The 112,321-nt window shown below is 61.9% G+C and carries 106 protein-coding genes and 2 tRNA genes (1 of these 108 cut by a window edge); 53 read left to right on the forward strand and 55 right to left on the reverse strand.

Annotated features, from left to right (window positions below; translation table 11 throughout):
• On the forward strand, positions 1–189 hold a 189-nt coding region (locus tag LJE98_RS00005), incomplete at its 5' end, for a hypothetical protein (protein ID WP_229572683.1).
• 90 nt (positions 190–279) lie between these two features.
• Here the strand turns inward: LJE98_RS00005 and LJE98_RS00010 are convergent.
• Positions 280–711: an RrF2 family transcriptional regulator gene (locus LJE98_RS00010; protein WP_229572684.1), complete on the reverse strand. Its 432-nt coding sequence runs from the start codon at positions 709–711 to the stop codon at positions 280–282.
• A 221-nt stretch (positions 712–932) separates the two neighbouring features.
• On the opposite strand from LJE98_RS00010, the gene LJE98_RS00015 reads away from it, so the two are divergent.
• From LJE98_RS00015 to cysN, 3 genes are all read left to right on the forward strand, one after another.
• On the forward strand, positions 933–1,679 hold the full coding sequence (locus LJE98_RS00015; RefSeq protein ID WP_229572686.1) for a phosphoadenylyl-sulfate reductase: 747 nt from the start codon (positions 933–935) through the stop codon (positions 1,677–1,679).
• Between the two features lie 70 nt (positions 1,680–1,749).
• Positions 1,750–2,706, forward strand: coding sequence for a sulfate adenylyltransferase subunit CysD (gene cysD, locus LJE98_RS00020; protein ID WP_229572687.1), 957 nt, complete (start codon positions 1,750–1,752; stop codon positions 2,704–2,706).
• A gap of 1 nt (position 2,707) precedes the next feature.
• Entirely contained in the window at positions 2,708–4,186 is a 1,479-nt protein-coding gene (gene cysN / locus LJE98_RS00025; RefSeq protein WP_229572689.1) for a sulfate adenylyltransferase subunit CysN, read from the forward strand.
• A 384-nt stretch (positions 4,187–4,570) separates the two neighbouring features.
• On the opposite strand, the gene LJE98_RS00030 is transcribed toward cysN, so the two are convergent.
• Both LJE98_RS00030 and LJE98_RS00035 read right to left on the reverse strand, forming a co-directional pair.
• Positions 4,571–5,599 (reverse strand): LacI family DNA-binding transcriptional regulator, encoded by a 1,029-nt coding sequence (locus LJE98_RS00030; protein WP_229572690.1) that lies wholly within the window; start codon positions 5,597–5,599, stop codon positions 4,571–4,573.
• Between the two features lie 310 nt (positions 5,600–5,909).
• A tRNA-Pro gene (locus LJE98_RS00035) sits at positions 5,910–5,986 on the reverse strand.
• 361 nt (positions 5,987–6,347) lie between these two features.
• Here LJE98_RS00035 and LJE98_RS00040 point away from each other — a divergent pair.
• Together LJE98_RS00040 and LJE98_RS00045 are read left to right on the forward strand one after the other, a co-directional pair.
• Entirely contained in the window at positions 6,348–6,767 is a 420-nt protein-coding gene (locus tag LJE98_RS00040) for a hypothetical protein (RefSeq protein WP_229572691.1), read from the forward strand.
• A 452-nt stretch (positions 6,768–7,219) separates the two neighbouring features.
• Positions 7,220–7,480, forward strand: coding sequence for a hypothetical protein (locus LJE98_RS00045; RefSeq protein WP_229572692.1), 261 nt, complete (start codon positions 7,220–7,222; stop codon positions 7,478–7,480).
• A 45-nt stretch (positions 7,481–7,525) separates the two neighbouring features.
• Here LJE98_RS00045 and LJE98_RS00050 read toward each other — a convergent pair whose 3' ends face one another.
• Both LJE98_RS00050 and LJE98_RS00055 read right to left on the reverse strand, forming a co-directional pair.
• On the reverse strand, positions 7,526–8,314 hold the full coding sequence (locus LJE98_RS00050) for a phosphate/phosphite/phosphonate ABC transporter substrate-binding protein (protein WP_229572693.1): 789 nt from the start codon (positions 8,312–8,314) through the stop codon (positions 7,526–7,528).
• A gap of 35 nt (positions 8,315–8,349) precedes the next feature.
• Complete coding sequence (locus tag LJE98_RS00055) at positions 8,350–9,273, reverse strand: fatty acid desaturase (RefSeq protein WP_229572695.1); 924 nt, start codon at positions 9,271–9,273, stop codon at positions 8,350–8,352.
• Between the two features lie 384 nt (positions 9,274–9,657).
• Between LJE98_RS00055 and LJE98_RS00060 the strand changes: the two genes are divergently transcribed.
• The 5 genes from LJE98_RS00060 to LJE98_RS00080 all read left to right on the forward strand — a co-directional run bounded on the left by LJE98_RS00060 (position 9,658) and on the right by LJE98_RS00080 (position 16,057).
• Positions 9,658–10,779, forward strand: a complete 1,122-nt coding sequence (locus LJE98_RS00060) for an ABC transporter ATP-binding protein (protein ID WP_229572697.1) — start codon at positions 9,658–9,660, stop codon at positions 10,777–10,779.
• Positions 10,780–10,870: 91 nt separating this feature from the next.
• Positions 10,871–11,848, forward strand: coding sequence for an ABC transporter substrate-binding protein (locus tag LJE98_RS00065; protein WP_229572698.1), 978 nt, complete (start codon positions 10,871–10,873; stop codon positions 11,846–11,848).
• Between the two features lie 22 nt (positions 11,849–11,870).
• Positions 11,871–13,568 (forward strand): ABC transporter permease, encoded by a 1,698-nt coding sequence (locus LJE98_RS00070; RefSeq protein ID WP_229572699.1) that lies wholly within the window; start codon positions 11,871–11,873, stop codon positions 13,566–13,568.
• 208 nt (positions 13,569–13,776) lie between these two features.
• The gene (locus LJE98_RS00075) at positions 13,777–15,102 is read left to right on the forward strand and encodes a tyrosine-type recombinase/integrase (RefSeq protein WP_229572701.1); all 1,326 of its coding nucleotides are present in this window, start codon (positions 13,777–13,779) and stop codon (positions 15,100–15,102) included.
• A 52-nt stretch (positions 15,103–15,154) separates the two neighbouring features.
• The gene (locus LJE98_RS00080; RefSeq protein ID WP_229572702.1) at positions 15,155–16,057 is read left to right on the forward strand and encodes a hypothetical protein; all 903 of its coding nucleotides are present in this window, start codon (positions 15,155–15,157) and stop codon (positions 16,055–16,057) included.
• 486 nt (positions 16,058–16,543) lie between these two features.
• Here the strand turns inward: LJE98_RS00080 and LJE98_RS00085 are convergent, their stop codons facing one another.
• A complete protein-coding gene (locus LJE98_RS00085) occupies positions 16,544–17,680 on the reverse strand; it encodes an FRG domain-containing protein (RefSeq protein WP_229572703.1) in 1,137 nt (378 codons plus the stop codon).
• Between the two features lie 119 nt (positions 17,681–17,799).
• On the opposite strand from LJE98_RS00085, the gene LJE98_RS00090 reads away from it, so the two are divergent.
• The 3 genes from LJE98_RS00090 (at position 17,800) to LJE98_RS00100 (ending at position 21,700) form a co-directional block, all read left to right on the forward strand.
• Positions 17,800–18,504 (forward strand): recombinase family protein, encoded by a 705-nt coding sequence (locus LJE98_RS00090; protein ID WP_229572704.1) that lies wholly within the window; start codon positions 17,800–17,802, stop codon positions 18,502–18,504.
• A 162-nt stretch (positions 18,505–18,666) separates the two neighbouring features.
• Entirely contained in the window at positions 18,667–20,382 is a 1,716-nt protein-coding gene (locus tag LJE98_RS00095; RefSeq protein WP_229572705.1) for an ATP-dependent nuclease, read from the forward strand.
• A gap of 70 nt (positions 20,383–20,452) precedes the next feature.
• Positions 20,453–21,700: an SH3 domain-containing protein gene (locus LJE98_RS00100; RefSeq protein WP_229572706.1), complete on the forward strand. Its 1,248-nt coding sequence runs from the start codon at positions 20,453–20,455 to the stop codon at positions 21,698–21,700.
• A gap of 178 nt (positions 21,701–21,878) precedes the next feature.
• On the opposite strand, the gene LJE98_RS00105 is transcribed toward LJE98_RS00100, so the two are convergent.
• From LJE98_RS00105 to LJE98_RS00115, 3 genes are all read right to left on the reverse strand, one after another.
• Complete coding sequence (locus tag LJE98_RS00105; protein ID WP_229572707.1) at positions 21,879–23,297, reverse strand: hypothetical protein; 1,419 nt, start codon at positions 23,295–23,297, stop codon at positions 21,879–21,881.
• Between the two features lie 904 nt (positions 23,298–24,201).
• Positions 24,202–25,083: a DUF2971 domain-containing protein gene (locus LJE98_RS00110; protein WP_229572708.1), complete on the reverse strand. Its 882-nt coding sequence runs from the start codon at positions 25,081–25,083 to the stop codon at positions 24,202–24,204.
• A 287-nt stretch (positions 25,084–25,370) separates the two neighbouring features.
• A tRNA-Gln gene (locus LJE98_RS00115) sits at positions 25,371–25,445 on the reverse strand.
• 173 nt (positions 25,446–25,618) lie between these two features.
• Here LJE98_RS00115 and LJE98_RS00120 point away from each other — a divergent pair.
• From LJE98_RS00120 to LJE98_RS00130, 3 genes are all read left to right on the forward strand, one after another.
• Positions 25,619–26,179 carry a type 1 glutamine amidotransferase domain-containing protein gene (locus tag LJE98_RS00120; RefSeq protein WP_229572709.1) on the forward strand — a complete coding sequence of 187 codons (561 nt, stop codon included), beginning with the start codon at positions 25,619–25,621 and terminating at the stop codon, positions 26,177–26,179.
• Between the two features lie 209 nt (positions 26,180–26,388).
• On the forward strand, positions 26,389–27,441 hold the full coding sequence (locus LJE98_RS00125) for a hypothetical protein (protein ID WP_229572710.1): 1,053 nt from the start codon (positions 26,389–26,391) through the stop codon (positions 27,439–27,441).
• An 85-nt stretch (positions 27,442–27,526) separates the two neighbouring features.
• Entirely contained in the window at positions 27,527–28,453 is a 927-nt protein-coding gene (locus LJE98_RS00130) for a DUF1499 domain-containing protein (RefSeq protein WP_229572711.1), read from the forward strand.
• A 63-nt stretch (positions 28,454–28,516) separates the two neighbouring features.
• Here the strand turns inward: LJE98_RS00130 and LJE98_RS00135 are convergent, their stop codons facing one another.
• From LJE98_RS00135 to LJE98_RS00145, 3 genes are all read right to left on the reverse strand, one after another.
• A complete protein-coding gene (locus LJE98_RS00135) occupies positions 28,517–29,443 on the reverse strand; it encodes an MBL fold metallo-hydrolase (protein ID WP_229572712.1) in 927 nt (308 codons plus the stop codon).
• Entirely contained in the window at positions 29,440–29,736 is a 297-nt protein-coding gene (locus tag LJE98_RS00140) for a cupin domain-containing protein (protein ID WP_229572713.1), read from the reverse strand. Before LJE98_RS00140 ends, LJE98_RS00135 begins: the two co-directional genes overlap by 4 nt.
• A 281-nt stretch (positions 29,737–30,017) precedes the next feature.
• Positions 30,018–30,929 (reverse strand): LysR family transcriptional regulator, encoded by a 912-nt coding sequence (locus tag LJE98_RS00145; protein WP_229572714.1) that lies wholly within the window; start codon positions 30,927–30,929, stop codon positions 30,018–30,020.
• Between the two features lie 113 nt (positions 30,930–31,042).
• Here LJE98_RS00145 and LJE98_RS00150 point away from each other — a divergent pair, with 113 nt between their 5' ends.
• Both LJE98_RS00150 and LJE98_RS00155 read left to right on the forward strand, forming a co-directional pair.
• Positions 31,043–31,624: a carboxymuconolactone decarboxylase family protein gene (locus LJE98_RS00150; protein ID WP_229572715.1), complete on the forward strand. Its 582-nt coding sequence runs from the start codon at positions 31,043–31,045 to the stop codon at positions 31,622–31,624.
• Positions 31,588–32,547: an NAD(P)-dependent oxidoreductase gene (locus LJE98_RS00155; RefSeq protein ID WP_229572716.1), complete on the forward strand. Its 960-nt coding sequence runs from the start codon at positions 31,588–31,590 to the stop codon at positions 32,545–32,547. The genes LJE98_RS00150 and LJE98_RS00155 overlap by 37 nt, the downstream gene beginning before the upstream one ends.
• A gap of 96 nt (positions 32,548–32,643) precedes the next feature.
• On the opposite strand, the gene ppdK is transcribed toward LJE98_RS00155, so the two are convergent.
• On the reverse strand, positions 32,644–35,310 hold the full coding sequence (ppdK, locus tag LJE98_RS00160) for a pyruvate, phosphate dikinase (RefSeq protein WP_229572717.1): 2,667 nt from the start codon (positions 35,308–35,310) through the stop codon (positions 32,644–32,646).
• 357 nt (positions 35,311–35,667) lie between these two features.
• Here ppdK and LJE98_RS00165 point away from each other — a divergent pair, with 357 nt between their 5' ends.
• Both LJE98_RS00165 and LJE98_RS00170 read left to right on the forward strand, forming a co-directional pair.
• Positions 35,668–36,981 carry an enoyl ACP reductase FabMG family protein gene (locus LJE98_RS00165; RefSeq protein ID WP_229573845.1) on the forward strand — a complete coding sequence of 438 codons (1,314 nt, stop codon included), beginning with the start codon at positions 35,668–35,670 and terminating at the stop codon, positions 36,979–36,981.
• A 330-nt stretch (positions 36,982–37,311) separates the two neighbouring features.
• Complete coding sequence (locus LJE98_RS00170; RefSeq protein WP_229573847.1) at positions 37,312–38,478, forward strand: MFS transporter; 1,167 nt, start codon at positions 37,312–37,314, stop codon at positions 38,476–38,478.
• Positions 38,479–38,482: 4 nt separating this feature from the next.
• On the opposite strand, the gene LJE98_RS00175 is transcribed toward LJE98_RS00170, so the two are convergent.
• The 3 genes from LJE98_RS00175 to LJE98_RS00185 all read right to left on the reverse strand — a co-directional run bounded on the left by LJE98_RS00175 (position 38,483) and on the right by LJE98_RS00185 (position 43,185).
• Positions 38,483–38,899: an Ivy family c-type lysozyme inhibitor gene (locus tag LJE98_RS00175; RefSeq protein ID WP_229572718.1), complete on the reverse strand. Its 417-nt coding sequence runs from the start codon at positions 38,897–38,899 to the stop codon at positions 38,483–38,485.
• Complete coding sequence (locus LJE98_RS00180) at positions 38,896–42,360, reverse strand: chromosome segregation SMC family protein (protein ID WP_229572719.1); 3,465 nt, start codon at positions 42,358–42,360, stop codon at positions 38,896–38,898. Before LJE98_RS00180 ends, LJE98_RS00175 begins: the two co-directional genes overlap by 4 nt.
• Before the next feature lie 78 nt (positions 42,361–42,438).
• Positions 42,439–43,185, reverse strand: coding sequence for a DsbA family protein (locus LJE98_RS00185; RefSeq protein WP_229572720.1), 747 nt, complete (start codon positions 43,183–43,185; stop codon positions 42,439–42,441).
• Between the two features lie 374 nt (positions 43,186–43,559).
• On the opposite strand from LJE98_RS00185, the gene LJE98_RS00190 reads away from it, so the two are divergent.
• Genes LJE98_RS00190 through LJE98_RS00200 form a run of 3 tightly spaced genes read left to right on the forward strand, consistent with a single transcriptional unit; the run spans position 43,560 to position 49,671 of the window.
• A complete protein-coding gene (locus LJE98_RS00190; protein WP_229572721.1) occupies positions 43,560–44,957 on the forward strand; it encodes a tetratricopeptide repeat protein in 1,398 nt (465 codons plus the stop codon).
• A 10-nt stretch (positions 44,958–44,967) separates the two neighbouring features.
• Positions 44,968–47,460, forward strand: a complete 2,493-nt coding sequence (locus tag LJE98_RS00195; protein ID WP_229572722.1) for a FecR domain-containing protein — start codon at positions 44,968–44,970, stop codon at positions 47,458–47,460.
• A 9-nt stretch (positions 47,461–47,469) separates the two neighbouring features.
• A complete protein-coding gene (locus LJE98_RS00200; RefSeq protein ID WP_229572723.1) occupies positions 47,470–49,671 on the forward strand; it encodes a CHASE2 domain-containing protein in 2,202 nt (733 codons plus the stop codon).
• 84 nt (positions 49,672–49,755) lie between these two features.
• Here the strand turns inward: LJE98_RS00200 and LJE98_RS00205 are convergent, their stop codons facing one another.
• Together LJE98_RS00205 and LJE98_RS00210 are read right to left on the reverse strand one after the other, a co-directional pair.
• Positions 49,756–50,259 (reverse strand): DUF721 domain-containing protein, encoded by a 504-nt coding sequence (locus LJE98_RS00205; protein ID WP_229572724.1) that lies wholly within the window; start codon positions 50,257–50,259, stop codon positions 49,756–49,758.
• Entirely contained in the window at positions 50,240–51,466 is a 1,227-nt protein-coding gene (locus tag LJE98_RS00210; RefSeq protein ID WP_229572725.1) for an O-antigen ligase family protein, read from the reverse strand. Before LJE98_RS00210 ends, LJE98_RS00205 begins: the two co-directional genes overlap by 20 nt.
• An 89-nt stretch (positions 51,467–51,555) precedes the next feature.
• On the opposite strand from LJE98_RS00210, the gene mutY reads away from it, so the two are divergent.
• Together mutY and LJE98_RS00220 are read left to right on the forward strand one after the other, a co-directional pair.
• Positions 51,556–52,620: an A/G-specific adenine glycosylase gene (gene mutY, locus LJE98_RS00215; protein WP_420710070.1), complete on the forward strand. Its 1,065-nt coding sequence runs from the start codon at positions 51,556–51,558 to the stop codon at positions 52,618–52,620.
• 3 nt (positions 52,621–52,623) lie between these two features.
• A complete protein-coding gene (locus LJE98_RS00220; RefSeq protein WP_229572727.1) occupies positions 52,624–53,235 on the forward strand; it encodes an HAD family hydrolase in 612 nt (203 codons plus the stop codon).
• 178 nt (positions 53,236–53,413) lie between these two features.
• Here the strand turns inward: LJE98_RS00220 and LJE98_RS00225 are convergent, their stop codons facing one another.
• The 7 genes from LJE98_RS00225 to LJE98_RS00255 form a co-directional block, all read right to left on the reverse strand.
• Entirely contained in the window at positions 53,414–54,544 is a 1,131-nt protein-coding gene (locus tag LJE98_RS00225; RefSeq protein WP_229572728.1) for a site-specific DNA-methyltransferase, read from the reverse strand.
• Positions 54,545–54,692: 148 nt separating this feature from the next.
• Positions 54,693–55,034, reverse strand: a complete 342-nt coding sequence (locus LJE98_RS00230; protein ID WP_229572729.1) for an MmcQ/YjbR family DNA-binding protein — start codon at positions 55,032–55,034, stop codon at positions 54,693–54,695.
• 126 nt (positions 55,035–55,160) lie between these two features.
• Complete coding sequence (locus LJE98_RS00235; RefSeq protein ID WP_229572730.1) at positions 55,161–55,583, reverse strand: DUF1284 domain-containing protein; 423 nt, start codon at positions 55,581–55,583, stop codon at positions 55,161–55,163.
• 26 nt (positions 55,584–55,609) lie between these two features.
• Positions 55,610–56,200, reverse strand: coding sequence for a biotin transporter BioY (locus LJE98_RS00240; RefSeq protein ID WP_229572731.1), 591 nt, complete (start codon positions 56,198–56,200; stop codon positions 55,610–55,612).
• Between the two features lie 220 nt (positions 56,201–56,420).
• Positions 56,421–57,101, reverse strand: coding sequence for a GntR family transcriptional regulator (locus LJE98_RS00245; protein WP_229572732.1), 681 nt, complete (start codon positions 57,099–57,101; stop codon positions 56,421–56,423).
• Positions 57,102–57,207: 106 nt separating this feature from the next.
• Positions 57,208–57,552, reverse strand: coding sequence for an antibiotic biosynthesis monooxygenase family protein (locus LJE98_RS00250; RefSeq protein ID WP_229572733.1), 345 nt, complete (start codon positions 57,550–57,552; stop codon positions 57,208–57,210).
• Positions 57,549–57,878, reverse strand: a complete 330-nt coding sequence (locus tag LJE98_RS00255; RefSeq protein WP_229572734.1) for an NIPSNAP family protein — start codon at positions 57,876–57,878, stop codon at positions 57,549–57,551. Before LJE98_RS00255 ends, LJE98_RS00250 begins: the two co-directional genes overlap by 4 nt.
• 169 nt (positions 57,879–58,047) lie before the next feature.
• Here LJE98_RS00255 and LJE98_RS00260 point away from each other — a divergent pair, with 169 nt between their 5' ends.
• From LJE98_RS00260 to LJE98_RS00275, 4 genes are all read left to right on the forward strand, one after another.
• Positions 58,048–58,734, forward strand: coding sequence for an ArsR/SmtB family transcription factor (locus LJE98_RS00260; RefSeq protein ID WP_229572735.1), 687 nt, complete (start codon positions 58,048–58,050; stop codon positions 58,732–58,734).
• A gap of 83 nt (positions 58,735–58,817) precedes the next feature.
• Positions 58,818–59,162 carry a DMT family transporter gene (locus tag LJE98_RS00265; RefSeq protein ID WP_229572736.1) on the forward strand — a complete coding sequence of 115 codons (345 nt, stop codon included), beginning with the start codon at positions 58,818–58,820 and terminating at the stop codon, positions 59,160–59,162.
• Entirely contained in the window at positions 59,162–59,752 is a 591-nt protein-coding gene (locus tag LJE98_RS00270; protein WP_229572737.1) for a TetR/AcrR family transcriptional regulator, read from the forward strand. The genes LJE98_RS00265 and LJE98_RS00270 overlap by 1 nt, the downstream gene beginning before the upstream one ends.
• 120 nt (positions 59,753–59,872) lie before the next feature.
• A complete protein-coding gene (locus LJE98_RS00275; RefSeq protein ID WP_229572738.1) occupies positions 59,873–60,562 on the forward strand; it encodes an HAD family hydrolase in 690 nt (229 codons plus the stop codon).
• 18 nt (positions 60,563–60,580) lie between these two features.
• Here LJE98_RS00275 and LJE98_RS00280 read toward each other — a convergent pair whose 3' ends face one another.
• Both LJE98_RS00280 and LJE98_RS00285 read right to left on the reverse strand, forming a co-directional pair.
• Positions 60,581–61,501 (reverse strand): diacylglycerol/lipid kinase family protein, encoded by a 921-nt coding sequence (locus LJE98_RS00280; protein WP_229572739.1) that lies wholly within the window; start codon positions 61,499–61,501, stop codon positions 60,581–60,583.
• Positions 61,502–61,684: 183 nt separating this feature from the next.
• Positions 61,685–63,049, reverse strand: coding sequence for an LLM class flavin-dependent oxidoreductase (locus LJE98_RS00285; RefSeq protein ID WP_229572740.1), 1,365 nt, complete (start codon positions 63,047–63,049; stop codon positions 61,685–61,687).
• 114 nt (positions 63,050–63,163) lie between these two features.
• On the opposite strand from LJE98_RS00285, the gene LJE98_RS00290 reads away from it, so the two are divergent.
• On the forward strand, positions 63,164–63,757 hold the full coding sequence (locus tag LJE98_RS00290; RefSeq protein ID WP_229572741.1) for a helix-turn-helix domain-containing protein: 594 nt from the start codon (positions 63,164–63,166) through the stop codon (positions 63,755–63,757).
• Positions 63,758–63,781: 24 nt separating this feature from the next.
• On the opposite strand, the gene LJE98_RS00295 is transcribed toward LJE98_RS00290, so the two are convergent.
• A complete protein-coding gene (locus LJE98_RS00295; protein ID WP_229572742.1) occupies positions 63,782–64,354 on the reverse strand; it encodes a hypothetical protein in 573 nt (190 codons plus the stop codon).
• A 303-nt stretch (positions 64,355–64,657) separates the two neighbouring features.
• Here LJE98_RS00295 and thrC point away from each other — a divergent pair, with 303 nt between their 5' ends.
• The 4 genes from thrC to LJE98_RS00315 all read left to right on the forward strand — a co-directional run bounded on the left by thrC (position 64,658) and on the right by LJE98_RS00315 (position 70,966).
• The gene (gene thrC / locus LJE98_RS00300) at positions 64,658–66,064 is read left to right on the forward strand and encodes a threonine synthase (RefSeq protein ID WP_229573848.1); all 1,407 of its coding nucleotides are present in this window, start codon (positions 64,658–64,660) and stop codon (positions 66,062–66,064) included.
• 20 nt (positions 66,065–66,084) lie between these two features.
• The gene (locus LJE98_RS00305; RefSeq protein WP_229572743.1) at positions 66,085–67,383 is read left to right on the forward strand and encodes a M16 family metallopeptidase; all 1,299 of its coding nucleotides are present in this window, start codon (positions 66,085–66,087) and stop codon (positions 67,381–67,383) included.
• A gap of 62 nt (positions 67,384–67,445) precedes the next feature.
• On the forward strand, positions 67,446–68,057 hold the full coding sequence (locus LJE98_RS00310) for a GNAT family N-acetyltransferase (protein WP_229572744.1): 612 nt from the start codon (positions 67,446–67,448) through the stop codon (positions 68,055–68,057).
• The gene (locus tag LJE98_RS00315) at positions 68,054–70,966 is read left to right on the forward strand and encodes an EAL domain-containing protein (protein WP_229572745.1); all 2,913 of its coding nucleotides are present in this window, start codon (positions 68,054–68,056) and stop codon (positions 70,964–70,966) included. The genes LJE98_RS00310 and LJE98_RS00315 overlap by 4 nt, the downstream gene beginning before the upstream one ends.
• A gap of 12 nt (positions 70,967–70,978) precedes the next feature.
• On the opposite strand, the gene LJE98_RS00320 is transcribed toward LJE98_RS00315, so the two are convergent.
• Positions 70,979–71,614, reverse strand: coding sequence for a LysE family translocator (locus LJE98_RS00320; protein ID WP_229572746.1), 636 nt, complete (start codon positions 71,612–71,614; stop codon positions 70,979–70,981).
• A gap of 103 nt (positions 71,615–71,717) precedes the next feature.
• Entirely contained in the window at positions 71,718–72,323 is a 606-nt protein-coding gene (locus tag LJE98_RS00325) for a YqgE/AlgH family protein (protein WP_229572747.1), read from the reverse strand.
• A 163-nt stretch (positions 72,324–72,486) separates the two neighbouring features.
• On the opposite strand from LJE98_RS00325, the gene LJE98_RS00330 reads away from it, so the two are divergent.
• Both LJE98_RS00330 and LJE98_RS00335 read left to right on the forward strand, forming a co-directional pair.
• Entirely contained in the window at positions 72,487–73,359 is an 873-nt protein-coding gene (locus tag LJE98_RS00330) for a protein-disulfide reductase DsbD domain-containing protein (RefSeq protein ID WP_229572748.1), read from the forward strand.
• Positions 73,360–73,431: 72 nt separating this feature from the next.
• Positions 73,432–73,923, forward strand: a complete 492-nt coding sequence (locus LJE98_RS00335; RefSeq protein ID WP_229572749.1) for a peroxiredoxin — start codon at positions 73,432–73,434, stop codon at positions 73,921–73,923.
• A gap of 974 nt (positions 73,924–74,897) precedes the next feature.
• On the opposite strand, the gene LJE98_RS00340 is transcribed toward LJE98_RS00335, so the two are convergent.
• From LJE98_RS00340 to coxB, 14 genes are all read right to left on the reverse strand, one after another.
• A complete protein-coding gene (locus LJE98_RS00340) occupies positions 74,898–75,206 on the reverse strand; it encodes a Dabb family protein (RefSeq protein ID WP_229572750.1) in 309 nt (102 codons plus the stop codon).
• Between the two features lie 90 nt (positions 75,207–75,296).
• Positions 75,297–75,764 (reverse strand): ribonuclease HI, encoded by a 468-nt coding sequence (gene rnhA, locus LJE98_RS00345; RefSeq protein ID WP_229572751.1) that lies wholly within the window; start codon positions 75,762–75,764, stop codon positions 75,297–75,299.
• Positions 75,761–76,726, reverse strand: a complete 966-nt coding sequence (locus tag LJE98_RS00350; RefSeq protein ID WP_229572752.1) for a homoserine kinase — start codon at positions 76,724–76,726, stop codon at positions 75,761–75,763. Before LJE98_RS00350 ends, rnhA begins: the two co-directional genes overlap by 4 nt.
• Before the next feature lie 205 nt (positions 76,727–76,931).
• The gene (locus LJE98_RS00355; protein WP_229572753.1) at positions 76,932–78,458 is read right to left on the reverse strand and encodes an ABC-F family ATP-binding cassette domain-containing protein; all 1,527 of its coding nucleotides are present in this window, start codon (positions 78,456–78,458) and stop codon (positions 76,932–76,934) included.
• 327 nt (positions 78,459–78,785) lie between these two features.
• Positions 78,786–79,790 (reverse strand): 4-hydroxy-3-methylbut-2-enyl diphosphate reductase, encoded by a 1,005-nt coding sequence (ispH, locus tag LJE98_RS00360; RefSeq protein WP_229572754.1) that lies wholly within the window; start codon positions 79,788–79,790, stop codon positions 78,786–78,788.
• A gap of 4 nt (positions 79,791–79,794) precedes the next feature.
• Complete coding sequence (locus LJE98_RS00365; protein WP_229572755.1) at positions 79,795–80,160, reverse strand: DUF1304 domain-containing protein; 366 nt, start codon at positions 80,158–80,160, stop codon at positions 79,795–79,797.
• 72 nt (positions 80,161–80,232) lie between these two features.
• Positions 80,233–80,976, reverse strand: coding sequence for an SURF1 family protein (locus LJE98_RS00370; protein ID WP_229573850.1), 744 nt, complete (start codon positions 80,974–80,976; stop codon positions 80,233–80,235).
• Between the two features lie 7 nt (positions 80,977–80,983).
• Positions 80,984–81,367 (reverse strand): DUF983 domain-containing protein, encoded by a 384-nt coding sequence (locus LJE98_RS00375; RefSeq protein ID WP_229572756.1) that lies wholly within the window; start codon positions 81,365–81,367, stop codon positions 80,984–80,986.
• A gap of 137 nt (positions 81,368–81,504) precedes the next feature.
• Entirely contained in the window at positions 81,505–82,380 is an 876-nt protein-coding gene (locus LJE98_RS00380; protein ID WP_229572757.1) for a cytochrome c oxidase subunit 3, read from the reverse strand.
• Positions 82,381–82,435: 55 nt separating this feature from the next.
• On the reverse strand, positions 82,436–83,044 hold the full coding sequence (locus LJE98_RS00385; RefSeq protein WP_370660314.1) for a cytochrome c oxidase assembly protein: 609 nt from the start codon (positions 83,042–83,044) through the stop codon (positions 82,436–82,438).
• 13 nt (positions 83,045–83,057) lie between these two features.
• Positions 83,058–83,192: a hypothetical protein gene (locus tag LJE98_RS20115; protein WP_102019657.1), complete on the reverse strand. Its 135-nt coding sequence runs from the start codon at positions 83,190–83,192 to the stop codon at positions 83,058–83,060.
• Positions 83,192–84,148 (reverse strand): heme o synthase, encoded by a 957-nt coding sequence (locus LJE98_RS00390; RefSeq protein ID WP_229572758.1) that lies wholly within the window; start codon positions 84,146–84,148, stop codon positions 83,192–83,194. Before LJE98_RS00390 ends, LJE98_RS20115 begins: the two co-directional genes overlap by 1 nt.
• Positions 84,149–84,240: 92 nt before the next feature.
• On the reverse strand, positions 84,241–85,908 hold the full coding sequence (gene ctaD, locus LJE98_RS00395; RefSeq protein ID WP_229572759.1) for a cytochrome c oxidase subunit I: 1,668 nt from the start codon (positions 85,906–85,908) through the stop codon (positions 84,241–84,243).
• Positions 85,909–85,922: 14 nt separating this feature from the next.
• Positions 85,923–86,807 carry a cytochrome c oxidase subunit II gene (coxB, locus tag LJE98_RS00400; RefSeq protein WP_229573853.1) on the reverse strand — a complete coding sequence of 295 codons (885 nt, stop codon included), beginning with the start codon at positions 86,805–86,807 and terminating at the stop codon, positions 85,923–85,925.
• A 328-nt stretch (positions 86,808–87,135) separates the two neighbouring features.
• Between coxB and LJE98_RS00405 the strand changes: the two genes are divergently transcribed.
• Together LJE98_RS00405 and tldD are read left to right on the forward strand one after the other, a co-directional pair.
• Entirely contained in the window at positions 87,136–87,666 is a 531-nt protein-coding gene (locus tag LJE98_RS00405) for an invasion associated locus B family protein (protein ID WP_229572760.1), read from the forward strand.
• Between the two features lie 111 nt (positions 87,667–87,777).
• Entirely contained in the window at positions 87,778–89,193 is a 1,416-nt protein-coding gene (gene tldD / locus LJE98_RS00410) for a metalloprotease TldD (RefSeq protein ID WP_229572761.1), read from the forward strand.
• A gap of 184 nt (positions 89,194–89,377) precedes the next feature.
• Here tldD and LJE98_RS00415 read toward each other — a convergent pair whose 3' ends face one another.
• Entirely contained in the window at positions 89,378–90,691 is a 1,314-nt protein-coding gene (locus tag LJE98_RS00415; protein ID WP_229572762.1) for a serine hydrolase, read from the reverse strand.
• A 375-nt stretch (positions 90,692–91,066) separates the two neighbouring features.
• Between LJE98_RS00415 and LJE98_RS00420 the strand changes: the two genes are divergently transcribed.
• Complete coding sequence (locus LJE98_RS00420; protein ID WP_229572763.1) at positions 91,067–92,551, forward strand: MFS transporter; 1,485 nt, start codon at positions 91,067–91,069, stop codon at positions 92,549–92,551.
• Positions 92,552–92,633: 82 nt separating this feature from the next.
• Positions 92,634–93,680 carry a polysaccharide deacetylase family protein gene (locus LJE98_RS00425; protein ID WP_229572764.1) on the forward strand — a complete coding sequence of 349 codons (1,047 nt, stop codon included), beginning with the start codon at positions 92,634–92,636 and terminating at the stop codon, positions 93,678–93,680.
• Between the two features lie 13 nt (positions 93,681–93,693).
• Here the strand turns inward: LJE98_RS00425 and pdxH are convergent, their stop codons facing one another.
• Positions 93,694–94,308: a pyridoxamine 5'-phosphate oxidase gene (gene pdxH, locus LJE98_RS00430; RefSeq protein ID WP_229572765.1), complete on the reverse strand. Its 615-nt coding sequence runs from the start codon at positions 94,306–94,308 to the stop codon at positions 93,694–93,696.
• A gap of 65 nt (positions 94,309–94,373) precedes the next feature.
• Here pdxH and LJE98_RS00435 point away from each other — a divergent pair, with 65 nt between their 5' ends.
• The 4 genes from LJE98_RS00435 (at position 94,374) to LJE98_RS00450 (ending at position 97,894) form a co-directional block, all read left to right on the forward strand.
• The gene (locus LJE98_RS00435) at positions 94,374–94,829 is read left to right on the forward strand and encodes an RT0821/Lpp0805 family surface protein (protein ID WP_370660313.1); all 456 of its coding nucleotides are present in this window, start codon (positions 94,374–94,376) and stop codon (positions 94,827–94,829) included.
• Between the two features lie 223 nt (positions 94,830–95,052).
• On the forward strand, positions 95,053–96,300 hold the full coding sequence (locus tag LJE98_RS00440) for a DnaJ domain-containing protein (RefSeq protein WP_229572767.1): 1,248 nt from the start codon (positions 95,053–95,055) through the stop codon (positions 96,298–96,300).
• 168 nt (positions 96,301–96,468) lie between these two features.
• Positions 96,469–97,287, forward strand: coding sequence for an enoyl-ACP reductase FabI (fabI, locus tag LJE98_RS00445; protein WP_229572768.1), 819 nt, complete (start codon positions 96,469–96,471; stop codon positions 97,285–97,287).
• Positions 97,288–97,303: 16 nt separating this feature from the next.
• Entirely contained in the window at positions 97,304–97,894 is a 591-nt protein-coding gene (locus tag LJE98_RS00450) for a histidine phosphatase family protein (protein WP_229572769.1), read from the forward strand.
• A gap of 39 nt (positions 97,895–97,933) precedes the next feature.
• Here LJE98_RS00450 and LJE98_RS00455 read toward each other — a convergent pair whose 3' ends face one another.
• Positions 97,934–98,194, reverse strand: coding sequence for a DUF1344 domain-containing protein (locus LJE98_RS00455; RefSeq protein ID WP_229572770.1), 261 nt, complete (start codon positions 98,192–98,194; stop codon positions 97,934–97,936).
• 288 nt (positions 98,195–98,482) lie between these two features.
• Here LJE98_RS00455 and LJE98_RS00460 point away from each other — a divergent pair, with 288 nt between their 5' ends.
• From LJE98_RS00460 to LJE98_RS00475, 4 genes are all read left to right on the forward strand, one after another.
• Positions 98,483–101,551 (forward strand): EAL domain-containing protein, encoded by a 3,069-nt coding sequence (locus LJE98_RS00460; RefSeq protein ID WP_229572771.1) that lies wholly within the window; start codon positions 98,483–98,485, stop codon positions 101,549–101,551.
• Between the two features lie 176 nt (positions 101,552–101,727).
• The gene (gene aroC / locus LJE98_RS00465; RefSeq protein ID WP_229572772.1) at positions 101,728–102,822 is read left to right on the forward strand and encodes a chorismate synthase; all 1,095 of its coding nucleotides are present in this window, start codon (positions 101,728–101,730) and stop codon (positions 102,820–102,822) included.
• Positions 102,823–102,832: 10 nt separating this feature from the next.
• Positions 102,833–103,933: a 3,4-dihydroxy-2-butanone-4-phosphate synthase gene (ribB, locus tag LJE98_RS00470; RefSeq protein WP_229572773.1), complete on the forward strand. Its 1,101-nt coding sequence runs from the start codon at positions 102,833–102,835 to the stop codon at positions 103,931–103,933.
• Positions 103,934–104,029: 96 nt separating this feature from the next.
• On the forward strand, positions 104,030–104,980 hold the full coding sequence (locus tag LJE98_RS00475) for a flagellin (protein ID WP_229572774.1): 951 nt from the start codon (positions 104,030–104,032) through the stop codon (positions 104,978–104,980).
• A 45-nt stretch (positions 104,981–105,025) separates the two neighbouring features.
• Here LJE98_RS00475 and LJE98_RS00480 read toward each other — a convergent pair whose 3' ends face one another.
• The 4 genes from LJE98_RS00480 to LJE98_RS00495 all read right to left on the reverse strand — a co-directional run bounded on the left by LJE98_RS00480 (position 105,026) and on the right by LJE98_RS00495 (position 107,926).
• Entirely contained in the window at positions 105,026–105,724 is a 699-nt protein-coding gene (locus LJE98_RS00480; protein WP_229572775.1) for an RES family NAD+ phosphorylase, read from the reverse strand.
• Position 105,725: 1 nt separating this feature from the next.
• A complete protein-coding gene (locus LJE98_RS00485) occupies positions 105,726–106,157 on the reverse strand; it encodes an antitoxin Xre-like helix-turn-helix domain-containing protein (protein WP_229572776.1) in 432 nt (143 codons plus the stop codon).
• 130 nt (positions 106,158–106,287) lie between these two features.
• The gene (locus tag LJE98_RS00490) at positions 106,288–106,647 is read right to left on the reverse strand and encodes a GNAT family N-acetyltransferase (RefSeq protein ID WP_267498936.1); all 360 of its coding nucleotides are present in this window, start codon (positions 106,645–106,647) and stop codon (positions 106,288–106,290) included.
• Between the two features lie 91 nt (positions 106,648–106,738).
• Entirely contained in the window at positions 106,739–107,926 is a 1,188-nt protein-coding gene (locus LJE98_RS00495; protein WP_229572778.1) for a winged helix-turn-helix domain-containing protein, read from the reverse strand.
• Positions 107,927–108,112: 186 nt separating this feature from the next.
• Here LJE98_RS00495 and LJE98_RS00500 point away from each other — a divergent pair, with 186 nt between their 5' ends.
• From LJE98_RS00500 to LJE98_RS00510, 3 genes are read left to right on the forward strand one after another with little or no spacing between them, the layout of a single operon-like run.
• The gene (locus LJE98_RS00500; protein WP_229572779.1) at positions 108,113–108,793 is read left to right on the forward strand and encodes an energy-coupling factor ABC transporter ATP-binding protein; all 681 of its coding nucleotides are present in this window, start codon (positions 108,113–108,115) and stop codon (positions 108,791–108,793) included.
• Positions 108,787–109,392, forward strand: a complete 606-nt coding sequence (locus LJE98_RS00505) for an energy-coupling factor transporter transmembrane component T family protein (protein WP_229572780.1) — start codon at positions 108,787–108,789, stop codon at positions 109,390–109,392. The genes LJE98_RS00500 and LJE98_RS00505 overlap by 7 nt, the downstream gene beginning before the upstream one ends.
• 28 nt (positions 109,393–109,420) lie before the next feature.
• The gene (locus tag LJE98_RS00510) at positions 109,421–109,984 is read left to right on the forward strand and encodes a biotin transporter BioY (RefSeq protein WP_229572781.1); all 564 of its coding nucleotides are present in this window, start codon (positions 109,421–109,423) and stop codon (positions 109,982–109,984) included.
• A gap of 284 nt (positions 109,985–110,268) precedes the next feature.
• On the opposite strand, the gene LJE98_RS00515 is transcribed toward LJE98_RS00510, so the two are convergent.
• From LJE98_RS00515 to LJE98_RS00525, 3 genes are all read right to left on the reverse strand, one after another.
• The gene (locus tag LJE98_RS00515; protein ID WP_229572782.1) at positions 110,269–110,526 is read right to left on the reverse strand and encodes a DUF2188 domain-containing protein; all 258 of its coding nucleotides are present in this window, start codon (positions 110,524–110,526) and stop codon (positions 110,269–110,271) included.
• A 7-nt stretch (positions 110,527–110,533) separates the two neighbouring features.
• On the reverse strand, positions 110,534–110,941 hold the full coding sequence (locus LJE98_RS00520; protein ID WP_229572783.1) for a hypothetical protein: 408 nt from the start codon (positions 110,939–110,941) through the stop codon (positions 110,534–110,536).
• A gap of 147 nt (positions 110,942–111,088) precedes the next feature.
• A complete protein-coding gene (locus LJE98_RS00525) occupies positions 111,089–111,691 on the reverse strand; it encodes a superoxide dismutase (RefSeq protein WP_229572784.1) in 603 nt (200 codons plus the stop codon).
• Positions 111,692–111,806: 115 nt separating this feature from the next.
• On the opposite strand from LJE98_RS00525, the gene LJE98_RS00530 reads away from it, so the two are divergent.
• Positions 111,807–112,046 carry a hypothetical protein gene (locus tag LJE98_RS00530; RefSeq protein WP_229572785.1) on the forward strand — a complete coding sequence of 80 codons (240 nt, stop codon included), beginning with the start codon at positions 111,807–111,809 and terminating at the stop codon, positions 112,044–112,046.
• A gap of 5 nt (positions 112,047–112,051) precedes the next feature.
• Here the strand turns inward: LJE98_RS00530 and LJE98_RS00535 are convergent, their stop codons facing one another.
• Positions 112,052–112,321, reverse strand: the 3' portion of a protein-coding gene (locus LJE98_RS00535) for a YkgJ family cysteine cluster protein (RefSeq protein WP_229572786.1). The gene runs 72 nt beyond the window's last position; only the last 270 of its 342 coding nucleotides appear in the window; the start codon falls outside the window, past its right edge; it ends in the stop codon at positions 112,052–112,054.

A 112,321-nucleotide genomic window follows, 5' to 3' on the forward strand; every position in this document is an offset into this window, starting at 1 on the left:
TCCGTCCAGCCGATCCCGGGTTCGATCACCTATGACAACGCCACTGTTCAGCTGGAAAAGGCACCTGTTGGTTCGACCTTCTTCCACACGTTTGCAAACGGTGACGGCCGCGATGTCCACGAGATCTACAAGGTCAATGCCGACAAGACGGTGACCCTCGTCAACCGCACGGTTTCCAACGCTTCCTGATCCAAGGGTGCGTGGTGGGCCTCGGGGCTTCGGCCCCGGGGCCTTTTTTCGTTTGTAGGGACGTTGTGAAAGACCTTCCGCCCGGCCCGTTCAGTGAGGACGTTCGACCACCTCGCCTGCGGCATCCGCAAGGCTCGTGGAGAGCAGTACGGCCCGGGTCTCATCGGCGACGCGCGCAAAGACGCGGCGGATTTCGCAGTCGGTCTCGCCGTCGCAATCCTCGCAGCGGCGATAGGCGGTGAGTGACAGGCAGGGCAAAGGTGCCACGGGACCATCGATCAGCCGCAACACCTCACCATAGGTAATGTCGCTTGCCGGCCTGAGGAGAAGATAGCCCCCCTGCTTGCCCCGGCGACTTTCGACCATGCCGCCGCGCTTCAGGTCGAGCATGATCTGCTCGAGGAATTTCTTCGGGATCTTCTGCTTGTCGGCGATGTCGGGAATCTGGATCGGCTCACCCGGCTCGGCGCGGGCGAGAAGCGTCAGCGCCCTCAGCGCATATTTGGCTTTCTGTGTGATCATCGATCGTCAGCGCCTGCCAGAAACGTTCCAAAATCCTGGTTCCGGCCATAGCGCACTTCAACCAGTCGTTCCAAGGGCCATTTCCGAGACGCAGGACGAATTGCCGCGATTAGCGCATAGGAGAGAGATATTTGCTCTTTGTCTGCGGCTCGGCGAACGTCGATTTCTGTCCGCACCGCTGCTCTTGCCAGATAATGGCGAGACTGAGCAGGGACCCCAAGATGACTGTAGACACTTCCACAGACCTGGCCAGAGCACTGGACCAGCAACTCGCATCGGCAAACCTCACCGAACGCCTCCGCATCGTCGCCGGCCTCGACGGCCGCGTCGTCTTCACCACCTCGCTCGGCATCGAGGACCAGGTGATCACGGCCGCGATCGGACTATCCGGTCTGCCGATCGACGTGTCGACGCTCGAGACCGGTCGCCTATTCAAGGAAACTGTCGACCTGATCTCCGAGACCGAGGACCGCTTCGGCATCGCGATCAAGCGGTTTCATCCCAGCCAAGACGATATCGATGCCTATGCGGCGAGATACGGATTGAACGGCTTTTATGAAAGCGTCGAAGCCCGGCATGCCTGCTGTCATGTGCGCAAGCTGGTTCCGCTGGCGGAGGCGCTTGCCGGCGCCCGCTTCTGGATCACGGGCTTGCGCCGCTCCCAATCCGGCAATCGGGCGGCCACGCCCTTTGCCGAATATGACGCCGAGCGCGACCTGATCAAGGTGAACCCGCTGGCCGACTGGTCGCTCGACGACATCAACGCCTATGTCGAGGCCGAGAGCGTTCCGACCAATCCGCTGCACCGCAAAGGCTACCCCTCTATTGGCTGCGAACCCTGCACCCGGGCGATCAAGCCGGGCGAGCCGGAACGCGCCGGCCGCTGGTGGTGGGAGAATGACGAAAAGCGGGAATGCGGGCTGCATGTTCCGGAAGCCGCTTCATCCGCGATCCCGACGCCGGCCTGACGGCTGGCACGATCCCGCGCACAGCAAGACAGAGATTTCGGGCCACAGCCCAGGGAAAGAAAAGAAGACCATGCACGTACACGCCTCCGAATTCGATCCGCATTCCAAGGATCCCGTCACCAAGCCGCCGCTCGATCCGCATCTGAAGGCGCTTGAGAACGAAGCCATCTACATCTTTCGCGAAGTGGCGGCCGAGTTTGAAAAGCCGGTCATGCTCTATTCGATCGGTAAGGATTCGTCCGTCCTCCTGCATCTCGCGCGCAAGGCCTTCTTCCCCGGTCGCGTGCCTTTCCCGCTGCTGCATGTCGACACGGGCTGGAAGTTTCCGGAAATGATCGCGTTCCGTGACGCGACGGCGGAAAAATTCGACCTCGATCTCATCGTGCACACCAATCCGCGCGGCAAGGAAGAGGGCATCGGCCCATTCAGCCACGGCTCGTCCCATCATACCGACGTGATGAAGACAGAAGCACTGCGCCAGGCGCTGGATGCCGGCAAATACGACGCGGCCTTCGGCGGTGCGCGGCGCGACGAAGAGGCCTCCCGCGCCAAGGAGCGCATCTATTCCTTCCGCACGCCCGATCACAAATGGGATCCGCGCAACCAGCGGCCGGAGCTGTGGAACATCTATAACGGCATGGTCCGCCGCGGCGAGAGCGTACGGGCCTTCCCGCTGTCGAACTGGACCGAAGTCGACATCTGGCGCTACATCCAGGCCGAAAACATCGAACTGCCGCCGCTCTATTATGCGAAGAAGCAGAAGTATGTGGAGCGCGACGGCATGCTGATGTGGGCCGAAGATCCGCGCTTCGAGCCGCTCCCCGGCGAGCAGATCCAGGAAGGCATGCTGCGTTTCCGCACGCTCGGTTGCTGGCCGCTGACCGGCGGCATCCGCTCGCAGGCGACCACGCTCGACGAGGTGATCGCCGAACTCGAAATCGCCACCGTCTCCGAACGCCAGGGCCGCGCCATCGACCGCGATCAGGCCGGATCGATGGAAAAGAAGAAGCGCGAAGGATATTTCTGAGATGACTGCAGTTGCCAACACCGCCCTCGCCTCCCCCGCTCCCGAGGCTGACACAGCACCGGCCACGCGCGATAGCCGCCCGCTGCGTCTGATCACCTGTGGCTCTGTCGACGACGGCAAGTCGACGCTGATCGGTCGCCTGCTCTGGGACACCAAGGCGGTCAAGGAAGACCAGGCGGTGACGCTGCGCCGTGACTCGGGCCAGCAGAACGATCTCGGCCTGCCCGATTTCGCGCTGCTGCTCGACGGTCTGCAGGCAGAGCGCGAACAGGGCATCACCATTGATGTCGCCTATCGCTATTTTGCCACCGACCGGCGCTCCTTCATCGTCGCCGACACGCCCGGCCACGAGCAGTATACCCGCAACATGGCGACCGGCGCCTCGACGGCGGATCTCGCCATCCTGCTGGTCGATGCGCGGGCCGGCCTGCTCGAGCAGACCCGCCGCCATGCCACCATTGCCTCGCTGATGGGCATCAAGCAGTTCGTGCTGGCGGTCAACAAATTCGACCTGGTCGCCTACGACCGCGCCGTGTTCGACCAGATCAGCAATGATTTCAAGGCACTGGCGCTGTCGCTCGGCGTGCGCCAGGTGACCGCGATCCCGATGTCGGCGCTGAAGGGCGAAAACGTCGTCTATTCGGCACGCTCGGTGATCCCATGGTACGAAGGCCCGACCCTGGTCGAGACGCTGGAGCTGGCGACGCTGCGCTCCGGCCAGTCGACCGGCTTCCGGCTGCCCGTCCAGCGCGTCTCGCGTCCGGGTGAAAGTTTCCGCGGCTATCAGGGCACGGTCGCCGGCGGTGCGGTAAAGCCCGGCGACAGCGTCGCCATCCTGCCCTCCGGTCAGGTGGCGAACGTCAAGCAGATCGTCACCTTCGACCTGGTGCGCAATGCCGCCGTCGCGGGCGACGCCATCACGCTGGTGCTCGACCGGCAGGTGGACGTGGCGCGTGGCGACATGATCGTCTCGCTCGATGCCCAGCCGCAGACGGGCCTTGCCTTCGACGCCCAGATCGTGGCGCTGCAGCCTGACGGCATCGTGCCCGGCAAGCGCTACTGGCTGAAGGCCGGCTCACGCCGCCAGCGTGTGCAGGTTGAGCCGGCACAGCAGCTCGACCTCAAGTCGGGCAAGTGGCAGCCGGCCGAGATGCTGCAGATGAATGCGATCGGCAAGGTGCAGCTCGCCTTCGACGAGGCCGCGATCTTCGACCCCTACGACGTGAACCGCGGCACCGGCGCCTTCATCCTGATCGATCCGGATACCAACAATACGGTCGCCGGCGGCATGATCACGGCCAAGCGCACCGAGCTCGGCGGGCTGAACGCTCATGAGGGCCGCGTGATCCTGTCGCTGCCATCCGATCTCGCCGAACAACTGCTGGCAACCGAATTGCTCGCCAGCCGTCGCGACGAAGTGGAGACACGCCGCGTGACCACGGCCATCGCGCGTGCGCTTCTGGACGACATCGACGGTTGAGACGGCATTGCAACGCCGACCCAAAGCGGCCCGCCTTGCGCGGGCCGTTTTTATGCGTTGATTCCATGGGCCGGCCGGGTGTGCATCCCAAAAGGCAGGTGAAGCCCTTTGCGGACATGCTGAAGGCGGCGCTGGACAGCGAGGCGGGAGGACAACGAGACCGCGGATGCTGCCGATCGCAGGAACCGGTCTGTCTGCATGTCTATCGGCTGAGCGCATGCAATGGCCACCGCGCGGGGCGTGCTTGATCTTCGGGCGGAACTCGCCGCTTCCAGACCAGTCGGCTTGCCCTCGACGCGGGCGGCGAAGCCAAGTGTGCCGTTCACTCGGACGGCGGATTGTCGTCGTGGCAGAAGAGGTGCGCGCGCTTGCCCTTCGGCAAACTCACCCTTCGCGGGCGGTCGAGCCGCGCTCGATGAGCTGGAAGCCGAGATCGACCAAGGTCGGCGGGGGCATGCCGCTACCGGCGGCACGAATGATCGTGTCGGCGGCGCGGTAACCGATTTCATAGCGGGGGACACGCACGGAGGTAATGGCCGGGAAGGCGAAACCCGCATATTCAAGATCGTTGAAACCGCATATGCCGAACTCGGTCGGAACGGACAATCCGCGGCGCTGGCATTCGAAGAGCGCGCCGAGCGCAATGTCGTCGTTCTGACAGAAGGCGGCATCAGCGTCGGGATGTTCACTCTTGAGACGTTCGAGCAGTTCGCAGCCGAGGCCGACACTGCTGCTGCTGTCGACCGACAGGACCAGTGCCGGGTCAAACAGGCCCGCCTCTTCCAGAACCGTCTGATAGCCTTCCAAGCGGCGACGGGCGCGGAAATCCGAGCCGCTGCCGAGCATGGCGATGCGACGATAACCCTTCGCGATCAGATGACGGGTGGCCGTCTCCGCTGCCAGCCGGTGATCGATGCCGATGACCATGTCGGACGGCGGCCGGCTGATATCCATGATTTCCACGACGGGACAGGGCGCGGATCGGAGAAGCTCGTCGATGGCAGGATCCGGCATCTGACCGACATGGATCAGCCCCGCCGGGTTCTGCGAGACAAAGAAGCGCAACTGCCGAAGCTGATCCTCGCTGTTGCTGTCGGAACTCGCATACTGGATGCGAAGGTCGGAGGACCGGACGCGATCCTCGATTCCCCTGATGACAGCGACGAAGACGTGACTGGCGAGACCGGGGGAAATGACGCCGACAAGGCCGCTGTTCTTGCTGGCGAGCGCCCGGGCGGCGAGATCGGGCACATAGCCCATCTCTTCGACAATCCTGAGGATCGTATCACGCAGATGCGGGGAGACTTTTTCCGGATCGCGCAGCGCCCGCGAGACGGTGATCGCGCTGACACCGGCGTTCTGCGCCACATCGGACAGGGTGACCTTGTCCTGACGCTGTCGACGCTTTCTCATTCCTGGCGCCATACCCTCCGAACCGGTTGGATTTCATTTTTTCGGTGGATCAGGCGCCTATCGTATCGTCCAACGCCGAGTGCCCCGACAACAATTCAAGATAACCTAATCTTCTTGTTGCAGCAATGGTTTGCAGGCCGTCATCGGAGAAATCGGGCGGTCTAGTGATGCGTGTTCAGCATCACTGTTTGTCGCAGATACCAATTTCTGAGGTTCATCCCCGTCTGCATGGTCGAGCCGCCAGCGGCGGCCGCTCGCCCTCAGGAGAGCGAAAGTCTTTTTGCAACAGGGGATTGGTCGGGATTTAAGCTGGTCGGAGTGAGATGATTCGAACATCCGACCCCCACGTCCCGAACGTGGTGCGCTACCAGGCTGCGCTACACTCCGTGACCAGCGGCGCTTCTATAGACCAGTGATTTTCGTTGTACAAGCAGGGAAACGCAAAAAGCGGCGAGAAATTTGAAGAATTGATGACGGACCGGCGCATGCCGATGATAACATTCCAGATGAAGCAATGTTCAGGCACGAGAGACGGCTGGCGGGGCGGTGCCGCATGCCTTGTGGGAGGCGCTCGCCGGAGTGGCCGTTGCCGAGAAGACACCGGGCGAAAAATTGCGCTGGTAACCATCTCCCCTCCGTTTCACGCCCGGGCGTTTCGCAGTAAAGCAGTCGTGGGCCGTGTGCGGCAGGCGGCATGGCGACCATGGTCGCCGCACAGACCTTTCATGGGGTTCGAGGGACACTGACAATGACTTTGCTGAAGAGCACGACAACAGGACTGATCGCAGCGTTCTGCCTTGCAGCCGCCGGCTGCACGACGACTGGCGGTGTCCCGAAAAACGAGATCGAAACGCGCTGGAACGGCCAGCAGGCCGGTACCTTTTTCGCCAAGTTCGGTCCGCCGGTCTCGGATACGGCGGCGGGCGCATCGACGCTCTACACCTGGCGCGGCGGTTTCAACACCCGCGTCGTGCCGGCGACCTTCGAGGATCTCGGCGACGGCAAGAAGGGCAAGATGCTGACCCGTGCCCGCACCGAGTATCTGCGCTGCGAAGTCCAGCTGACGGTGTCATCCGACTATATCATCCGCAGCGTGCGTACCGTCGTTGACCGTCCCGGCATCAATGGTGGCAAGAGCTATTGCGCGGAGTTCCTGACGGCCGGCTGAGTTCGAGCCGGCAGACCTGCAGTTCCCGAATTGAAAGCCTCCCGCCGACACGGCGCGGAGGCTTTCTCATGTCTTCAAATCGAATTGGGATGACTTCCAGTCGGCGGATCGCAGATGATCCCGCCATGGGGCCTCATGCCCATCAACGCGCGGTTGACGGCGTAAACGGGAGAGCGCCGTGGATGACGCTCTCCCCGATACGCAATACAGAAACCGTGCGCTTCGCGACGCATTACCTTGGTGGAAGCGCATTCTTTATAGAGAGATCAAGGTTAACAGTTGGCTTACAAGCCGAAGAATTTATGGTTAATTTTCAGTGACCTAGCCGGCCCGGCACAAGTTCGTTGGCAACGGCTCCCAATCCCGTGAAAAGCCTTGAAAACCAACGCTTCCAGCGTTTCGTGATCATGTTCTCACTTGACGATGTTCTTGTTTTGTTCAAGATCAAGGCCATGACCCAGACAATCGACACCCTCGGAAAAGCCCTTCGCCACAACATGCTGGTGGTCGCCACCTGCCGCGAATGCCAGAACCAGGGACGCTTCATGGCGAAGGACCTGGCGACCTTTTATGGACACGGCCGCGACCCTTTCTCGCTGAAATTTCGCTGCACCCATTGCGACACGCGAAACTGCAAGGTGACGATCATGGACAACCCCTATGACCGCACGCCGGAAACCATCGTCTGGCGACCCGTCAAGGTGAAGCTGTGAGCTGTTCAGACGGGCCATCGAACTTACATCCGCCTGAGGGGGGCGTCAGGGCAGATCGGGATATCCGGCGTCGGTCGCTGTCCGTTCATGCTGAAGCAGGAGGTCGTAGGCGCTTTCCTCCAGCACCACGACGTCGGTGAGGCCAAGGATCGCTCGCGCCTCGGCGAGTTCCGGTTTCGCAACCGCAGCCTTCAGGGCGTTCCGAATGGAAGCGACTTCACCGTAACTCGCTGAAAGCCGGGTGATGAAGGGAAGATTGGGTCCGGCAGGGGTTTGCGTCAGGATGGAGAGCCCCTCCAGGCGCCCCGGTGCGTGGCGGCGCAGGAGATCGTAGGTGATGCAGTCGATCGCTGCCAGATCCGCCTTGCCCGCGCGAACCGCCTCCATGCTGGCCAGATGGCCACCGGTCTCGGTTACACTCGAGAAGAAGGGTTTGCCACCCGCATGGGGGGCGACGGCAGCACGCAGGAGATTATAGCCGGAATTGCTGCCCCTCTCGTTGATCGCGACAGCCAGGCCCGCGCAGGCGGCGAGACTGGGCGGGGCCCCCTCTTCGCGGACGACGATGACGCTGCACATGGTCGGCCCCTGACAGCCCGGTGCTTGATAGACAGGGGTGGCAACGAGACGCACGCGGCCCCTCAGATGCTTGACGAAGGGAAAGCCGCAGGTCTGGGCGAGCAGCAGACGCGGGTTCAGCCAGGCGTCATGAGGCGCAATATCCTCGTCGAGCGTTTCTGGCACTCCGGGGATGCCGTCCTGGCGCAGGTGCTCCCGCAGGAAGGCCCAGAAGAGACGCTGCGCCTCCACCACGACAGCGGGGGCGACATACATTGCGAGGCTCGCAAGCCTCGCCTCTCCCACCGCGCTCAGGAATACCTCGGATGGGTCGGCCCATCATGCTTGTGGAAGAAATAGCGGCGGGCGACGTCGAAATAGCCGCGATAGACGAGACCGCCGTTGAGACGGACGAGGAAATCGCGATGTTTCTCGTAGAAGCGGGGCAGCATGTACCAGGGCAGCGCCGGCACGCGGTGATGCAGGACATGCAGGTTGTTGTGGAGAAAGAGCAGGCCGAATAGCGGCGTGCGCTCGACGATGGCCGTGCGCTCCTCGTGGTCATCGGCAAAGCGGTGTTCGGCATAGGAGCGCAGGCGCGAGAGCGCCGTGCCGCAATAGACGAAGCCGAAGAAGAACAGCAGGAAAGGCATGTCGCAAACGGCAAGAACCCACCAGAGCACGACCAGGACACCCAGCGCATGGCCTGCCCAGAGACGCCGGCTATCGCCCTCGCCGCGGATCACCTTCACGGCCTCATGCCAGAGGAAGGAACCGAGAATGATGGCGGGGCCGACGGTCAGGCGGCCGGCAAGCGTGAGGTTGAATTCGCGCAGGCCGCGGCCGAACCAGCCGAAGCGCTCCCAATCCTTGCTGGTGAAATAATAGGATTCCGGATCCTCGATCGGATCGGTCAGATGCTCGTCACGGTGATGGGCGAGATGGCTCTGCTTGTAGACGTGATAGGGCAGCCAAAGCGAGATCGGCGGAACGCCGATCGCATCGTTGATGAAGACATGGCGGGTCGGGTGGTTGTGAATCACCTCGTGTTGAAGTGAGCCATGCCAGGCAATCAGCCAGGCGCCTGACGGCACGAGGATCCAGATTGGAATGTCGCGCCAGAAGTAAGTGAGGCCAAGAAAGCCCCCGTAGATCAGAAAGGCCAATGCGACGGTCGGCCATTCGATGCGCGCGATGCGCGGTATTGCGATCTCACCCTCGGCAAGATGTGCCATGCAGTCCCCATGTGGCTATCCCCATGGAACATGACACTAGCTGAATTTCAAGCGATTCGCTGAAGCAAATGCGCCATGTTCCGCCGCGAAACGAGCAGGATAAGGTCCATTTCTCAACCGACGTCACAGGATGCCGGCATGCCCGCCTTCATCACGACGCGCGATGAGGCAGGTACCACGGCGAGACCTGCTGCGGCCACGATGGCTGCTGCGAGCGATGGCAGGCTGACGGGCGGGAAAACGGCGGTCTGGTCTGCGACCCGAAATGTCCAGCCAGCCGGATCGCCATGCGATCACCGGGGCGCATTTACGGTACATCAGCAGGTTTCATCCTGGCGTCATCTGTCCATGGCATAGGACCCCGATGACCCGGAGAACCAAGCCTTGCCGCGCCTGACGCTCAAAGCCATTTCCAAACGCTTCGATCGCTTCCAGGCGCTGGATGCGGTGTCGCTCGCCATTCCCGACGGTGCCTTTCTCGCCCTGCTCGGGCCGTCCGGCTGCGGCAAGACAACGCTTCTGCGGCTGATTGCCGGGCTCGAGGTGCCCGATCACGGCGAGATCCGCTTCGACGAGCATGTGGTGGCCGGGAGCTCGGCATTCGTGCCGCCGGAACAGCGCCGGATCGGCATGGTCTTCCAGTCCTATGCTCTTTGGCCAACCATGAGCGTGCGCGGCAATATCGAATTCGGGCTGAAGGTGGCGCGGCTCACTGCAGAGGAACGCGCGGCGCGGATCGACGAGGTGCTCGACGTCGTCGGCTTACGCGGCCTCGGCGACCGCCGCCCGCACGAACTCTCGGGCGGCCAGCGCCAGCGGGTGGCGCTGGCCCGTTCGCTTGCCACCCGGCCGCAACTGATCCTGCTCGACGAGCCGCTTGCCAATCTCGACGCGCATCTGCGCGAGACAATGCTTGCCGAATTCCGCCGCATCCACAGCCTGACGGGGGCCACCTTCGTCTTCGTCACCCATGACCAGGACGAGGCCATGGCTGTCGCCAGCCATGTCGCGGTCATGGACCGGGGCCGGCTGGAGCAAGTCGGCACACCGGAAGAGCTCTATCGCCGGCCGGCTTCGCCCATGGTCGCCCGCTTCATCGGGCGTGGGCGGACCTTGCCGGTCAGGGTGGTCAGGTCCGAAGGCGGCCAAACCCGGGTGATGCTCGGTCAGCAACTTCTCGACATGCCGGGGGACGCCCCCGTCGGGTATGGCTGGCTCTCGTTCCATGCCTCGGATCTCAGGCGCGTGGCCGAGGGCGGGCATCTCAAGACCGAACTCGTCGGCCAGGTGTTTCAGAACGGCGCCTTTCTGAGCCATTGCCTGCCGAGCGAGATCGATGGCGACGTGGTCAGCGTACCGCTTGCGGAGCGGTTGGCGCCCGGCACACCGATCGAACTCGCCTTCACCGGCGGCTGGGTGATCGGCGATGGCGACACCGGCCACGGCGCGGTCGATGTCACGGGAAGATCATCGGCCTGTCGTCCGGCCGTCATCTCGCTGCGCTAGGCGAAAACCGCATCTGCCCCTGCGGCAGCCTCTTCCCCCATCGTCCGGGCCGGTCGCCTTGGTGGCGCCCCGCCCTTTCAACGAGGTTTCCATGTTCATCCGCACGCTCGTCGCCACCACCTTCCTTGCCGGTCTCGCCTTCCAGGCCGCAGCCGAAGACACAATCACCGTCTACACCTCCCAGCCGCAGGACCAGATGACCCAGGTCATCGAAGCCTTCAACGCCGACCATCCGGAGATCAAGGTCGAACTCTTCCGCTCCGGCACGACCGAAGTCATGGCCAAGCTGCAGGCGGAATATGCCGCCGGCAACAGCCCCGCCGACGTCATCCTGATCGCCGACACTGTCGCGATGACCCAGCTGAAGAACGACGATCGCCTTCTCGCCTTCACCGATGCCCCCGTCGAGGGTGTCGACCCTGCGTTCATCGATGCCGACAAGACCTTTTTCGGCACCAAGGTGATCACGACCGGCATCGTCTACAACACCGATCTGGTGAAGACCGCGCCGACGAGCTGGAACGATCTGCTGGAAGCCGATGCGGCGAAAAGCCTGATCATGCCGAGCCCGCTCTATTCGGGTGCGGCCGTCATCCATGTCGGCACGATGACGCAGCAGCCGGACTTCGGCTGGGCCTATTATGAAAAGCTGGCAGATGCCGGCGCCGTTGCCGGCCAGGGCAATGGTACGGTCATCGAGGCCGTCGCTCGCGGTGAAAAGGCCTATGGCATCATCATCGAATACATGGCGCTCAATGCCAAGAAGAAGGGCTCATCTGTCGATTTCGTCTTCCCGACAGAGGGCGTAAGCTCGATCACCCAGCCGGTCGCCGTGCTCAAGGGGTCGGATACGGTCGACGCCGCCAAGACCTTCGTCGCCTGGCAGCTCTCCAAGACTTCCCAGCAGCAGGCAGCCGCGCAGGGCTATTTCCCGATCCTGCCCGAAGTCGCCCAGCCGGAAGGTTATCCGGCGCTTGCCACGCTGAAGATCCTGCCGACCGACAGCGATGCCATGCTGAAGGCTGATACCGAGAACAAGGAAAAATTCGCCGACCTCTTTGGCGGCTGATATCTCGATGCGCAGACCCGCAATGGCCAGACTTCAAACCGGCCAGCAAGCTTCGGGAGGCGAGCATCTGCTCGTCTCCCTTCTCTTCCTCTACGTCACCGCAACGACCCTCTGGCCGCTTGCCCGGCTGTTCGCCAGTGCCTTCCAGCCCGGCGAGGACGGCACGCCGCTCGGGCTGATGATTGCAACACTTTCCAGTCGCTCGACGCTGCGCGCGCTCTCGGGCACGCTGCAGACCGCGCTCTTCTCCGTCGTCGTCTCCACCCTGCTCGGCGTGGCCCTCGCCTTCGCCGTCAGCCTGCTCAAGCTCAGGACGCGTGTGGCGCTGACCTTCCTCATCCTGATGCCGCTGATCGTGCCGTCGCAGACCATGGCGCTCGCCTGGATCGAGCTCTTCGGCGCGCAATCGCCGATCCTCAAACCGCTCGGGCTCGCCCCCCCGCCGGGTACCACCAATCCGCTCTACTCGACGGGCGGGATCGCGCTGGTCATGGGCATCGAACACATGCCGCTCGTCTTCATCGCCGTGCGCGCCGCACTCCGGGCCCTGCCGGCCGATCTCGTCGAGGCTGCCCGCATTCTCGGCATTTCGCCACGCCGCATCGGAACCGGCATCGTTCTGCCGATCGTCATGCCCTCGGTTCTGGCCGGCAGCCTGATCGCTTTCACGGCCGCGATCGGCAATTTCGGCGTTCCGGCGCTGCTCGGCATACCCGGTCGGATCTCGGTCCTGACGACGCTGATCTATCAGCGGCTCAACGGCTTTGGCCCGGCCGCCGCCGGTCAGGTGGCGACGCTTGCGCTGGTGCTTGCCGCGATGGCTGCGCTCGCCATCGTCCTGCGCAATGTCTTGACGGCGCGCATCGCCGTCCCGCTGCCGGCAGGCGCGCCCCTTCTGCCCCGCCGCCCTGCGCCGGTGGTCGAGATCCTCTTGTGGATCCTGGTGCTGTTCCTGTCTCTCGTGCCGCTCGCGGCGCTGACCATGACCGCACTTCTGCCCGCGATCGGGGTCGCCTTCGGGCCGGACACCGTGAGCCTTGATCAGTTTCGCGCCGTGCTCGCCAACGATACCGTGCGCCGAGCCTTCGCCAATTCCCTGATGCTCGCCACCGTCGCCGCCGGGATCTCGATGCTGGTTGCCGTGCCGCTCGCCTTTCTGTCGGTGCGCCGCAACCATCCGCTGCTGCGGCTGCTCGACATCGTCATCGAAGCGCCCTGGGTCGTTCCCGGCACGGTGGTGGCGCTCGGCATGATCCTCGCCTTCCTCAAACCACTGCCGATCATCGGGATCTCGATCTACGGGACAATGGCGATCCTCGTCACCGCCTATCTCGCCCGTTTCCTGCCGCTGGTGCTGCGGCCGGTCGCCGCTGCCGCGCAATCGGTCGATCCCTCGCTGGACGAAGCCGCGCGCGTGACCGGCGCCGGGCTTTCCCGGCGGATCCTGTCGATCTTTCTGCCGGGTATCCTGCCGGCCGCCGCTGCCGGCGCGATCCTGGTGGTGATGACCGCCCTCAACGAACTGACGCTTTCGGCCCTGCTCTGGTCGTCCGGCACCGAGACGATCGGGGTGATGATCTTCGCGCTGCAATACGAAGGCAATTCCACCGCCGCCGCCGCCGTCGCGGTGCTCTCCACGCTTCTGGTGCTCACGCTGGCGGCCATCGCCACACTGGCCAGCCTGAAGCTGCCACGGGGCACGCTGCCCTGGATGGACTGAGGAGCAGACAATCGGCCAAGGCCGGCGTCGTCGGGACGGACATTTGAACAGTGGCTGGGGCGCCAGGACCCCCAGAAAGCCTTTGACAACCTCATGATATCGTTGATATTGCACCACTATTTACCCTCAGAGGTGGGGGCAGAAAGGTGGGGGCAGAGGTATGGGCGGGATGATTTTAGGCGGCTGGCCGGGTGATAGGCGATACCTCATGCAGAAGGTGGCGCATGGCGTCTGGTATGTGTCGGTGGACGTTCCCCGTGAGTATCGCGAGACCCTAGGTCGCAAGCGCATCATTCGTTCTCTCAAGACCCGCGACCTGAAAACCGCACAGGCTCTCCGCTGGGGTGTGGTCGCAGAAATCAAGGGCGAAGTGCAGCGCAACGTGGAAGCCTCGACAGGCCAGCCCGACGCCAATCTAACGGCATGGGCAATGGAGGTGCGCGAGGAAATACGGTCAACACCAATCGCAGCCCGTGAGACGCGCGAGATGCTAGCGGCGGCCCTCGACGCCAAGACAGATGAGATTGCTTCACGACTTGGCCCGGACACTGCCCGGCAGTTCCATCAGATTGCCACGGGCAAGGCCGACCCCATCACGACACATCTCGACCGCTACCTCGACAAGGCAGGAATGGCAGCTAGGACCAATGCGGACGCCCGCACGGCAGTCAGAGAGCTAGACGGTTGGCTTGCCGAAGCGAACCGCCCACAGACTGTTCAGGCCCTCGACAGCCGTACCGCTGGGGAATTCCGCGACCAGTTCCTTGTGCCGGTCAAAAAGGACACGCGGACCATCAACAAAAAGATCAGCCTCCTATCCAGCTACTGGAGATGGTTGATCAAGAACGGCGTCTTGAATAGCGACACGCTAAACCCTTGGGGTGGCAAGTCGCTGCCAAAGGTGAAGAGCTGGCAACAGGGCGAAGATAGTGAACATGAGCCACGCGCCTTCACAGAAGACGAGATGAAGGCACTCCTAGCTGGCGATGCCGACCAAGACCTTGCCGACCTCATGCGCATTGCGGCCCTGTCTGGGATGCGTCTTGAGGAGATTGGGCAGCTTCGCGTCAAGGATTGCGAAGGCGGGGTCTTCAACATCCGTAAGTCGAAGACCAAGGCTGGTATTCGGAAGGTTCCCATTCATCCCGGTCTTGCGGCTATCGTCACACGGCGGACCAAGGATGCGAAAACGGGCGAGACCAAAGGCCCCGAACTGTTCATCTTCCCAGACTTCCCAGACAGTGGATGGGATGGCGCGCGTACTATGGCCGTCTCAAAGCGGTTCGCCACGTATCGCCGATCAGTTGGGGTCGATGAAGTCCCAGAAGGCCAGAAGCGGTCGCGGGTCGATTTCCATTCGTTCCGCCGCTGGTTTGCGCATGAGTGCGAGATGGCGGGGCATCATGAAACCTTGGTGGCGCGCGTCATGGGCCATTCGAAGGGCGTCAACATCACGTACGGCACGTATTCCAAGGCACAACCGCTGGAACTAATGAAGGTATGTGTCGAGAGCGTGAAGCTTCCGATTGCATAGCGGCGGGCGACGCTATCTACATGAGGTCACAGCACTGCTGAGGGTGACAAGAATGGACAGCCGCACGAAGTCCCCCAAAGAGGAAACGTTATCTCCGCGCTTGCGGAGCCTGAAGGCCGCTCTTATCGACGCCATTCCTTGTGCACCTGATGAAGAAAAGGCGCGGGCAGATTTGGCCAGCGAGCCCCTAGCCTACGTGATCAAGCATTACATGGCGTGGATCGACCGGCTAATCTCAAAGCGGCCCCGGCGCGTTGAATTCGCATCCGATTTCTGGAAAGACGCGCTGCCCGACCATTTACTGCCCCGCCTCGCGGATCTGATGCAGGTATTCACAACAGGCGAAGACCTGTCGCCTTATCTCTCGCGATATGTGCAAACTCACGGCTATGTGCAGCAACTCAGCAAGAAGCGCAGGGGTCCTGCTTGGGCCGATGGGGGCAGCGGGTCGTTAGATTTCGCCGTCAACATGTTCGACATTCACCACTTTCACTTCACCCCCGCACATGGCGGCAAGCGGAAGGGACAGTCGGACGCCCTACTGTTTGCATCAGTCCATCGCGATAACGTCCGCTTTCTCATGGTTGGAGACCACAAAAGCTTTGACAGCGAAGCCCTGCGCAAACGGGCAGCAGCCGCCAGACATGCAGAAGGAATGGCCCTGAAGGGTGTGACGGCCGATCAAGGTTTACCAGATGACATCGGGCATATGCTGCGGCGCGGCCTCATGGTCACCGACACAGTCCACGGTGAGGCGGTTCCGCTGGGCCTAACCGCACTCGACGGCACCTCCTTGTGGACGGTACGCCACGTCAGCAAAGTCATGGGACTTTTGCACGACTATGACGCCAAGTTGGATACCCCAACAGGACGCTCCGAGTTCGCAAACTTGATGAACGTGGTGGATGATTTAGAAGGGCTGAATGGCAGTTTGTCCATGGCGACTTCTGCCTAGTTAGCCGCAGCGGTGTGGCCTACGTCTTCTTTAAGTGGATGCGTTGAACGTGCTTGCCTAACGCACCGCCTTGCGCCATATCGCTAACGACTTCATCAAGACCACATGCGGCGGTCTCATAGGACTAGCCATGCCGCATTATCAGGGTCCCGTCTCTCAGCTCATTTGTCCGGTGAGAAGGTCAGGGTCGTTTGCATTCGATGCAAGCTCCAACGGCAGTACGACGGCACGGCGATGGTCTCACGGGTCGGCCCTAGGGTCTCGCTTCCCGATCTGCTCACACGCAGTGCCGTGGGCCTTGGCTGCGACCTGAACATTGCCCCGACCCCCAACGGCATTCGTTGCGCTCTGCACTATGAGCAGCCTGGGGAAGGGCTAGAGGGGCAGCGGTAGGAAGGCCCCCGGATGTTTTTGGGGTGGAGCATACTCGAGACCCTATCTCTGATCAGATGCGCGCGGCTTCCCCCGTGACCCGGCCCCGCTCCTCTATCCCTCAAAATGCTGGATCCGCATCGCCTCGCACATTCCATCGAAGCCGGGGAAGAGAGATGCTGCCGTGATCCCCATAAACCTGAGTTCTTTCAGCACGCTGTTGCGCTCGGAATAAGGAAGATCAAAGACCCTGAGGTAGTCATGAGATGTTTGCTTTCCCAGCTTTTGTAGGTACGCCTCTACGTCATCTACCGTAACTATCGCCGAAAGTGATTGCTGAGGCGCGGATCTCGGGTTCTCAAGTGCCAGTGGTTCCAACAAAGAGAAATGCGGTGGAGTGTAGACCAAAGAATTGTACTGCGGAAAATCCTTTCTCCACCTCCGCGCATCAAACATGAATATGCGTACGCGATCTTCTGAGGCAGACGTTTGGCGCGCATGTCGAAAAGCGAAGTAGGAAGCAACATAGGGGGAATGGGTCCAATCAAGCAGTGGCGTAGGATAACCATGATGCTGAAGCAAGTTCATGAATGCTGCATAGTGGTTATCATCGGTCAGATCGAAATACGTGCTTGTTGACGTAGATATTGCCCGGTGAAGCCTTGGAATATCGAAGTTTATGTACGTGAGTAGAGACTTGCGATTAGTCCTGTGGAATGAACTCCGCAGCCTCTTTTGGACAGGCTGACCCCGGAATATGTAACGGTCCACCTCCAGGCCCCCAACCAATTTCTTGAAGCTGTCCCAGGTCACTATCTCCGCGTCCGCGCTCAACTCGCTGGCGTCAGTGGATTGGCTTGCTGGCAGGATCACGCTTTCGGTCGTTTCTGGTCCATCATGGAGTTGGGCAAAGGCCTCGACAGTTAGGGTTCCGTTTTCCTCTTTCAGAGACAGCTCGATAGCTTGCGGCCAGCGTCGATCTGGATGGTGCCGTTTAAGTTCCTCGATAGGAATCACTGCGGCACGTCCATATTGGTGGAAGGTAAGGCCGACCTTCTGCCTGACGATTGGACCCTCGGTATCGCTGGAAAAATAGGCCACCGCCGCAATGCCGAGGTTGGGTGGATAGAGATAGATCTGGCCCTCATAACCTGTCCCACGTCTATCAATCTCGACAACGATTACCTCCCCATCGCCTGTCATGTCCTGCCATTGTCCCTGCATTGTATCCCCCACATTCATTTCATTCATGAAACCACTATCGAGTTGACCGCTCAACCTGGACCTGTTGCCTCTGTTGACAGATCCACCAGATATATCGCATTACGTTTCTGTCAACGTCCGTTGGCTTTCATGTAAGGACCGACCCGATGACTTCTCCGTTGTTTGTCTCCTACCTCCGCGTATCCACCAAGGAGCAAGGCCGCTCTGGTCTTGGCCTCGAAGCCCAGCGTGCAGCCGTCGCCGCTCACATGGCCAGAGAAGGCGGCGAGCTAGCCCGTGAGTTCATCGAAGTGGAGAGCGGCAAGCGGAGCGACAGGCCCCAGCTTGTGCAGTCCTTGACCTTGTGTCGGGCCTTGGGTGCTCGTCTGGTCGTGGCCAAGATAGACCGCCTAGCCCGTAACGTTCACTTCGTCTCCGGTCTTTTGGAAAGCGGCGTGGACTTCGTCGCGGCTGATATGCCCAGCGTGAACCGGATGACCATTCACATTCTCGCAGCGGTCGCCGAAGAAGAGGCCCGCGCGATCTCGAAGCGGACCAAAGATGCACTGACCGCAGCCAAGGCCCGTGGGCAGAAGCTCGGTGGAGTGAGGCAGCACAAGGCGACAGGCCAGACCGTCATGACACTGACTAGCGAGACCCGCAAGAAGGCAACAGAAGCGCGTAAAGCCAAGGCCAAGGCAGCGGCGGGGAGCCTCGTCCCATTGGTCGAAGAGATCCGGGCAGGACTTGGCGATGCGGCCTCTCTCGGGGCCATCGCCAGGCAGTTGACCGCGATGAAGGCCAAGACCCCTAGCGGGAAAGGCTCGGCTTGGACAGCAGTGCAGGTGCAACGGCTTTTGGCTTATCTGTAGATCGGGCGCCCGCGATAGTGGCCCGCTGCGGACTGCCCGGATTGACCGGCATTGTGTGGCGAGGAATACTGATGTTCTCAGCGGAAAGTTGCATCGCCCTGCTTGACAATTTGGTTCGACCTCATTTCTTTGGAACAATTCAAAGTTGAACGGGTGGGGCGGATGAGGCTGGTTTCGTTTTCTGTAGAGAATTATCGCAGCATCACTACCGCGCGCAAAATTCCCATCTCAAATTACTCTCTGCTGGTCGGCGCGAATAATGAGGGTAAATCCAACATCCTCCATGCGCTTAAGCTTGGTATGGACGCACTGATCAATTGGCACCTGAGCGTAGTCAGAACAGTAGATGGCAGGATAGTAGCCAGTCGAGCCAGAAGAATGACCAGTTACGATTGGAAAACTGACTATCCCGTCGGAAGGCAGCAGAAGCATCAAAATGAGAAGACGAAGATAACGCTAGAGTTTAGCCTAGACGCTGGAGAAATATTAGAGTTTAAGCAAGATATTAAGAGCAACCTAAATGGCACGCTCCCCATATTGCTCGAGTTTGGTCGCGACGACACGTACGATGTATCTGTTCAGAAGCCAGGAAAAGGAAAAGATACTTTAAATAGGAAGTCGACTAGGATAGCGGATTTCGTCTCCAGGCGAATAAGGTTCGAATACATTCCGGCGGTTCGGACGGCGAGCTCGGCCAGTCGTGTTATCAATACGCTACTCGACACAGAACTAAGGGCGCTTGATGACGACCCAATGCTACGGCAAGCACTAGATCAAATTGAAGCACTACAGAAGCCTGTGTTTGATGCCCTAGCCGAAACGATCCGGTCTACAATTGCTGGGTTCTTGCCAACGGTGAAAACCGTTAAGCTGCAAACGAGACGGGAAGCGCGACAAAGCGCCCTGAGGCGCGACATTGACATAATTCTGGATGACGGCAACGAGACGAAGCTTCAGCGAAAAGGAGATGGCGTTCAGAGCTTGGTTGCGTTGGCAATAATGAGGCACGCATCGGAGACTACCAGTGCTCACAAAAGCACGATAATCGCCATTGAGGAGCCCGAGGCGCATTTGCATCCAAGTGCAATTCACGAACTAAAGTCGGTGATTGAGGACCTCTCCGAAAGCAATCAGATCGTACTATCCAGCCACTCCCCAATATTTGTGAACGCAAACAACCTGACAAACACAGTAATAGTTAAGTCAAATCGGGCTAAGTGTGCTGAGCACGTTTCAGAAATTCGCGAAGCGTTGGGAGTAAGGTTTGCAGACAACCTTCACAATGCCAGCCTCGTGTTGCTTGTTGAGGGGACCGACGATGTGAAGGCGTTGAGCGCCATATTGTCTGCTCGAAGTGCCGCTGTCCGATCAGCGTTGGCGAATGGCTACATCACATTTGACCATTTGTCCGGCGCCAGTTCCCTCTCCCAAAAGGCATCGTTCTACAGCGCCGCTGCATGTCGGATCTTATCTTTCCTCGACGACGATGACGCAGCACGTAAGGCAGTTGAGAAGGCCCTGGCTGCAAAGTCAGTTAAGATATCCGAAGTTACCCTATGCGCAGTCCCACATTTAGAAGAAAGCGAGCTTGAGGACATTTACGACAAAAATGTCTACCAGAAAGCGTTCATCGAAGAGTTCGGAGTTGACCCAAAATCTAAGCCTAAAGGTAAGGGCAAGCTAAAGTGGTCCGCGTCGATGGAGAGAGTTTTCAAGGAAGCTGGCAAGCCCTGGTCTGATAATATCAAGCAGTCTTTGAAAAACTGGTTGGCCGACTATGCCGCAGACAATGCAATGTCGATTATCAAAGCTGAAATTGCTGGTCCTTTGGATGCTTTTGTCGCAAGTGTAGAAGCCCGCATTGAGCCTGGCGCCTGAATTTACGCTTCAGAAGACAGTGCATTTTGAACGCTTGAGCAAGTCTCAAGTCTGAAGGAGAACCGAACCGATGGAAGGGCGCCGCAGCGTGTTCAACCCGGTCATGTGGGCTTCAATATACTGCGCATTAGAGTGGGAGTTTCGCTTGAAGTCTATCCGGTTTATGTTTGCACTTCTTGGCGCATTTTCGGTTGCTAACCCTAGTTGGGCCCTTTCAATTTCAGTGGAGCAGATAGACGCATCGAATTCTTTTGTGTTGGTCTCTGGTGTTTTTGAAGCTGCTGCTGATTTGACGCCATTCATTCAGGCGGTTCAACGGGCGGGCGGCCGAGGCGTAACGGTCGTTTTCAATTCACCGGGCGGGAACCCGTCAAAGGCTATCGAGCTTGGACGGCTGATCCGGTCGCTCGGCCTTTCCACACTACAGCCCCGCTCTCTGGAATGTGTCTCGGCATGTGCTCTAGCTTTCATGGGAGGCGTCTCACGGGTCGCTGAGACCGGTTCGATAGGCGTGCACAAGTCGTCTTTCTCCGACGTATCCGGCATCTCGGTCGATGACGCCGTCTCGTACATTCAACAACAGACCGCCGAAACCATCGCTTACCTAACCGAGATGGGGATTGACCCCGGACTTTTGCAGCTGTCATTGCGATACGAGCGAGACGACATGAGATATCTGTCGAAAAGCGAGATGGCGCAGTACAGGGTCATTACGACTGAGCTAAGCGCTCCCCAAACGTCTATGTCGGTCGAGCCCCGAGCTCCGAGCGCGCCAAATCCGCCGCCGACGGCAGGTGCAGCGCTTCCAGACAACCGTTTAGCAGCGGATGATACTCGTTTTACAATCCCTCAGGCGACAAGCGGAGTGCTCAGGGTACCCAAAGGTAGAGAATTCCTACGAGCTGCCGAGGATCAATCTGCGGCAAAGTTAGTGGCGCTCAACAATGGTGAGCCCGTCGAGATCGTGGGTGTGGGTGAGCGCTGGTACCGTGTGAACGTTAAGGGCCGGACAGGCTACCTTCACCACAACTGGGTGCGGGTCGACCAGTTCCTTCAGAAGCCTTTCGGGGATCGCTTCATTCAAGTGAAGAGCTTTGACAACTTCGAGGAAGCGCAGAGCTACGTGAAAAGCTCGCAGCTACCGCTAGTGGCGTTTCTCGCGGCAAACAAATGGTATGCGATTGCCCTTGAAGACACTTTGCCTGTTGAGAAGGCCACCAAACTGCTTAAGGGGCTCAAAGAGCGATCGCTCGTACCGGACGACGCGTTCGTTACCGTTGGCAACACCTACGTGAATGAGGTCTGCTGTAAGAGGTGAGCGACAGATCAAGGGAGCTTTCCGCTCTTGGTCTGAGTGTTCTTTCTCCGCTGCACATACGGGGCGGGCATCCATGGTCATACTATTCTTACGGGTCCCATAAGTGCTCCTCTCTCTCCCTCTCTCTCCCCTCTCCCTAGGCCCCTGCTATAGGCCATCCTCAGGAGACTATAGGCCCTTACAGAAGACCATGAGAGGTAGGGATACTAATGCCTAATACCTTCAAAGCCGCATTGTCCATGGCCCTCTTGCCGACTTCTAACGAGCTGGCAGGGATGAGAATAGCGTCGTGGATCGGGAGGGCGACAACCCCGTCAACTCGCAGCATCTCAAGCGCCGTGATTAGCGTCTCGCTTTCCAGATACTGTATCTCTCCGATCCGACCAGCCTTGAACAGGTGAGCGATGCCTGTGTGATACTCTTCGATAAGCCGGACCGCATCTTTCGGCTTGATTCTGGACCTGACTATTGATCCGGCCACTCGATGTGCTCCTTCCGCGTCGTCTAAGCTAAGCTTCGCAGCGGCATCGTGGATCGATTGAGGCCACCTGACGGTTGACTGACCTTGCGGCTTTGAGAGCAATGCGTTGAACAGCATCTTCACGTCGGCCCGGTACCCTTCCAGTCCGGGGATTGCATAAAGATCACCAGAAGGAGGTCGCGACTGAGCGAGACGGTATGCAATATGAGCGTTCATCGAACTGAAGTCGATCTCGGCAAGGCGCTGGCCGTCAATCCTAATGCCAGCTCGGTCGGACTTCCTCATGTTCTGCCAGAAACCGCCGAAAAGACGCCCGCCGCTCTTGAACCAAAGGCTTTGGTCTTTGTCCTTCAGTGCGGCTGAGACGAAGAAGTATCTTCGGACAGAGGTGCTCTCGTGTCCCGTTGCAATGGTCGTCTGGTCGGGCGCCTTTTCTAGCGTGATTTTCGCAGTCTGAAGGTGAGCATTGATTGCCGCTACTTGCTGGCTCAATGCGGCTGCCTCGTCCGTTGGTCGAAACTCACGCCACTGCCGGACCTTTGCGCGAGTGCCCTTGAAGGCGCCGCTTGTCCACTCGGTTTCGCTTACCACAAGCAGGGGCTCGTCGGTGGCCCGCTCGTATGCAATCTCATCCGGCGGAAGGTATTCTACTAGCGCTGCAAACTTGGCGGTGGGGCGAATGCTCGGTGCTTGGCCGCGATGGCCATTAGTTGGAATTAGGCCATCTTGCCGGTCGATCAGACCGATCTCTTCCAACAGGCTCGCCAACGCGTTCCAGGGCTTACCGAAGGCCTTGCACTCGTAGACTGACGCCTCTGTCCGCCCGTTATGATACGCCACTGCAAGCCATCCACCTGCTCTTGGTGGATCGATAGTCGCCTTCACTAGGTTAGCGACGACGCAGCGAACCAACCGGTCAAAGTTTCGCTGATCCATGGGCCTACGTGTCCGCTTGCGGATCTCTACCTGTTCAATATTCGCAAGCATCTCGCTGGCAAACGTGTCCAGTCCGCTGCCCGATTTAGGAACCAGCCACTCATCCAGAAGCTCTAGATCAGGATAGGTCTCAGCGGGCGGTTGACGAACGAGAAGGTGAGCTTTGCTAGATGGGGGCATTTCACTTCAACCTTGATAGACTGCCATCATCATTGAGGACGTAGCGGCGCGGCGCCCCTCCATCCGGGTCAGATGCGAATAGCGGCAGCGGCGCAGCAACCTGAGGCGGTTTGACGTCCTCTGCTAGGCGGGGCTTTTGCTTCACACGGACGCTTTGAGGATATGGAGCCACGGGTTTTCCGGAGTGCGCCGAGATGAAGGCCGCCACATGCCCTCTCAGCGCGCCCCATTCGCTCTCAGACAGCGACTGAGCTGCCTCCGCAGCGCTCTGCCCTAGAACCCTCAAGACGCGCCCCTCGCTGCTCACAAACGATCTGAGCACGATTGGCTGTCCTCCTTCTCTACGAGGTGGCCAGCGTCGTACCGATCCCCCCGCCAGTCGAATCAGCAGCTTGGCCGTTTGAACGTCTCGATACTCTGCTCCGCTGGGTGCGCGCCCTGCTGAGTGGTCGTGGGCAACTCGGAGCCAGACCGCTAGGATTGCTGCGGCAATGATCTTCGGATCGGTGTTCAACTCCGCAAAACGACCCCAAATCGCCGCAGCCTTCACCTCAGCATTCTGACGGACGACTTGCCGGATCGGCTGTTGGGTACCTCGTGCGATCAATCCGCTGACAAAGCCAGTAGTCAAACGGGCGCCGAGCGACCCTTCGTTCTCGGACAACCAGTCCCACGCTGCACGCCTGTGGGCATTTAGATCGGATGCCTTATAGGTGCCGAGCCATGCGCAGCCATGCCGCCGAACCCTCTCTAGATGCGAACGACAGAGACGACCGAGAGCTTCTCCTCTCAACTCAGCGACAGACGCACCGCAGCCAGGAACAGAACATTTAGTAAGATGCAAATGAGAGTTCATCAAACGACTTCTAGAGTATGGGCAGCGCAGAAATTGAGCCGAAGTAAATTAGGGGCGGAATGCGCAACGAGACTTCACAACATCGAAACCCTGGTATCCCTTAATCAGCATAGCCGAGGCGACTTCATCAACGGTACGCGGGTTGTTCGGACCGATAATCACCGATTGGATGGCCCGCGATGCATCCCAGACCCCGCCACGCCGTCGCCCGAAAGGTTTAGAGAAGTAGGGAACCTGCACTCCGTCCCGCTCCCTCAAGAGGGGGTCGGCTGGATATAAGAACGTCCCATCACCAAACATTCCGACAGGGAAGCTTGGCCCTCCTTCGAAGTCGCTCGGCTTCGCCATGCTAGCAAAGATCAGCCGCACCTCGTTCTCATGCCGCCAGCTATCCTCCTTCACCGCCGTTATTCTACACAACAGATTTGTTACAGGGTCGACCTGTTTCAGAAAATCGTCAGGATGCCCCACCAACGGCGCCGCAATCGATTTAATCTCGTCATGAATCGAGTTGAAACGATCAGGATCTTCGTAGGTGACCTTCTGCACCCTTAGGGTCATACGGTTGAAAGCAGTCGGCCTGAAAGAGATGCAGTATCCGCGTCCACGGTCTGTGTACTCCTGCCACATTGGTAGCCTGTCGCCTTGCAATGAAAGACTGAAGGAATACATGCCAAAACGAGGCCGAAGCCGTTGTAATGCGGCTGAGATCTGCTCGTAGGCAACACGCCATTCGGGTCTGTTGGATTCGTTCTCGATTAATTCCGCCAAGGCCCGATCAGCTATCTCGGCTAGCTGAAGCTCTTTCGGATCGTTGGCGTGCTGGAGGTCGCTGAGCCAGATCTCGCCGCGATCGGTTATTCCCTCGAAACCGCCAGAACCACAGTAATGATAAAGCGGTGTGGTTGGGCGAAATTCCAGAAATGCCATTTTGTAGACGATGCCCCCGCCCGATTAAGGCTTACGCTATAACTTCAGTTATACCGCAGCTATTGCGGGCGACGAGCCGCCACCAACACCAAATCTGACGTTTCCACGAAAAACAAGCCATCGGCTTACCTCGGCTAGAATCAGCAAATGGGGTAGCCAAAGGAAGTGGAGGGGCAGAAAGGTGGGGGCAGAGATGGGGGCATTAAGCAAGCCCTCCCCTCAGAGAGCACGGATAAGCGTCTGTAAAAAAACAACAATTCAAAGCATCAGAATTCACGAATGAACTGTGGCTGGGGCGCCAGGATTCGAACCTGGGAATGCCGGTACCAAAAACCGGTGCCTTACCGCTTGGCGACGCCCCAACAGAATGCGGGAAGCAAAAGGCTGCGCCGCAAATCGCCGCCTGATTAGCAAAGCGCAGGCGGGGCGGCAACACCTGTTGTCGGGGGAGCTGAAAAGTTTTTGACGGAACGATGCGGACGCGTCTCCGTTTCCTTCACATCCCCAAGGCAACGAGACACGAAAGGACATCCGCATGCCTTCCATCACTTCCGCCCGCATCCTCATTCTCGCCACCCATGGCTACGAGCGTTCCGAGCTGCGCGTGCCCCTGGAACAGCTGACGGCCAAGGGCGCCACGGTGAAGATCGCCTCGCTCGAAAAGGCCCCGATCAAGAGCTGGGACGAGAAGAACTGGGGCGATACCGTCGATGTGGATCTGACGCTCGAAGACGTTGATATCGACGATTTCGATGCGCTGGTCATTCCCGGCGGTCAGATCAATCCCGACCTTCTGCGCAAGGAGCGCAAGGCGGTCGACCTGGTCAAGACCTTCCTGCATTCCGGCAAGACGATCGCCGCGGTCTGTCACGGTCCGTGGCTCCTGATCGAAGCCGGCGCCATCAAGGGCCGCAAGGCGACCTCTTTCGTTTCCATCAAGACCGACATGATCAATGCGGGCGCCGCCTGGCGCGACGAGGCTGTCGTCACCGACCAGGGTATCATCACCTCGCGCAATCCCGGTGATCTCGATGCCTTCGTGGCGAAGATCGTCGAAGAGGTCGAGGAAGGCCGGCACGAGCGTCGCGCGGCCTGATCGATCGGCTCGCATCTGAAATCAATCTGAACATGCCCGGCGGGTGACCGCCGGGCATGTTCCTGTCTGCGTCCTGCGAAGGCCTGTCCACGATCAACACGTTACAAGGGAATGCAAGTAGCGTGGCAAAGGCGCCGGCCGGTGAGTGGTTCCCTCGCAGGTGAGCGAGCAGGGCTGCGGTGACAAACGCGGCGCGCTGTGGAATAGGCATGATCACGCGTCTTGCAGCGCAAGGTCAGGTCACGGACATGAAGAAGCAGAAGCAGCCACACAGGAAGACGGGGCGCAACACAGCCGGCAAGGGACGTCCTGCGAAATCCGGGCCCGGCAATCCGGCGTCCAGCTCTCCCGCTCTTTCGGCGGAGGCTTCGCCTGCCCTTGCCGCCATGAACGGGAAGGTCCCGGGCCCGGGTGAGCTCTTTCGAGCCGGTGTTCGGACACGAGCCTTCAAGGTGGCGTTTCTCTTCTTTCTTCTTGGCGTGGCGACCGTCGCGGCGTCGCTCGTCATTCCGCACGAATTCGCCTTCTTCGAGCTTGGCTATCTCTTCACGCTGTCGATCTACGACCTCGTGCTCGCCATGCTCGGACTGTCCGTCGCCATCGGCATGGCCGGGCGTCGGAGCGAGGTGCTGTCGATTGCGCTCGCCTTCGTCGGCGCCGTCACACCCATGCTTCTCTTCTTCGATCCGATCTTCCATACGATCCTGCAAAGCCCGCTCGGCCACGAGCTTTTCCTGATCGCGCCTGTTGCCGTGATGTTGTCCGGCCTGACGCTCTGGCTTCCGGCCGGCATGCGCCGCTTTGCGGCGCCTTTGGCCGGTGCCGTCGTCGGCTTTTCGCTGTCGCTCTTCATCGGGCTCGACGACTTCGGCATCGGCATCAAGGAATTCGCCTCATCCGCCGTGCTTGGCGCGCTCTGGATCCTCATGGTTCCCGGCCTGATGCTGCGGCCGTTCCGCGGCGCCTGGCTCACCATTCCGGCCCGCATCATCGGCTCCTGGCTGATGGTGATCGCCGTCATCGTCACCGTCTCGCTCTATGTGCCGTTCAGCCCCGATGCGCCGCCGCTTCCCGACCCGAACCTGCCGGAGGACGGCATCACCCTCGACGTCCCCGCACTGTTGCCGCTCGATCCGGCGATCGAGGAAGGGCTGATGGACCTGCCCGCTGGTTTCGACGGCGCACCGCCAGACGGCGGCGAACCGGTGCCGGACATGGATGACAATCCGCTTCTTGGAGGCGGGCGCAACCGTGCACCCTGACAATCGCAAAGCTTTGCTTATCGACGCCCTGCGCATGAGCCGTTACAACCGTGGACGAAACGCCTCCTGATTCCGGTAGATCCGCATGCATGTCCGCTATGACCGTCCGGTGTCCCGGTCCGCCTTTCTCGCGCGGCGCATGGCGCTGTTTTCGCTGGGCATGCTGGTGGTCGTGGTGCTGGCCCATCGCTTCGGGCCACTCGCGACGCCAGATTTCGTCCTGCTGGTGCTGGCATGTGCCCTGCCGGCGGCGCTTTCGGTGCCGCTGGCGCTTCTGGGGCTGGCGCGGCTTTGGCAGATCGGGGCCCTGGGTGGGGTCGCTGCCGTCTGGGCGTTGATCTATGCTGCCCTGCCGCTCGCGCTGCCGGGTTACGGCTATTATCTCTACGTCACCAAGCCGCAGCTCACCGAGGTGGCGACCGATCTTCTGGACCGACCTGCCTGGGTCTCCGTGCCGGCGGCGGAGCAGCATCTTCTGCCGCGCCCCGCCCTGCCCGAGAATGCCGATGCAGCGCAGCTCGCCGCCTATCCCGGGCTCAATGGTCGCCGCTATGAAGGGGCGATCGACCGCGTTTACGACGCGGTGCGCAAGGTGGCGGCGGCGAACCGGCTGGTGGTGACGGCGAGCCGCGGGGAGGAATACGGCCTGCCGGCGCTGGAGCTTCGGCCGACGACGGGGACGGGGATCGAGGGAGACACGCCCGGTTCCTCCGAAGAGGCTTTGCCGGAAAGCGGTCCGCTGCCCACCGCCCGGCCAGAGCCCAGCCTATTGGTGCCGTTCGACGACGGCGAACCGGAAGGTACGGCACGACTTCAGTTTTCGACCCGTACGCTGGTCTTCGGCCTTCCCTTCGATGCGGTGGTGCGGCTGCGTGAAGAGGCCGAGATGACGCTGGTCGACATGCGCGTGGCCGCCCGTTACGGCCAGCACGATCTCGGCATCAGCGACCGCATCGCCGAGGATTTCCTGCATGCGCTGGATGCAGAGCTTCTGGGCATTGCCGGGAACTGAGGGACCTCTGGTGCCCGTTCCCTTTTGGCCGCGTGCAGAGGACTGGCCTTGGGCCTATTTCCCTCAGCCCGGGCGATACTCCCCTGAAAGCTTCGGCGGACCATCCGTTACGATCAGCCCCTTCTCCACGAGATCCTCCAGATGGGCGAGCACGGACAAGGCTGCTGCCCCATGCAGGCGGGGATCCGTCGAGGCATAGATGACGCTCACCATGTCGGCGATGCGCCGGTCTCCCTTGATGATGCGCTCCAGTACCGCGCGTTCGCGCATGCGCCTGTGGGTGCGGAGTGCCCGGACGAAAGACTGGGGGGCGGTGACCGCTCCGCCATGGCCGGGCAGATAGAGGCGATCATCGCGCTCCAGCAGCCGGTCGAGCGAGGCCATGTAGTCGCTCATCGCGCCATCGGGCGGGGCGACAATCGAGGTGGCCCAGGCCATGACATGGTCGGCGGAAAAGAGAATGCCGGTCTCTTCGAGGGCAAAGGCTGCGTGGTTGGCCGTATGGCCGGGCGTGTGGACCGCGGTCAGGCGCCAGCCATTGCCATCGACCGTCTGCCCGTCGGCGAGTGCGATGTCGGGGACGAAATCGGTGTCGGCGCTTTCGGCAAAGGGGTTCTGTTCGCCTTCGAACAGCGGCCGCGAGGGACGATGCGGGCCTTCGGCCACGATTACGGCACCGGTCTTTTGCTTGAGGCGGCGGGCCAGCGGGGAATGATCGCGATGGGTGTGGCTGACGGCGATGTGGGTCACTTCGCGACCTTCAAGCGCTGCCATCAGGGCTTCGAAATGCGCGTCATTGTCCGGGCCGGGATCAATGACGCAGACAGAATTGCGGCCAACGATATAGGTGTTGGTGCCGTGAAAGGTAAACGGGCTCGCATTGGGTGCGGTGACGCGCTGAACGCCCTCGGCCACCGGCACTGCCATCCCGTGCAGCGCCTCGAACTCGGTCACGAACTGCGGCACCGCCTGCTCGTCTGTCTCGCTCATTTGTACTCGATCTCGATGAAACTCATCGGCTGGTCGCCGCCATTGATCACATTGTGTTCGACGCCGGCATCGCGGCGATAGGCCTCGCCGGCTCTGGCTGTGACGCGGCGCTCACCGGAGGCATCCTCGATCAGGAAATGGCAATCGGTCAGCGGCACGACGACATAGCCCAGGCCATGAGTGTGATGGCCGGTCGCAGCACCCGGCTCGAAATCCCACCGGATGATGCGGGTGACGGCATCGTCGAGAACGCTTGTCGGGATGGCGGGCGGGCGGGCGGAATAGCCGGGCATCTTGGATCTCCGGGTGGTTTGCAGGAGTGCGGCCGCAGACGGGCACCGCGCCGGCATTGCGACCCTAGCTTTCGCCCCGTCACACGACAACAACGGAAATGCGAAGGCAAGGATGCGATCGTTGCCCTTGCGCTTTCCGGCAGGCGCTGATTGCGGGGTGATGCTGACAGGCGCCAGGGGACGGCGCTGCCGCTCGCCCCTGCCCGTCTGTGGCGCCTGCTTGACCCGGCGGCAAAGGCGTCCCCAGCCCTCGAGCTGACGCCGCGAGATGGACGTCCGTCTCAGCGCTTGCGGTGTCCGTTCGGCAGGTTCTCCTTCAAAAAGTCCGCAAAGACCCTGACCTTGCTCGGCAAATAGGCCCTGCTGGGATAGACCAGCCAAGCCGCCGTTTCAAATGTGGTGGCGGTCACCCTGTGCCGGGGGAAGACGTCAACGAGTTGGCCCATCGCAATCGCGTCGTCGACAAGCCAGTGTGGCAGCAATGCCGGGCCCAATCCCAGGAGGGCGGCGGCAAGCAGCGAGCCGGCCGGTGAAAGCGTGATGTCGCCGGCGATCGGCACGCTTTCGTCTCGCCCCTCCTCATCCCGGAACAACCAGGTCGTGCGGTAGGCCCGGAGAGTGAACAGCAGTGCTCGGTGTTGCTGCAAGTCAGTTGGCACCTTCAAAGGCGGATGCGCGCCCAGATAGGTCGGGCTCGCGACGACGCGATAATATGTGTCCATCAGCTTGGCCGCGATCAGATCCCCCTCCACGACAGGTCCAAGGCGTATCGCGACATCCATGCGCTCGCTGACGAGATTTACATTCTCATCGGTGAATAGGAATTCGATGCTGATATCGGGAAAGCGCGCCCGAAAAGCAGGCAGCAGCGGCAGGATGCGCATCTGCCCAAAGGTCACGGACGCGGTAACCCGCAAGAGGCCGTGGGGCGCACCGGAAATCTGGCTGGCCGCTTCCCGCGCATGACCGAGTTCCTCGATCAACGGTTCGAGACGGCCAAGATAGAGATCGCCAGCCTCGGTCAACGCCATGGAACGGGTGGTGCGTTGGAACAACCGGAGCCCCAGTTCCGCCTCAAGCTCGCTGATTGCCCGCGAGATCGAGGACGGATCGACATCACGTTCTCTGGCCACCGCTGCAAACGAGCCTCGCCGGGCGACCGCCACAAATAGTTCAAGGGTCTTGATGTCCATTGATGCACAATTCGCATGAATTTCGTGAATACCAATAGGTTTATCCGGAAACCGCCAATCAATAAACCAAGCGGGCGGACTTGCCGCAAACGATCTTTCAAAGGATACCCGCGATGGCCACCTTTACCTCCTATGACATCGACACCGCACCAGAGGCTTCGCGCGACAGGCTTGCCGACGTTCAGAAGTCCTGGGGCTTCGTGCCCAAGCTGCACGGCAACCTCGCCGAAAGCGCACTTGCCCTCGAGGCCTATGACACGCTCTTCGGCATGGTTGCATCAAAGGCAACGATGACCCCTGTCGAGGTGCAGGTCGCATATCAGGCGATCAACGTCTTCCACGAATGCGAATATTGCACGGCCGGCCACACCTACCTTTCCCGCATGGTGAAGATGGACGAGACCGCCATCGCCGCGCTCCGCGATGGCAAGCCACTCGCCGATGCGCGCCTGCAGGCCCTCCGTCTTTTCGCCGAAGCGGTGGTTCGCGACCGTGGTCGTGTCAGCGACCGCGCTGTCGACGACTTCCTTGAAGCGGGGTTTACAAGGGCGAACGTGCTGGAGGTTGTGACGATTGCGGCCACCAAGACGATTTCCAACTACACCAACCACATCACGAAGACCGAGAAAGAAGCTTTCATGGCCGACCCGGCTCTCGCATGGGTTTCGCCCTCCAACCGCACACGGGCTGCCTGAACACCTCTAGGAAGCGCGCCTACGCGCGCTTCCAATTTCATCGAGAAGCGGGATCGGATATGTCGAATATAGCTCTGCTTGGATTGGGTGCCATGGGTTCGCGAATGGCCATCCATCTCATCAACACAGGTCACAGTGTCACCGTCTGGAATCGCGACGGCACGAAAACAGCCGCCCTTCGCGACCAGGGTGCGCATGGGGCGGCAACGCCTGGGGACGCGGCGCTTCACGCAGACTTCGTGATTTCGGTGCTGACCGATGACGCGGCCACCCGTGCGGTTTGGACCGACCCGGACATCGGCGCGCTGAATGGCTTGAAAGCAGGCGCGACAGCCATCGAGTGTTCCACCACCACGCCCGCCTGGGCGCGCGAACTGGGCCGCCTGGTCGAAGCAAAGGATGCCCGATTTCTCGACGCGCCCATGTCTGGCTCACGCCCACAAGCCGAAGCTGGCCAGTTGGTCTTCATGGTCGGCGGCGTACAGGCCTGTTTTGAGATCGCCAGACCCATTCTTGAGTGCATGGCCGCCAAGGTCATGCATGTGGGTCCGCACGGCAGTGGTGCGGTGCTGAAGCTTTCGATCAACGCGCTCTTTGCCGCGCAGTTGGCCAGTCTCGCCGAAGTGTTGGGGGTTCTGTCGCGCCATGGCTTCGAGGCAAGGCATGCTGCAGACCTGATTGGCCAGTTCCCGATCATTGCTCCGCCAATCGCGGGGGCGGCGAAAATGATGGCAGTGGGCGACATCGACCCGCTTTTCACCATTGACCTCATGGCGAAGGACCTCGCCTACATGATCGAGACGGCCACCGTTTCGCATGCGACGGTTCCGAGCGCAGAATTGGCATTGGCCGCCTGTCGAATGGCGCAGGCGCGCAGCCTTGGCCAGGCAAATGTCACGGCATTGGCCGCCCTCTACAAGTGAGCGGGGTCCAGCAGCCGTTTGGCCATGGCGTCTGACGCTGCTGAAGGGCTTCCAAGGCCGGGGTCGGTAGCCAGCCCCATTCTCCGCCGTCGCCCCTCACGCCCTCGCCTTGATCGCCGCCTGCGCCGCTGACAGCCTCGCGATCGGCACACGGAACGGCGAGCAGGACACGTAATCCAGGCCGACATCCTCGCAGAAGTGGATCGAGGTCGGGTCGCCGCCGTGTTCGCCGCAGATGCCGAGTTTCATGTCGGGGCGGGTGCGGCGGCCGCGTTCGGCCGCGATCCGGATGAGTTCGCCGACGCCGTCGAAATCGAGCGAGACGAAGGGGTCCTGGATGATGATGCCTTTCCGCTGGTAGGTCGGGATGAAGCGGGCGGCGTCGTCGCGGGACATGCCAAATGTGGTCTGTGTCAGGTCGTTGGTGCCGAAGGAGAAGAATTCGGCGGCCTCCGCGATGATATGGGCGCGGATGGCGGCACGGGGCAGCTCGATCATCGTGCCGACGAGATAGGAGATTTCGAGCTTTGCCTCGCCCATGACTTCGGTCGCGACGCGGTCGATGACGGCCTTCACATAGTCCAGCTCGGAGCGCAGGCCGACCAGCGGCACCATGACCTCGGGCACGACCGGGGCGCCGGTTTCACGGGCGGCGGCGACCGCGGCCTCGAAGATGGCGCGGGCCTGCATTTCGGCGATCTCGGGATAGGAGATGGCAAGCCGGCAGCCGCGATGGCCGAGCATGGGATTGAACTCGTGCAGCGCGTCGATGCGGCGGCGCATGAAGCCCGGCTCCAGCCCCATGGCATTCGCCACTTCCTCGATTTCCTCGTCCGACTTGGGCAGGAATTCGTGCAGCGGCGGGTCGAGCATGCGGATCGTCACGGGAAGCCCGTGCATGATGGTGAAGAGCTCGGTGAAATCAGAGCGCTGCATGGGGAGAAGCTTGTCGAGGGCTGCGCGGCGGCCGGCCTCGTCTTCGGCGAGGATCATCTCGCGCATCACATGAATGCGCTCGCCTTCGAAGAACATGTGTTCGGTACGGCACAGGCCAATGCCTTCGGCACCGAAGGAACGGGCGGCGCGGGCGTCGCCCGGTGTGTCGGCATTGGTGCGCACGGTCATGCGGCGGGCAGCATCGGCCCAGACCATCAGCTGGGCAAAATCGCCCGAGAGTTCCGGCTGGAGCATGGGCACCTCGCCCTTCAGCACCTGGCCGGAGGAGCCGTCGATGGTGACGATGTCGCCTTTGGTCAGCGTGACGCCAAGGCCGATCAGCTTTTCGTTGCGCAGGTCGACGCGCATGGTGCCGGCACCGGAGACGCAAGGGATGCCCATGCCGCGGGCGACGACCGCCGCATGGCTGGTCATGCCGCCACGGGTGGTGAGGATTCCCTGGGCCGCATGCATGCCGTGAATGTCTTCGGGGCTGGTTTCGACGCGGACCAGGATGACCTTGCGGCCCTCGTTTTCCGCCTCCACGGCCTCTTCCGCCGTAAAGACGATGGCGCCGCTCGCCGCCCCCGGCGAAGCAGGCAGGCCGGAGCCGATGACATGGCGTTCGACACGCGGGTCGATGGTCGGGTGCAAAAGCTGGTCGAGCGAGGACGGCTCGATGCGCAGCACCGCTTCCTGTTCGCTGATCAGGCCTTCCGAAACCATGTCGACGGCGACCTTCATCGCGGCCTTGGTGGTGCGTTTTCCAGCACGGGCCTGCAGCATCCAGAGCTTGCCACGTTCGATGGTGAATTCGAGATCCTGCATGTCGCGGTAATGCGATTCGAGCCGGTCGCAGATCGCCTGGAATTCCGCGAATGCCTCGGGCATCAGCTTTTCGAGCGAGGGCTTGTCGGAGCCACTGTCGATACGGGCGGCCTCGGTGATCGATTGCGGCGTGCGGATGCCGGCGACGACGTCTTCGCCTTGCGCATTCACCAGGAATTCGCCGTAGAGTTCCCTGGCGCCGGTCGAGGGGTTGCGGGTGAAGGCGACACCGGTGGCTGACGTCGAGCCGAGATTGCCAAAGACCATGGTCTGGACCGTGACCGACGTGCCCCAGGCCTCCGGAATGTTGTGCAGCAACCGGTAGGTCTTGGCGCGTGGGTTCATCCAGCTGGAAAAGACCGCCCCGATCGCGCCCCAGAGCTGAACATGCGGGTCCTGTGGAAAGGGCTCTCCCAGTTCCTGCTCCAGCATGTCCTTGTACAGCTTGACGACATGCTGCCATTCGACAGCGGACATTTCCGTATCGAGTTCATGACCCAGGCGGGCCTTCTCGTCTTCGAGGATCTCCTCGAAGACCTCATGGTCCAGCCCCATGACGACATCGCCATACATCTGGATGAAGCGGCGATAGCTGTCCCAGGCGAAGCGGGCATCGCCGGAGTGGTGGCCGAGCGCTTCGACGGTGTGGTCGTTGAGGCCGAGATTGAGGACAGTGTCCATCATGCCGGGCATGGAGGTGCGCGAACCAGACCGTACCGAGAGCAGCAGCGGATGGCTGGTGTCCCCGAAGGCGCGGCCTGTGGCAGCCTCGATGCCGGATATGCCCTGCAGCACCTGGACCTTCAGGTCGTCACACAGGGTCTTCTCGTTCTTGTAGTAGAGGCCGCAGGCATCTGACACGATCGTGAGGCCGGGCGGCACCGGCAGACCAAGCGCCGCCATTTCGGCGAGATTGGCTCCCTTGCCTCCCAGTTGATCGATCTCGGTCCTACTCCCCTCGGCCACTCCCCCGCCGAAGGTGTAAACCCATTTGCGCATCGCCCTCTCCACCCGAACAGGCTTGTTTTTCCATCGTTTACAGCAAATGTGACGGATTGGAAACGTCACCCGCTCAAGATTATGCTGCGATGCATCATAATTGCGGCAGTTCGGACCGAACAGGCTCACCACCCTTGTGGCTTTTCGTCAGCATCCGGGATGCTCGAGGCGCCGACAGCCGACGGCTCGTGTGCGCTCCGGCAGATGCGATCCTGTGGAAGATTGTAACGGCTCATCACGCATTGCGATGAACCGTCACTTAAAATGACCGGAGAATGCGCTCCGGGATGATGCACTGCGGCTCAGTCTTTGCTAGTGGGCATGCACGCCAATTGTAATTTGGAATCAAAAATGACACTGACCAGCCCGGTTTCCCTGACTGAGATCCCGCACAACAACCTTTACCGCCAGGGCGACGTCTTCGTCCTGTTCGGCGAATTGTTCGGCCGCGGCTATGTCACGGGCCTGCTCGATCAGGCCAAGAAGGCCGGCATGGAGATCATCGGGATCACCGTCGGTCGCCGCGACGAGAACAACAAGCTGCGTCCGCTGACGGAGGAAGAACTCGCCCAGGCGGAAGCCAATCTCGGTGGACGGATCATCAACATCCCCGCCATGGCCGGCTTCGATCTCGATGCGCCCGAGGGCGAAAAGACGCCGACCGACCTTCTTGCTTCGCTGACGCTGGAAAACTGGGAAACGGAAAAGCTCGACTGGGCGCATATCGAAAAATGCCGCCAGGTTGGCGTTACCCGCTTCCAGAAGGCGGTTGCCGATATCATGGCCGAGCTGGAAGGCATGATCGCCGACGGCAAGAACGTGCATTTCGCCCACACCATGGCCGGCGGCATTCCGAAGGCGAAGGTCTTCCTCGTTCTCGCCAACCGCATCTACAAGGGCCGCGGCGCGCGCCACATGTCCTCCCAGGTTCTGCTCGACAGCGATCTCGGAAAGCTGATCCTGCAGAACTTCGACGAAGTCTCGGCCCACACGTTCCGCCACCTGATCGAAGGCAGTGCCGCGATCCGCGCCCGCATCGAAAAGAGCGGCGGCCAGGTGCGTTATTCGGCCTATGGCTATCACGGCACGGGCATCCTGATCGGCGACGAATACCGCTGGCAGACCTACACGAATTACACCCAGGGCTATGCCAAGATGAAGCTTGAGGCGATCGCCGAGGAGGCTTTCGCATCGGGTATCAAGGCGACCGTGTTCAACTGCCCCGAGATCCGCACCAATTCGTCCGACGTCTTCGCCGGCATCGAACTGCCGCTTCTGCCGCTCCTGAAGGCGCTGAAGAAGGAAAACGGCGGCGCGCGGGCCGAGAAGGTCTGGGCTGATTGCCAGAACCTTCTGGTCGAGGGTGCAACCATCGACGACGTGCTCAAGAAGATTGCTGACTTCCAGGCCAGCGACGTGATGATCCCGTTCTACGACTTCAACAAGTGGCCAATGCCGAACAGCCAGGGCCAGTCGGACATCACCATCGGCACTTCGCAAGAGATCGCCCAGATGCACAAGGACGGCAAGGCGCTGATCTCGGACTATCTGAGCTTGCTCGTGGTCGAGGCAACCGGCGCGCTGATCTTCGGCGAAGTGGCTGATCCGTCGGCGCCGGTGCTGTGGCTGAACCACGACATGGTGGCGCGGCAGATCAATTCGGCCGGGTGAGCGATTAAGGCAGTCGCCAGTCGCGAACAGGATTATGCCGGGAGCCTTGCTTCCGGCATTTTCGTTTTTTCTCTGTCGTCATGCCGGGCTCCGTCCCCGGCATCCGCCATCGTCAGACATGGTGGGCCGAGCGGCGCAGATCCCAGGCCCAAGGCCGAGCATGACGATGTTGTCGAGCCGCCCTCCCGCCGGTGATTGATGCCAGTCAGGTTGACGCGCCCGATTGCCGACATTTCCCGAGGCGAACCGATCGCGGACCCGGACGACTGGACTTCCGCCTTCGATACTGCCACGCCGTTGGCTGGTCATCAGACAAGCCGAGTCATGCCGATGCATTTCCAGCCGCAATATCGCGTCTATATCGCCTTTTTCCTCTTCGCCATGTCGACGGGCTCGCTGTTCTCGCGGCTGCCCGATCTGCAGCTGCAGCTCGGCGTCAACAAGGCGGAGCTGGGGCTGACCCTGATCGGCATGGCGATCGGTTCGCTGATTTCGCTGACGCTCTCGTCGCCAGTCATCGTCCGGCTCGGCTCGCGCATGACGCTGGCGATCACACTGCTCGGCGTGATGACGCTGCTCTCCGTCATCCCGCTCCTGCCGTCCGCTCCCTTCGTCTTTGCCACGCTCCTGGCTGTGGGGCTTCTGGCCGGTGCACTGGAGATCTGTCTCAATGTCGAGATCGGCCGCATCGAAGCGCAGGCGGGCTTCGGCATCATGAACCGCGCGCATGGCTGCTGGAGCCTCGGTTTCTTCGTCACTGCGATGACTGCCTCGCTGGTGCGCCAGGCTGAGGTGACGATGCAGGTGCATATGCATGTTTTGCTCGGGCTGATGTTCGTCATCGGCGCGGTCACGATCGCGGGCATGAAGAACGCACCTGTCCTGACCACAGCCGGAGCCGAAGCCAAGGCGCCGCATTTCGCGCTTCCGACGCTTTCGCTCTTGCCACTCTGCATCATCGGCACTTCGGCCTTCCTCATCGAGGGGGCCGGCATCGACTGGTCGACGATCTACATGGAAGAGGTCTTCAACGTTTCCCCCTTCGTCTCTGGCTCCGCGCTGACGCTGTTTGCCTTCTTCATGGCACTCGCCCGGCTCACAGTCGATCCGGTTGTCGATCGCTGCGGCGCACGGCTGGTCGGGCGGGTTCTGCTTTCCGTTGCCGCGGCAGGGATCGCCCTGGCCTGGATCGCGCCCTCCCCTTCGCTGGCACTTCTCGGCTTCGCGCTGATGGGCGCCGGTTGCAGCGCCGTCTACCCGATGGCCGTCTCGGCCGCCGCCCGGCGGACCGACAGGCCGGCCGTCATCAATGTCGCAGCGATCGGCCAGATGGCCTTCGTCGTCTTCTTCCTCGCCCCGCCCTTGCTCGGCTTCGTGGCTGAGGCGTTCGGCATCCGCAATGCCTATCTCGCCTGTCTGCCGCTGGTCTTGGGATCGATCTTTGCGAGCGGTTCACTTCCGGTCGGCCCGGCTCGCCGGGAGAAGGTTGCGGCCTGATGCGTCAGCGCGTGAGGAAAGCCAGTTCCTCCGGCGTCGGATCGCCGAAGATCTTGATGCCGAGCTTCGCGTCCGACACGTAAAGCAGCGCCCTCTTGCCATCCTCGGAATAAAGCACCTTGAGCCAGCTGCTTTCGCAGGTCCGGGGCTCGCAGGCGCGGAAGAGCTGCATGCGCTTGTCTCTGACCTTCACCTCCTCGGAAGCGAGCGCCACGTAACGCGGCTGGCGCACCAGGGCGCGCACCCAGAACGGCAGCCCCGGCTGCCCCTTGATCATCTCCATCAGACTGTCGCGATGGGCAGGCGACGTCGCCAGCACGCTCGGCAGATAGTTGCCGGCAAGCGAGGTGGAGAGCTGGGCGTGGAGGGGGGCAACGCCAAGGCCCAGCAGGAGGCAAACGGTGGTGAGGTAGATTTTCACACCAGATCCCTTTCGCGCAGCGCCTCCGCCGTCTGCAGGTCGACGGAGACGAGTTGGCTGACACCCTGCTCGGCCATGGTGACGCCGAAGAGGCGGTTCATGCGGGCCATGGTGATGGGGTTGTGGGTGATGATGACGAAGCGGGTCTCGGTGGAGGCGGCCATTTCGTCCATCAGGTTGCAGTAGCGCTCGACATTGTGGTCGTCGAGCGGTGCATCGACTTCGTCCAGCACGCAGATCGGCGCGGGGTTGGTCAGGAAGACGGCGAAGATCAGGGCCATGGCGGTCAGAGCCTGTTCGCCGCCCGACAGCAGCGTCATGGTCTGCGGCTTCTTGCCCGGCGGGCGGGCGAGGATTTCGAGGCCGGCTTCCAGCGGATCGTCGCTTTCGATCAGCTGCAGTTCGGCGGTGCCGCCATTGAAGAGGTGGGTGAAGAGGCGCTGGAACTGGGCGTTGACCACGTCGAAGGCGGCAATCAGTCGTTCGCGGCCTTCGCGGTTGAGGCTCTGGATGGCGCCGCGCAGCTTGCGGATTGCATCGATGATGTCATCGCGTTCCTTGATCAGGGCGGCGAGCTTGTCCGACAGTTCCTTCTGCTCTTCCTCGGCGCGCAGGTTGACGGCCCCCAGACGCTCGCGCTCCATCTTCAACCGGTCGAGATTGCGCTCGACCTCGCGCAGGTCGCCGATCTCGCTCTGATCCTTGAGGCCCGTCAGGCGGAAGGCCTCGTGCGGCTCGACGCTCAGTGTGTCGCGAATGCGGGTTTCGGCTTCGATGCGCCAGTCGCGGGCGGAAACGAGGCGTTCTTCGGCGCGTCCGCGCTTTTCTCTGGATTCGGCGAGTTCGGCCAGGGCTGACGCCGCCTTCTGGTCGGCCTCGCGCTGGCGGGTTTCGGCCTCGATCAGGCGATCGGCGGCGTCGCGGCGGTCCTTCTCTGCCTTGTCGAGGGCAGTCATCAGGTTGCGGCGTTTATCCTCGAATTCGTCGGGCGCCATTTCAAGATCGGTGATTTCCTCGCGGGCTTCGGCCTCGCGCTCGCGCAGCGTCGCGATATGCTCCTCGGCCGATTTTGCCCGGTTCTGCCAGTTCTGCTTTTCCTGGCGGATGGAGAGGATGCGGCGGCGGCGCATCTCGTCTTCGCGGGCAAGCCCCTCGAAACGGGCGCGAGCTTCGGCGAGCAGGCCACGGTCGCGTGCGACGACAGCTTCGGCGTCGCGGAGGCGAGTGTCGAGGGCGGAAAGGTCTGGCGTTTCCTCCATCTCGATGCGGGCGGTTTCCTCCTGCTCGACAATCTCCTCGATCTGGGCCTTCAATCCGTTGACGGCCTCCTCGATGACCTCGCGGCGGCGGATGAGATCTCCCGAGGCGCGTTCGGCCTGGGCAAGGGCGTCGCGGGCTTCGGCGAGGCCTCGGACCGTCAGGCGGCTGCGGTCACGGGCATCGGTGAGGCGAGCCTCTTCAGCGCGAATGGAATCGGCGGCCTCAGCCAGACGGTCTTCGGCCTCGACCATCTGATCGCGGGCTTCCTCGGTCTCGATCTCGATCTCGGCAAGCCGGTTCTTCTGGGCGAGACGCAGGGCGGCGGCGCTTGGTGCATCGGCCCCGGTGACATGGCCGTCCCAGCGATAGACGGCGCCGTCGCGGGTCACAAGCCGCTGGCCGGGGGCGAGTTCAGGCATCAGGGCGAGCGCATCGGCTTCCTCGACGACGCCGATCTGGCGAAGCGCCCGGGTCAGTGCTGCCGGTGCCCGGACATGCGTGATCAGGGGCTTGGCACCCGACGGCAGGGCCGGATCCCCTGCCCCGTCGCCATTGCCGTGCCAATGGGCGGGGGCCGTGGGATCGAGGGCGCTGTCGAGATCGTCGCCGAGGGCGGCGCCGAGAGCGGTTTCATATCCGCGATCGACGGAGAGTTCGTCGGCGACAGCCGGGAAATCGCCCGTGGTCGTGCTCGCCAGGATCCGGGCGATGGTGCGGGCTTCCGTCTCCAGCCCGTTGACGCGGGCGCGGGCGGCTTCCAGCGGCTGGCGCAGATGACCTTCGGTACGGCGGGCCTCGGTCAGCGCGGCTTCCGCCTCCATGGCTGCGCTCTCGGCGTCGGCGACAGCCTGTTCGGCGATCTCGACCATTTCGCGCTTTTCGTCCGGATCGGGCAGAGCCGCAATGCGGTCGGAAATCTCGGAAAGCTCGCGGGAGGCCTCCGACACCTGACGCTCGAGCCTTGCACGACGCTCGGTCAGATCGCGGATGGCGCGTTCCAGCTGATTGCGGCCGGCAGCGGCTTCGGCACGCTCGGCGGTGAGACGGGTGAAATCGCGCTCGCTGTCGGCAAGTGTCGCGGCAGCGGCCTCAAAGGCGTCCTTCGCCTCTTCGGCAAATCGCCCGGCATCGGCGAGGATATCCTCGAGCTCGGCCTCTTCCTCGGCCAGGCGATTGATGACCTCGGCGTTTTCGGAGACGAGGCGCTCCTCGCGGCGGATGTCCTCGTCGAGCTGGGCGAGACGGCGGGTGAGTTCGTCGCGGCGACGCAGGATGCGGCTTGCTTCCTCATCAAGCTGCGAACGGGCGATTTGCAGTCGCTGCAGCGCTGCCGCACACTTCGCCTCCTCCTCTCGCAGTTCCGGCATCTTCAGGCTCGCGACCGCCTGGAGCTTGGCAGCCTCCATCTGATGGTTCGCCTTCTCGGCAACCAGAGACATGGCCTGGTTCAGCGCGCTTTCCGCCTCGCCCTCGGCCCTCTTCGCCTCTGCCCAGCGGATGTGCAGCAACATGGCGTCATGAGCGCGAATATCGGCCGACAGTTGCTTGAATCGGTTGGCCTGGCGGGCCTGACGCTTGAGGCTTTCGATCTGGCTTTCGAGCTGGGCGGTAATGTCTTCCAGCCGCTCGAGATTGGTTTCGGCGGCGCGCAGCCTGAGTTCGGCCTCGTGACGGCGGGAATGCAGGCCGGAAATGCCGGCGGCCTCTTCGAGCAATTGCCGACGCGCCTGAGGCTTGGCCTGGATCAGTTCGCCGATGCGACCCTGTCCGACCATGGAGGGCGAGCGGGCACCGGTCGATGCATCGGCAAACAGCAGCTGCACATCCTTGGCGCGGGCTTCCTTGCCGTTGATGCGATAGACCGAACCATTGCCGCGCTCGATGCGGCGGGTCACCTGGATCTCGTCGGCATCGTTGAAGGCGGCAGGAGCCGTACGGTCGGAATTGTCGAGATAAAGGCCGACCTCGGCCGAGTTGCGGGCCGGGCGATTGCCGGAGCCGGAGAAGATGACATCGTCCATCCCGGACGCACGCATGTTCTTGTAGGAATTCTCGCCCATGACCCAACGGAGTGCCTCGACGAGATTCGACTTGCCGCAGCCGTTCGGCCCGACAATGCCGGTCAGGCCGCGTTCGATGACGAATTCGGAGGGTTCGACGAAGGACTTGAAGCCGACAACGCGAAGGCGGTTGAATTTCATGGCATCATCCCAGGCAGGACGGCATGAAAAACGGGCGCACGGATTTTCCCGGCGCCCGTCGTCAGAACGGAGCGTCGATCAGAGCAGGCTGTCGATGAGGGCCGACATGGAGTCAACCGACATGTCCCCCGAATAGGCCTTGCCATTGATCAGGAAGGTCGGAGTCGACTGAACACCGAATTCCTCAGCACCGCGATCGCGGACTTTCGACACATCACCGGCAAGCTGTGCGTTCGTCAAGCAGGCGTCGAAGGTCTCCTGTGTAAAACCACCGAGCTTTGAGAGCTGCAGCATGGCGCCACGGACGTCGCCGTCACCAGGAGCGGCCCAGGTGCGCTGCTGCTTGAGCAGCATGGAGACGAAGGGGAAGTACTTGTCTTCCGTGGTGCAACGGGCGAGCATGAAGGCGGCGAGCGAAGCGGTGTCCTGCGGGAAAGGGAATTCGCGCAGCACGAAATAGACCTTGCCGGTATCGACATACTTGGTCTTGATCGCCTCGAAGGTGTTTTCGTGGAAGTTTGCGCAATGCGGGCAGGTCATCGACATGTATTCAATCACCTTGACCGGCGCATTCGGATCGCCAAGTGCCATTTCCTTGAGCGGGCCCGGCTTCAGGGCCTCTTCCATATCGACATCGCGATCGGCGGTCGGGATCTCGGCGGACGTGGTCGAGGCCGTGGTCTCGTTGCTGACGGCCGGTTTGGCTTCAGCGCTGGCGGCCTTGTCTTCTGCGTCGCTGCAGGCGGTGAGCGCGAAGCCGACGGCGGCGATGGCAATGCCGCCGAGCAAACGGCGCTTGGTGATCGAGAGTTCGGAAGTCGACATGGGTCAGTTACCTGCTTGCAAGTGTCTTGGATGGGTCCACCGTTATAACGGCAAAAGGCGGCAAACAAGGCAGGGTCCCCCGCGAAAAATCAAAGTTCCGTGACCTTTTGCCGCCATTTGCCACGCGGGCACGGGGATTGGCGTTGAGCCACGACCGGATCGGCGGCCCGATCTGGTCTTCGGAACGCCGTTGGGGAGGCATCCGCGCATCGCATTGCCAGAGCACATCCGGGCGGATAACAATTCGAGCCTCGACCGGGCGACGCCAGGATTGCCACCAGGCTTGGCCGGATCGAACGCATCCCTTTCCTTCGAACAACAGTTTGCCTTGCATTAAAAATTTTTGACCGTTCACAATTCGAGTTTGTTTTCAGATGGTATTGCCGAAGAGCCGGGGCGGATTTTTCCTCGCCGCACACACGTCGGGCATGGCTGTTGCCGCGCTTTGCCTGGCCATGCCGGCACTCCCGGCCATCGCCCAGCAATCGCAGAATGTCGCGCCGCAAACGGGCAATGCCTCGCTGGCGGGGATCCAAGCCCAGCGCAAGGTTCTCTTCGAGCGGATGATGGCCGCCCCAGACGAGCTCGACACGGCCTTTGAATACGCCGCCCTGTCGTCGCAGGCAGGTGACCTGGAAGGCGCGATATCGACGCTGGAGCGCATGCTGATCTATGCGCCCGGTCTGCCCCGGCTGCAGCTCGAACTCGGCGTGCTCTACTATCGTCTCGGCGCCTATGAAACGGCGCGGCAGTATTTCGAGGGCGCCAAGGCTGCAGGCGAGGTCCCGCCGGAGGTTTCGACAAAGGTCGACCAGTATCTGGCGGCGATCGAGCAGAAGGGCGCGCGATCGCAGCTTTCGGGCATGATCAGGACCGGGTTGCGCTACCAGAGCAATGCCAATGCGGGTCCCTCCAATTCCACCGTCACATTGAACAGTCTCTCCTATACGCTCGATGATCTGAGCGTGGCAGCCGAGGACTTCAATGGCTTCGTCAACGGCACACTTCGCTATCGCCACGACACCGAGATCCAGGGGCTATCGCTGGAAGCCGGGATTTCCGGCTATGCGGCGGGATATCGCAACCGCGACACGCTGAACACAGCAGCCATGGAGGCCTATGCCGGCCCGGTCTTCGATCTCGGCCGATTCGGGCTGGACGACCGGTCGATCTCGCTGATGGTGTTGACCAGCGGCGTGCTGATCGAGGGAGAACGCTATCTTGCGTCTGCCGGGATCTCGACCAATTTCGACTGGCAGGCAACACCGCTCGACAGTCTCTCAGCGAGCCTGCAATTTCGCCACGAGACCTATTCCAACACCACCTCGCGCCAGACCGCCGACCTGCAGACCGGCAACCGTTTCGACGCGCAAGCCTCCTGGTCGCACAACCTTGCCGAAGATTTCAGCCTCACCGGCCGGGTGTCCGCGACACGACGCGATGCCGAAACGGGTTATCTCTCCTTCAACGAGGTTGGTGGCGCGATCTCCGCGGCCTATCGCCATGCGGCGCTGATCGGCGCTGGACCGGCCTGGATCATCGGGCTGGAGGCGGCAGTGGCGGGTCGCGCACATGACGATCCCGACACCATGATCAATGTGGCCGAGCGCCAGCGCGACACCGAATTCAGCCTCAACCTTCGCCAGATCACGCCGTTCAACGAGCGCGTGGCCCTGGTGACAGAGGGTGGCTACCGCAAGGTCTGGTCGAACTACGACATCAAGGCCTTCGACACCATATCGCTGTCGATCGGCGTCCAGGCCGTCTTCTAGGAGCATGACGATGAAAACGAAGAAGCATCATGTCCTGCTCCTGGCCTCCGCTGCGCTGCTTGTGCTTGCGACGTCTCCTACGCGGGCAGAGGCTGACGTCGCGGGCGTGACCGCAGCTGTCAATCCGAAGGTGACCGCCTTCGATGGCACGGGCAAGCCAAGGCTGATTTCGCTCGGCGATCCCGTCATCCGCCATCACCGGATCGAGACCGGCAGCGGAGGCCTGGTGCAGATCCTGCTCGCCGACGGGACTTCCTTCACGATCGGGCCGAATTCCTCCGTCGTGATCGATAGTTTCGTCTACGATCCGGAGAAGAATACGGCCTCGCTTGCCGCCACCATGACCAAGGGAGCGCTGCGTTTCATTGGCGGCAGGGCCTCCAAGGCCAGCGGCAATGTGAAGATCGACACGCCGATCGGCACGGCCGGCATTCGTGGCGCCGTGGTCGACATCAATCTCAACGGGCAGACGAGCAATGGCGAGCCGCTACCGCCGCATATGACGCTGGTTTATGGCAAGGAAGTACGGCTTAGCGGCCAGGGCGCACCGCAGCGCCTGTTCAAACAGGGCTTCTCGATCATCGCCGGCGACGGCCAGCCGCGCATCCAGCGTACGCCACCGCAATGGGTGAGCGGGTTCCAGCAGGCCCTCGCCGGGCGCCCCGGGCAAAGCGGGGGCGCGAACAACAGACCGACGAACCAGACAGTCGCCACCAGCACTGTCGCCCGAAGCAATTCGGCGCATTTGCCCTCGGAGAATACGATCCCCGTGCCGCAGCCGCGGCCGGTTGTGACGACGCCGGTCGGGAACATGTCGGGTGATTCGCAGCGGGATGTGGGTCCGCGGCCGCAGGTGCCTGATGGTGGCGGACTCGCCGTTTCGGTTCTCTCGCCGGTGGAAACAGACGGTGGTGACGGAGGGCCCGGCTCGAGCGCCGTCAGGCTGGAGCAATTGCGCGGCACACTGAGCCGTAGTGCGGGCGGCACGCTGACTGGCACCGACCGCGCGGGCAACGACGTCACTTTGCCCGCACTCCCATCGGCCAGTGTGCTGACGAAGCAGTCCGTGACCGGGGCGGTCAACGGCACGATGGCCAGCGGGACGGCCTATACCGGGAGCAGCGGTTTCTTCACCTACATGCTGAGCGCCGGGAGCGCCGAACCGCATGCCGTCTACGTGGTCGGGGGCACGCCGGCAGATGCGCGCAAGACGCTCTCGACAGAGGAAATCCTCTCCTATGTGCTGGAGCCGGACCTTCTCGCCGCACTGATGAACGGGGACGGCCAGACCATACCCTTCACCGGCAGCTTCATCGACAGCGGTGAAGCCGTGGCCAGCGATCTGCTTGCGGGCGGTGTGAGCGATGCGAGCGGCGATGTCGCGGGTCGCGCGCTGCAGGCTTCCCTCGTCATCAATGGCTCCGGTGCCGGGCAGACGAGCGCCATCAACATCCTGAGCGGCAGTTTCGACGCTTTGCCAGACGGTGGTTACGGGCTCGTCGCCTCGACGGCCGGATCGAGCCGGACCGATGCAATCGGCGGCGCGACCAATGGACAGGGCAAGGCCGCAAGCATCGGCTCGACGGCGGGCAAGGACCATTTCCTCGGCGCCGACGGCGAATATCTGGTCCTCGCCGCCGGTACGATCGGTGAGACGGGAAGCGATTTCGCAACACCCGAATTCAAGGGATATGAGCAGGTTCATGTGGCGAGCCGCGACGATGCGGAAACGACCGGCGCGCGCCGAACCTTCGACGAACAGACCATGACAGGATTTTCGTCGGGTGTCGCAACAGCCGGGGGAAACAGCACGGTCGCGCGCGGCAGTACCAACCTCACCTTCGACGCTGAAAAGGGCACTTTCGAGGGCCGTATCAGCACAGGCAGCGACGACAACTTTGCCAAGTTTGATGACGACGGCGACAGAAGCTATCTCTCCGATCAGCTGATTGCCGGCAGCAGCGCCAAAGACGGCTCCTACCTGGTCTCGTCGGCCGTCGTGCCGGCGACGATCTTCGACAGTGGCGACAGCTCCGCGATCTGCAATGCCTGCGAATTCATGACCTGGGGCTGGTGGGGCCGCAATGTCCATGGCGAAATCAACCACACCGTCCATCTCGGAAACTGGATCATCGGCAAGCAGCCTGAAAACAGCGCGATCCCCTCCTTGGGAACCGCCACCTATAACGGCAATGCGGTGGGGACGGTCGTGAATGGCAGTGCGCAATACATCGCGACCGGGGCGATGACCTCGACGATGGACTTCGGTTCACGCACCGGCACCGTTGCGGTCTCTGGCTATGACAGCAAGACCTTCAGCGCCGATGTCAGCTTCGGCAATGGGGCGGCCACCTTCAGCGGCAGTTCGAGCAGCGGTATTGCGACAAGCGTCACCGGCGCCTTCGCGTCCGACGGGACGGATCCGGTCAAGGGCATCATGGGCAATTTCACGGCGACAGATGGCAACTGGTCGTCGACCGGCATCTTTGCCGGCAGCAAGTAAGTGCGGGTCATGAGCGAGCCCCGCACGCCACTCCGCCGTCTGTCCTCGTCGCAGCGGCGCAAACTGGGCATAAGCCTCATTGGTGCGGCAGCGCTGGTTGCCGTGATCACTGCCCATGCGGCGCTCGCCCCACAGGCCTTCCGCCTCACGGCACTGGTTTTCGATGCCTACCAGGCGGCAAAGCCACGTGCGGCGACCGATCCGCCGGTGGCGGTCATCGACATCGACGAAGCCTCGATCCGCCAGCTCGGTCAATGGCCGTGGTCGCGCCGGACCGTGGCGGAGATGGTGACGCGGGCAAGCAGCTTCGGAGCGGCCGCTATCGGCTTCGACATCGTGTTTTCAGAACCGGACAGAACGGCGCCGGCACGCCTCGTCGAGGAGATGCGGCAACAGGGTATTGCGGTGGAGATCGATTCTGACCTGCCGGACCCGGACGCCCTTCTGGCGGCGGCGGTGGGCTCGAATGCTGTGGCCCTCGGGATCGCGCTCAGCAACGAGACAGTGGCGCCGGCGCCGGACCCCAAGGCAGGTTTTTCCTTCCTGGGCGCCGATCCACGGGCGCGCCTTCCTTCCTTTTCGGGCGCTCTCTCCAACCTGCCCGAACTGACCGAGCGCGCGACGGCAATGGGATATTTCTCCTTTCCACCTGCCGCCGACAACATCATCCGCACTTTCCCGCTCGTTTCGAAGAGCGGCGACAAACTGTATCCGGCGCTGTCGATCGAGACACTCCGGATCGCGCAAAAGTCGGGCTCCTTCGTCCTGCGCTCGGCGGGTAGCGAGGAAGGCGCGGCAATCACGGATCTCCGGGTCGGGGCGCTTGATGTACCGCTGTCTGCCGATGGCGAGATCTGGATCTACTATTCCGGGCTACCGAACATGCCGATCATTTCGGCGGCCGATCTCTTCGATCCGGCCAAGGCCGCGAAGATCATGGGGCAGGTTCAGGGGCGCATCCTGCTGGTGGGCACGAGTGCCACGGGACTGCGCGACATCGTGGCGACGCCGGTCGATCGGGCGATGGCCGGCGTGAAGGTGCATGCGGAGATCATCGACCAGATCGCGAGCGGCGTCTTTCTGCAAAGGCCGGACTGGATGATCGGCGCGGAACGGGCAGCGGCGGTCGCAGCCGGCCTTCTGCTGCTTCTTGCTTTCGCAACCGCCACTCCTGCCCTTTCGGTCCTGACCGGCCTCCTGCTGATTGTGCTCGTTGCCGGCGGCTCGTGGCTCGCGTTTGCGAGAGCCTTGACGCTCTTTGATCCCTTGTTGCCGATGGCAGCACTCGGCGCGGTGCTGCTGACAGCCCTGCCGCTGCTGCTGATGCTCACCCACCGCGAAAAGCGTTTCGTGCGTGAGAGCTTCGGGCGTTACCTCTCGCCGACACTGGTGGAGCGGCTCTCGGAAAACCCGGAAGGCCTGACGCTCGGCGGTCAGGACCGGGAGCTGACCATCCTCTTCTCCGACATCCGCGGTTTCACTACGCTTTCGGAGAGGCTGACGCCGACCGAGCTCACGGGGCTCCTCAACAATTTCCTGACGCCGATGACCGACGTTCTCCTGAAGCGCGAGGCGACGATCGACAAATATATCGGCGATGCGGTCATGGCCTTCTGGAACGCGCCGCTGGACATCGCGGACCACCCGCAGAAGGCCTGCCTTGCTGCGCTCGACATGGTCTCTTCGCTGGAACGCCTCAACCGCGAGAGCGGCATTGCGCTGAAGATCGGCATCGGCCTCAACACGGGCATGGCCTGTGTGGGGAACCTCGGTTCGGATCAGCGTTTCAGCTATTCCTGCCTCGGCGACAGCGTCAATCTCGCCTCGCGCGTCGAGGGCATGAGCAAGCATTACGATGTCCCGATCCTGGTGACGGATGCGGTTCGGACGCGAACGACAGGCTTTCTGTTTGCCGAGGTTGACCGGGTGCGCGTCGTCGGACGGCAGGCACCGGTGACGTTGTTTGCGCTGATCGGGGTGGCGGACGAAGTCTTAGGACAGGTCCACGACCTGGTTCGACGGCACGATGATTTCATCGCCGCATGGCAGGCGGGCGAACTGTGCGTCGCACGAGAGAGGCTGGAGGTCCTGCGGGCAATGCCGACGAATGCCCTGTCCGGCACGCATGCGCTCTACGCCGAGCGCCTTGCGGACCTGCCCGAGACTGCATCGGAAGGCTGGGACGGCGTGTTCACGGCGAGCAGAAAGTAGTCCCGTCACGCATTCAACGCCTGGCCCATCTGGCTTGCAAAGTGAAGGGGCCTGGCGAAACCCGCCGGCGAGGGATCGGAAACCCTATTTGCGTTTTGCCTGCAGTACAGCGGTGCCCAGCCGTTCCACGGCGCGGCGGAGGTTTCCGTCCTCGATCCCCTCCATCATCGCTTCCAGTCGTCGGGCCTTCTCGCCTTCGAGCTTTCGGATCCGGGGTCTGACGCTCGCGGCCGAGACGGGTTTCTGAACGATGCGAACCTGACCGATCGCGGGATAGCCGAAGAACCCGTTGATGCGGGCGATCAGTTCGCCCTGGGCGTGGGAGAGGAAAAGCGCCCGGGCACCTTCGCAGGCAATGGTAAGCACACCCGGGCGGTGGCCACCATCCTCCGGCAGATCGGAGCGGCGCGGCCAGGCGATCTTTTCCGGCCGCGTACAATCAGCGAAATTCTCGCCGACGATATCCTCCCAGGAGCCGAGGAGAGCCGTATTGATGCCGGCGCGCCGCGCCAGAACGGGATCGACGATCCCGTTGGCGATCTCGGCGATCTGGTTGGCACCATAGCGGTTAGGCTGATCCTTCGACATCGTCACTCGCTTTCGGCGTGGCCGATACGGCAATCACCATCCCGCCCCAGAGGAAAAGGGCATTGTAGATACCGTGGCCAAAGATCTGGTTCACCATCCCCCCCCATACATAGACGAATATCAGCATGATCGCCATGAACAAGCGCGGGCGGTACAGTTCATCCGGCGGACAGCGCCAGGCAATCCACACGGGCGACAGAAGCAAAAGCACCATGACCACGAGACCGAGGATACCATTGTCGAAGGCAGCCGTGATGAAGCCATTGTGCCAGTGATTGTAGTCGTAGCCGAGGAGGCCGATGAAATGGCGCCTATTCTGGAAGCCGTGGCCGGCAAAGGGTGCGTCCATAACGCCGGCCAGACCATGAACCCACATGGTCAGCCTCTGGGTGTAGGAGTTGCCGAGCGCGGCAGCATTGTCCCGCTCGACATAGACGGCCCAGAGATCGGCAAAACGGTGCCAGCTGTCGGAGAAATAAACGCCTAACCCGGCCAGGACCAATACACCCAGGGTAACGGCACCGATCTGCCAGATCGTCATGCGGTTGCGGAAGAAGAACATCCAGAAGAGCGCAAGTCCTACAATCGGCACCGGCATGATGCTTTTCGTCTGCGAGAAGAGCACGCACAGGAATCCGGTACAGAAACCTGCAGCGGCCAACCACCGGTGACGCTTATCGGGATCATTGAGCCCAAGGAGTGCGTAGCAGGAGAAGATCGCCCCCATCGCAGCAAAGGGAATAGCATTGCCGGTGCCAGCTTCGGCCCGCATGTCCAGAACGAACCCTTGATAAAATGCGATGGGAAAGGTCACGAGGCCCCAGGCTGCCGAGGCGATCCAGACCGTGCGCAGAAGGCGTTCGCCAGGCACGACCGCGAGCCGCGCAGCGACGAAAAACGGCAGGACGAAAATGATGTGTTTGAGGGGCTGGCTCCACTCATTACCGGTCGTGGGGAAGTAGGTCCCATAATGCAGCAGAAAATAGGCGAGCTGAATGAGGAAATAGATAGCCGATAGGGCTACGAACAAGCCGATGGCGCCGTCCAGTCTCGGTTTCAGGGTACCCGTTGCCATGTAGACCAGTGCCAGAGCTGCAGATGCGATGAAGGTCAGATGCATCACGGCGTTGTCGATGGCCGACAGGCTCAGGATCACGAAGAGAGCCAATACCGTATTGCGCTCAAGGGCAGAGGATTGTAGCTGCATGGAATCTCCGGAGCATCACTGACGGGTCTTCACCGTCCGCTGCCCGGTCTAGACGCATCGGGGTTGCCGTTCAACCAATGAAGCAAGAAATGAGCGCTACACTGCTCGCCTGGTATGACCGGCATCACAGGGAACTGCCCTGGCGGATCTCGCCGGCCGCAGCGAAGCGTGGCGCAAGACCTGATCCCTATTTTATCTGGATGTCCGAGGTGATGCTGCAGCAGACAACGGTTGCGGCGGTTAAGGCGTATTTCGCCAAATTCGTGGCCCGCTGGCCAACCGTGAAGGATCTGGCGGAAGCGCCCAGCGAGGATGTCATGGCTGCCTGGGCGGGGCTCGGATATTATGCACGGGCGCGGAACCTGAAGAAATGCGCGGAGGCCGTCGCCTTCGCGCATGGCGGCGTCTTTCCCGACACGGAAGAAGGCCTGAGGGCACTGCCCGGAATCGGTGACTATACATCCGCCGCAGTCGCTGCGATCGCCTTCAACCGGCCCTCGGCCGTGATGGACGGCAATGTCGAGCGGGTGATCTCGCGGCTCTTTGCGATCGAGGCACCGCTTCCGGGGTCGAAGCCGCAGATGAAGGCAAAGGTGGCCGAGTTGACACCGACCGATCGGCCAGGCGATTTCGCCCAGGCGATGATGGATCTGGGGGCGACGATCTGCACGCCGAAGCGTCCGGCCTGTGCGCTCTGTCCGTTCAATGAGGTCTGTGTGGCGCTGGCGACGGACGAGCCGCAGCGCTTTCCGGTGAAGGCCCCCAAGAAGGCAAAGCCGGTGCGGCTGGGGGCGGCCTTCATCGCGGTCGATCGCGCGGGCCGGCTTCTCCTGCGCAAGCGGGTGGAGAGCGGGCTACTCGGCGGCATGACGGAAGTGCCGACGACGGACTGGAGCTCCCGGCAGGACGGCGAGACGGGCCTGGATTCGGCCCCCTTCCCGGCCGACTGGCAGACGGCAGGGGCAATATCCCATGTCTTCACCCATTTCGAGCTCAGGCTCTCGATCTTCCGGGTCGGGCCGATCGACGAGCCACCCGGAAATCACGGTTTCTGGGTGCCTGTCACCGAACTTGATGGTCAAGCGCTGCCGACTGTCATGAAGAAGGCAATTGCGGCGGCTATCCCAACCGCCTTTTCAACAGCCAAGGGTTAAACCATGACCGAAATCCGCCATATCGTCTTCGACATCGGCAAAGTGCTGATCCACTATGATCCCGATCTGCCCTTTTCGCGGATCATCCCCGACCGGAAAGAGCGGGCGGATTTCTTTGCACGGGTCTGCACCCATGACTGGAATATCGAACAGGATCGCGGTCGCAGCTGGCGGGACGCAGAGGCTTTGCTGATCGCAGAGTTTCCGGAGAAGGAAGCGCATATCCGCGCCTTCCGCAAACACTGGGCCGAGATGGTGCCGCATGCCTATGAGGACAGCGTCGCCATCATGACCTCGCTGATCGATGCCGGCCGCGACGTGACCATGCTGACCAATTTCGCCGCCGACACCTTTTCCGAAGCGCGCAAAATGTATCCCTTCCTGAACCTGCCGCGCGGTGTCACCGTCTCGGGCGAGGTAGGTCTGATCAAGCCTGATGTGGCGATCTACGAGCGGCATGCGGGGGATTTCGGCCTGTCACCGGCGCATTCCCTCTTCATCGACGACAGCCTGCCCAATGTCGAAGGGGCGCGTGCTGCCGGATGGCAGGCGGTGCATTTCACCGGGGCGGAAAAGCTGAAGGCGGATCTGGGGACCCTGGGTGTGATGGCCTGAAAAGGCACTGGCGCGGGTGGAGTTGGCGGACCCCTGCCCGCGCCAGATCGATCCCTAAAGATCGAATGCAGCTGAATTAGGCGCTTCGACTTGCTCGAAGCTGATCACAACTGCATGATGTTGTTCTAACATTAATGATTGAGAGCAGGCCGGCGCAGGCAAACGCCCCGGCTTTCCTTTACTCAAGACCGCCCATGCGGCTGCGGATGACCGAGCGCAGGTCGTCGATCGGCTTCAGGGCGCCCTTTTCCTCGACATGCCAGAAGGTCCAGCCGTTGCAGGCATCGAGCCCTTGCACCTTGGCGCCGACGCGGTGGATGGAGCCGGCGTCGCCGTTTGCCGTCAGCGTGCCGTCGGCGCGGATGATGGCGGAGTGGCGGCGCTTGATGTCGGTCAAAACCTGGCCGGGCTTCACGAGGCCTGCTTCCAGCAGCACGTTGAAGGCGACGCGCGGTTCGGCCTTCTTGCCGGTCATGACCGTCAGTTCGACCTTGCCCAAAGGCTCGACGGCAGCGATGCGGGCCGAAGCTGCATCGATGTAATCCTGCTCGCGCTCGATGCCGACGAAATGACGACCCAGACGCTTGGCAACGGCCCCCGTCGTGCCAGAGCCGAAGAAGGGATCAAGCACGATGTCGCCGGGTTTCGACGAGGCCATCAGGATGCGGGCGAGAAGCGCCTCCGGCTTCTGGGTCGGATGAACCTTCTTGCCGTCGTCACCCTTCAGCCGCTCGCCACCCGAGCAGATCGGGAAGAGCCAGTCGGAGCGCATCTGGACGTCGTCGTTCGACGCCTTCATCGCATCGTAGTTGAAGGTGTAACCCTTGGCCTTCGGATCGGGCGAGGCCCAGATCATGGTTTCATGGGCGTTCTGGAAACGACGACCCTTGAAATTCGGCATGGGGTTGGTCTTGCGCCAGACGATGTCGTTGAGGATCCAGAAATTGAGATCCTGGAGCGTGGCGCCGACGCGGAAGATGTTGTGGTAGCTGCCGATGACCCAGATCGTGCCCGTCGGCTTCAACACGCGACGGCAGGCGAGCAACCAGGCGCGGGTGAAAGCGTCATAGGCTTCGAACGAGGCAAACTGGTCCCATTCGTCGTCGCAGGCATCGACGACCGACTGGTCAGGACGATGCAGGGCACCGCCGAGCTGCAGGTTATACGGCGGATCGGCAAAGATGACGTCGACGGATTTGTCGGGAAGGGCTTCGAGGGCAGAAACGCAATCGCCCTTGATGATGCTGTTGACCCAGGCCAGTGGGTCGGACGAACGGCGGAGTTCGGCAATCGGAAATACAGAAGCCATCGGTTACTCACTCTTACGCTGACGCAGCACGGGATGTGAGGCTTATGGTTACCGAACTTGGTTACCGAAGGGTGAAGAGGGCGTGAGAATTTGTGCGGGGGGTGAAAGCGGAGGCGTCGTGTCGGGGCGGCACATCGTTCCGCTTTCGTCACCGCCCCGCATCCCAGGCCTTCACCACTGCCTTTTTCGCCTGTGCCCGCCAGACACGGGTAAGGTTTTCGCGGGCCCATTCGATATCGACCCGATCCGGGCGGGCCAGCACCATCGGATAGGGTCGGTGGTGATCCGTGGTGAAGAACGTGTCCGGGTCCATCTCGATCAGGTGGTCGCGCTCCTCGAAGGGGACCTTGAAGACCGGACAGTCATGCGTCGGGTTCCAGAACAGCATGGCCTTGCCGTTGACCTTGAAGGACACGGCGTTCCAGGAGGTTGTCTCTTCCGTTGTCGGCAGAGCGAGGATGATCTGACGGAGTGTATTGAGAGTGATCATGGCGGGGCCTCCGGCGCGTAGTCTGCCAGAGGTGGCGGGACCTGTCATCCGCTGCGGAGACGCCCGGTGTCCGGCGCTCCGCCGGGCCTTTTTCCTGCGAGCGGGGCGATGGGAATGCGGCCGGCCTCAAGGCGCGACGCGGATACCCAGATAGCCGCCATCGGCCACGGAATCGCAAAGGCCGGACCATTCGCAGCCGGAACAGGCTGTGCGGATCTCGCCGGTGGCGAAGGTTTTTCTCAAGTGCGCGAGCAGTGCTGCGGTCGGAGTGATCCGGGCACCCAGGGCAAGCGACCTGCCGATGAGGCGTGCGACCGCCTCCGTCGCGGCCAGATCGCGCTCGATGACGCCTTCCCCATGGCAATGCGCTTCGGAATCGGCCGCAAGCGGGCCGCAAATGTCGTCCGGCCCCGCCACCAGCTCGATCTCCTCGCCGGCGGACAAGCGGGCGGCGATCGCCTCGTAGTTCTTGACGAAAGCCAGAGAATAGCCCTTGCCGACATAGGTCAGCATGCAGAGCAGGTGGTGGGCGCGGAGCCGGACGGTCATGTTAGCGTCAGTCGGATTTCAGGATCTCAGATGTCGATGGGCTTGGCGCTGTGGCGGGCGAGCGCCATCAGCAGAGCGGCGGCGAGCGCGGATTTGAGCACGGCACCAAGGATGAAGGGGGTAACACCGAGCGCCATTCCCTTTTCGGCACCGATGAGCCAGGCCAGCCAGGCGCCGCCGATGGCGAGGCAAAGCAGGTTTGCGGAGAGATGCGCGACAAAGCTTTTCACCACGCGCTCGCCCGTCCAGCCCTTTTCAGCGAGCAAGCCGGCAAGAGCCGCAACGATCGGGAAAGCGGCGAGATAGCCGGCCGTCGGACCGACGAAGGGGGCAAGACCGCCGCCGCCACCCGCCAGCACCGGCAGACCCATCATGGCTTCGCCCAGCCAGGCGAGCACGGTCAGGGCACCCAGCCGCCAGCCGTAGAGCACTCCGATCATGGTGATGGCGAAAGTCTGGAGGGTGATCGGCACCGGCACCATGGGCACCGATATCTGCGAGGCGAGAGCGAGCACGCCCGTCCCAAAGAGGAGGAGGACGGCCTGCACGGGAAGCGAACGGCCGGATATGCCGAGCGGATCAAAACCATGGGCGGCGGGTGCGAGAATGGTCGTCATAGGCAATCTCCATTTTATAGATAATTTCAAGCCACGAGAATCATTTTATCTATGGAATCTTAAATTGCCAAGAAGACGTCAGTGGAATCTCGGGACAGGCCAGCCGAATTGAAGCCGCGCGCGCAAAGCAGCAGGCGGATTCGCACGCTATTTCCATTTTTATCTATAATTTATGGACGGCACGCCTTGGGCGCCCTTCACCTGCAAGGGGAAGCGGACATTACCCGACGATTGCGAAGCCTTCGGTCTCGGCACGACCTGGCACAGGCAAGGGCGCGCGGCCGATCCACTGCACATGGCGCTCGAGGATGCGAGCGGCTTCGGTCGCATCGCCGGCTTTCAGCGCTTCGAGGATCGCGCGGTGGTCGTGGTCCGTGCGGGCTTCCCAGGTGGCGCGCCAGGCGACGAAAAGGAAGCGGGCGGAGACAGCATGCAGGTCGTCGATGACTGACAGTAGTCGCGGCATGCCGCAGGTCGAGATGATCAGGCGGTGGAAACGGCGGTTCGCCTCTTCCCAGGTGCGCACATCCTTGGCGTTGTCGGCATCCGTGGCAGCCTCTTCGGCAGCGGTGAGCACGTCCGGCGTGAGGTTCGGGGCTGCGTGGCGCAGCGCCAGGACTTCGAGTGCGGCGCGCATCTCCGCCACTTCCCGTACCTGCTTCAGGTCGAAGCTTGCGACACGCACGCCGCGACGGGGGATGCTGACAACGAGGCCCTGCGCCTCCAGCCGGCGGAAGGCCTCGCGCACCGGCACGTGGCTTGCGCCGAATTCCTCGGCGATATGGTCCTGGGCAAGGCGCGAACCGGGCACGAGTTCGCCATGGATGATGCGCTCCGCCAGCGCACGGCTGATGCGGCTTGCAATCGTGTCCTCGGGAGAATCTTCCGGCTTCTTCGGCATGGGATCCTGCATAGTCAGCAGGCGGAGGCTTGTCGAGGGAGGACAGCTTTGCGGCCGGTCGGTCGATGGCTTGCAGCCGGCGAAATGAGGCGCGCCCTGCCCAGCCTTACCCATGCCTGTCCCGGCTATCCTTCGGTGCCTCGGCGCGATCGTCGAGGCCGTAATCGCGCAGAACTTCGGCAACGCGCAGGCGATAATCGGCAAACACCCCGCCACGGCCAGCGGCCTGGGCGGCGCGGTGTTCTTCGGTTTCGCGCCAGCGGCGCACCGCCTCTTCGTCGCGCCAGAAGGAAAGCGACAGGAGCTTGCCGCGCGTCGTCAGGCTCTCGAAGCGCTCGACGGAGAGGAAACCGTCGGTCGCCTGCAAATGCTCGCGCAGTTCCCCGGCGAGATCGAGATAGCGGTGGCGCTCGCCGATGAAAGGCACCACCTCGAAGATCACCGCGATCATGGCTGCACCTTCGACGATGCCGGATGCGAGACGTTCTTGAGGAAGAGCCGATCCTCCGCCAGGATGAATCGGGCGTTTTTCGCAAATTCGTAATTGGCCCTTCCGAGCGGATCGGCGGCAAGTCGCGCGCGATACGCCTCATACGCCGCGAGATTTTCCATGTTGTAGATGCCGTAGGCCGTCGTCGCCGAGCCCTCATGCGGGGCAAAATAGCCGACGAGATCGGCGCCGCAGCGCGGGATCGCCTCGCCCCAGTTGCGGGCATAGGTGGCGAAGTCGTCGCGGCCGAAGGGGTCGATGCGGTAGCGGATGATGCAGGTGATCATGGATGGATCCTCGTTTCTTGCGAGGAGAGTCTTGCCATACCGCCGGCGGGTAATGCTTCGATCGGGGTCGAAGTCTCCCACGCGTTTTCTCACCCTCTACAGTTCGACCGGGACCGAAGCATTGTCTACACTGGACATGCACAATGTTGGCGAACAAGGAGAAAAGATCATGGCGGAAGGACCGGACATTTCACGCATTGCCGCGCTGATCGGCGATCCCGCGCGCTCGAACATGCTGCTGGCACTGATCGGCGGCAAGGCGCTGACGGCGACGGAACTCGCCGGGGCGGCAGGCGTGACGCTTCAAACCGCGAGCTCGCATCTCTCCAAGCTCGAAGAGGGTGGGCTTTTGTCCCAACGCAAGCAGGGGCGGCATCGCTATTTCGCGCTGGCCGACAGCCATGTCGGGGCAATGATCGAGAGCCTGATGAGCTTTTCGGCAACGCGCGGCCATCTGCGGCATCGCACAGGGCCGAAGGAACCAGAACTGCGCAAGGCGCGGATCTGCTACGATCATCTGGCCGGCGATTTTGGCGTGCGCATGCTGGACAGTCTGGTGGCGCGTGGAGCGATCCGGGCGGAGGACGAGGCGCTGACGCTGACGGCCGAAGGCGACAGGCTGCTGCGAGACAGAGGGCTCGATATCGGCAGTCTTCGAGCGAAACGAAGGCCCTTGTGCCGGGCCTGCCTCGACTGGAGCGAAAGACGCACCCATCTCGCAGGCGCTCTGGGAGCGGCATTGCTCTCGCATTTCCTCGACGCCGGCCTTGCACGGCGGGTGGAGGAAAGCCGGATCATTCGTTTTTCACGCGACGGCGAGCGGCAGTTTCTGATGCTCTTTCCCCTGCCCGACTGACCGATGCAAGCGGACCGGCAGGCCTTGCAAAGAAACCGACCATACGGTATCTTTTAGTGGACACCCACACCTGGAGCCGCGTCATGACCCCCACGCTTACCGCCTATGGCGCGCTGGCCGCAGCCATCGTGCTCGAAGTCATCGGCACGACGCTTTTGCAGAAGTCCGCGCAATTCACCAAGCTCCTGCCAACGGCCGGCATGGTGATGTTCTATGTCGCCTCCTTCTATCTCCTGTCCCAGGCGCTGAAAGGCATGCCGCTCGGCATCGCCTATGCCATGTGGGGCGGGCTCGGCATTGTTTTGACCGCACTGATCAGCGTCTTTTATCTCAAGCAGAGCCTGGATCTGGCGGCCCTTGCCGGTATTGCGCTGATCGTGACGGGCGTGGTCGTGATGAACACGCTGTCGAGCACGGTGTCGCATTGATGGCGGGCGCTCCCTCCCCGACCGACGTCGCGTCCTCCGCCTATCATCGCAAGAAGCAGCCGGAGCAGGTGCGCAGGGCGCTTCTCGATTGTGCGGCCCAGATCGCCGCGGAAGACGGGGCAGCTTCGATTACCATCCAGGCGGTGGCGACAAGGGCCGGCGTCACCAAGGGCGGGCTCCTGCACCATTTCGACAGCAAGCAGGCGTTGCTCGCTGCCGTCTTTTCGGATCTGCTCGACAAGATGGACCAGGAGATCGACCGGACGCTGGCGGATGATCCGGTGGCGCGCGGGCGCTTCACGCGAGCCTATGTGCGGGCCTGTTTTTCCGACCGATTGCTGGGCGACCGCAGCCTGTGGGGCGCCTTGTCTGTTGCGATCGTCTCGGAGCCGGCGCTGCGCTCGCTCTGGTCTGCCTGGCTGGATGACCGCATGGCGCGACATGCCGAAACGGACGACGATCCCCATCTGATCGCCGTCAGGCTCGCCGCCGATGGTGTCTGGCTCGCCGACATGATGGAGAAGACGGGCGGTCTGCAGCGCTATCCTCAGGATTTCGAAGCGGTTCTGCTGGCAATGGCGAAAGCTTGAGCGCCCGGTTAGGCTCGCCGATCCGCCGACAGGCCCCCGCGATGCGTGAGATGCGATTGTCCTTGCCCTCGTGATCGTGTAGGGAGCGGTCCTCCCCTGGACCACATGACGGATGTTTTCATGAGCGGCTTCGACCTCACCCTTTTCGATTGCGACGGCGTGCTCGTCGATTCCGAGATCATCGCGGCCAAGGTCGAATCGAAACTTCTGACAGAGGCGGGATATCCGATCTCGGTCGAGGAAATGGGCGAACGCTTCGCCGGCATGACCTGGAAGAACATCCTGCTGTCGATCGAAAAGGAAGTCGACATTCCCCTGTCGGCGAGCCTGATCGACAAGTCGGAACAGTTGCTCGACCAGCGGCTCGCCCGCGAGGTGAAGGCGATCGAGGGCGTACAGTATGCACTGGCCCGCATAACCGGTCCCCGCTGCATCTGCTCGAATTCGTCCTCGCAACGCCTCGACATGATGCTGACCAAGGTCGGGCTCAAGGAATTCTTCGCGCCGCATATCTATTCGGCCAAGGATCTAGGCGCCGATCGCGTCAAGCCGAAGCCGGATATCTTCCTGCATGGCGCAGCCCAGTTCGGCGTGAGCCCGGGCAAGTGCCTCGTGGTCGAGGATTCCGTTCACGGCGTGCATGCCGCCCGTGAGGCGGGCATGCGTGTCGTCGGTTTTACCGGCGCATCGCACACCTATCCCTCGCATGCCGACAAGCTGACCGATGCGGGTGCGGAAACCGTGATTGCCCGCATGCAGGATCTGCCGGGCGTGATTGCCGCGATGGCGGAATGGGACGGCGTGTTCTGAGCCGAGCCGGGTTTTCGATCAGGTCCTGACCGTCAGTGCCCCGGGCAGGATTTCGGCGACGAAGCCACCCCGGATCGGGGCCTCTCCGTCGACATCAACCGGGAACCTTGACGGATCCCGCGGCCTCACCTCGACCCGCCTTGCCTTGTGGAAGCTGAGGAGCGGATGGCCGACATGGCCAGCCTTGTGCAGGCGGGCGAGCAATTTCAGAAGGCCGATCACCTTCTCCTCGCGCATCACCGCCACCTCGAACATGCCATCGGCGACATCGGCCCCGGGCGTGATGTGCATGCCACCGCCGAACCAGCCGCCATTGGCGATCGCAACCAGCGCCAGCCGTCCCTGATGCACCAGCATGCCGTCGACCAGAACCTCGAAATCATAGGGGCTGTAACGCAGGATCGCCAGGGCCGAATGGACGAGGAAGCGCAGCGGGCCGTTCAGGATGCGTGCCCGGCCGGGCGCATTGACGGCATCGATGACCTCGCCGGAAATGCCGACGCTGGTGATATTGACGAAATGGCGGCGCTGCTCCGTGCCGGCTGCATCGCGAGAGATGAGCAATCCGGCATCGATCCGGCGCAGAGGTGCGCTTGCGATATGCTCGGCGAGTGCCATGGGATCCGTCGGCAGGTTGAAGTTGCGAATGAAATCGCAGCCCGTGCCGATCGGCAGGAAGGCAAGCGGCATGTCCGGGCGGCTCGATCCCAGCACGCCATCGACGACGTCGCTGATCGTGCCATCGCCGCCGGCGACCAGAACGAGATCATAGGGGCCGAGGGCCAATTCGCGGGAAAGCTTGCGGGCATCGCCGCCGGAGCGGCTCTCATGGATCTCGAGGTCCGGGAACCGGGCGCGAAAGGCGGCAAGCAACGGCGTCCATTGCTTGCGGCCAGACCGGCCTCCCGCAACGGGGTTTCTCACGACTGCAATTCTCAATCAGACCTCCCCTTGGGAGCCATTCCTTGCGGATGCCTCCCACTCCCCTGCCCGAACAGGCTGCAGAACCTGCGCACGCAAGCCACGTCCCGTTACCAGCCGATAGCTAGCACTCCTGGATTGATGAGAGCAAGGCAAGGCGGCGGGCGGCCCGATGCGTCGCACAGCCCGAGAGACGGCTGATCAGGGCTGCCGTCGACGATGTGTCGATGCGGTATGGCGTTCCGTCAGGCGGGGCTGACCGAAGAGCTTTTCGCGAAGCGGTCCCTCGCGATATTCCGTCTTGTAGAGGCCACGCTCCTGCAGGCGTGGCACGACAAGCTCGATCATGTCGTCGAAACATTCCGGCACGACCGTGCGAGAGAGGTTGAAGCCATCGACCCCGGTTTGTTCGACCCAGTCCACCAGCCACTCGACCACCTGATCGGCGGAGGCGACCAAGGGCTGCTGGCGGCTGCCGAGCACCATCTGTTCGATCAGCTTGCGTTTGGTCCACGCAGGACCTGCGGCCCGGTCCATGGCCTTGATGTTGGAGGTGATCGCCTGGCTCTTGCCCGTTTCCACCGGTTCGTCCATGTCGAACTTGTCGAAGTCGATGCCCATGGAAGCGGCCGCATGGGTCAGCGCTGCCTCGGAGCTGACGTACCGCCTGTAATCCTCGAACTTGTCGCGTGCTTCCTTCTCGGTGCGGCCCGTGACGATGGTGGCGCCGAGGAAGACCTTGATGTCGTCGCCATGCCGGCCGAGGGTTTCCGCCCGGGCACGAATATCCGTGACGATCTCGCGCACGCCATCCTTTTTCTGGCCATTGACGAAGACGCATTCGGCATGGGTGGCGGCAAACTGGCGGCCGCGCGGCGAGGAGCCGGCCTGGTACAGTACCGGCGTGCGCTGTGGCGAGGGTTCGCAGAGGTGGTAGGCGTCGACCTTGTATTGTCGTCCATGATGGTGGACGGGATGGACCTTGCTCGCATCGGCATAGACCTGTGCCTGCCTATCGGCGACGACGGCCTGATCCTCCCAGCTCGCCTCCCAGAGCTTGTAGACGACCTCCATGTATTCGTCGGCGAGATCGTAGCGGTCGTCATGGGCCATCTGGCCGTCCAGCCCGATGGCACGCGCCGCGCTGTCGAGATAGCCGGTGACGATGTTCCAGCCCATGCGGCCGCCGGTCAGGTGGTCGAGCGTCGCCATGCGGCGGGCAAACAGGAACGGCTGTTCATAGGTAAGATTGGCGGTGACGCCAAAGCCGAGATGGCGGGTGACCGAGGCCATGGCGGGGACCAGCATCATCGGGTCGTTGACCGGCACCTGCACGGCACCGCGCAGGGCCGGCGCGGGGCTGCCGCTCAACACGTCATAAATGCCGACGACATCGGCGAGGAAGATACCGTCGAAAAGGCCGGCTTCCAGGCGCCTGGCATAGTCGGTCCAGTAGGCGAGGCTGTTATAGTCCATCGACCGGTCGCGCGGATGGGTCCAGAGGCCCTGCTGGATATGGCCGATGCAGTTCATGTCAAATGCGTTGAAACGAATCTCGCGTGTCACTACGGTTCCCCCAGCCACGGCAAGACAAGCTCACGGCTTGCCATTGCCTCGTCCTCTATCGTATTCTTTCGTCCACTATAGAAGACGCAGGCGCGCGTTTTGGCAAGGGCACAAATGACCGGGACCACAAGACTGGCTGAAACCTATGACGAGGGACGACAGGCGCGGGCGATTGCGGAGCGCGTCCGGGCGGAGCGTGACACCAGGTCCTGGTCGCTGGCCGAGCTTTCGGCACGGTCGGGTGTTTCCAAGGCGATGATCAGCAAGGTGGAGCGCTGCGAGGCAAGCCCGACGGCCTCCGTGCTCGGCCGGTTGTCCGGAGCCTTCGGACTGCCGCTTTCGGTGCTGCTTGCCATGGCGGAACGCGAGGGCGACCGTCTGACCAGGCGGAGCGAACAGCCGCTCTGGGTCGATCCAGAGACAGGCTATACGCGCCGCACGCTTTCGCCGCCAAATGGCGGGCGGCTCGAACTGATCGAGGTGGTCTTGCCGGCGGGCGTGCGTGTCCCCTACCCGGCGTCCGCCTTCGGCTTCCAGCACCAGCAGATCCATATACTGGAAGGGGAACTCGACTTCATCGAGGGACCGCGAAGCCACCGGCTTTCGGCTGGCGACTGCCTGCAGCTCAGCGCGCCCGAAGACTGCGTCTTCGTCAACCGCAGCGACAAGGCGACGCGTTATCTGGTGGCACTGACGGGGCGAGGCTAAAGTCGAAGGATCCTGGCTCCGGACTTACTTCTTCTTCGGCTGTTCGAAGCCGACATAGACGCGCGTCATGCCGGAAACATTGCCGGGTATGGTGACGGCGCGGCTGTAGACGAACTGGGCCGGCGTGTTCACGTCTGCGATCGTCACGGGATATTGTTCAAGTTCGTTGGACACTTCCTGGCCGCCATCGATCACGGTGATGCGGACGGGCAGATTGATCGTGCCGGCCTTGCCCTGGGGACCGGAGACGAGGCGACCCTGGATCAGTGCGTTGACGGTGAGAGTGGTCTCGGTGCGGGAGCACGAGCGCGTCGTGTCGGCGAGCGACGCCTGGAAGACGACCTGTTCGGCATCGCCGTCCTTGCCACGGGCATAAGAACGGTAGGAGGCGGTGCCTTCACGCAGCGAAATCTGCGGGCAGAAGCCCTGCACGAAAGCCTGCTGGTCGGTGGCGACTGCGGGCGTGGCTGCGGATGTTGCCCCTGCCGGATCGGAAGAAGAAAGGCCGAGGCTGCTGCCGAGACCGCCGGCATTGCAGCCGGAGAGAACCATCATCAGCGAAACGGCGACAACGCCGCGCGACACGTTTACAGACACGAGACTTCACCTTCCGCATGCTCGGCAGATCAGCCGAAAAACAGTCAAACTTGAGGCTTTTCAGCGCCCTCGCGGATGGTCTATAGCAGCGACCAAGAGAAAAATCGATTGGGTAGCCGGCAATTTGAGTCAAAATTCGATTGCTTCGCAACAGCCAGACCACGGGCTGCCATCCGCAGGGCCAGGAAGGATTGCCGGGCTTGCGAAATCCTGCCCTCCGCACTGGCGCAAATGGGCAAACCTCTTTATCGGAAACGCCATAGATTTGGCGGCGCTTCGGCTCCGACCATCTGAACTATAGGGATAAGCGACGTGGAATATATCTCGACCCGCGGCGAGGCCCCGAGCCTCGGCTTTTGTGACGCGCTTCTGGCAGGCCTTGCCCGCGACGGCGGACTTTACGTCCCGCGCGAATGGCCGCAAATGTCGAAGAAGGCGATCCGGGGCCTGCGTGGCAAGTCTTACGAAGATGTCGCCTTCGAAGTGCTGCTGCCCTTCACCAATGGCGAAATCGAGCCACAGACCTTCCGGACGATGATCGACGAAGCCTATGCGACCTTCAAGCATCCGGCAGTCGCACCGCTCGTCCAGACCGGGCCGAACTCCTTCGTGCTCGAACTCTTCCACGGCACAACCCTCGCCTTCAAGGACGTGGCAATGCAGCTGATTGCCCGGCTGATGGACCATGTGCTCGAGAAGCGTGGCGAACGGGCGACCATTGTCGGCGCCACCTCGGGCGACACAGGCGGCGCGGCGATCGACGCCTTTGCCGGCCGCGCGCGGACCGACATCTTCATTCTCTTCCCGCATGGCAAGGTGTCGCCGGTGCAGCAGCGCCAGATGACCTCGTCGACGGACAAAAACGTGCATGCCATCGCCGTCGAGGGCAATTTTGACGACTGCCAGAACCTCGTGAAGGCGATGTTCAACGATGGAGCCTTTCGCGACCGCGTGGGGCTCTCTGGCGTCAACTCGATCAATTGGGCGCGCATCATGGCGCAGGTGGTCTACTACTTCACCTCGGCCGTGGCTCTCGGCGCTCCCGATCGCAAAGTCTCCTTCACCGTGCCGACAGGCAATTTCGGCGACATATTCGCCGGTTATGTCGCGAAGAAGATGGGCCTGCCGATCGACAGGCTGGTCATCGCCACAAACGACAACGACATTCTGGCGCGCACGATGAAGACCGGCCGCTACGAGATGAAGGGTGTCTCGGCCACGACGTCCCCCTCGATGGACATTCAGATTTCCTCCAACTTCGAACGCCTGCTGTTCGAAGCCTATGGCCGGGACGCCTCTGCCATCCGGTCGTCGATGGACGGCCTCAAGCAGTCCGGCGCCTTCGAGATCCAGCCGGAGGCGTTGAAATTGATTCGCAAGGATTTCCGCGCCGGGCGTGCGACGCAGAAGGAGGTGGCGAAGACCATCCGCGCCGTGCTCGACGAAACCGGCTATCTGCTCGACCCGCATACCGCCGTCGGCGTGCATGTGGCGAAGAAATTCGAGAAGCCGCAGAGCCCCATGGTGGTGCTTGCCACCGCCCATCCTGCCAAGTTCCCGGCGGCAGTAAAATCGGCCTGCGGTATTGACCCCGCGCTTCCGGCGTGGCTTGCTGATCTGATGGACAGGGAGGAGCGCTTCGAAGTCCTGCCCGCGGAACTCAAAGCCATCGAAAGCTTTGTCAGTGACCATGCGAGAGCTGTCAGGTAGGAAGCGCGGAAAGACGAACCATGAATGTTGAGTGCACCCGGCTTCCATCGGGTTTGACTGTCGTAACCGAGAACATGCCGCATCTGGAAAGCGTGGCGCTCGGAACCTGGATCAAGTCCGGATCGCGCAACGAGACGGAAGCCGAGCATGGCATTGCGCATCTGCTCGAGCACATGGCGTTCAAGGGCACGAACCAGCGTAGTGCCCGCCAGATCGCGGAAGAAATCGAGAATGTCGGCGGCGAAGTCAACGCCGCGACTTCGACCGAGACCACCTCCTATTACGCCCGCGTCCTGAAGGACAATGTCCCGCTTGCGGTCGACATCCTCGCCGACATCCTGACCGACAGCGTCTTCGACGAAGAGGAACTGGAGCGGGAAAAACACGTCATCCTGCAGGAAATCGGGGCTGCCGACGACACGCCGGACGACGTCGTCTTCGACCGCTTTTCCGAGCAAGCCTATCGCGGCCAGACCATCGGGCGCAGCATTCTCGGCACGCCGGAGACGGTGAAGTCCTTCTCGAGCGACCAGATTCGCGCCTATCTATCGCGCAATTACACGACGGACCGCATGTTCGTCGTGGCCGCCGGCAAGGTCGATCACGACGCCTTCGTCAAGCAGGTGGAGCAACGCTTCGCCTCCTTGCCGACGAAGCCGTCCTCGACTCCGGTGATGGATGCCGCCCATTATACCGGTGGCGAGACGCGCGAGGAGCGCGATCTCATGGACACGCAGGTCCTGCTCGGCTTCGAGGGCAAGGCCTATCACATGCGGGACTTCTACTGTTCGCAGATCCTCGCCAACATCCTGGGCGGCGGCATGTCGTCGCGGCTCTTCCAGGAAGTGCGCGAGATCCGAGGTCTCTGCTACTCGGTCTATGCCTTCCACTGGGGCTTTTCCGACACTGGTATCTTCGGCATTCATGCCGCGACCGGCGGCGAAGACCTGCCGAAACTGGTGCCCGTCATCATCGACGAATTGCGCAAGGTCTCCGACCATATCGACCAGCAGGAGATCGAGCGCTCGCGGGCGCAGATCCGCGCGCAGTTGCTGATGGGCCAGGAAAGCCCGGCCGCACGCGCCGGCCAGATCGCCCGTCAGATGATGCTCTACGGCCGCACCATACCGAACCAGGAAATGATGGAACGGCTTGCCGGCATTACGACCGAGCGCCTGACCGATCTCGCCGGACGCCTGTTCTTCGACACCACGCCTACGCTTTCGGCGATCGGTCCCGTGGATCACCTCGTTCCGCTCGACGATATCAGGGGCGCGCTCAACTCGCAGCCAGCGGGCATCCGTAAGGCCGTCGGCTGACTGTCGCGGACACAGAACTCGACCGGCGGAGCCCTCCGCCGGATTTCGCTCGGGGATTGACGATGACGCGCTCGGTCTTTCGGTTTCTGTCCCGGCAGTCGGACATGCCGGAGCTTTACGGCGAACGGCATCTGCTTCGCCTGCCGCGGTTTCGCGATTTCGAGCCATGGCACCAGTTGCGCCGGGAAAGCCGCGCCTTCCTGCAACCCTGGGAACCCACCTGGCGCAGCGACGAGCTGACAGAGCGAGCCTTCCGACAGCGTGTCCTGCGCAATGAACAGGAATTTCACTCCGGCATGGCAGTGCCCTTCTTCCTGTTCGACCGGGAGGAAAACACCTTGCTGGGCGGGCTTACCGTCGGCCTTATCCGCCGTGGAGCCGCTCAGAGCTGCATGATCGGGTACTGGATGGGCGAACGCCATTCGCGACAGGGCCACATGTTTGCCGCACTTCAGCTGGCTATTCCCTACATCTTCGGGCCGCTCGAGTTGCACCGTATCGAAGCAGCCTGTATTCCGGACAACGTCAACAGCCTGAGGCTGCTCGAAAAAACGGGATTTGAGCGAGAAGGTCTTTTGCGCGACTATCTGAAAATCAATGGAGAATGGCGCGACCATGTGCTGTTCTCCCGGATCGCCGCCCCCAAGGCGCGGAACGGCAAGACGTCCTCATGAGCATATTTGAACCCCTTTCGCGCGCCGCGCCTCGCCTGGCCGCCCTGTGCCTGGCTGCGCTTGTCGCATTGTATGTCGGCTTTTCAGCCTCGGCGGCGCTGGCGGTCGAACCGGTCAAGATCGCGCGCGACGACAATGCCCTCGACCTCACGGCGACCACGGAAATCTATACGAATCAGGGCGAGGCCTTCCAGGTCTCGACCGCCGCCGGTGCGGATGGCATCCGCCGGCGTATCGAGGTCCGCTCGTCTACCGAGGGACATCAGGGCGACTGGGCGGTCTTCGCTCTGGCAAACGTCTCGGAAGAACAGCTGGAGCGCGTGATCGTCGCACCGCATTTCCGCCTCTCCGGTTCGAGAATGTTCTGGCCGGACCTCGGCTCGCAGCGGATCATGGCCATCACACCCTCGGAAGGCTTTGCGCTCGACCGTGTGCCGAGCGCGGATGCCGATGTCTTCCGCATCACGCTCAATCCGGGCACCGTGATCACCTTCGTTGGCGAACTCGCGACGCCGGAACTGCCGCAGATCTATCTGTGGGAACCCGACGCCTACAAGGACACGGTGAACGCATTCACCCTTTATCGCGGTATCGTGCTCGGCATTGCCGGGCTGCTCGCGGTCTTCCTGACCATTCTCTTCGTCGTCAAGGGCACGTCGATGCTGCCGGCCGCCGCGGCGCTTGCCTGGGCAGTGCTCGCCTATATCTGCGTCGACTTCGGCTTTCTCGAAAAGCTGATCACCCTTACCTCTTCCGACATTCGAATATGGCGGGCCGGCGCCGAGGTGGCACTCGCCTCCTCGCTCGTCATCTTCCTCTTCACCTATCTCAACCTCAATCGCTGGCACGTGCATCTCGGTTATGCGACGCTCGCCTGGATGCTGGGCCTCACCGTGCTCTTCGGGGTTGCGATCTTCGACCCCTCGATCGCCGCCGGCATTGCCCGCGTTTCCTTTGCGCTCACCGGCGTCGTCGGCATCGGCCTGATCGTCTATCTCGGCTTCAACCGCTACGACCGCGCTGTGCTCCTGGTGCCGACCTGGGTGCTGATTCTGGTCTGGCTGTTCGCCGGCTGGATGACTGTCACCGGCCAGCTCGACAACGACATCATCCAGCCGGCACTGGGCGGCGGTCTGGTACTGATCGTGCTTCTGATCGGTTTCACGGTCATGCAGCATGCTTTCGCCGGCGGTGCCTATCAGCAGGGCCTGTTCTCCGATCTGGAACGCCAGTCGCTGGCGCTGACCGGTTCCGGCGACACCGTCTGGGACTGGGACGTGGCGCGCGACCGCGTCGTGACGAGCCCGGATGTCTCGCTCCGGCTCGGTCTGGCGCCGGGCACCATGCACGGCCCCGCCCGCAACTGGCTGCCGCGCCTGCATCCCGACGATCGCGACCGTTTCCGCGCCACGCTCGACGTGCTGCTGGAACATCGCAAGGGACGCCTCAGCCACGAATTCCGCATCCGCGCCGAAGACGGTCACTTCCACTGGCTGAAGATCCGCGCCCGGCCAGTGCTGGGTTCGAACGGGGAGGTCATCCGCTGCGTCGGCACGATCATCGACGTGACCGAGCAGAAGAACTCCATCGACCGGCTGCTCGTCGATGCCATGCATGACAACCTGACGGGACTACCGAACCGCGAGGTCTTCCTCGACCGCCTGCAGGCGATCCTGTCGCTCGCGCCGACGTCGGAAAGCGTTCGGCCGACCGTGCTTGCCATCGACATCGACCGCTACAAGCAGGTCAACGATGCGCTCGGCATCGCTGCCGGCGACAACATCCTGATTGCCATTACCCGCCGCCTGCGCCGTCTCTTGAAGCCGCAGGATACGCTGGCGCGGCTTTCGGGGGACGAGTTCGGCCTGATCCTGGTGTCGGAGCGCGACCCCGGCAAGATTGCCGACTTCGCGGATGCCGTGTCCAAGGCCATCATGGTGCCGCTCAATTTCGCCAACCGCGAAATCAACCTGACGGCCTCGATCGGTCTCGTCTCGTGGGTGGACCAGCAGGAAAGCTCGGCAAGCCTGCTCGCCGATGCCGAGCTTGCCATGTTCCGTGCGAAACGCGCCGGCGGCAACCGCGTCGAACCCTTCCGCCCGGCCTTTCGCACCGTCAGCACCGACCGGCTGCAGCTCGAAACGGATCTGCGGCGCGCCATCGAGCGCAAGGAGCTGTCGATGGCCTACCAGCCGATCGTAAAGCTCACAAATGGCGAAATCGCCGGCTTCGAGGCGCTGATGCGCTGGGATCACCCGAAGCGCGGCACCATTTCGCCGACCGAATTCATCCCGATCGCGGAAATGTCCGATCTGATCGAGCCACTCGGCATGTTCGCCCTGGAGCGGGCGGCGACCGATCTTATGGACTGGGAGCGCCTGACGGGCGAACTGCCGATCTTCGTTTCGGTCAACCTCTCCTCGGCCCAGTTGATCTCCAGCGAGATCTACAACGACGTGCGCGCGCTTCTGGTGAAGACCCAGTGCGATCCGAAACGGATCAAGCTGGAGCTGACCGAGAGCGTCGTCATGGAAAATCCGGAACAGGCGCGTCTGATGCTGGAGAAGCTGAAGGACACCGGAATCAGCCTGGCACTCGACGACTTCGGCACCGGTTATTCGTCGCTTGCCTATCTCACCCGCTTCCCCTTCGACACGATCAAGCTCGACAAGGCGCTCGTCTGCGACCAGTCGGACAAGAGATCCGTTCTCCTGCGCTCGGTCGTCTCGATGGCGCGCGGGCTCGACATGCAGGTGGTGGCCGAGGGCATCCAGACCGACCAGGACGCGGCCGACCTCGCGATGATGGGCTGCGACTTTGGCCAGAGCTATCTGTTCGGCCCGCCGCTCGGCTCGGAATCGGTGCTGAGACTGCTCAAGGAGCGCTTTCCGCTGATGAAGCGGGCGTGAGGCGGAAGGGCTTCACGTGCGCTGGAAGGCGACGTGAAGGCCAAGTCCGACGAGCATCGCGCCTCCTGCCCTTTGCAGATTGCGCTGCAGGGATGAGATCCGCGCCAAACGTCTGGTGACGGTGCTTGCCGCCATCACGCAGGTGATGTCGGCGACCGTGAACATCGCATTGACCGCCGTGCCGAGAATGACGAACTGCAGCCAGACCGGGAAACTCGCGGCAGGATCAATGAACTGCGGCAGGAAGGCGAGAAAGAAAATCGCCGTCTTCGGATTGAGCACCTCGACAAACATGCTTTCCACGAAAGCGCGGCCAGCGGACTTCTGCGCCACCAGGTCAACGGGCGTTGCGCCAACCGCCCGAGCCACGCGGAACATGCGAATGCCGAGATAGATCAGATATGCAGCCCCTGCCAGCTTCACCGCCAGATAGAGCGTCGGGACGACATGGAAGAGGACAGACAGACCAGCGGCTGCGGCGACCACATGCACGTAGCAGCCGACATGAATACCTGACGTCGCCATCAACCCTGCGCGGCGGTCCGCTGCAAGCGTCCGCGCCGCGACATAGAGCATCGCGGGGCCCGGGATGAAGGCGAAGACAGCCGTGGTGATAATGAAGGCAATGAGGATGTCGGTGGAGGGCATGGCCTGGGTCTCGATCGGGCCGGACCGGGTGGTCCGACACGAGGAGCATGACCGCCCTCTCTCAGCTTGCAAGCGGAAAGTACGCGACCAATGGATCTATCCCTCAAGCGTGTCCTGCATCCGTCGACAGCATGGCCGGATTGATCCCCATCAGGGCCAGCGCGCGATCATATTTGTTTTCGAGGCAGCGGTCGAAGATCAGATCCTCGGTGGCGGCGCAGTTCAGCCAGCCATTCTGGGTGATTTCCTCTTCCAGCTGACCCGGGCCCCAGCCGGCATAACCGAGCAGCATGGTGGCGTGGCGGGGACCGCGACCATCCGAGATGGCGCGGACGATGTCGAGCGTCGCGGTCAGCGAGATGTCGTCACTGACGGGGATCGAACTGTCGGAGAGGTAGTCATCGGAATGGAGCACGAAGCCGCGATTCTGCTCCACCGGACCACCGCACTGGATGGGGAAATGACGGGCGTGATCGGGCAGCATGATGGCGTCGTTGCGGTCGATCAGTTCAAGATGCAACAGCAGGTCGGCAAAGGTCACCGATTGCGCGCGGTTGATGATGAAGCCCATGGCCCCGGCATCCGAATGGGCGCAGACATAGACCACCGCGCGGGCGAAATTGCCGTCCGCCATGCCCGGCATGGCAATCAGCAGATGCCCATCCAGCAAACCGCGTTCTCTCAGACTGGTTTTCGACGACAATGCCATGCCCGCCTCCCTGGTTTGCCCCTTGGGCAATCGGCTTCACGCGTGGTTCAGATGTGGTCTCCCCTTCAAGATGGGGCAGAAGCGGGTTCCGATCAACCCAAAATGATGACCATGAAGCAAGCGTGACTGGCCAAGGCCACAGTGATCATCTAGAGCCGGTTTCATGATCGCCAGAACAGAAACGCCCATGTCTCTCTCCCGCCTGCTGAAAATCATCCCACGTGGCCGCCCGTTCGCGGTCGCGGCGGCTATCGGTCTCTTTTCCCTTCTGCCGGCCGCGCCGCTGATGGCTGCGAGCAGCGAATGGGCGGTGAACGAGGGCGGGCGGATGCGGCTGATCCTTCTGCCTGAGAGCGCCGACGGTCTGCGCCAGGGGGCGTTGGTGATCGAGCCCAAACCGGGCTGGATCACCTATTGGAAGGAGCCGGGCGATGTCGGCATTCCGCCTGCCATCAAGCCGGCACAGGGGGCGTCCTACAGTCTGGAGAGGCTGAACTTTCCTGTACCAAAGGTCCTGATGAACGGCACCATGACCGACGTGGGCTACGACAAGCCGGTCACCCTGCCGATCACCCTCAAGAATGCACCCGATACGTCCGGGGTGACGCTCAATACCTTCATCGGGGTGTGTCAGAATATCTGCATACCCTTCCAGGCCGATCTCACAGTGCCGCCGAATGCGGATGGCGAAAGCCATGCGGCGGAGACGGCGCTCGTCGAAGCGGCGCGTGCGCAGGTTCCGCCCGGCCCTTCAGAGGATTTTCGTGTGCTCGGACACACCATGAGCGCTGATCGCAAAGAGCTTGTGGTTCGGGCGATCCTACCCGAGGGCCAACCGACACCGGAGGTCTTCATCAGCGGGCCGAGCGGCCATGTCTTCGTCAAGGCGCATGCGTCGACCGGGGACGCGGGCGAAACAGTACTGACCATACCGATCGGCAAGCTGCCGAAGAAATACGAGCTGGCCGGCAAGCATTGGGGCATCCTGATCGTCAGCGGCCCGCGCGCCATGGAAACCACGCTTGCCTTCGACTGACCTCAACCTATATTCGCGTCACTGCCGCACGGAGGGGTTCCGGGTGGTGCAAAGCAAGCGAGGACGACATTTATGACCATTGCCATCGGCGACAAGCTGCCTCAGGCGACCTTCAAGGAAAAGACAGTGGACGGCCCGGTGGAGATCACCACCGAAGATCTTTTTGCCGGCAAGAAGGTTGTCGTCTTCGCCGTGCCCGGCGCCTTCACCCCGACCTGCACCTTGAACCATCTGCCTGGCTACCTGGAGAACCGTGACGCGCTGATGGCGCGTGGCGTCGACGATATTGCCGTCGTGTCTGTCAATGACTGGCATGTGATGGGTGCCTGGGCGCAGCATTCGGGCGGCCTTGGCAAGATCCACTTCCTCGCCGACTGGAATGCCGCCTTTACCAAGGCACTCGGCCTCGATGCCGACCTTTCCGCCGGGGCTCTGGGTCTGCGTTCCAAGCGCTACTCCATGCTCGTCGAGGACGGCGTGGTGAAGAGCCTGAACATCGAAGAAAATCCAGGCCAGGCGACCGTGTCGTCGGCGGCCAAGATGATCGAGCAGCTCGGCGCCTGAGCGCGCTTCCCGTCATTGTCGATCAGGGAGGCCCGGGACAACGGGCCTCTTTTCTTTTCCATGACCTCTCGGTTCTGCTCAAACTCTCTCCTCGTGAGCCTCAACTCTGCGTTGCTCCGATAACTCATGGGATTGAATGAACACCGCTACCACTAGCCACAGAAACGCTAGACGAGCGGATACACCAGCAATAATGTCACCCCATTCATTCAGGGACATGCAGCGGACGGGACCTGCGAATTCTTGGGGAAGCGGTGATAGGTACACGAACGCTACAGTAAGGAGAACTCAGAGGATACTGCCCGCCCCCGCCCAAATGATGACAGCTGGACGCTCTTTCTCCGCAGGAGCCTCATTGCCGCTCTCAGTTTCGCCAATGGCCATTAGCCCACCATCTCCCATTGCAAAGCATGTCAGCTTGGCACGAGGCAGAAGAGCAGCACAAGAAGGAAAACTGAGAGCTTGAACCGGACGACATAGCCGGTCGGGGTCGCGAACTCGAACAACATAGGCGCACCTTTCCTTAAAAAAAAGAGGTGCGCTGCCCGCTGCCGCATTAGAGCGCGGTTGAACGGAAAAGCAAATGCGAACGGCTTAAATACAGCGAAAAAGTGAGCTAACGCTATATGTTGTGGCGTTACATTGTGTATAGCGTGAGGTAGCTCAGGGTTGATTTCACCAGATATGATGGCTTGGACAGTTGAAAGCAGCCACTTGCCGTTCATTTTTGGGCGAGTTTCCACTTCACAAGACCCGGAAAGCCCACTCCGCACACTTCATTGAGCCTGGCCACGTCATTTGAGCGTCCACACGTGGATTCGAAGTGTTGCCGAAGCTTGAGAAATGTGTGTTCAGCACCGAATCGCTGCACGAGGCCAGCCTTCGCGTACCGACCGGCACGGCCGCACTTGCTGCATGCGACCTCAAGTTTCTCGTAGGGGTATTCATCCGGCCGCTCATTTCCGGCTTTATTTTCAGTGGGCGAGATCGAAGACGAGGATGCCGGCCAGACCGCCATCCGTCGCGCTGACAATGCGCTCACCCACTTCCACATGTTTCGGATGCTTCAGATAATAGTCGCGGACCATCTCGTCCTCGAAGGTGACGATGAAGCCGTCATTATAGCCACTGCTCAGGCCTTCCGGCGACACGTTCGAGCCGGACTTCACCTCAAGCATGCCCGGCACCACGTCCTTCAAATCGGCGATCGCCGCATAGATCGCCTGCTTCTCGCCTTCCTGGACAGCGGCCTTGAAGCGCAGGAATACGCAATGCTGGATCATGGATGTCTCCCGTCGGTGATTTTGTGGCGAGCATAGGGAGAACGGGCGAAAGGGCAAGGGCGGTCGCGCCGCCCCTTCTCCCTCATCCGCTCACTTCACCAGAAGCGACCGCGTGACACCCGACGTCTTGAAGGGCTCCATGCCGCGGCGGGCGAGTTCGTCGGCGCGTTCGTTTTCAGGGTGGCCGGCATGGCCCTTGACCCAGTGCCACTTGACCTTGTGGCGCTGATTGGCAAGGTCGAGCGCCTGCCAGAGCTCGCCATTCTTGACCGGCTTCCTGTCGGCGGTCTTCCAGCCGTTCTTTTTCCAGCCGAAGATCCACTTGGAGATGCCGTCCATGACATATTTGCTGTCGGTGTAGAGATCGACTTCGCAGGCATCCTTCAGGGAATTGAGCGCCGTGATGGTGGCGAGCAGTTCCATGCGGTTGTTGGTGGTATCGGCCTCGCCACCGAAGAGTTCCTTCTCGGTTTCGCCGTAACGCATCACGGCCCCCCAGCCTCCGGGTCCTGGATTGCCCGAGCAAGCGCCGTCTGTGTAGATTTCGACATGTTTCATGCGATCAGTCCGTATTCCGAGGCATTGGTGACGGCGCGGTGGAAGCGCAGCTTCTTCAGATATTCGAGCGGGTCCTTCTTCACCACCAGGGCACCTGCCGGCGTTGTCAGCCAGTCATAGAGGCGGGTGAGGAAGAAGCGCAGCGCAGAGCCGCGACACAGGATCGGCAAGGCCTCGATCTCGGCAGCAGAGAGCGGTCGCACCGACTGGTAACCCTCGATCATCGCCTTGCCCTTGGTGATATTGTAGGCGCCATCCTTCTCGAAGCACCAGGAATTCAGGCAGATCGAGAGGTCGTAGACCAGCAGGTCGTTGCAGGCGAAATAGAAGTCGATCAGCCCCGACAGCGTATCGCCGAGGAAAAAGACGTTGTCGGGGAAAAGGTCGGCATGGATGACGCCCGAGGCCAAATCCTTCGGCCAGTGGGTGGCGAGGAAGTCGAGCTCGGCGCCGATCTCGGTTTCCAGCCCTTCCTCCACCTCGTCGGCGCGGGCTTCGGATTTCGCCCAGAGCACGTGCCAGCCTTCGAGCGAAAGCGCGTTCGGCCGCGTCAGCTCGAAGCCCTCGCCGGCGATGTGCATCCTGGCGAGGGCTGCGCCCACTTCGCCGCAATGCTGCGCTTCGGGCTTTCTCAGCCACATGCCCTCGAGGAAGGAAATCAGCGCGGCCGGACGGCCGGAAAGTTCGCCCAGCAACGCCCCATCCTTGCGCGGCAGGGGGAGCGGACAGTTGAGCCCGCGCTCGGAGAGATGGTGCATGAGCCCGAGGAAGAAGGGCAGATCGTTTTTGTCGACCCGCTTCTCGTAGAGCGTCAGGATCAACGGGGACTTGGACGTGTGGAGCAGGAAGTTGGAATTCTCGACGCCTTCGGCAATACCCTTGTAGGAGGTCAACTCGCCCGCATCATATTGCTCGAGAAAGGCCTTCAGATCGCCTTCGGAAATGTCGGTATAGACTGCCACAGCGATTTTCCCGTGCTGCTTGGAATGAAGCTGAACGCATAGCGCGCGGGATCGGCAAGTGCCAGTCCTCAAGCGACATCCGGCACAGGAAATGGGCGAAGAGAGGATCGCGACCTCACCTCGCACACATATGCCGGGTGCCGGTTTTTCGCTTGCGCCACACACCAGGGGCCTGCCGGGGCGCAGCCCCTGGCGATACCGACGACTACCTTGCCAGTGCGGCTGCGGCAAAGAAATCTTCCGGCCCCTCGACTTCGATCAGGCGCTTTCGTTCGATCTGCCAGAAGCGGTTGCCAATGGCGCGGACGAAACTGCGGTCGTGCGAGACCAGCAGGCAGCTCGCCTGATGCTGCATCAGTTCGCTCTCCAGCGCCTCCTGCCCCTCGATGTCGAGGTGGTTGGTCGGCTCGTCGAGGAGGAAAAAATTCGGCTCCGCAAGCCTCAGCACCAGCATGCCGAGCCGCGCCTTCTGGCCGCCGGACAGGCGACCGATCGGGCGCGCCTGCATGTCGATGCTCATGCCCGCACCAGCCAAGAGCGCCCGTGCCCGCTGGTCGCCGATATCGAAGCGGTGGATGATCGCCTGCATCGGCGTGTCGTTGTCGCGGAGATCGGCAAGCGCCTGATCGCCGTAGCCCAGCACCAGCGATGGCGTCGCCTTGATGCCGTCCTGGGCGATCTCGGGCATGTCGATCGCCTTGCGCAGCATGGCGATGAGGCGGGTCTTGCCGACGCCATTGGCGCCGAGCAGGACAATCCTGTCGCCCTGGCAAATGAACTGCTTGCCGGTGCGAAACAACGCGGTGCCATCGGGAGTAAGCACTTCCGCATCGTCCAGCGTCACCAGAACCTTGGCATGGGTACCGCGATTGGCAAGCCTGATGGCTCCGGCCGAGCGTTCGAGATGAGCCGGTTTGGCTGCATCCTCGAGCCTTTCGGCCCGCTCGCGCAGTTGCTTGGTCTTCACCACCAAAAGGTCGCTGCCGGAATTGATGCCGATATTGTTGAGCTTGGCGGCCTGCTTGCGCAACTGATCTGCCGTCTTCATGTCGCGCTCGTAGCGACGCGCATCGGCCGCGTCCGCGTCCTCCAGCGCCGAACGCGCCCGCGAATAGGCAAGCGCGAAGACTGGCGACTGCTCGGCCCGCAGGAAGACGGTGCGGTTGGTGACGGAATCGAGAAAGGCGCGATCATGACTGGCGAGGATCACCGGCACGTCGCGCGGCAGTGCATTCAGCCACGCCTCAAGGGCAGCGATCTTGCCGAGGTCGAGATGGTTGGTGGGCTCGTCCATCAGAAGCACGTCCGGCTCGGTGACCCAGACGCGCGCGATCAGCGCCATGCGCTGCCAGCCGCCACTCAGTGCCTTCAGCGGTCGCTGGTGGAATTCAACCGGTACATCGAGTTCACCGAGCACCACATCGACGCGCCAGCTCTCGCTTTCGGCCTGTTCCGGCGAAAGCGCATCCAGCACAGCGTCGTAGAAGGTGAGATCCAGCAGATGCCGCGGCACGTTCTGCTCGACATAGCCGATGGTCACACCGCGCGCCCTGGTGATCTCGCCTTCGCTCGGATCAAGCGTACCGGCGATGCAGCGGAACAGGGTCGACTTGCCACGGCCATTGGCGGCGGCAAGGCCGATGCGATCGCCGGCATTGACGACAAGGTTGAGGTTGGAAAACAGCGGGCTCGACAGGGTGACGCCGAGATTACGGATATTGATCAGGGACATGATGGTTCTCTGGTCTTGCCGCGCGACGGTCCGGACAGGCCTTTCGCCGTGTTCGATGGATGTCGCTGCGGTCTAAAAAACATGCAGGGCGCGAGCCGGAACGGCTTGGCGCTGCGGGCCATGAGGGGCAGACCAGGAGAAGGTGTCGCTGAGAAACGGTCTCTGATCAGCCCTGCAAACGCATTTGCAGGGCCGGGACGGGACCACGTTGCCGGTTGAACCGGAAATAATGATTGTGCACGGGATCCCTCCTTTCATTTTACCGTAATGACGAATCTACAGGATGGCCGGGGTGGAAGGCAAGATACCCAGCTCAGTTGCAGCGCCTCAGCCATTCACCCAGGCCATGTCCTCGCGGGTCAGTTCCACATCGCGCAGTTCCCGGTTGACGAGGAAGTGCTCGTTTTCTTCCGCCGTGATCGCCAGTTCCACATTGGCGTCGAAGCGCTCGCGGAAGGCCTCGATGATTTCGTCGACGATCACCTCCGGAGCGGAGGCGCCGGCGGAAATGCCGAGCGTGCGGATCTCGCCGATTTCGGCCCAGTCGATTTCGGAGGCGCGCTGCACCAGCAGAGAGCGGGTAGCCCCTGCCCGCAGGGCCACTTCGACGAGACGCTTGGAATTCGACGAATTCGGTGCGCCGACGACAATGAAGAGATCGCAACCCGGGGCTGCGTGTTTGACCGCTTCCTGGCGGTTGGTGGTGGCGTAGCAGATGCTGTCGGCAGAGGGCGCGGTCAGGTTCGGGAATCGCGCCTTGAGCCTGGCAATGACCCCGGCGGTGTCATCGACCGAGAGCGTGGTCTGGGTGACGTAACCGAGATTGTCAGGATCGGCGGGCTGATAAAGATCCGCTTCCTCGACAGTCTCGACCAGCGACACGGAGCCCTCCGGAAGCTGTCCCATGGTGCCGATGACTTCCGGATGGCCGTCATGGCCAATCAGGATGACATGGCGGCCGAGGCGCTGGTGGCGCATGGCCTGCTTGTGCACCTTGGACACCAGCGGACACGTGGCGTCGAGATAGAAGAGATTGCGGCTTGCCGCATCTTCCGGCACGGATTTCGGCACGCCATGGGCGGAGAAGACGACCGGCTGCTGGCGGTGTTCTGCGGGGATCTCGTCGAGTTCCTCGACGAAGATGGCACCCTTTGCTTCCAGACCTTCGACGACGTACCGATTGTGGACGATCTCGTGGCGCACATAAACCGGCGCGCCGTAGCGCTTGAGAGCCAGAACGACGATCTGGATGGCGCGGTCGACGCCAGCGCAGAATCCGCGCGGGCCGCAAAGCCTGATCGTCAAAGGGGGGCGGTTCAGGTGCATGTTCATCGGATCAACCGGCAATCAGGACAGCAGATAGGGCGAGAGCTGCGGGGAGCGCCTGGATGACGAAGATCTTCCGCGAAGCCGTTGCACCCCCATATAGGCCCGCGACCAGCACACAGCCAAGAAAAAACAACTGGATCTGATAGCCAAGGCCAAGATCGGGGTGCATCAGGCCCCAGATCAGACCGGCAGCGAGGAAGCCATTGTAGAGGCCCTGGTTTGCCGCCATGACCTTGGTCGCTTCTGCCTGCTCAGGCTTCATGCCGAAGGCGCGGCGCCCGGTCGGGGTGGTCCAGAGGAACATCTCCAGGATCAGAATATAGATGTGTTCGAGCGCGACGAGCGCGACCAGCGTGGAGGCGAGATAGGACATGCAGTTTCCTTCGCGACGGCGGTCTCTTCACCGTCTTCATCCGGAACTTCTAGCGGAAAATATTCGGCGGCTCTATCGGGATTTCCGACGGACGAGGCCCGCAAGCGCCACCGCGACCAGCGCAAGGGCAAGGCCGTACCAGGTAATCACATATTGCAGATGGTTGTTGGGCAGGTCGATCTGGGTCACGCCACCCTTTGGCAGACCGCCTGGGACCGGCGTCGAATCGGCATCGAGGAAGAAGGGCAGCACGCGCTCGGCCGGCAGGCCAACGGATGCGGCCATGCGGGCGCGATCCTTCCAGTAGAAGATATTGGCTCTCTCGTCATTGTCGGGCACCAGCGAAGACGGCTTTTCCGTGAGTTCCGCCCGGGCGAGACCTGTTACCGTCTGCTCACCCTCAACGAGGCTCTCCGGACGGGTTGCAGGATCCTTGCGGTCATAGGGGACAAAGCCCCGGTTGACGAAGAGGTAGCGCCCGTCAGCAAGTTCGAGCGGCGTGTAGAGGTAAAAGCCCGACTGACCCTGGAACGTCGCGAGGAAATGGCGTTCCTTGTCGTTCAGATAGCGGCCACTTGCCATCGCATGGCGATAGTCGACCGCATCGCCGGATGCCAGCAGGCGTTCCAGTTCAGCGATATCGACGGGCGCAGCGGTGCTGCGTTGCTGGATGTCGGAAAGAAGAGCTTCCTTCCAGTGAAGCCGGCTGACCTGCCAGGTTCCCAGTGACAGGAGGATGATGAGCGCTATTGGGACAAGTACCAGGGCAGCCCAGAAGCGCCAGGTGCGGCGCGCCCCCTCAGTCTCTTTGCCCATCCGCGTGTCAGCCACGGTCGATCACTCCGGGAGAAGCATTGTGCTTGTATTGCAGGGCGATCAGCAGCGCCTTCAGGAAGCGCATGAGCCAGAGGGTGAGCGCCACTCCGAGCGGGGCGAAGACCAGGATGTGGAGCCACATCGAGGGCTGGTAGGTGAGTTCCACCCAGACGGCAAAGCCGACGACCAAGAGGTCGGCGAGAAGAATGACGAAGATCGCCGGGCCATCGCCCGCGTCCACCCAGGAGAGATCAAGGCCGCAGGAATTGCAGCGTGCCTTGGGCTTGGTGAAGCCGTCAAAGAGCTTGCCATTGCCGCAGCGCGGGCAGGACGCGGTGAGTGCTGCCTTGACCGGATCTACCGGCGGAAATTTTGCATTGTCTTCGGCCATTGGACCTCTCCTCGAAGGTATTCCCTATCACCGCCAACCCTTAGCGCATGCGAGGGTTCCCTCACAGCGCCGGATCGTCGCAGGCCGGAAAGCACAAAGGGCGGCTTGCGCCGCCCTTCGATCGAAACCTGCCCGGATCAATGGGCGAGCGGTGCACCCCAATCGCCCCAGATATAGATGGCGAAGAAGAGGAACAGCCAGACGACGTCAACGAAGTGCCAGTACCAGGCGGCAGCTTCGAAGCCGAAATGCTGCTGCGGGGTGAAGTGGCCGGCGAGCGCACGGAACAGGCAGACGATCAGGAAGATCGTGCCGACCAGAACGTGGAAGCCATGGAAGCCGGTCGCCATGAAGAAGGTCGCGCCGTAGATCGAATTCTTGAAGTCGAACGGCGAGTGCATGTACTCGTAGGCTTGGACGAACGAGAACAGGATGCCGAGCAGAACCGTCAGGACGAGGCCAGAGACAAGGCCCTTGCGATCATTGTGGAGCATCGCATGGTGGGCCCAGGTCACGCAGGTGCCGGACAGGAGAAGGATGACGGTGTTGTAGAGCGGCAGGTGCCAGGGATCGACGACCTCGATGCCCTGCGGCGGCCAGGTGCCACCGGTAAACTCGACGCGGCTCGCCTGGATCGCTTCGTTGGCGAAGAGGCTGGCGTCAAAGAAGGCCCAGAACCAGGCAACGAAGAACATCACTTCAGACGCGATGAACATGATCATGCCGTAGCGCAGATGCAGCGAGACGACACGCGTGTGGTGACCATCATGCGCTTCCTTGATCGTGTCTGCCCACCACGCGAACATGGTGAAAAGCACGATGGCGAGGCCGATGTAGAACACCCAGGGGCTGGCGAAGTTGAGGCCGAACATGTTCAGCGAGCCGCCGTTCAGGTAGCGCATGTAGCCGACGCCGCCGAAGGTCAGCAGGAAGGCGCCGATCGAGGCCAGCAGCGGCCAGGGGCTCGGATCGATGATGTGGTAGTCGTGGTTCTTCTGGTGCGCTTCGGCCATTTCAGCAATCCCCGAATGTCAATTTCATTACGAGTTCCGGCGAACCGGATCCCTCTCACAGTTTCGGCTGTCCCTTGTCTTCCCCGACCGACAATGCGGCCACCGGCTCCTGATCATCGCGCGGATAGAAAGTGTAGGACAGGGTAATCGTTCCGATGCCCTTTGTCTCCTCCGCCTCAACGATGGCGGGGTCGACGAAGAAGACGACCGGCATTTCGAGTGTCTCACCCGGCTGCAACGTGGTCTCGGTGAAGCAGAAGCACTGGACCTTGTTGAAGTAGGCGCCGGCTTCGCCGGGCGTGACGTTGAACACAGCCTCGCCCGTGACCGGATGCGGCGAATTGTTCGTCGCGGTATAGGTGATCTGGACGGTTTCGCCGATCTTCGGCGTCACCTTCTTGTCGACCGCCTTGAAATCCCAGTTCAGGCCGGCAGAAGCATTGGCGTCGAAAGTGACGTTGATGGTGCGATCGAGCACGAGGTCAGACATCTGCTCGACGCGCTGGGTCGTGCCGCCGTAGCCGGTGACCTGGCAGAAGAGCTGGTAGAGCGGCACCGCCGCATAGGCCATGCCGACCATGGCGCCGACGAAGACGACGCAGGCCGAAGCCACGCCGACATTGCGGCGGCTGGATTGCTTGATATGGTCGTTCGGTGCGGTCACGATCTCTGCCTCGTCAGCCCACGTTGCCGATCTTGATGATGGTCACGACATAGAAAATCACGACCAGAGCTGCGAGCACGACGCCGAGGGCAATGTTGCGGCCACGGCGCGACTTACGCTGCTTGTCGTTGAGTTGAACGGTTTCCATTACAGGGCACCTCCGAGCGAGCCGACAACCGGCGCGAGGTAGAAATCGACCATCAGGGCCGCGAATATCGCGAAAAGATAGAAGATCGAATAGGCGAAGAGCTTCTTGGCCGGCACCATCTTTTCGTCGCCGTCGGCCATACGCCAGACGGCGATGGAACAGTGCACGAAATAGGCGCCAAGCAGGCCGGCGAAGATGCCGTAGCCGATCGAGGCCAGACCCGTGAAGGTCGGCAGGATGCCAGTGATGGCGGTGAGAACGGCATAGACGGCGATCTGGCGCTTGGTTGATGGAATGCCGGCAACATTGGGCATCATCGGCACGCCAACCGAACCGTAGTCTTTCATCTTGAACAGCGCGAGCGCCCAGAAATGCGCCGGCGTCCAGAGGAAGATGATCATGAACAGGATGACGCTGTCGAGGGATACGCCACCGGTGACGCAGGCCCAGCCGACCATGGGCGGGAAGGCGCCGGCCGCACCGCCGATGACGATGTTCTGCGGGGTCGAGCGCTTCAGCCACATCGTGTAGACGACGGCGTAGAAGAAAATTGTGAAGGCGAGCAGGCCGGCAGCGAACCAGTTGACCGCCAGGCCGAGAATGCCGACCGAAAAGACCGAGAGCACGAGGCCGAAGGCGAGCGCCTCATGTGCTGTAATGCGGCCGGCCGGGACCGGGCGGTTCGCGGTACGGGTCATGATGGCGTCGATGTCGGCATCGTACCACATGTTCAACGCGCCCGAGGCGCCGGCGCCGACTGCGATGCAGAGGATGGCAATGAAACCAAGGACCGGGTTGATCTCGCCCGGCGCGAGCAGCAGGCCGGCCAGCGCCGTGAAGACGACGAGCGACATGACACGCGGCTTGAGAAGCGCGAAGAAATCGCGCGGACCGGCTTCGGAGAGGCGCACCTCACCTTCCATGCCGAAAACGTCGCGACTGTCGATAACCGTCATATTCTCGAATTCCGTCTTGCTTGCTGTTTTGTCAGGCGCCGCGATCCCGTCGACCGCGGCGCCCGAACTTTTCTCTCAGTGAGCCTTCCGGCTTACTTGACCTTCGGCAGCTGTTCCCACTGGTGGTACGGCGGCGGTGAAGACAGCTGCCATTCCAGCGTGGTCGCACCTTCACCCCAGGGGTTGTCGCCGGCGACGCGCTTCTTGGCAAAGGCTTCGAAGACACCGTAGAGGAAGACGAAGACTGCGAAGGCCGAGATGTAGGAGCCGACCGACGAGACAAGGTTCCATCCGGCATAGGCATCCGGATAGTCGATGTAGCGGCGCGGCATGCCGGCAAGGCCGAGGAAGTGCTGCGGGAAGAACACCAGGTTGACGCCGATGAACATGATCCAGAAGTGCAGCTGTCCGACGAACTCGTTGTACATGTAACCCGACATCTTCGGGAACCAGTAGTACCAGCCGGCAAAGATCGCGAAGACGGCGCCGAGCGACAGAACGTAGTGGAAGTGAGCCACGACGTAATAGGTGTCATGCAGCGAGCGGTCGAGACCGGCATTGGCGAGCTGAACGCCCGTCACGCCACCGACGGTGAACAGGAAGATGAAGCCGATCGCCCAGACCATCGGGGTCTTGAAGGTCAGCGAACCACCCCACATCGTCGCGATCCAGGAGAAGATCTTGATGCCGGTCGGCACCGCGATGACCATGGTTGCGAAGAGGAAGTAGCGCTGGGCGGAAAGCGACAGGCCGACCGTGTACATGTGGTGTGCCCAGACGACGAAGCCGACGGCACCGATGCCGACCATGGCATAGGCCATGCCGAGGTAGCCGAAGACCGGCTTCTTCGAGAAGGTCGAGATGATGTGGCTGACGATGCCGAAACCGGGCAGGATCAGGATGTAGACTTCCGGGTGACCGAAGAACCAGAACAGGTGCTGGTAGAGGATCGGGTCACCGCCGCCTTCAGGCGAGAAGAAGGTCGTGCCGAAATTGCGGTCGGTCAGCAGCATGGTGATACCACCGGCGAGAACCGGAAGCGACAGCAGCAGCAGGAAGGCGGTAACCAGAACGGCCCAGGCGAAAAGCGGCATCTTGTGCAGCGTCATGCCGGGGGCACGCATGTTCAGGATCGTCGTGATGAAGTTGATCGCACCGAGGATCGAGGACGCACCGGAGACGTGGAGCGCGAAGATCGCAAGGTCGACCGCCGGGCCGGGCTGGCCTGAGGTCGCGAGCGGCGGATAGAGCGTCCAGCCACCACCGACACCGTAACCACCGGCCGGGCCTTCGACGAACATCGACAGCACGAGCAGGAGGAAGGCCGGTACGATCAGCCAGAAGGAGATGTTGTTGAGGCGCGGGAAAGCCATGTCAGGAGCGCCGATCATGATCGGGATCATCCAGTTGGCAAAACCGCCGATCAGCGCGGGCATGACCATGAAGAAGATCATGATCAAGGCGTGCGCCGTGGTGAAGACGTTGTACATGTGCTTGCCGCCGTCGATGGCAGCATCACCTTCAAAGCCGTAGACCATCGAAGCCAGACCATGGAAGATCTGGATGCCCGGTTCCTGCAGCTCCATGCGCATGGCAACCGAGAGGGCACCGCCCACGATGCCGGCCATGATCGCGAAGATCAGGTAGAGCGTGCCGATGTCCTTGTGGTTGGTCGACAGGAACCAGCGGGAAAAGAAGCCCGGCTTATGGTCGTGATGTGCGCCATGCGCGTGTTCGTCGTGGGCAACAGAGCCAGCCATTGACCTCACTCCTCTCAGTTCGTGATGTTTTCAGCTGTCTGGACGGCGGCGGGAGCGCCGTCGACAGAAGCCATGAGAGCGCGATTGGCGCCGGACAGATCGGAGGTCGCAGCCTGCAGCCAGGTCGCATACTGCTCGTCGGAGACCACACGGATCGCGATCGGCATATAGGCGTGGTCCTTGCCACACAGCTCGGAACACTGACCGTAGTAGAGACCTTCACGGTCCGCCTGGAACCAGGTTTCGTTCAGCCGGCCCGGGATCGCGTCGATCTTGATGCCGAAGGCGGGCATGGCGAAGGCATGGATCACGTCGGTCGGTGCAGCCGTGACCAGCATGCGCACGGTCTTGCCGACGGGCACGACGACTTCGTTGTCCACAGCCAGCAGACGCGGGTAGCGTGCGACGTCTTCCTTGCCGGCAGAGGCGCGGTCGGCGTCCTTCAGCAGGTAGCTGTCGAAGGAGACAGCCTGCTCGCCTTCATACTCATAAGACCAGAGCCACTGGGTGGCCGTCGCCTTGATGGTGATATCAGGATTTTCCGGCATCTTCAGCTGATAGGTCAGCAGGTTGAAGGACGGGATCGCGATGGCGAAGAGGATGAGGACCGGAGCAACCGTCCAGACGATCTCGATCGCCGTGTTGTGGCTCGTCTTCGACGGCACTGGATTGGCAGCCGCGCGGAACTTCACGACCACGAGGATCAGAAGAATCAGAACAAAAATGGTGATCGGAACGATGAACCAAAGTGTGTACTGCTCGAACCAGCTGTTGAACTCCATAATGGAGGTGGCTGGTTCCTGCATACCCATCTGCCAGGGCTTCGGCTGATCGGCGAAGCCTACAGAAGCGAAAAGCAGACAGGCCAGAGCGGCCAATGCTGCATAGGTTCTCTTCATCACGGTTTGGTCTCCCACAAGCGCTTGATCCACATCAAACCATAGCGCAAAAATCATGCTAGTGTCGCCGTTTCAAATCACAGATTGGCCGTAATCGCAATACGCCCGCGCGAAAGCCGGTGCGGCATTTTTGCGCTTCATCAAATACATGCACCGAGATGCACATGCTTTTCCCCGATGAGGCCGAAACGGGGGTATGATTGCACCGCCACACGAAATTTGCGGTCCCAATTATGCCGCAGTCGGCCTTAAAACAGGCGTCGGGGCTTCCCATTTGCGCACCCCGGCGACAAGAATGTCGGCAATGATTCGTTTTCCAGAGGTTTTCATGGATCTGCCTAGACTTGCCTGGTCCAGCCTGACCGCGAGCGCCGTTCTGATCGCCGCTCTCGCGACACCGGCACTGGGCCAGCAATCCCAACAACAGCCGGGCTCAGTCCGTTCCAATCATGGTGCGTGGTCGGTCATCTGCGACAAGCCTGCCGGCGCGTCCGAAGAGCAGTGCGCGCTGATGCAGAACGTCATCGCCGACGACAGGCCGGAAGTCGGACTTTCCGTCGTCGTCCTGAAGACAGCCGACCGTCAGGCACGCATTCTGCGGATCCTGGCCCCGCTCGGTGTGCTCCTGAAGGATGGAATGGAGCTGTTCGTCGACGGCAACAATATCGGCCGTGCCTATTTCACCCGCTGTTTCTCCGAAGGCTGCTATGTCGAAGTCGAAATCGACGAGGAGCTGATGAAGATCCTGCGGGCGGGCAAGGCCGCGGTGTTTGCGCTGCGCGAATCCGCCGATCAGGACCGCGTCGGCATTCCGATCGAACTCGCAGGTTTCGGCGAAGGTTACGACACGCTGCCGTGATCGGCCGGTCGCCGGATCGTGATGATTTTATAGATAAGGGGTGAGTCCGGCGGGCTTGCCCCTTTTTCGTTGCGCGCCTACATGCAAGAGCCAGTGCCCAAGGAGACATGCATGACCCAGGACCTTCTCTCCCTCTTCGACTGCGACGAAGTTACGCTGACGCGGCGCGTCGCGGATGCGCTTGATGGTGCGGATGACGGGGAGCTCTTCGTCGAGCATGCCCAGGCGGAATCGCTGACCTTCGACAATGGTCGCCTCAAGGGAGGCTCCTTCAACACGGACCAGGGTTTCGGACTTCGTGCCGTGGCCGGTGAGGCCGTGGGCTATGCCCATGCCGGCGAATTGTCGCTGTCCGCCCTCTCCCGTGCAGCGGATGCCGTCGGTGCCGTGACCCATGGCCATTCCGGCTCCTATGCCGCAGCACCGCAGCGGACGAATTCCAAACTCTATGGCGACGGCAATCCGATCGGCTCGCCCAGTTTCGAGGAGAAGGTGAAGCTGCTTTCGGAGATCGATGCCTATCTGCGCGACAAGGATCCCAAGGTACGTCAGGTGACGGCAACGGTCGGTGCAAGCTGGCAGGTGGTGGAAATCCTCCGCGCCGACGGGCACCGGGTGCGCGACATCAGGCCGATGACCCGGATCAACATCTCCGTCATCACCGGTGACGGCGACCGGCAGGAAAGCGGCTCCTTCGGGGTCGGCGGCCGCATGGGCTTCAATGATTTCCTGACGCAAGAGAGCTGGCAGCGCGGGGCCGACGAGGCGCTGCGCCAGGCACTGGTCAATCTCGAAGCCCAGGAAGCGCCTGCCGGCACGATGGACATCGTGCTCGGCAATGGCTGGCCGGGCGTCATGCTGCACGAGGCCGTCGGGCACGGACTGGAAGGCGACTTCAACCGCAAGAAGACCTCCGCCTTTGCCGGGTTGTTGGGCGAGATGGTGGCAGCCCCCGGCGTTACCGTCGTCGACGACGGTACGATCAACGACCGGCGCGGTTCGATCACCATCGACGACGAAGGCACGCCATCGGCCTATAATGTGCTGATCGAAAACGGAAAGCTGGTCGGTTACATGCAAGACCGGCAGAACGCGCGCTTGATGGGCATGAAGGCGACCGGCAATGGCCGCCGCCAGGGCTATGCCCACCAGCCGATGCCGCGCATGACCAACACCTACATGCTCTCGGGCGACAAGAGCCCGGAAGAAATCATCTCCTCGGTGAAAAAGGGCATCTACGCCGTCTCCTTCGGGGGCGGCCAGGTGGACATTACATCGGGAAAATTCGTCTTCGGCTGCACCGAGGCCTATCTCATCGAGAACGGCCGTATCGGCGCTCCGGTCAAGGGCGCCATGCTGATCGGCAACGGGCCGGACGCGATGCGCCGGATCTCGATGGTCGGCAATGACTCGAAGCTCGACACCGGCATCGGCAATTGCGGCAAGGCCGGCCAGTGGGTGCCCGTCGGCGTCGGTCAGCCGCATCTGCGGATGGACCAGATCACGGTGGGCGGCACCAAGGCCTGAGGGCGAACGCGCTCGTCCCGGGAGACGCCGTCGGCGACTGGCGGACGAGCCGCGGCTTTTGATCGGTTTCGATATCGCCTACTGACGGCCCTTCGGGCGCGGACTAAACCTGTGCCGAGGGTCGATGACATCCTGACTCGCCTCGCGGCGGCGGGATGTTGCGTCTGTCCTGCGACGCAATTGATTACCCGCGCGCCGGCATCAGCACGCAGTCATAGCGCTGGCGCACGAGCTTGTCGCAGGCGGCGCGGGCTTCTTCCTTGGTCTCGAAACCGGTGAAGCGGGCGCGGTAGAAGGTGGTGCCATTGCGGGTGACCATTTCGGTATAGGTGTCGAGATCCTGCAACGGGCTGCCGACCTTCTGTCGGGCCTGCGAGAGAAGATCCATGGCGGCCTGGGCCGACGTGGCGGCGGCGATCTGGATCTGCCAGTGGCGTTTGGCGGTAATCTGAGGCGCGCTCGCCGTCTGCTGGGGATCGACCGGGGCGAAGCGGGTTGCGGGGTTGGCGACCAGTTCTGCAGAGGAAACCGTCGATGCCGCATAGGCCGATGCCGTGCCGGGCGTCGACACGCCGGTGGCGCCGGCCATGCCCTGTACGGCCGCAAGTGCGGACTGGCGCGAGGCCGGAACCGGCACCTCGTCGCCGAGGCGGGCCAGATCCATCTGCACGCCGGTGGAGCGCGAGACCAGCAATTGATGGCCGGACGAGGCCTTCTTGATATTGGCGTCGATCAGACGCTCCATGATCTTGTCGCGGCTTGCTGCCGTGCGGCCACCCAGGACCACGCCGATCACCCGACGGCCATCATGTTCGACAGCGCTGACGAGGTTGAAGCCCGAGGCATTGGTATAGCCCGTCTTGATGCCGTCCATGCCCTTGTAGCGATACATGAGATTGTTGTGGCCGGTGATCGTCTTGCCGCGGAACTTGAAGCTCTTCGTCGCGAAAAGCGCGTAGTCCTCCGGAAAGTCCCGCATGAGGGCGACACCAAGGGTCGACATGTCGCGGGCCGTGGTGAACTGCTGGTCATGCGGGAGGCCAGACGCGTTGAAGAAGGTGGTGTTCATCATGCCGAGCGCGCGGGCCTTGCGCGTCATCAGGGCTGCAAAACCGTCTTCGCTGCCACCGATCTTCTCGCCCACTGCGGCTGCCGCATCATTGGCCGACTTGACGATCATGGCGAGCACGGCTTCGCGCACCGTGATCGAATCGCCTGCCTTGACGAAGAGCTTGGTCGGCGGGCGCGAGGCGGCATGTTTCGAAAAGGGAACCGGGCTGTCCCAGCTGAGCTTGCCGGCCTTGATCGCGTCCAGGACCATATAGACCGACATCATCTTGGTCAGCGATGCCGGATGATTGAGTTCGTCGGGGTTTTCGGATGCCAGAACCTCGCCGGTTCGGGCATCGAGGAGAAGCTGGGCACTGCCGGCATGGGCTGTTGTCGACAGGGAGAGGATCGCAACGCAAAACGATAACGCGATCAGCAACTTGCTCATGAAAACTCCAATGCGGCCCGGATTTCAATGCTGACAGGGGCTGGCGGAATTCGATCGATCCGCCGTCCTGAGCCCGAGCCCCTATGGCATGAATGGGGCGACAATCAGCCGATCGGAATCAAATGCAACCATCAGTCCACAGAAGGTCGCCCGATTATGGTGAAGGCGAGGTTAATTCACGGGGCAAAAGCTCGCAGTGTCCCCTTCCCCGCCCGCCGGAATGCCTGGCCAGAACCGCCAGCCCGGTGCGCGGGCGACGACTGCGATCGTCAGATCAAATTTTTGGCGGCGCCATGGCTTTACCTCAACTTCGGTTGAGGTTGTAGCGTGAACGGAAATCGCATTTTATCCGCATCCCGCAGAAAGAGTTCCTTCATGACCGATACCGCGACCGAGAGCCTCGCCGTCACGCCCGCAATTGCCGCAGACGGCACGGGGGGAGTGGATTCAGCGGCCGTGGACGCCGGAGGCTGGCTCGATCTTTTGCAGCCCGCCCATCTCGCCACGACCCTGATGCTCAGCATGGGGGTGGCGCTCTTCGCGTTCAACGGCTTCTTCGTCTCGACGGTCCTGCCGAGCGCGATCGCGGAGATCGGCGGCGGCCACCTTATCGCCTGGTCGGTTTCGCTCTATCTCATCGGCTCGATCATCGCCGGGGTGACGGCTGCCCAGCTGAAGCAGCGCTTCGGCGCGCGCCTTGTGCTGGTCGTGGCGACGCTCCTCTTCATCGCCGGCACGATCGTTGCCGCCATGGCGACATCGATGGAGCAGGTGCTCCTGGGGCGCGTCGGACAGGGGCTTGGTGAAGGCGTCGTTGCGGCGATCTGTTATGCGCTGATCCCGGCACTCTTTCCTGCCAGGCTGGTGCCCAAGGTTTTCGGCGTGGAGGCCCTGGTCTGGACCTGTGCCTCCTTTGGCGGGCCATTTGCGGCCGGCTGGATGGCCGAGAGCTTCTCCTGGCGTATGGCCTTCCTGATCAATGTGCCCCTCGGTCTGCTTTTCATCCTGCTTGCCCTCTTTACGGCAACGCGGCGCGAAAGGGTTTTCGAGGGTTCGAGCATACCGGTTTCACCGCTCGTCCTATTGTCGCTCGGCATGCTGATGGTGCTGTCCTCGGGCGTCGTTGGACAGGCCCCGATATCAGCGGCGCTTGTGTTGCTCGGCCTTGCCCTGCTCGGCTTCAGTGTGGTCAAGGACCGGGCGTCCGCGTCCAGCCTGATGCCGCACAGCGCCTTTGGCTTCCATTCCACCGTCGGCACCGGCCTCTGGCTGGTGCTGCTGATGCCGGTCGCCCAGGCGACAAGCAGCGTCTACTTCGTCTTCGGCCTGCAACACGGTTTCGGCTTCGGCCCGATGGCGGCCGGCGGCCTGGGGGCTGTCATGGCGATGAGCTGGAGCCTCGTCGCCGTCCTGATCGCCCATATCGGGGCGGGGTCGGCGCGGCGGCGGGCGATCGAGGCGGGTCCCGCCCTGCAATGCGGCGGGATGATCCTCGTGGCACTCGGATTTCATCAGGGATCGCTGGCGCTCCTGATTGCCGGGCAGGTCGTGGTGGGTGCGGCTTTCGGCGCAAGCTGGGCGTTCCTCAGCCAGATGCTGATGGAGGCGAGCGCGGCGGAGGAGCGTGACAAGACTTCGGGGTTGATCCCGACGCTGCAATCGGCAGGTTTTGCGATCGGGGCCGCCTTTGCAGGACTGGCCGGCAACAGTCTCGGCCTGGCGGAGACATCAGGCAACGAGACGACCAACTCCGCATTTGCCGCGACCTTCCTGATCCCGGTGCTGTGGACGGTGCCGGCCGTGCTGCTTGCCAGGCGCTCCACCCGGCTTGCCAGGGAGGTTTCGCGGCTTTCCGCATAAATTGAGGTGAAGTGTTGAACCTCGCTTAAGGGTTCGGGGCTAGCCTTCCGGCCATTGTGACGAATGGAATTTCAGGCAGGCTATGGCGGTGCGGATCAAACAGAGGCTGAAACGGACGGTGATCAGCGCCGGGCTGGAGGCATCCTTCCTCCTGTCGCGGCTCGGACTGGCCGGCGGCCTGAAAGGGCGTGGCGTGATCTTCACGCTGCATCATGTTCGACCGGAAAACGCAGCCGATTTCGATCCAAACCGGCATTTGGCCATCACCCCCGAATTTCTCGATGCGGCGATCCGGACGCTTGCCAAGCGTGGCTATCGCTTCCTGCGGCTGGAAGACGTACCGGCAGCCCTTGCCGAACCGGAGGGTTCGGCGCCGTTCGCAGTCTTCACCCTGGATGACGGCTTCCGCAACAATCGCGACCATGCCTTGCCCGTCTTCGAGCGTCATGGCGTTCCCTTCACCATATTCGTCTGCAAGGGACTTTCGGAGCGCAGCCACAGCATGTGGTGGGAGACACTGGCAGCTCTCATTGCGGCCCGGAGCCGCGTGGCGCTTTGCCTGCCGGCCGACAGGATAGACATGGATTGCGGCACCACACGCGCCAAGACCGAAGCTTTCGAGGCCGTGGCGCGTTGCCTGATGGCCGGAGACGAGGCCAAAAGCATCGCGCAACTCGACATGGCGGCCAATGCCGCAGGCATCAATCCGCATGCGCTGGTCTCCGAAGCCGTCATGGATCGCGACGAACTGACGGCGCTCGCCCGCCATCCGCTTGTCTCCTACGGCGCCCACACGGTCAGCCACCGTGGCCTTGCCGACCTGAACAACGACGAACTGCTGCAGGAATATACCGAGAGCGCCGATTATGTGGCCCAGATCACCGGCAACCGTCCGGTGGTCTTCGCCTATCCCTATGGCGACGCCCGCAGCGCCACGGTCCGCACGGCAGGTTATGCCGACTGGGCGGGCTTCAAGCTCTCGGTGACGACGCGGCCGGGCACGCTGACACCGGCCTCGCTGCAGACGCCGCAGCTCCTGCCCCGGATCTCCCTCAACGGCCTCTACCAGAAGCGTCGCTATGTGGAGGCACTTGCCTCCGGCCTGCCGTCAAGGCTTGCCGGCGGCTGAGGCCCCTGCCCGATCAGGGATACATCCGAAGCTTCGACCAGCCCTCCCCGTCACGCCGAAACTCTATGCGGTCGTGCAGCCGGAATTTGCGGTCGTGCCAGAACTCGATCGAGCGCGGCATGATGCGGAAGCCCGACCAATGCGGCGGACGGGGCACGTTTCCGAGCGCATATTTCGCGGTATATTCGGCGACCGCCTTTTCCAGCGCAAAGCGCCCTTCGAGCGGTCGGGACTGTTTCGACGCCCAGGCGCCGATTCGGCTGCCGAGCGGGCGGGACTGGTAATATTCGTCAGCCTCGGCATCGGAAACGACCTCGACCTCCCCCCTCAGGCGGATCTGCCGGCGCAGGGATTTCCAGTGAAAACACATGGCCGCCTTTTTCTGGCCGAGAATTTCCTGTCCCTTCTGGCTCTCGAAATTCGTATAGAACACAAAGCCTCTGACATCGAACCCCTTGAGAAGCACCATACGCACATTCGGCAGACCATCCGCATCCACGGTGGCCAGCGCCACCGCATTGGGATCATTGATCTCCGCGGCTTCGGCATCCTTCAGCCAGGTGGCGAAAAGGGCAAAGGGTTCGCTCTCTTCGGTGAAGTCACCAGTTGTTAACCCGATATCTGACATATTGTGTAAAATGCTCCCGATATGCATATTGGCCGCCGATGACGAAGCACTGGATCGTAGGCCCCTTGGAAGACATAGCAAAGTCGGTCGAGCGTACAAAGGGTTGGTGCATGCGTAGAAGCTCGATCTTGCTGGTCATCGCTGCGACACTTCCGCTCAGTGGATGCTTCGGCTCAAGCATGGACCTGTTCGGTTCCGACACCGTCGACAATTCGATCTCCACCGCAACCGTCAGCAAGGCCGGCAATCCGACCAGTCACTCCGACGAGTTGACCGTGCAGAGTGCCGTTTCTTCGGCCGATCTTTCCAAGACCGATGGCAAGCCCCTTCCCTGGGCCAATGCGACGACCGGCAGCGCCGGCGTCGTGACGGCGATCCAAGAGGAGAAGGGCAATGGCGTGATCTGCCGCAACTTCTCGACCACACGCCATTCATACGAAGGCATCGCCTATTTCTCGGGCAAGACCTGCACGGCAGGAACCGGCAACTGGCAGCTGATGAATTTCGACCGCCAATCGTAAATGCCGGGTCCATTTCGGTCGCATTCGAAAGATTTGCTTAAGCAAACTCGAAGAAATAGGCCTCCGCGCCACCCCAATACGTAACGTTCGATTAGCAGTTCCTGTGCGACCCTTCCCGAGATTGCAGCTCCCGGCCTCGCATGAATGCGGCCGGATGACAAAAATTTTCGCGGACGGGGCGCCATGAGCAGGCCTTGCCGCATGAGGTGTGTTGGTGTCCTCGATGCGTGATTTCTATTCGATTCTCGGCGTGAAGCGCGATGCCGGCGCTGACGAAATCAAATCGGCCTGGCGCACGAAGGCAAAATCCGTGCATCCGGACCAGAACCGGGACGACCCGCACGCGCATAACCGTTTTGCGGAAATCGGCCGCGCCTATGAAGTGCTGAAGGACCCGGCCAAGCGAAGCCGGTATGACCAACAACGCATGAAGGTCGAAGCCTTGGAACGCGAACAGACGATCATGCAGCAGCGCAATGCGGCGCGCGAGGCCGCTGAAAAGGCGAAGCAGGCCAGGGCGAATGCCGAACGCGTGCTTGAGGAACTGGCGCGGGCCGAAGCCGAGAAGGCCAAGGCAGATGCCGCCCAGGCGGCCAAGATGAAGGCAGCCCAGCAGCAGACCGCTGAAGCCAAGCCCCAGCAACAGGCGGGCGCGAAGGCGGAGACCGCAACGGCTGATGCTGGCGACAAGCCCGCCTCCGCCGGAAGCGCTGCGGGATCGGCTGCCTCTGCCGGTGGCACCGCATCGGCAAAGCCCGAGGGGCCCGAAGAGACCGTCTCGCGCATCTTCGGCGACAGCCCGGAGGCTGCGGCCGCCGCCGAAAACCTGCGCCGCGAGAAGGAAGCCGCAGATCTGGCAGAGGGCATCCCACTCAAGCCGGCCGCCTCGCCACTGCTCGCCCCGATCGAACTTTTCAGCTCGCTGGTCCGGCGCCTGCGCGGCGCGCCCCCCGCCCTGCCGGAAAAAGCCCCCGACATCTTTGCAGAGGCCGTGGCCACGATTGCCGATCTCCTCGAGCAGAAATCCGTGTCGCTGATGCTGAACGATGGACGCGAAGTTCGCGTGCCGCTCGAAGGCGTGACGGAAGGCCATGTCGTGCGCCTGAAGGCCCAGGGCCTGAAGTTCCAGGGATTGCAGCGTGGCGACGTGCTCGTGACCGTCCGCGTGCTCAAGGCCGAACGGTTTATCGTCGACCAATTCGACCTTCGCACCGTCCTGCCAATCACGCTTGAAAACGCCGTCCTCGGCTGCGAGACGCAGATCGAAGGACCTGACGGCACTATGGTGCAGCTCACTGTGCCGGCCTGGTCGAACTCCGATCAGGTGATCCGCATCGATGAGCTCGGCCTGCCGAACAGCGAAGGCGGACGCGGCGCACTCGTCGTCGAGCTTCGCGTCATGCTGTGGGAAAAGCCGGACGAAAAGGTAACGGACCTCATGCGCCTGATGCGCGAGGGGCTGTACATCTAGCCGGGTTCTCGATTGCCTCGACCAGGGCTTTTGCGCCTGACATGCGAGGCATTTCCAACGACATGGCGATTGTCGAGGGACCGACCGACGGATGTCGGGCTGCAATCTTGAACCATGGAACAGCCTATGCCATAGGCTCGTCAAACGAATGTCTCAAAGGATCCCGATATGGTTCAAGGTTCCGGCCTCATGGCAGGCAAGCGCGGCGTCATCATGGGTGTCGCCAATAACCGCTCGATCGCGTGGGGTATCGCGAAGGCCTGTCGCGACCAGGGCGCCGAGATTGCGCTGACCTGGCAGGGTGACGCTCTGAAGAAGCGTGTCGAGCCGTTGGCAAAAGAGCTCGATGCCTTCCTCGCCGGCGATTGCGACGTGACCAACCTCGAGAGCATCGACGCCGTCTTTACCAATATCGAGGCTCACTGGGGCAAAATCGACTTCGTCGTGCATGCCATCGCCTTTTCCGACAAGGACGAGTTGACCGGCCGCTACATCGAGACGAGCCGCGACAACTTCGCCCGTACCATGGACATCTCCGTCTATTCGTTCACGGCCGTTGCCGCCCGCGCCGAGAAGATCATGAACGATGGCGGCTCGCTTTTGACGCTGACATATTATGGTGCCGAGAAGGTCATGCCGCATTACAACGTCATGGGTGTCGCCAAGGCCGCGCTCGAGGCATCCGTGCGGTATCTCGCCGTCGACATGGGCGGGCGCGGGATCCGCGTCAACGCGATTTCGGCCGGCCCGATCAAGACGCTCGCGGCTTCCGGCATCGGCGACTTCCGCTATATCCTCAAGTGGAACGAGTATCACTCGCCGCTGAAGCGCAATGTGACGACAGACGAGGTCGGCACCTCGGGCATGTATCTGCTGTCGGACCTGTCTACCGGCGTCTCGGGCGAAGTGCATCACGTCGATTGCGGCTATCACACCGTCGGCATGAAGTCGGTGGATGCGCCCGACATCGTCCTCGGCAAGGACTGACACCGGAGACTGCGCCGTGCTTATCTACATGATCCGTCACGGCCAAACCGACTGGAATGCCGAAGGCCGCATGCAGGGCCAGAAGGATATCGGCCTCAACGAGATCGGCCGTCAGCAGGCATCAAACAACGGGCGCAAGCTCGCCAAGATCCTCGGCGCCCATGCCGGGGATTTCGACTTTGTCAGTTCGCCGCTCGGGCGCACGCGCGACACGATGCAACGCGCGCGGACCGCCATGGGCCTGCCACCTGGCGAATACCGGCTCGACGAGCGGCTCAAGGAACTTTCCTTCGGTGACTGGGAAGGATCAACGCTACCGGAACTGGCCGAGGTATCACCCGAGCGCGTCGCCGAACGGGCGCGGCAGAAGTGGGGCTTCATTCCCCCTGGTGAAGACGCCGAAAGCTATGAAATCCTGTCCTGGCGGATCGGTGCGTGGCTGAAATCGGTCGAGCGCCCAACCGTGTGCGTGAGCCATGGCGGGGTCATCAGAAGCTGCTTTCGCCTCATTGGCGAGGTCAGTGAAGACGAGGCCTGCGAGATGAACATTCCGCAGGACCAGATCCTGAAAATCGACCGGGATCAGAAGCAGATCAGCTGGCTCTGAACGCAGGCGCGCCCGCTTAACTTCGAATGCGACATCGCGTTACGGCAAGACTTCCAGATCGTCGACGACGCGCTTTCCGTCCACTTCCGTGTAGAAGACGATGACCTTCTGGCCCGGTTCCAGGCCTTCGAAGTTGAATTCCGCCGGCACGGCATAGGTCTTGCCGTCGTCGAGCACCAGGCTCATGCCATCGATGTTCACATTCTGGATGGTCGCCTCGACATCGGCACTGCCGGCGAGGACCGCGACGGGCGACAGGAAGCTTGCCGTTGCAAGAAGCAAGGATATCAAGACACGCATCTGAACCACCTTCGACCAAATCACTGCTGAAAACCTCTCCAAACTAGCCTCCCGAATGTGGCGGAATTCGCCCGCCATGATGACAATTCGATGAGAATGTGGACCCGAATGCCAGCGAGGATCAAGCCGCAAAGAGAGGTTATCCTTGACCCAATTCGGTTGTATCTCCTGGTCAAGACACACGTCGAGCAAAGCAAAGGTGAGGCGAAATGCCTTCCCCTCCCGAAATTTTAAATTAACCGGCAGCCCATAGACTTAGCCGAGTTGATGATCAGGGGATAATTACATTTGCGCGACTTGACGAGGATCCTGCGTGCCGAGAGCAAATGGGGCAGGGGCACGCTCTGGCTTATCGGAGGCGCCTTGCTCAGTGTCGTGATCGTTTCCACGGGGCTGATGATCGACAGGCAGACGGCAATTGCCGAGCGCGGTCGCATTGAACATGCCGTGCTCGACCGCCTGCGGCACGTCAAGTCTCAGATCGAGGCGCAGATCCTGCGTGACACGGATCTGGCACTCTCCATTGCCGACGATATTGCCGACGACAGCATGATCTCGCCACCCGAAGTCAACCGGATGATCGCGCGCGCGCTGAAGGACAATTCGCATATCCGCTCCATCCGCTTCGAGCCCCTGAAAGATCCCGGCCGCATGGCCTTCGCGCCGGCGCTCGACCAGAACGAACGGACATTCGTCATCGACACTCCTGTCCCGCCCCTGCCCTGGCAGGCACAAAAGGAGTGGCTTTCCCTCATCGTCACAATCGACGGCAACCGCTTCTTCGACGATCACAAACTCCTGTTGGACGACGATTTTCGGGAGCATGCAGAATACGAGCATACAGAACACGACCATACGAAGCTCGCGGTGACACTGCCTTCGGCCAGCGGCGGAAACCTCGTCTTCGGGGATCCGTCGACCTTCGACGACATGCCGGTGACGCTCGCTGTCACCGAAGGTGGTCTGGACTTCCAGATCTTCGGCGTTCCGGCCAATGGCTGGGATGCGACGATGAACCGGATGTTGCCGAGCCGCCTGCTGGTGCTGGCGGGTGTCGTCGCGATGATGATCTCGGTGCTGCTCGCCATCTACCTGCTCAGCGAGCGCAACCTGAACATCGCACGGCTGCGGGCCCGCGAACAACGTCTGCTCGAATTGTCGGAACGCTTCCATCTGGCGCTCGAGACCTCCAATACCGGCATATGGGAAATCGACCCCGTCACCCACGCGCTGATCTGGGACAACCGCAGCGCCGGCTTGCATGGCCTGCCTGAAAGCCTCGCCGATGACGAAGACAGGCTTGCCGATTGGTTCGCTTCGCTGCATGCCGATGACATCGGCAAGGGCGAGCAACTCTATTTCGACTGCGTCGTCGCGGCCACAGCCGACCGGTGGGACATCAGCTACCGGGTCCCTCTATCCGACAAGAGCTTTCGCTATCTCCGTTCCGTCGGCGCACGCACCCTTGATGGCAGCATCACCGGGATCGTCTGCGATGTAACCACCGATACGCTGATGACCCAGTCGCTCAGCCGGGCGAAGGAAAACAGCGACATCAAGAATGCCGAACTCGAACTCGCACTCGAGGAACTCTCGAGCCGCGAGCACCAGCTGGCCGAGGCCTCGCAGAGGCTGGATCTTGCCCTCGGCTCCTATAATTGCGGCACCTGGGAGGGCGATCCCGTGACCCAGACCGCGATCTGGGACGAGCGCATGCATCAGCTGTATGGCGTACCCTTCACCGACAAGGCGGTGAACGAACATGTCTGGCTTTCCCGCCTTCACCCCGACGAGCGCCGCGACATCCAGCTCGCCACAAAACGGGCCGTGACACTCGACCAGATCATCAACACGACCCAACGGGTGGTGCTGCAGAATGGCGAGATGCGCTACATCCGCTCCGTCGGCCAGCCGCATGTCGGCCGCGACGGCAAAAAGAAGCTTATCGGCATCGCCTTCGACGTGACGGCAGATGCGCTGCTCGCCGAGCAGCTGCGCAGCGCCAAGGCGGAAACCGATATGCGCAATATCGAGTTGGAGCTCGCCAAGAACCGTATCGAATTCAACGCTCTGCACGATCCTCTCACCTCGCTCGCCAACAGGCGCAAGCTCGATCTCGAGCTTGACAAGCTGGGGCGCAGCGGCGAGCGGCCGACGACCAAATTCGCCATCCTCCACTTGGATCTCGACCGGTTCAAGGAAATCAACGACACGCTCGGCCACGCAGCCGGAGACGCGATGCTGGTGCATGCCTCGCGCATCCTGATGAAACACGTACCGCGCGGCGATCTCGTCGCGCGCATCGGCGGTGACGAATTCGTCGTTCTGGCCCGCCGCCAGACCACCGTCGAGGAACTGGCGACACTTGCCGGCAAGATCATCGAGGAGATGCGCCTGCCGCTCGACTTCGAAGGCTTCGATTGCCGCTGCGGCGTGTCGATCGGGATCGCACAGGCGCAAGGACCTGCGCCCGATGCGCGCAAGGTGCTGATCAACGCCGACATCGCGCTTTACCAGGCCAAGGAGAAGGGCCGGAACTGCCACGAATTCTTCACGCCCGACTTGCAGGCCAATATCGTCGCCAAGAAACGCATGGCCGACGACATTCTCGCCGGCTTCGACCGGGACGAATTCGTCGTCTACTACCAGCCGCAATTCGAAGCTTCAAACATGCAGCTCTGCGGCGCAGAAGCGCTGATCCGCTGGCGCCACCCCGATCGCGGCATTCTCGCTTCCGGAAGCTTCCTCAAGGTTGCCGAAGATCTGAACGTCATGGCCCGGATCGACGAACTGGTGCTGCAGACAGCGCTCAAGGACCAGATGCGCTGGACGGCGCTGGGCATGCAGGTGCCACGCATCTCCGTCAATGTCTCGTCCAAGCGACTGCACGACGACAATCTGATCGAACAGCTGAAGGGTCTTGCGATATCGCCCGGCTCGATCTGTTTCGAACTGGTGGAATCGATCTTCCTCGACGATAGCGACACGCTGGCCTCGGACAATATCGAGAAGATCAAGGCGCTCGGCATCGACATCGAAATCGACGATTTCGGCACCGGTCACACCTCGATCGTCAGTCTGTTGAAGTTGAAGCCGAAGCGGCTGAAGATCGACCGCCAGCTGGTAATGCCGGTCACGGTGCAGCCTCAGGAACGCAGCCTGGTGCGCAACATTGTCGAGATCGCCCGCTCGCTCGGCATCGAGACCGTGGCAGAAGGCGTGGAAACGCAGGAACATGCCGGCATTCTGCGCCAGCTCGGCTGCGACTATCTGCAGGGTTATGCCTTTGCCAAGCCGCTCTCCTTCGAGGATTTCACCCGCTTCGTCGATCGCCTGCCGCAACGCAAGGCCTCGTGAGCGGCAGGAGGACAGAGATCATCGCACCTTCGGTGACACTGTGTTGTCGCAAAACAGCGGCGCCAAGCGCAAAAGCGCTTCACAGAAAATGCCGATTTGCTCTATGAGTGACGCCATCCAAGGCAGGTCCAGACGGGAGACGTTCCCGATGGCGAGAATGGGACGGTAAGTCAGGCATGTCGCACAACACCTTCGGTCATCTCTTCCGCGTCACCACCTGGGGCGAAAGCCACGGACCGGCGCTCGGCGCGGTCGTCGACGGCTGCCCTGCGGGTGTTCGGTTTCGGCCCGAAGACCTGCAGGTCTTCATGGACAAGCGCAAGCCCGGCCAGTCACGCTTCGTGACCCAGCGGCGCGAGGACGACATCGTGAAAGTGCTCTCCGGCGTCATGCCACAGGAAGACGGCTCGATGATCACGACAGGCACGCCGGTGTCGCTGTTCATCGAGAATACCGACCAGCGCTCGAAGGATTACGGCGACATTGCCAAGCGCTATCGTCCCGGCCATGCCGATTATACCTATGACCTGAAATACGGGATCCGCGACTATCGCGGCGGCGGCCGCTCCTCGGCGCGCGAGACGGCTGCCCGTGTCGCGGCCGGTGCACTCGCACGCCTTGCCATGCCTGGCGTCACCATTCGTGGTGCACTGGTGCAGATCGGCACGCACAAGATCAATCGCGACAACTGGGACTGGACCCAGGTCGATCAGAACCCGTTCTTCTGCCCCGACGCCGCGATGGTGCCCGTATTCGAGGACTATCTGGATGGCATCCGCAAAGCCGGATCCTCCGTCGGCGCCGTGATCGAGATCGTGGCTGAAGGCGTGCCGGCCGGGATCGGGGCACCCGTCTATGGCAAGCTCGATCAGGACATCGCCTCAGGCCTGATGTCGATCAATGCGGTCAAGGGTGTCGAGGTCGGCAACGGCTTTGAGGCTGCCGAGATCACTGGCGAGGAGAATGCCGACGAGATGCGGATCGGGGCCGATGGCAAGCCGGTCTTCCTGTCGAACCATGCCGGCGGCGTGCTGGGCGGAATCTCGACCGGCGAGCCGATCGTCGCGCGCTTCGCCATCAAGCCGACCTCGTCGATCCTGACGGAGAAGCGCTCGATCGATTCCGATGGCAAGGAGGTGGACGTGCGCACCAAGGGCCGGCACGACCCATGCGTCGGGATTCGCGCAGTGCCCGTCGGCGAGGCGATGCTTGCCTGCATCATTCTCGATCATATTCTGAGAGACCGTGGCCAGAACGGCCGCACAAGGTGAGGACGATCCCATGAGCTATGACCAGAAGCGTGTCGTGGAGGCAATCCGGGCCTTCGAAGCCGGCGAAATCGTCGTGGTCATGGATGACGACGACCGCGAAAACGAAGGCGACCTGATCGTCGCTGCCGTCCACTGCACCGCCGAGAAAATGGCCTTCATCGTGCGTCACACATCGGGCATCGTCTGCGCGCCTATGCCGAAGGAGGAGGCCAGGCGTCTCAATCTGTCGGCCATGGTCGCCGAAAACGACAGCGCGCATACCACGGCCTTCACTGTTTCAGTCGATTTCAAGCATGGCACGACGACCGGCATTTCGGCGGATGACCGGACGCTGACGGTCCGCAATCTCGCCAACCCGAATGTCGGCGCGAGCGACTTCGTCCGTCCCGGCCATATTTTTCCGCTCGTGTCGCGCGAAGGCGGCGTCCTGATGCGGTCTGGCCATACGGAAGCGGCCGTCGATCTGTGCAACATGGCGAACCTGCCCCCGATCGGGGTGATCTCCGAACTCGTCAATGACGACGGCACCGTGATGCGCGGTCCGCAGGTTTCTGCCTTCGCCGAGAGCCACGGCCTGAAACAGGTCTCCGTTGCCGATCTCATCGCCTATCGCCAGCGCAAGGAGACGCTGATCCAGCTGGTCTCCAAATTCGATGTGCAGACACCCTATGGCCCTGCCAAGGCCCATGCCTATTCCCTGCCCTGGGATCCGATGCAGCATGTGGCACTCGTATTCGGCGACATCAGGGACGGCGAGGACATTCCGGTGCGGCTGCATCTCGAAGATGTCGGCCGCGACGTCTTCGGCACCGATCGCCAGATCGACGGCTTCATGAAGCGGATCTCGGAAATGGGTCGCGGCGTCATCGTCTATCTGCGCGAGGGATCGGTCGGCGTCGGCGTTTCCACCACCGCGCGCACTGGCAAACACGATCGCGAGGCGCATCAGGAGGCCCAGGTACGCGACAGCGAATGGCTGGAAATCGGACTGGGCGCGCAGATCCTCAAGGATCTCGGCGTCACCTCGATCCGCCTCTATTCCTCGCGTGAACGCCACTATGTCGGGCTGGAAGGGTTTGGCATCCGAATTGCCGCGACCGAGATTGTGTAGAATATTTTCCCGGATGGGTTGCGAAAATTTACTTTCGATTAATCAAGACCGGCGATAGTCGCGGATGTAATCATCATCCGTTCATGTGCGGTGTTCATGCCAAGTCTACTTACCAATACGGCCGCCATTTCGGCACTGGCCAACCTGCGCCAAATTTCGCATGAACTCGGGATCAATCAACGCCAGGTCTCCTCCGGCCTGCGGGTGCAGCAAGCTTCTGACGATGCCGCCTATTGGTCCATCGGCACGACGATGCGGTCGGACAATCAAGCACTTGCAGCGGTTGAAGACGCCCTGGGACTGGGTGCCGCAGCTGTCGACACAGCCTATGCCGGCATGAGTTCGGCCATCGAAGTCGTACAGGAGATCAAGGCAAAGCTGGTTACAGCGCGGGAAGAAAGCGTCGACAAACTGAAGATCAACGAGGAGCTCGATCAGCTCAAGGAGCAGATCTATTCCATTGTCGAATCGGCGAGCTTCTCCGGGCAGAACTGGCTCCACAGGATCGACGCAGCAGACGACGCGGACAAGCAGATCGTGGGCTCGTTTACCCGGAGCGGCAATTCGGTCTCCCTGCAAAATCTCTCTTACGGGATGAGCAATCAGTGGGGTACCAACCATCTGATTGATGAGAACTACCACAACGGCATCCTGACCAATGTCGAATTCGCACGCGACCTCGGCACGGCAACCGAGTGGGTGCTGCTGAGCGGCAAGAACCATGACATACATGAAGACATGATCCTTACAGCCGATACCTCCGCGCAGGATATCGACGAGATGGTCAGTGTCCTGGAAATGATGCTCGGCGCGATGGCCGATGCAGGCGCCAAACTGGGTGCGATTTCCCAGCGGATCGAGATGCAGACAGAGTTCGTTCAGGTGCTGCAAGATGCCGTCGACCGCGGTATTGGGCGCCTGGTCGATGCGGATTTGCAGGAGGCCGCCACGCGGTCGAAGGCACTCGAAGTCCAGCAGCAGCTGGCGACACAGTCACTTTCCATCGCCAATTCGGAACCTGACATCCTGCTGCGCCTGTTCCAGTGACGGGGCTTTCCTGGACGATGCAGTCCGCAGCAATTCCGGATGAACTCAGCCTGCAAGCGGCCCCTCAACCATCGGCACCGGTTTTCCCTTCCATGTGAGCCGCCAGACGTCGCCCTGGCGCACCGACTGGACGGCGGCGGGGCGCAGGATGGCAAGACAGGTGCCGCCAGTGTGGCGGACCGACGGATAGATGATGCCGTTCAACCCGGCACGTCGTGCTTCGAGCCCGAGGCGATTGCCCTCTGGGTACCCGGCCGCCTTGTCGGGCGCGAGGGCCGGATGATGTGGCTGGATCCTCAGGTCGAGGAAGTCGCCCGACAAACTGCAGAGCATTTCCGCATAATCGGCCACCGCTTCAAAAACGCCTGTGCGTGACAGGAATTCCGTCATGTGAAAGGCGATTTCGGCAAGGCATGTCTCGACGCCGAGCGCGGCATACCAGGCGCCACGCGTCTCACCGTTGAAGCGATTGGGTTCGCGCGGTTTGGCATAGGCGAAGCTGGCATTGATGAAATGGGCATGCGGCACGTCATAGACGAGCTCATTGGCCGCGAGGCCGGAGATGCCGGTGGACTGAGCCTGAATGCGGGTCGACGTTGCCGCCTCGATTTCGGCCAGTTCCGCGAGCTCATCCGCGTTGTCGGCAAGCGGCGCGAGCACGGCTTGCCGCAGCCGCGCGGTCGAGACGAGGCGCACCGTCTTGGGATAGGCGAGCGTGCTCACCGGAACGCCGGCGACTTCCAAGTCAGAGCCCCCCGCGCACGGCGTCGAGATAGCGACGGACCTCTAGCATATGCGGAATGCCGCCCTCGATCATGGCGGTGACCGGCGTGCGGCGGTCGAAAAGCGGGCCTGTGTTTTCGAGCATCGGCCAGCGGTCGGCCATGGCATCGACGAAGAGCAGATGCAGCGCCTTGTAGATGCCTGTCAGGGCCGAAATGCGGGTCATCTGATCCTGGCTCAGCGTCTTCGTCACACTTTCCGGCTTCAGCCGCTCCCAGGTACTGACGGAGACCCCGAGCAGGGCTGCCGCCTGCTGGCCGGTCAGGTTCCAATGGGTCACGATGCGGCGATAAGCCTTCAGTGCTGTCGCCGACAGCCGTTTGCGATCGCCCTCCTCGGAGAAGCCGGGGGACGGTTGAGTGCGGGTCGAGGTTCGTTCGGCGGCGCTGCGCACGTTTGAACTCCTTCAAATGACGTTAGGATTATAGGTCATTTGACGTTTTGCGCAATGTTAGCGCGGCGCTGTGGCCCGCAGTGGCGGCAACATTCCATGCCACGGGCCTCGGGACGCATGCCGATCGGGTTCAGACTACCTTTCGCGCCATGCCGACCGAGCGGGGTGCGGTCTCGTCGAAACCGAACTGGGCGTAGAGGCGGTTGGCCGGAACGTCAGCGATCAGGCTGACATAGGCGGTCTTCGGCAGGGTCGCGATGAAGTCGGAGAGTGCCGTCATGATCAGCTTGGCAAGTCCCCTGCCCTGATGATCCGGCAAAATGGCGATGTCGGTCACCTGGAAGAAACAGCCGCCATCGCCGATGATCCGGCCCATGCCAACCGTCTCGTCGCCCAGCATCAGGCTGACGCCGAAGATGGAATTCGGCAGGCCTTTTTCGGCGGCTTCCCGGGAAAAGGGCGTGAGGCCGGATTCGAGCCGCAGGCGCATGTAATCGTCGATCGCAGGCACGCGCGGATCGATGCGGTAGGCGCTGTTGTCGGTCACGTCCCAGGTCCTTCTCTTTGGAATATACAGTCCGTCATCCGAGCCAGCCGGGCTGGCGGCGCACGGCTTCCATGCCGGCGAAGCGGGCGACGCGTTGCAGTTCGGCGTCGAGTTTCTCCAGGCGTCCGACACTCGGCCTGACGCCCGGTTCCAGCCAGAGGCGGCGGATGTCGAGCACACCCTCCTTGCGCTCGGCCTTCATGTCGATGCGGCCGATGAGACGGTTACCCTCCAGCAGCGGAAAGACGTAATAGCCATATTGCCGCTTCGGCTCGGGTACGAAGACCTCAATGCGGTAGAAAAAGCCGAAAAGGCGTTCGGTGCGGTTGCGGTCACGGATCAGCGGATCGAAGGGTGAGAGCACGCGGATGCGGGCGGGCGGTTCCGGGGCATCCACAAGCGTGGCGATCCTGTCGGCAAAGGCGAAGGAGGCGCGCTGTTTGCCGTCCACGGTCTCAACCAACACATCGTGCAACTCGTCGCGATGGGCTGTGACCCAAGCCTTCGCCTCCTCGGGTGTCACAATATCGAAGAAGGCGGCGATTTCGCCCGAGGTGGCAAAGCCGAGGCGGGTGAGCGCCGCGCGGCAGGCCCAGTCGACGAAGGTCTCCTGGTCAACCTCCCGGGCATGATGCTCGGCGGGAATGACCCGCTCGGCGAGGTCATAGACCTTCTGGAACCCCTCGCGGCGGGCGATCGCCAGCTTGCCCGTGTGCCAGAGAAACTCAAGCGCGGTCTTGGAGGGATGCCAGTTCCACCAGCCGCCGGACTTGTGGTCCTCGGACTTCACGTCGCGCGCCATGACCGGGCCGTGGTCGCGGATGCGGGCATAGGTTTCCTCGAATGCCTGATCGAAACCCTCGCCCTGCCATCTGGCCCAGTTCTGCCGGATCCGCTCTTCGCGGCGGACGAAGCGGTGTTTCCAATAGGGAAAGAAGGCAGAGGGAATGATGGAGGCGTCATGCGTCCAGTGCTCGAAGAGCGAGCGGTCCTTCTCGGCCAGATGGGCGAGATCCTTCGGTTGGTATGTCTGATTGCGGGAAAAGAGGATCTGGTGATGCGCCCGCTCGACCCACTGGATACTGTCGATCTGGACGAAGCCAAGGTCGTGGATGAGGTCATAGAGCCCCTGACGTCCCAGCGCCTTTGTCGGCGAGCGGGACAGACCCTGCCGTTCCAGGAAGATTTTTCGTGCCAGCGTATTGGGGACCAGAATCGACATTCAGGGAGGCTAGGTCATGTTCGCGGTTTGTTCAATGAGCAGATAATTGTAGGTTGTGGATTGGCGGCACGGCGTACGGCTCGGCCACACCGCCATTGTCATCGAGGAATGGGCGGGGGAGACATCTGGCACTGCCCACCGCACCGGTCTATAGCATCACCCATCGCCGTCAGGAGATCCCACATCTTGCACATCCATTTCGACCAAGCCGAATTGCGTTACGGCGACCGTGTGGCCCTGAGGGCCCTCACACTCTCGCTGAGCGAACCACGCATCGGCGTCATCGGGCTGAATGGCTCCGGCAAGACGAGCTTTGCCAGACTGATTGCCGGACTTGCGAAGCCCTCTTTCGGCAAGGTCACGCTCGACGGTCTCGATACCGTAGCCGACGAGAAGGCGGCGCGGGCGAAGACCGGCTTTATCTTCCAGAACCCCGGACACCAGATCATTCTGCCTGTTATCCGGGAGGATGTGGCGCTCGGGCCGAAGTCGCGGGGGCTGGCTGCGCCCGAAGTGGAGCGGCTGGTGGACGAGGCTCTTGCCCGCTTCGGCATCAGCGATCTCGCCGTGCGGCGGCCGCATGAGCTGTCTGGCGGAGAATTGCAGCTGGCCGCCCTTGCCGCCGTCTGCGTCAACCGTCCGGAGATGGTCATCTTCGACGAGCCGACGAACCAGCTGGATCTGAAGAACCGCGCCAAGGTTAAGGCCGCCATCGAAGGACTTGTCGAACAGGCGATGGTTATCAGCCACGACCTCGACCTCGTCGAAGACTTCCCTCGCGTGCTGGTATTTCATGAAGGCACGCTGGTTTTCGACGGCGCGGGCGAGGACGCGATCGCGCGCTACCGGGAGATCGCCGGATGCTGACAAGCCTGCATGTGGAGGGCAAAAGCCTCCTGCATCGCATCCCGGTCAAGCCGAAGCTCCTTGGCCTGATGGTCTTCGGGCTCGCGCTCTACGTCATCGACCAGCCGCTCGTGCTCACGGCCATGCTCGTTGCGACCGGACTGCTCTATCTCTCCACAGGCGTCGGCCTGTCGGAAGGACTGCGACGGCTCAGACCCGTGCTCTTCACCATCGCCTTTCTGGCGGCCATCAATTTGCTCCTCCTTTCGCCGGAGGAAACGCTCGTCACAATGCTCAGGCTGGTCGCCATCCTCTTCCTCGCGGCGGCCGTGACGGCTTCCACGACCATTGCCGACTTCATGGCAGCCGTCACCGACCTCGCCCGACCACTCGAGCGGCTGGGACTGATGAAAGCGGCCGATCTCGGCCTCGCACTCGGGCTCGTGCTGCGTTTCGTGCCCGAGATCGCCCAGCGCCACGAGGCACTGAAAGAGGCGCATGTGGCGCGCGGCATCCCATTCAAGCTCTCGCGCATGCTCGGGCCCCTCATCATTTCGACGCTGAAGGATGCCGATCGGATCGCCGAGGCAATTGACGCGCGGGGAATTCGGGGCCAGTAAAAGCCATTCAGCTTTTGGGGATCCGTTCATGACCACCAGAGACCTCGTGCTCGCCGCTCTTTTTACCGCCATCATCATCGTTCTCGGCTTCCTGCCGCCCGTGCCGATCCCGCTTCTGCCGGTTCCCATCACGGCGCAGTCGATGGGCGTCATGCTGGCCGGCTGCATCATCGGCGCCAAGCGCGGGGCACTCGCCTATGCGCTGCTCGTCGTGCTCGTCGCCGTCGGCCTGCCGGTGCTTTCGGGCGGTCGCGGCGGTCTCAACGTGCTGATGGGCCCGACCGGCGGCTATATCTTCGGCTGGATCATCGGCGCTTTCGTCACCGGGTTCCTCGCTGAAATGCTCGTGCGCGAAGGACAGTCGGCCACGAAACAGATGGCCGGATTCTTCGTCGCCAGCGTCGTCGGCGGCATCGGCGTCGTCTATCTCTGCGGCATGCCTTGGCTCTCGGCGGTCGCCGGAACGCCCTTCCCTGCCGTGCTGACCGGCTCGCTCGCCTTCATTCCAGGCGACCTCGTCAAGGCCGCGATTGCGACCCTTGCGGCCCGCGCCGTGATTGTCGGGTATCCTCTGTTACCAGCCCGGGCGTGAGCGGGAGACCCACCGTTCAGAGACAGGAAATGCCACCGTCGAGGTGGCATTTTCCTTGTGCATGCAGCAGGGGACGGTGGCCGCTCCTTCCGGCCGATCTTCCGCGCCTGCGCGCATGCCGTAGGTCGCCGGTCAGCCAGCTCCGATCGGCGGCTGCAGCGATCACCCATCCGGCACGGCAGGAGCGGAGGAACCTTTGACCGGTCCCGCCTGGGCATCATGACAAAAAAGCCCGCAGCTTGCGCCACGGGCTTTTCCTTCACCTGAACTCAAAACGATCAGGCTTACCGGTCGTCCTCGACATCTTCGACAACGTCCGTCATGGGGCGGTCCGCACCGTCCGCATGTTCGTGATGCCATTCGCCCTCGGCATCCTGCCAGCTGATTTCGGCGTCGCCATCGGCGAGCTGCTGGGCGCCGGCTGCGTGCCGGGCGGCTGCGAGCGCCTCGTCATGGGTCGCGTAGGGCTCGGAATAGACGTCGCCCAGGCGGTAGGCGTAGCCCTCATCATGCTCGACGACGTGGTAGGTCACCTTTGCCATGGTGACCTCAGTTCCAGCGCCAGCGGCTATCGCGGGCCGACGGGGTCGAATTGGCGAGCAGGTAGCCAACCACGCCGCCGACAATGCCGAGCGTGATGAGGCCTGCGGAAGTGGCGGCAGCCGGATGACGGCGCACGACGCCAGCAACCGTATCCGCGCCTTCGCGGGCGTAGTCGGCCACGACATGGGCCGTGCGGGTGGCACCATTGACGACGTCTGACGCACGATTGCGGACGTCGTCGCTGTCATAGCCGGTGACGGAGGAAGCCTTGCGGCCTGCCTCGTCCAGCGCTTCGGAGGCGCGGTTGCGAACGTTGCGGCTGCTGCGGCCCGCCTCACGGCTGATCATGTCCTTGAGATCGTTCATCTGTTCGCGCAGTTCACGAAGTTCGGACTGGAGATTGGAAGAGGCCATGGTGATTACCTTTCGATTGTTCGGGTTCTTGCCGAAGAAACGTGGTGCATGGCGGATGGTTCCATCTGCATCATGGCGCAGGGACGCTCGAACGAAAAACGCCCGGTGCTGGGCACCGGGCGTCTGCGATCATATTATGCGCAACAATTACTTCGTCGCGGCTTCGTACATTTCAGCCACGTAGTCCCAGTTGATCAGGCTGTCGACGAAGGCTTCGAGATACTTCGGACGGGCATTGCGGTAGTCGATGTAGTAGGAGTGTTCCCAGACATCGACGCCGAGGATCGGGGATGCGCCGTGGATCAGCGGGCTTTCGCCGTTCGGAGTCTTCGCGATTTCGAGCTTGCCGTCCTTGACGGAGAGCCAGGCCCAGCCGGAGCCGAACTGGGTCGTGCCGGCTGCAACGAAATCGGCCTTGAACTTGTCATAGCCGCCAAGATCGCTGTCGACGGCTGCCTGCAGCTTGCCCGGAAGCTTGTTGCCGCCGCCATCCTTCTTCATCCAGTTCCAGAAGTGGATGTGGTTGTAATGCTGGCCGGCATTGTTGAACAGGCCGGCATTCTTGCCATGGGACTGCTTGACGATCTCTTCCAGCGACAGGCCTTCCAGACCGGAATCCTTGAGGAGATTGTTGCCGTTGGTCACATAGGCCTGGTGGTGCTTGTCGTGGTGAAACTCGAGCGTTTCAGCCGACATGAACGGCGCCAGCGAGTCGTAAGCATACGGGAGGGCGGGCAATTCGAAGGCCATGGTGAGATCTCCTTTTGGCAAATAGATTGCGTTTTGGCAGGTGACGGGAACATAGGTGCGGAACATGGGCGAGGCAACCTTTGCGCTTCCAGAATCAGGCCTTGAAGGGAAAGAAATGTCTTCTGCTTTCAGACCTGGGCAACCCGGCATTGCGTCTCATCTTCTCGCCGCCGCTGCCCTGCTCTCCCACCCGCTGTCGTCCAAGGCATCCGCCTTGTGCGACGACGTCTTCGGCAATTTCGCAAGAGCTGAGCGTGGCCGTCAAACCCCTCTGATACCGAGCTATGGTGTGGCGATCCTGACGGGCACGGCTGTGGGGGCTGATGCAGCGCTCTGCTCGACCTGCGTCCCCTGAAGACGTCAGGCCTCGTAAATCTCGGGCTCGGGCAGGCCTTCGATGCTGAAGCCGAATTCGGCGCGGGCAATCTTGCATTCCTCGTCGCCGGGCATGCAGGTGCGGCAGACATGTGGGCGCACGTGGTAGACGGCGCAACCGACATGTTTGCCGACTTCGCCGGTCAATGCCGCGCAGCGTCCACCCTCGAACTTCATGCCACTTTCGTCTTTTGCGATCATCGTTTCCGGGATGGCGGCGATTTCCTCGTCGCTTTCCAGGGAGAAACGCGGCCA

Source organism: Rhizobium sp. 'Codium 1' (assembly GCF_020889605.1).
Taxonomy (GTDB): domain Bacteria; phylum Pseudomonadota; class Alphaproteobacteria; order Rhizobiales; family Rhizobiaceae; genus Allorhizobium; species Allorhizobium algae.

What these genes read in the sequence shown, in the direction of transcription:
- LJE98_RS00010 (WP_229572684.1), bottom strand. Translation starts at nt 711, where the DNA reads ATGATCACACAGAAAGCCAAATATGCGCTGAGGGCGCTGACGCTTCTC.
- LJE98_RS00015 (WP_229572686.1), top strand. Translation starts at nt 933, where the DNA reads ATGACTGTAGACACTTCCACAGACCTGGCCAGAGCACTGGACCAGCAA.
- cysD (WP_229572687.1), top strand. Translation starts at nt 1,750, where the DNA reads ATGCACGTACACGCCTCCGAATTCGATCCGCATTCCAAGGATCCCGTC.
- cysN (WP_229572689.1), top strand. Translation starts at nt 2,708, where the DNA reads ATGACTGCAGTTGCCAACACCGCCCTCGCCTCCCCCGCTCCCGAGGCT.
- LJE98_RS00030 (WP_229572690.1), bottom strand. Translation starts at nt 5,599, where the DNA reads ATGAGAAAGCGTCGACAGCGTCAGGACAAGGTCACCCTGTCCGATGTG.
- LJE98_RS00040 (WP_229572691.1), top strand. Translation starts at nt 6,348, where the DNA reads ATGACTTTGCTGAAGAGCACGACAACAGGACTGATCGCAGCGTTCTGC.
- LJE98_RS00045 (WP_229572692.1), top strand. Translation starts at nt 7,220, where the DNA reads ATGACCCAGACAATCGACACCCTCGGAAAAGCCCTTCGCCACAACATG.
- LJE98_RS00050 (WP_229572693.1), bottom strand. Translation starts at nt 8,314, where the DNA reads ATGTATGTCGCCCCCGCTGTCGTGGTGGAGGCGCAGCGTCTCTTCTGG.
- LJE98_RS00055 (WP_229572695.1), bottom strand. Translation starts at nt 9,273, where the DNA reads ATGGCACATCTTGCCGAGGGTGAGATCGCAATACCGCGCATCGCGCGC.
- LJE98_RS00065 (WP_229572698.1), top strand. Translation starts at nt 10,871, where the DNA reads ATGTTCATCCGCACGCTCGTCGCCACCACCTTCCTTGCCGGTCTCGCC.
- LJE98_RS00070 (WP_229572699.1), top strand. Translation starts at nt 11,871, where the DNA reads ATGGCCAGACTTCAAACCGGCCAGCAAGCTTCGGGAGGCGAGCATCTG.
- LJE98_RS00075 (WP_229572701.1), top strand. Translation starts at nt 13,777, where the DNA reads ATGCAGAAGGTGGCGCATGGCGTCTGGTATGTGTCGGTGGACGTTCCC.
- LJE98_RS00080 (WP_229572702.1), top strand. Translation starts at nt 15,155, where the DNA reads ATGGACAGCCGCACGAAGTCCCCCAAAGAGGAAACGTTATCTCCGCGC.
- LJE98_RS00085 (WP_229572703.1), bottom strand. Translation starts at nt 17,680, where the DNA reads ATGAATGAAATGAATGTGGGGGATACAATGCAGGGACAATGGCAGGAC.
- LJE98_RS00090 (WP_229572704.1), top strand. Translation starts at nt 17,800, where the DNA reads ATGACTTCTCCGTTGTTTGTCTCCTACCTCCGCGTATCCACCAAGGAG.
- LJE98_RS00095 (WP_229572705.1), top strand. Translation starts at nt 18,667, where the DNA reads ATGAGGCTGGTTTCGTTTTCTGTAGAGAATTATCGCAGCATCACTACC.
- LJE98_RS00100 (WP_229572706.1), top strand. Translation starts at nt 20,453, where the DNA reads ATGGAAGGGCGCCGCAGCGTGTTCAACCCGGTCATGTGGGCTTCAATA.
- LJE98_RS00105 (WP_229572707.1), bottom strand. Translation starts at nt 23,297, where the DNA reads ATGCCCCCATCTAGCAAAGCTCACCTTCTCGTTCGTCAACCGCCCGCT.
- LJE98_RS00110 (WP_229572708.1), bottom strand. Translation starts at nt 25,083, where the DNA reads ATGGCATTTCTGGAATTTCGCCCAACCACACCGCTTTATCATTACTGT.
- LJE98_RS00120 (WP_229572709.1), top strand. Translation starts at nt 25,619, where the DNA reads ATGCCTTCCATCACTTCCGCCCGCATCCTCATTCTCGCCACCCATGGC.
- LJE98_RS00125 (WP_229572710.1), top strand. Translation starts at nt 26,389, where the DNA reads ATGATCACGCGTCTTGCAGCGCAAGGTCAGGTCACGGACATGAAGAAG.
- LJE98_RS00130 (WP_229572711.1), top strand. Translation starts at nt 27,527, where the DNA reads ATGCATGTCCGCTATGACCGTCCGGTGTCCCGGTCCGCCTTTCTCGCG.
- LJE98_RS00135 (WP_229572712.1), bottom strand. Translation starts at nt 29,443, where the DNA reads ATGAGCGAGACAGACGAGCAGGCGGTGCCGCAGTTCGTGACCGAGTTC.
- LJE98_RS00140 (WP_229572713.1), bottom strand. Translation starts at nt 29,736, where the DNA reads ATGCCCGGCTATTCCGCCCGCCCGCCCGCCATCCCGACAAGCGTTCTC.
- LJE98_RS00145 (WP_229572714.1), bottom strand. Translation starts at nt 30,929, where the DNA reads ATGGACATCAAGACCCTTGAACTATTTGTGGCGGTCGCCCGGCGAGGC.
- LJE98_RS00150 (WP_229572715.1), top strand. Translation starts at nt 31,043, where the DNA reads ATGGCCACCTTTACCTCCTATGACATCGACACCGCACCAGAGGCTTCG.
- LJE98_RS00155 (WP_229572716.1), top strand. Translation starts at nt 31,588, where the DNA reads ATGGGTTTCGCCCTCCAACCGCACACGGGCTGCCTGAACACCTCTAGG.
- ppdK (WP_229572717.1), bottom strand. Translation starts at nt 35,310, where the DNA reads ATGCGCAAATGGGTTTACACCTTCGGCGGGGGAGTGGCCGAGGGGAGT.
- LJE98_RS00170 (WP_229573847.1), top strand. Translation starts at nt 37,312, where the DNA reads ATGCATTTCCAGCCGCAATATCGCGTCTATATCGCCTTTTTCCTCTTC.
- LJE98_RS00180 (WP_229572719.1), bottom strand. Translation starts at nt 42,360, where the DNA reads ATGAAATTCAACCGCCTTCGCGTTGTCGGCTTCAAGTCCTTCGTCGAA.
- LJE98_RS00185 (WP_229572720.1), bottom strand. Translation starts at nt 43,185, where the DNA reads ATGTCGACTTCCGAACTCTCGATCACCAAGCGCCGTTTGCTCGGCGGC.
- LJE98_RS00190 (WP_229572721.1), top strand. Translation starts at nt 43,560, where the DNA reads ATGGTATTGCCGAAGAGCCGGGGCGGATTTTTCCTCGCCGCACACACG.
- LJE98_RS00195 (WP_229572722.1), top strand. Translation starts at nt 44,968, where the DNA reads ATGAAAACGAAGAAGCATCATGTCCTGCTCCTGGCCTCCGCTGCGCTG.
- LJE98_RS00200 (WP_229572723.1), top strand. Translation starts at nt 47,470, where the DNA reads ATGAGCGAGCCCCGCACGCCACTCCGCCGTCTGTCCTCGTCGCAGCGG.
- LJE98_RS00205 (WP_229572724.1), bottom strand. Translation starts at nt 50,259, where the DNA reads ATGTCGAAGGATCAGCCTAACCGCTATGGTGCCAACCAGATCGCCGAG.
- LJE98_RS00210 (WP_229572725.1), bottom strand. Translation starts at nt 51,466, where the DNA reads ATGCAGCTACAATCCTCTGCCCTTGAGCGCAATACGGTATTGGCTCTC.
- mutY (WP_420710070.1), top strand. Translation starts at nt 51,556, where the DNA reads ATGAGCGCTACACTGCTCGCCTGGTATGACCGGCATCACAGGGAACTG.
- LJE98_RS00220 (WP_229572727.1), top strand. Translation starts at nt 52,624, where the DNA reads ATGACCGAAATCCGCCATATCGTCTTCGACATCGGCAAAGTGCTGATC.
- LJE98_RS00225 (WP_229572728.1), bottom strand. Translation starts at nt 54,544, where the DNA reads ATGGCTTCTGTATTTCCGATTGCCGAACTCCGCCGTTCGTCCGACCCA.
- LJE98_RS00230 (WP_229572729.1), bottom strand. Translation starts at nt 55,034, where the DNA reads ATGATCACTCTCAATACACTCCGTCAGATCATCCTCGCTCTGCCGACA.
- LJE98_RS00235 (WP_229572730.1), bottom strand. Translation starts at nt 55,583, where the DNA reads ATGACCGTCCGGCTCCGCGCCCACCACCTGCTCTGCATGCTGACCTAT.
- LJE98_RS00240 (WP_229572731.1), bottom strand. Translation starts at nt 56,200, where the DNA reads ATGACGACCATTCTCGCACCCGCCGCCCATGGTTTTGATCCGCTCGGC.
- LJE98_RS00245 (WP_229572732.1), bottom strand. Translation starts at nt 57,101, where the DNA reads ATGCCGAAGAAGCCGGAAGATTCTCCCGAGGACACGATTGCAAGCCGC.
- LJE98_RS00250 (WP_229572733.1), bottom strand. Translation starts at nt 57,552, where the DNA reads ATGATCGCGGTGATCTTCGAGGTGGTGCCTTTCATCGGCGAGCGCCAC.
- LJE98_RS00255 (WP_229572734.1), bottom strand. Translation starts at nt 57,878, where the DNA reads ATGATCACCTGCATCATCCGCTACCGCATCGACCCCTTCGGCCGCGAC.
- LJE98_RS00260 (WP_229572735.1), top strand. Translation starts at nt 58,048, where the DNA reads ATGGCGGAAGGACCGGACATTTCACGCATTGCCGCGCTGATCGGCGAT.
- LJE98_RS00265 (WP_229572736.1), top strand. Translation starts at nt 58,818, where the DNA reads ATGACCCCCACGCTTACCGCCTATGGCGCGCTGGCCGCAGCCATCGTG.
- LJE98_RS00270 (WP_229572737.1), top strand. Translation starts at nt 59,162, where the DNA reads ATGGCGGGCGCTCCCTCCCCGACCGACGTCGCGTCCTCCGCCTATCAT.
- LJE98_RS00275 (WP_229572738.1), top strand. Translation starts at nt 59,873, where the DNA reads ATGAGCGGCTTCGACCTCACCCTTTTCGATTGCGACGGCGTGCTCGTC.
- LJE98_RS00290 (WP_229572741.1), top strand. Translation starts at nt 63,164, where the DNA reads ATGACCGGGACCACAAGACTGGCTGAAACCTATGACGAGGGACGACAG.
- LJE98_RS00305 (WP_229572743.1), top strand. Translation starts at nt 66,085, where the DNA reads ATGAATGTTGAGTGCACCCGGCTTCCATCGGGTTTGACTGTCGTAACC.
- LJE98_RS00310 (WP_229572744.1), top strand. Translation starts at nt 67,446, where the DNA reads ATGACGCGCTCGGTCTTTCGGTTTCTGTCCCGGCAGTCGGACATGCCG.
- LJE98_RS00315 (WP_229572745.1), top strand. Translation starts at nt 68,054, where the DNA reads ATGAGCATATTTGAACCCCTTTCGCGCGCCGCGCCTCGCCTGGCCGCC.
- LJE98_RS00320 (WP_229572746.1), bottom strand. Translation starts at nt 71,614, where the DNA reads ATGCCCTCCACCGACATCCTCATTGCCTTCATTATCACCACGGCTGTC.
- LJE98_RS00325 (WP_229572747.1), bottom strand. Translation starts at nt 72,323, where the DNA reads ATGGCATTGTCGTCGAAAACCAGTCTGAGAGAACGCGGTTTGCTGGAT.
- LJE98_RS00330 (WP_229572748.1), top strand. Translation starts at nt 72,487, where the DNA reads ATGATCGCCAGAACAGAAACGCCCATGTCTCTCTCCCGCCTGCTGAAA.
- LJE98_RS00335 (WP_229572749.1), top strand. Translation starts at nt 73,432, where the DNA reads ATGACCATTGCCATCGGCGACAAGCTGCCTCAGGCGACCTTCAAGGAA.
- LJE98_RS00340 (WP_229572750.1), bottom strand. Translation starts at nt 75,206, where the DNA reads ATGATCCAGCATTGCGTATTCCTGCGCTTCAAGGCCGCTGTCCAGGAA.
- rnhA (WP_229572751.1), bottom strand. Translation starts at nt 75,764, where the DNA reads ATGAAACATGTCGAAATCTACACAGACGGCGCTTGCTCGGGCAATCCA.
- LJE98_RS00355 (WP_229572753.1), bottom strand. Translation starts at nt 78,458, where the DNA reads ATGTCCCTGATCAATATCCGTAATCTCGGCGTCACCCTGTCGAGCCCG.
- ispH (WP_229572754.1), bottom strand. Translation starts at nt 79,790, where the DNA reads ATGAACATGCACCTGAACCGCCCCCCTTTGACGATCAGGCTTTGCGGC.
- LJE98_RS00365 (WP_229572755.1), bottom strand. Translation starts at nt 80,160, where the DNA reads ATGTCCTATCTCGCCTCCACGCTGGTCGCGCTCGTCGCGCTCGAACAC.
- LJE98_RS00370 (WP_229573850.1), bottom strand. Translation starts at nt 80,976, where the DNA reads ATGGGCAAAGAGACTGAGGGGGCGCGCCGCACCTGGCGCTTCTGGGCT.
- LJE98_RS00375 (WP_229572756.1), bottom strand. Translation starts at nt 81,367, where the DNA reads ATGGCCGAAGACAATGCAAAATTTCCGCCGGTAGATCCGGTCAAGGCA.
- LJE98_RS00380 (WP_229572757.1), bottom strand. Translation starts at nt 82,380, where the DNA reads ATGGCCGAAGCGCACCAGAAGAACCACGACTACCACATCATCGATCCG.
- LJE98_RS20115 (WP_102019657.1), bottom strand. Translation starts at nt 83,192, where the DNA reads ATGGAAACCGTTCAACTCAACGACAAGCAGCGTAAGTCGCGCCGTGGC.
- LJE98_RS00390 (WP_229572758.1), bottom strand. Translation starts at nt 84,148, where the DNA reads ATGACGGTTATCGACAGTCGCGACGTTTTCGGCATGGAAGGTGAGGTG.
- ctaD (WP_229572759.1), bottom strand. Translation starts at nt 85,908, where the DNA reads ATGGCTGGCTCTGTTGCCCACGACGAACACGCGCATGGCGCACATCAC.
- coxB (WP_229573853.1), bottom strand. Translation starts at nt 86,807, where the DNA reads ATGAAGAGAACCTATGCAGCATTGGCCGCTCTGGCCTGTCTGCTTTTC.
- LJE98_RS00405 (WP_229572760.1), top strand. Translation starts at nt 87,136, where the DNA reads ATGGATCTGCCTAGACTTGCCTGGTCCAGCCTGACCGCGAGCGCCGTT.
- tldD (WP_229572761.1), top strand. Translation starts at nt 87,778, where the DNA reads ATGACCCAGGACCTTCTCTCCCTCTTCGACTGCGACGAAGTTACGCTG.
- LJE98_RS00415 (WP_229572762.1), bottom strand. Translation starts at nt 90,691, where the DNA reads ATGAGCAAGTTGCTGATCGCGTTATCGTTTTGCGTTGCGATCCTCTCC.
- LJE98_RS00420 (WP_229572763.1), top strand. Translation starts at nt 91,067, where the DNA reads ATGACCGATACCGCGACCGAGAGCCTCGCCGTCACGCCCGCAATTGCC.
- LJE98_RS00425 (WP_229572764.1), top strand. Translation starts at nt 92,634, where the DNA reads ATGGCGGTGCGGATCAAACAGAGGCTGAAACGGACGGTGATCAGCGCC.
- pdxH (WP_229572765.1), bottom strand. Translation starts at nt 94,308, where the DNA reads ATGTCAGATATCGGGTTAACAACTGGTGACTTCACCGAAGAGAGCGAA.
- LJE98_RS00440 (WP_229572767.1), top strand. Translation starts at nt 95,053, where the DNA reads ATGCGTGATTTCTATTCGATTCTCGGCGTGAAGCGCGATGCCGGCGCT.
- fabI (WP_229572768.1), top strand. Translation starts at nt 96,469, where the DNA reads ATGGTTCAAGGTTCCGGCCTCATGGCAGGCAAGCGCGGCGTCATCATG.
- LJE98_RS00455 (WP_229572770.1), bottom strand. Translation starts at nt 98,194, where the DNA reads ATGCGTGTCTTGATATCCTTGCTTCTTGCAACGGCAAGCTTCCTGTCG.
- aroC (WP_229572772.1), top strand. Translation starts at nt 101,728, where the DNA reads ATGTCGCACAACACCTTCGGTCATCTCTTCCGCGTCACCACCTGGGGC.
- ribB (WP_229572773.1), top strand. Translation starts at nt 102,833, where the DNA reads ATGAGCTATGACCAGAAGCGTGTCGTGGAGGCAATCCGGGCCTTCGAA.
- LJE98_RS00475 (WP_229572774.1), top strand. Translation starts at nt 104,030, where the DNA reads ATGCCAAGTCTACTTACCAATACGGCCGCCATTTCGGCACTGGCCAAC.
- LJE98_RS00490 (WP_267498936.1), bottom strand. Translation starts at nt 106,647, where the DNA reads ATGCGCCTGCGGCTCGAATCCGGCCTCACGCCCTTTTCCCGGGAAGCC.
- LJE98_RS00495 (WP_229572778.1), bottom strand. Translation starts at nt 107,926, where the DNA reads ATGTCGATTCTGGTCCCCAATACGCTGGCACGAAAAATCTTCCTGGAA.
- LJE98_RS00505 (WP_229572780.1), top strand. Translation starts at nt 108,787, where the DNA reads ATGCTGACAAGCCTGCATGTGGAGGGCAAAAGCCTCCTGCATCGCATC.
- LJE98_RS00510 (WP_229572781.1), top strand. Translation starts at nt 109,421, where the DNA reads ATGACCACCAGAGACCTCGTGCTCGCCGCTCTTTTTACCGCCATCATC.
- LJE98_RS00515 (WP_229572782.1), bottom strand. Translation starts at nt 110,526, where the DNA reads ATGGCAAAGGTGACCTACCACGTCGTCGAGCATGATGAGGGCTACGCC.
- LJE98_RS00520 (WP_229572783.1), bottom strand. Translation starts at nt 110,941, where the DNA reads ATGGCCTCTTCCAATCTCCAGTCCGAACTTCGTGAACTGCGCGAACAG.
- LJE98_RS00525 (WP_229572784.1), bottom strand. Translation starts at nt 111,691, where the DNA reads ATGGCCTTCGAATTGCCCGCCCTCCCGTATGCTTACGACTCGCTGGCG.
- LJE98_RS00530 (WP_229572785.1), top strand. Translation starts at nt 111,807, where the DNA reads ATGTCTTCTGCTTTCAGACCTGGGCAACCCGGCATTGCGTCTCATCTT.